Raw genomic sequence first — 100,711 nt, 5'->3', positions numbered from 1 at the left:
TTTCAAAGGTATAGGCATGGCCACCCATTTCGACATCCAGTTCGGCGGATCGACGGTATCGCTCTGGAGAAGCGATGTTCTTGTCGCGCTCAAGCCTGAGCCGGGGCGCTCAAGATCCTTCGAGGCTGAGGTGAACTCGATTGAGCTGCGCGGTCTCGGCGCCCGACGCGGCACGGTCGGCGGCCACGTTGCCGTCGAACTTCCCAGTGCGCCGACAAAGCGGCAAATGGCGCGTGAAGATCTCGCTCGCATGATGTCGATGCAGCGCCAAGTCGTAGTTTACCACACCTCGGAAGACGGGGTGCCGTTCGTACCGACCGGCACCATCTACATGAAGTTCAAGGAAGGAGCCGATCAGGCAAGCGTCAATCGGATATTGCAAGAACACTCGCTCCTCGTGCTGAAGACAGAACACGGTGGTTTCATCACTGTCGCGGCGAGGACAGATCCGGTCGAAGCGTGTTCTTCCCTGCAGTCGAATCCGGCGGTGGCGATCGCCGAACCCGATCTGGTAACGCCGAAACAGCCCGCCAATATTCTGCTCCCCGAAGACCGGCTTTTCGGCAGGCACTGGCACCTCAACAATATCGGCAAGCATGGCGGGCAAACCAGCGGCTTGAAAGCCGGTGCCGACGCACGTGTGGTGCAAGCCTGGTACGCACTTGGTAGCCTCGGCTCGGATAGCGTTGTCATCGGTATCGTCGACGACGGTTTCGACCTTTCGCATCCGGGCTTGCGCGGCAAGGCGGTGCTGTCGTGGGATTTCGAGCGGAACGAACCCGACGTGGGGCCATGTGACCCGGCCGCCGCCAATCGGGACTGGCACGGCACGGCCTGCGCCGGCGTAGCCGCCGGGAGGGTCGATGCAGGGGATATCGTCGGTGCCGCTCCCCATGCTCGCGTCATGCCAGCACGCATGGGCTCCGACATCGATTCCGAAGGGCTGGCGCGAATCTTCGACTACATGAAAGATAATGGCGCCTGGGTCGTCAATTGCAGCTGGGGGCCAAAGGCAGCCCGATACCCGATCGGCCGGCGCGTCTCGGACGCCATATCGCGCTGCGTCAGGGAAGGCAGGGGCGGGCTTGGGACGCCGATACTCTTCGCCGCCGGGAATCGGAACACCAGCATAAATGACGAAACTCATTTCAATGGCCTTGCGACGCATCCCGACGTGATCGCGGTGTCATCGTCGACGAGCCTCGACCAGAGGTCCGATACTTCGAACTACGGCTCCGAGATATGCCTGTGTGCGCCCTCAAGCAGCGGTGGCGGCTGGACCATCGTGACCAGTGACGCAGCCGGTAGCTGGACCGATCCAGCAGGAATAGCCAGGCCACGCGGCTACAAGAACGGCGACCAGCACGATTGTTTTGGAGGCACGTCCAGTTCGTGCGCCCTGGTGGCAGGAGTCTGCGCTCTGGTCCTGTCGGCAGCCCCTCGGCTTGGCGCGGCGGAATTGCGCTCGATTCTGCAACGCACCGCTCGCCGCATCGGCGATTCAGGTGCCTACGCTCCGGACGGTCACTCGATCCATTTTGGGTTTGGCTGCGTCGATGCCGCGGCCGCGGTTGCCGCTGCCCGCGCAAGTCTAGCGAGTTGATCCCGTGGCCACCAAGGTAGAAATCAAGTTTGGCCGCTCCAACGTGATCCTGACCAGAAGCGATGTCCTGGTCGCGGCAAGACCACGGCTCGGCAGAACAACGTCTTTCGGAACCGAAATACAGTCACTCGGAGCGCGTGGCCAGGGTGCGCTTCGCGGGAGAGTTGCTGGATTCGACATCGTCGAACTCCCCACGTCGTTCAGGAAACAGCGGTCGGCACGCGAGGAGTTCGGCCGCATGATGTCGGTGGCTCGACAGACCGCGGTCTATCACACATCAGATGATCTGGTCCCCTTCGTGCCGACGGGAACGATCTACCTTGCTTTGGCCGACGGCGTCGATCAGGCGGCGGGAAATGACATACTGCAGCGCTACGGGTTGACGGTCTTGAAGTCCGAGCGCGCCGGGCGTTTCACGGTGCTTGCACAGTCAGATACGGTGGATATCTGCTTGGCGTTGCAGGCAGAGGCAGCGGTGGCGATCGCCGAGCCGGACCTGGCCACGCCCAGGCGATCAGCACAGGTGCCGCCGCCTCCGGACACGCTCTTTGGTGAACTCTGGCATCTATGCAATACGGGTGGGCCAGGCGGGCAAGCGCTCGGCTATAAGGCAGGAGCCGACGCGCGCGTGGTGGACGCGTGGAAATGTCTCGACGGGATGGGCAGTGCCGATGTTGTCATTGGCTTCATCGACGACGGCTTCGATCTTACCCATCCGGACTTTCGAGACAAGGCGATCTTGCCTTGGGACTTCGTGAGGAACTCGCCAGACGTCACGCCGGATGTTCCCGATGGCGGGAACGACGATTGGCACGGGACCGCTTGCGCCGGGGTTGCAGCCGCTAGTTTTGGTGCGGGGGACATGATCGGTGCAGCGCCCTACGCGCGGATCATGCCCATCCGCATGAGTCCCGACATCGAACCAGAGCCGCTGTCGCGGATGTTCTACTATCTTGCCGAAAACGGGGCGTGGATAGCCAACTGCAGCTGGGGTCCGGAGGCAGCCAAATACGAGCTGCCCACTCGCCTCTCAGATGCCATCACTTATTGCGTTGAGCAAGGGCGCGCAGGTCGGGGCATGCCGGTTCTTTTTGCTGCCGGCAATGCCAACGTCAGCATCAATGACGCAACTCACCTAAATGGGTTTGCCACCCACCCGCTCGTCATTGCCGTCGCGTCCTCGAACAGTCTCGACCAGCGGTCCGACTACTCGAATTTTGGTGCCGAAATAGCGCTTTGCGCGCCATCCAGTGGCGGGGCCGGCCGGGCGATCATTACCGCAGATGTCACCGGCACCTATGTCGACGGCAATGGAGTCACCCGCCCGCGCGGTTATGCGGAGGGTGATTACTATCGCTTTTTCAAGGGCACCTCGAGCGCCTGTGCGCTTGCCGCCGGTGTCTGTGCGCTCGTTCTGTCAGCGGCTCCGGAGCTCCGTGCCGCCCAGCTGCGCGGCATATTGCAGCAAACCGCGCGCCGCATCGGCAGCCCCACCGACTACGGACCAGATGGCCACTCTGATCTTTTCGGCTTCGGCTGCATCGATGCAGCAGCGGCAGTCGCGGCAGCGCAGGGCGGATTGCCTGTCGCGGACGCCGGCGCCAATGGCCTTGCGTGAGTTGGACCCGGTGACAGTCCGTCGCCCATTGAAGAAGGAGGTCTGAAAATGAAACGACTTGAAGTCTCCACCTGCCTTGCCGCCGTTGCGGCCGCTACTGTCTTGAGTACATGCCCCGCATTTGCGGGGGGCTTCAACGACTTCATCGTCGGTGGCGTTCCTGTGCAGAACATCAAGGAGCTGCCCTGGCAGGTAGCGTTGCTCGATGCAAAGGCTACCGCGCCCCGTCAGTTTTGCGGTGGCTCGATTGTCGCCCCGCAGTGGATACTGACAGCGGCACACTGCGTCGACAACGGACTTGTCAACAAGGACCCTGTGAATGTCGATGTCCTCGCCGGCACGGTCTTCAAATCGACCGGCGGCCAGAGGGTCGACGCCACGGCAATACTCATAAATCCGGGCTGGGGACAGTCCGCCGCGCAATACGATCACGATGCGGCTCTTATCAAGCTGAAAGAGCCACTGTCGGTGGGCACGGCTGTGGCGCTCGCGACAGCCGACACCAAGTTAGAGCCGGAAACCCAGATCAGGGTCTCTGGCTGGGGTGCAACCAGTGAAGGCGGTCCCACATCGAACCAGTTGCTGCGTGTCGACGTCCCCGTTGTTTCGAACGAGACCTGCAATGCGGAGGCGAGCTACGGCGGCGCGATCACCGAGAATATGCTCTGCCTGGGCGAAAAGACGGGCGGCAAGGACTCCTGCCAAGGCGACAGCGGCGGGCCGGCAGTGCTGATGCTGGAGCCGCCCCAGCTGGTCGGCATTGTCAGCTGGGGTGAAGGCTGTGCTCGCCCTGATCTGTATGGCGTCTACACGCGTGTGTCCGCCGTGAAGGACTGGGTCGAAGCGACGATTGCCGCGAACAAATAGGGCGGCACCATGAAAAAGAAGCTCAAGATATCGGCGGAGAGCAAGGCTGCCCTCCGCCAGTTCCTGGCGGACACTGAAATAGATCTTGGATGCCGCCCGGTGGCTCGGCGTGAAGGGGATCGCACCAGTACAATCGGAATCGCCGACGAAGCGCAAATCGACCGCCTCGTCGCCCGTGCGGCGACAGGAATCTCGATAGAAGTGCTCGAGACCGTTCCCGATACACGTTCCCGCATCGAACTCGTCTCGTCGGGCAACCGCTTCCTGAGCGGAGAAATGCCGCGCGGACCTGGAAGGAAGGAGTAGGAAATGGCCTACCTCAACTACGACGAGATCGTTAGCGCTGTTCAAATCCTGGCAGAAAAATATCCGACCCTGACCACGCAGGTGCCGCTGCCAAACCTCACCGTGGAATCACGGAGCGTTGGGGCGCTTGCGATCGGAAAGATGCGCGGTCCAGATCAGCGGACCGCCATCTTCGTAGGCGGCGTCCACGCCCGCGAGTGGGTGCCGCCGGACGCTTTGATCTCCCTTGCTGCCGATCTTCTGGAAGCCTACAGCTCAGGCACCGGGCTGCGATACGGATCCTCCTACTTCGACAAGCCGACGGTGGCCTCGATCGTCGATCGAATCCAGATCGTGATCCTGCCTTGCGCCAACCCTGATGGACGCGTGTTCAGCCAGAACGTCGATGGGGACTGGCGCAAGAACCGCAGGCCAATGGTCAATAGGCAAGGTGCCGTCTGCTACGGCGTTGATATCAATCGAAACTTTGACGTCGCCTGGGATTTTAAGCTGCATTTCGCCCCGGGCGGCGTGAGCGCGTCCGACGATCCATGCCACAAATATCTCTACGTCGGTCCCGCCGCTGCATCCGAACCCGAGACGCGCAATATCGTGTGGCTTCTCGATAGCTTGCCTGGCACCGGTTGGTTTGTCGACGTCCATAGCGCCATACCCGCGGTGTTTCACTCGTGGGGCCTTGATTCAAATCAGACCACCGCTCCCGAGCAGAATTTTCTGAACCCGGCGTTCGACGGGATCCGTGGCAATCCCGACGATTCCTACGGAGAGTTCATCACCGAGGCCGATCTCGATACCGTGCGGGGGCTGGCACGCGCGATGAAAGACGCGATCACCCTCGTGGCAGGCGATGACTACAACGTCGGCCCCGCCTTCGAACTCTATGCCACATCAGGCGCAAGCGATGACTACTCCTACAGTCGTCACCTCGCCAGGCCTGAGCTGCCGAAAGTGCTCGGCTTCACGATGGAATGCGGTCACGAGTTCCAGCCCGACGACGGCGGGCGCGAGACAACCATCAAGGAAGTTTGCGCGGGTCTCCTGGCATTCTGCGCACAAGTCACGTCAGCGAGCGCCTGAAGCGTGAGCTCAAGCCAAGTCCCACTTTAGGTTGCCTAAGACGCATGCGGTTTCGATAGGCCAGCTTTGACGAAAGGAATGGAAAATGGCGCAGACCTGTGAATGGACGATCATGGTGTTTCTGAATGCCGACAACAACCTCGAGCCGTTCGGCCTCAAGGACTTTCGCGAAATGGCGAAGGTTGGCAGTGACGACAAAGTCAATATTGTCGTCCAGTTTGACCGAAACGGCGGATTCGCGACGACATCACCGCAATGGCAGGGTTGTTACCGCTTCAATGTTCAAAAAGGTGGCGACGCTACGCCTGCTCAAGCCGTTGCATCGCTTGGCGACACCAATATGGGAAGCGGGACAACACTGCGCAATTTCGTCGATTGGGCGATGGAACAGTATCCTGCGAGGAAATACATGCTGGCCATATGGAACCATGGCCAGGGCTGGCGTCATTTCCGTACCGTTCGACCCGATATCAGCGGTATCGACCTGAGCAGGTTCAGGGATTTTCGCGCGTCGCGAATGGCGCGCGAAGCTGAACGGCGCGCGACCAGTCTCTCCTCCCGAAACCGTTCGGATGGTAGAATTTCGCTGTCATCTACTCAGGCTATTCCGCTCGATCTGACGGTCAGCGGCACAATGCGCTCGGTATCATCAGACGATACGAGCGGCGACACGCTCTACAACCGCGAAATCCAGGAGAGCTTGAAGGGGATAAATGTGGACGTGATCGGCTTCGATGCCTGCTTGATGGGCATGGTCGAAACCGGGTACGCTTTGCGCAATATTGGCCAAGTGATGGTCGCCAGCGAGGAACTCGAACCTGGTGACGGCTGGAACTACGCGGATTGGCTCAAGAAGCTGACCGACAATCCCGACATGACAGCCGCTGACCTCGGCACGACCATGGTTGGTTCGTACCAGGAATATTACCAGGGGGTTGGAGACGACCCGGCCACGACGCTATCTGCTATCGACCTTCCAAGCATGGATGGGCTCGCCGCAAGTATTGACAGCTTTGCAGATGCGCTGGTCAATGTTGGAGATGCTGACTTCAGTCGAATCGTGACTGCTCGCCAGGCTTGCGAGGAGTACGCGCCCGGATACGGCCTGCACGGAATTGACCTGGGTCGGTTTGCACAACAGATTGGTTCCACCTTGGCGGGTTCCACTGCGGGGGATGCCGCTGCCATTGTGTTGCAGAACCTTAGCAAATCTGTTGTTGCAAACTATGCCGGCGCCGATCGTCAAGGAAGGTTCGGCTCCAATGGGTTGGCGATCTATTTCCCGGAGACGCGGGCCAATTTCAACGCCGATCCCGATCACATCGGATACATCAAAACAAACGCCCACTATCCGGTAGAGTTCGTTCAGAACCATCGCTGGGCCGATTTCCTTCTTAATCGCTACCTCGCCGATATCACCTCGTAAACTGGTCGCGGCCAAACGCGCCCGATCTCTTTTGAAAATTCGCATTGGACCCTGGAACGCTGGAGCGCTGGCTAATGCCGCGGCTTCGGGCGGCACCGAACGATAGGAGAGTTTGATGTTGCTAATGGAGAGCGAAGACCGCAGTAAATCTGGCAAATCGGCAAGGTCCGGCATCCCTGATATGGATGATATGGCGGCGCTGCCAGACCCTTTGGTCGAAGAGGAACCGTCCGACATTGATGTTGAACTGGGGGAATATCTCGAGTCCGTGGAGGCGAAAGACCCCGATGGGTTCTTGAGGAACTTCGCAAGAGCCAGCGCCTACGACGCGGTCAAGTGGCCGAAGTATGACGAGAACGCTCCCGACTATGCCAGTGTCGCAACCATCGAAGCGCCCGCCACCTTCCTGCTCACTGCGGAAGTGCTCGACCGCCTCATTGCGTTGAACTATTTCGTACCCGAGGGAGAGGACGACACGATCGCGATTGCGTTGCGCGGCGCGACACTTGCGGACGGCTTGCTTGACGTCGAGACAGTCGATGAGGCGACTGTCATGGTCACCCGCCCCGATCACATCAACTTCAAGTGCCTGATCGGCTTTTTCTTCAGGAAGACGCGCAAGCTCTCTTTGTACACGGGATCAACCGTGCCGTGCCGAAAGGCTATTTTTGGCTATGTAAATGGTGGAATGAGCTGCAACGTCCTGCCAAACGGGCTCTACAGCTACTATGTGTGGCGCCACAAGACGATCAAGCCGGCGCTCAGGCTGGCGGTTTCGAACGCCAGCCTGGCCGATCTTGAGGCCGGCCAATCCGCCACTGTCCTGCGCACGAAGAACGATTATATCCTGGGAACCAAGGATATATGGGATCCATCGCGCCCGCTCGATAACGTCCATTGTTCCTACTATCTAACCTATAATCCTGACCTTGGTTCGTACTTTTCATCCTGGGGCTGTCTCACGATTCGAGGCAAGAAGACAGGTACCGACCAGTGGGGGAAGTTCCAGAAGGTGCTCTCGAAGATCGGGCAGCGCTCACGACTCGACCTGATGCTGTTGACGGGGAAGGATGCGGCGCTGGCGGCGGCCCAACTGGGAGATGGGCAACCGGCCGGCTCCTTGGTCCGGTTGCGGGTCGGCTCCCAGGGGCAGGCAGTATTGCTGCTTCAGCAGCGCCTGGGATTGGGAGCAAGCGGATATTTCGGCTACGCCACCCGTGCTCGTCTGACCGAATTCCAGCGCGAGCTTACCGGACAACAAGGCGAGGCATGGGCAGATGGAGTCTACAGCCCGGCATTCGACCTTTTGACCGGCTGGGATGTTTTTTCTGCTGCCCCGCTAACAAGGCTGATGCTCAAGTCGGAAGTTGCCGAGAACGCAGGTGAGGGGCTTGCTGCCGACGCATTGCGCGCTCTGCCGCCAGACGAGTACGCGACTGACGAGCCCTCGAAAGAAGGGTCAACTCGCGAGAGAGCCAGGCCGAAACCAAGAGCCAGGACATTTACGATTGAACCGGCCAACGAGCCACAACAATCTGGCGTCTCGTTCTACGCGACGGAGGAGTCTACAGGAGAGAGATTCTTCGTCGCCAAGTCGACCAGGTATGTGCGGCGAAGAGGGCTTGCGCGCTCAAGCATTCTGCTAATCTACGATCGCTTCCAGGCAGCCAACCAGGCCGGTGCGTGGGCTCATTTCATTTGGCCGACCGCCATGGGCGAAAGCAACGCCCGGCATCTCACGATAAACAGCTATGATCGCGCGCATTTCACATGGGGCTTCTTCCAGCTTGCCGCCCATACGCCGAAGGACAACTTGATCCTGCTGATGCGTGAACTGCTTGGCCTGAGCAGTGCCGCCGCCTATTTCCCGGACCTCAAGCTTGTCAATGGGCGCGTGCATCAGATGACGTCCAGCGGGGAAGTGGACCTTGAGCACGAGGAGGCCGTTCCGATTGGAAGCCAAACCGGGGTGCAGATACCGCGGTTCATGCGCTATCTCAATCCGGATTCATACCGCGTCGACAACGCGGAAGTGCTGACCGCCGCCAAATTCGTCCACTGGTCGCTCAATGACCCGAAAGTCATTGAGAAGACGATCGAAGTGGCGCTTCGCATCGTCAAACGCAAGATGAATGCCTTCGCCCAAAGATACGATCTCTTCGGCCGGCGGCCGGAACTGGCAATCTGGGTACTCGACATGTTTCATCAGGGGCGCGGCTCGGTCAGCCAGGTCAAAGCTGCACTGCAGTTATCGAGCTTCTCGGCGCAGTTGGACGCGCTGAGCATCCTGAGCGATCTTGAGGATAGCTATGGGTTCGATGTGGAGTCGGCAGCCCATCGCGGCGATACGGTCGAGGACATGGCCTATTCGGACAGTCAACTCGACGACTTTGCGCGTCGGGTCGAAAAGGTTCTTCGCACGGGCGTCGAACCGCGCGCGATCCTCCTTTCAGGCGGTGGCAATGATGTGGCGGGTGACGAGTTTGCCATGCTGCTCAACCACGCGACGTCGAGCATCGCCGGCCTCAACCAATCAATCGTCACGGGTATTATCGATCAGCGCATTCGTGATGCCTACGTGACCATTCTTAGTGCGATCACCGAAATCTGCAAAGCCCACCTTGGCCATCCCGTACCCATCGTGATCCATGGCTATGACTATCCGGTGCCTGACGGGCGAGGCTTCTTGGGTGGGTGGGGCCCGTTTCCAGGCCCTTGGCTTGAGCCAGGCTTTCGCCAAAAGGGCTACTCTCAGATGAGCAGGCGAAAGCAAATCTGCGTCGAGCTGATTGACCGCTTCGACACGATGCTTGCTGGTCTTGCCGGCACGTCGCCTTTTGGACATGTCAAATTTTTGGATCTGCGCAACACGCTGGCGACAGGCTCAACCTACAAGACCTGGTGGGCAAACGAGTTGCATCCGACAGCGAAGGGCTTTGAGGCGGTCACAAAGAAATTTGCTGGCGTGATTTGACGCTTCTTGTCGGTGCGCCAGCCGCAAAGCCACTTGGCGGTGGCAAGCGTCCAAGGCGGGTTCGACGTCTTTCAGAGTGCATAGGTACGGTTGACGATAGTCGTTGCCTACAAGCGAACCGGGCTCTCGTCGCAAACGGAGGGGGTAAATGCAGGAGTCCTTGCAATACATATTCCTTGCCGCGTTGGCCTACAAATATAGTTACGCAGAGAGTCCAACGCCTAGACTTCGATTCTCAAAAAGACTAGCCTAAGCCATTGCTTAATTAGGGGCTTGAGGGGTCATGCAAAAACAGGCGATCTATGCCTACAGTTTGAGTGGGAAGAATATACGAGTTAGCATCGTCTCGGCCCGGCTGCGAATGGTACTGGATCCAAAGGGGATCATCGGGGTCGACACGCTCGATCCTCTGACCGATTTCTTCGACGGTGCGAACCCCGCATTCGTGCTGCCGGACATGATCAGCAGCTACAAACCATTTCATGATGATAAGCTGGAGGTCACCGTGGGGGACATAAGCAAGGCCAAGACAGTCCACGATGTGACAACGATCATCTTACGAAAATACAAGCAGATGGGCTGGAAGGTGCTGATCGGATGACCGTGCGATTGTTAGTGCTGCCGGTCGTATCGCTGCTGGGACTGTCCTTTGCGGCGGCCGCAGAAAAGTCTGTCGCTGAACGGTACGACCTCAACCACAACGGCTATATCGACGATGGGGAGGAGATGCACGTTCTCGCCCTCCACTATGCGAGTCCCGTATTGCGCGCCTACGATGTCGCTCCGACCGACGGGAAACTCAGTAAAAACGAAATCCAAACCATCTACGACACAGCGGAAAATCGCCTCAGCGATAACGAGTCCGTGCAAGCCACTCTCGGCCCGCTCCTCGACAAGCTTTCTCAAGCCCATGGTCGCCTACCGATTAAGGACGCCAACATCGACTTCACCGGGATCGATGCGGCGATTGAGGTGGGCGAGAAGGGCCTTGAGCCGGAATGCTCGGTCAAGCAGAGGCTGTTCCTACGCCGCGACAAGGTCGACATGTCGCTCTATGACAACACGCTCGGCGCCAAGCAAGCCAAGGGCGCGTCCATCCGGGTCAACCATGACTACGTGCTCGGTCAGACGACGGCGACCGTCGACGCTGCCACCGCCGTGGTCCTTTTCCGCAATGCATGCCCAGATCCGGGCGCGCAGGACATAGCGGAAGGCTTCCTGGCAGGCTATTCACTCGCCGCCTACTCGGACCTCGCCGGCGAATTCGGGACAGGCAGTCGGGATCTCGAAAGCAACGCCGAGATCGGGCTGGACGGCCAACTCCAGATTCAGGGCGGCCCGTTCCGCTACACTTACGTCACCGCCGGCGCCTACTACCTCACCGACTTTCATGGTGAAGCCAGCGGATACGGTTTCCAGGCAACTGTTCAGCCCTACGATGAGCGGATCCATCTGGGCATCACTCGCAAGGATAACCCCTACCTCAGCTGGTACGTTACACCGATCCTTCGCATCGACAGCGTACAGGTCAACGACGGCGGCTTCACCGGACTGGCTGATGACACACGATACCTTTGGCTTGGCGGAGACTTCGAACTCACCGCATTCCTCTATCCTGAGAAGTTCGGTCACCGCTTGTACGCCAAGGCCAATGCCAATCTTTACTGGGACGCGCTTGGGGAACGTTTCGTGGATCAGTACGGCGCCGGTCTTTTCTATAACGTTGACCCTGCCGGAAACACGTCCGTCTCGACGGAGTACGTCTACGGTACTGACCGCAAGAAGCTTCGGCACGAAGACAAGGTCACAGTCAACTTCAACGTGAAATATTGAGCTCGAGCTTGGTGGCACGCAGCCGCCAGTCGACATCGCGGAAGTGCGACGCTGCCTGATTTCGCTCTGCTCCCGACTTGCGGTCAGAGTAGCACCACCTTCAAGGGACCACCGCTATGAGCGTTTTCAACATATTGACCCGGAATGGCGCTGCTGACCCAGGACAAGAGCAGTTGCTCTCCGATTTGGCTGCCGAGCTCAGTAAACCCCACGCGAAACTCCTAATTCACCTCCACGGGGGTCTGGTCGACGAGACCTCGGGTTTGGCTGCCGCCGAGCGTCTGTCCGGAAATGGCCAAAACAGTTGGCAGCTCGGGCCTGAATGGACGCAGGTCTATGTTATCTGGCGGACTGGAGCGATCGAGACCATCAGGACCAACTGGATCGATCTCGTCCACGACGATCGGCTCTATCAAACAATCCTGCGCAAGCTGATCGGCTTTGTCACCAAGAAACTCGGCATGCCTTCACTCGGCGCGCGGGGACCGGGTTCCCTGTCGATCAACGAGGCAGAGATCCAACGGCGATTGACGGGAAAGGCTGGGCAGCGGCCTTTCGACGATGTCGACGTTCATTTGGCGCCTGAACTTCCGACTGGCTCGCGCGCAACGGTCATGAGCGAGCAGACCAATGGCGAACTAGCCATCGAATTCCAGAAAGAACTAGCGGAGGACGGTTCCTTCCAGGGCGTTGCCGCCGATATTGACGAGGCGGTCAATGTGCCCAGCGGTGCACGCACACCCTCGGTCGCGGTTGACATGGCCGAGGGCAGGAAAATGCTGGAGCGACTTGATCACAGCATCCAGGGAGAGGTGGCGCCTCCGCCTGCCGTCGCGGGCGAGCCTCGCGGCATTGTTTCGGTTGGCACTTTCCTGATTTCGCATGCAGGCGAGGTCGCAATCCGGTGCTTCAAACGCTTTCGTGGCGGCCGGGACCACGGCGTGCACGCCACCATCGTCGAGGAAGTGTGCCGCGAATTCTACGGCGACCTTGTCGGTGCCAAGGTGTGGGGTATGATGGTGCAGGACGCTGCGGACCATTTCGGGCCAGGAAAGCTTGGAAGCAAGATCATCGACATCATCAAGGAGCACACGCCCAATGATTTTGTCATGAGTGGTCATAGCGCCGGGTCGATCTGGGCATCGCGGTTCCTGCTTGCTGCCAAGGCGGCGGGCCTCGACAAAAAGGTCAGGCTAGTCCTGCTGGCGCCAGCGGTTCGCGAAAATCTCTTCGCCAAGATGCTCGATGAGGCCGGCGACATGATCGAACGCTGTCGCATGATTACGATGACTGATGAGCTTGAGCGAGCCGATGCGGTGCTCGGCCATGACAAGGGCTATATCTATCCAAGCTCGCTTCTCTACCTGGTCTCGGGAATGTTTGAGGAGATGAATGCCAAGGCCTATCCTGACGCGCCAATTCTTGGAATGCAGCGCTTTTCCAGCATATCGAGCCTCGACACCGCTGAGCAGGATGCCGCAAAGTCCATCGCGAAATTCTTCCAGAAAGAAGGCCATGGTGTCATCGTGTCGCCGACGCCGGGCATCGCCATGGCCAACAGCCATGGCGACTTCGACAACGAGCCGTTGATGCTTGCAACCGCGCGTGCGCTTTTTTAGGCCGACGCGCTATGGGCAACTGGGCTATCGTCGTCGGGATAAATGAATACCCTCCGCTGGCGAAGCAGGGGGCTCTGCAGGGCGCGGTTGCAGACGCCTGCGACTTTGCCGATTGGGCCCTTGACCCGGCCGGTGGCAATGTCCCTGCAGAGCACCTCTTCTTCTGGACATATCCTTGGCCAACGGCACCCCAGGGCCGGCTTCAAGCCTATATCGCAGGCGGGCCGCCTCAATGGTACAACGTTGATCTAGGTTCGGCTGACCCCAATCCAACGCGCGCGCCAAACGCGCTCGAAATCACCACGACGATCGAGAGCCTTGGGCGCACGGTACGCGCCAAAGCCATGGAAGATGGCGACACCGGCACGCGCCGCGTCTACGTGTTTCTGGCGGGCCATGGCATTCGGGCCAAGACGGTGGATCGCAGCGAGGAGACCTGCTTCCTCGCCGGTGATTTCCGACCCATTAACAACGGCAATCTTGCCGCCGGTCTGGTGCCGTGCGACAGCTTTCGAAGAGCGCTCCTCAACGATCGCTTCGACGAGGCTATTCTGTTCACAGATTGCTGTCGCACACAGACAGCCCGTTCAGCGCTGATGGCACAGCCGGTATCTGATTATAGCGGCCAGCCAATCGCGCCTCACAGTATAGCGTACGCGGCGCAAGACGACATGCTGGCGCATGAGACCACTCAGCCGCCGGTTCGGGGCGCCTTTTCGAGCGCGCTCATGCGCGGTTTGCGCACCCACCGGACGGGTGCTTCGAGCGACCTTTACGCCGCGACGCTCAAGCAATACGTGCTCGACAATATCAAGGACTTCACTGCCACTGGTCAGAAGCCCAATATGTGGTTTCATCCCGATGGTGATGGGCCGCTGATCGTCCGGGGCGCACCGGCGGTTGCCGGACCGATGCCGACAGTCCGTTTGATCGACGTCTCTGCTCTTCCCAACGGCACTCAGCTTATCCTCAATGGCGGCGACAACACGCCGCTGCCCGGGATTCAGCCGCTCGTGGTCACAGGTCCCAATATGGCAACGCCACCGCTTGCGCCAGGCCTCTATTCAATCGATGTCAACGATGGCAGCGGTCGATATACGACGTTCAAGCATCCAAGTGCGGAGCCTGTTTATGTCGGCTGATAGCCTGCCGCCGCGTCCCCCGATCAGCCTCTCGTTGGTCGCTCGCCCAGGAATCACGATTCGAGTGCTTGACGGGGCCCTCGCGGAGATCGGCCGTGGTACCGAACGGTTCGAAAAGGAGCTGGCTCAGGGACTTTATCTCGTTGAATGGAGTTCCGCCGGCCAGCAGGCGCAGACTATCGTTCGTCTCGATGGAAGCCAGGACAAGGTCGAGGTCCAGTTCGATCCCAGCGATCTGAAATCCCCGGGCGCATTCGATTCCAAATCGAGCGATCGCATCGCGCTGGTGGATGCTGTCAACGGGGCAGTCAAGCCCTCCGAGCGAAGCTACGAATCCTCGATCGTGCTCGTCGTTACAGGTGAGACCGACGTGCTCGCAGCCGCCGGCGGTCTCGACTTGAGGCTCTATGATCGTGAGGAGGTCGCGATGCGCGCGAATCCCAACGATGCACCTAGTCTGGAACTCGGCAGGGGAGAGCACGCCTACTGCTACGACGTCCGACCAGGACGCTACCACATCGGTTTCCGGTCGATCCTTGGTCAACGGCTGGGGCAGAGCGTACCGGCGCTCGCTGGTCGACAGACGCTGGTCTTCCTTACCGTCTCGCGCACGAACTTGATCGTCGCCGATGGTGACGAATTCCACAAGGAGGACAGCGTCGGCATCGACCCGGCGCGTACGACCATAGTAACGGTACGCGGCGACGAGAACGACTACCGTGTCCGCGAGCGCGTGCGCCTGGCCGGTTTAATGCTGTTCGATCTCGCGAATGGGACGAACTCACTCTCGACGGATGTCGTGGATGTCCTTGACGACCCGATGACCGACCCGCTCCTCAAACTCTACGGCGCCTTTGGCGCGCTGTCGGCGTTGGAGCGCCATGGATCGTTCGCAGCAAGCGAGCCTTCGCAGGGCAGCCGACCGCCTACCTACGACCAATCCTGGATCGAACGACTTGCCGGCTGGATCGGCGACCCATCGCAACGGGGATTGCCAACCGACGCAACCGCTGCCTGCTGGGAGCTGCACCGTCTCAATCCGCACATCTTCGGGACGGAAAAATGGGCGAGACTGCCTTCCCGCATTGAAACGCCGCCGATGCTCGAATGTGCCTGGCGGTGGGCGATCGAAGAAAGCATTCAACGCCCTGGCGCCGTGCGTGGGGCGGCAATTGTCGCAACCGCGCGGTCGTCTGGCGGCAGCCAGCCATGGCTTTGCTGGCAGCTGGCAGCCGCGACCGCGAAGTTCAAGCCCGTCGGCCCCGCCGTCGACGATCTGCCGTCGTTGCTAACTCAGGTCGCACAGAAGGTTGCATCGCTCGTCCAGGTCGAGCCTAACGGCGTGCGTCGCACGCTCTCCAAGCAGCTCGACGCCTTAGGTCCCGAGGTCCAGGCGACGGCGTTGCGCGCGATGCAACTCGCGTTGCCCACCGCGACAAAGGTGTCGGCCGGCATCATCACCGATCTGGCAGTTGCGCTGGGTTTGCCGTCTCAACAGCTTCGCAAGAGGCTCGCAAACACGAAAGCAGCACTAGACGACGCGACTCCGTCGGCGCAGTCATGGAGTTCGGGCGCTACCGCGACAGACGCTAGGAGCCCATCAGGCAAGCAGGCGCCCGGCTTATCACGTCGCATCAGGTATAAGAACGACCTGCAGAAGGGCAGGTTCGGAGGCAATGCCAGCCGCGGGGGATTTACGGCTTCGGCCGAGTTCGAGAAGACCCGCTCGAAGAATTGGGTGAAGATCGTTTTACGCGTCGAAGGACCCGGCCGCGACGGCGAGGAGGCCCAGTTCCACCTCCATGACAGTTTCATGCCACCGCTCAGGTCCAGGAAATTCAAGGCTGGCGTGGCAAGGCTGGCCGTGACCGTCTGGGGCGGGTTTACGCTGGGTGTATGGATTCCAGCCCATGACGTCGAACTCGAGCTTGATCTTACCGAGTTGGACGACGCTCCCAGGATCGTGCGGGAACGTTAGATCAAGGCACTCCTGCTGATGCGCTCTGGTTTATTTGTCAGAATCCGGAATTTCATATCGGGGCCATTCGCCGGGTTGCCACGGGCCTGGCAGCGCCCCCAAACAAGCAGCTGACGCGACCTGTTCGGCAGGTTGCTGAGCACCGCTTGCCGGTCTCATGAGCATCCCTTGGCGATGCTGACAGGCGGTCTTGCGCCAGCCCATCGTCCAATGGCCACCGCCCTCTACTTATGGATAAGAAGGGTGGCTCATTTTGGGTTCTTATCCCGTTCGCCAGACCACGCAAAATCACAAAGGACATGGATTGGCGAACCACCTGCAAACTATTGACTTTCTGTGGCAAAGGCGGTCCCTCAGCGACTAACAAGATCGTTATTCGCCAATGGGTTGCGAAGCAGTTCGCCAAAGTCGATTCAAGAAGCTGATCCAGCCACTCGACGACCTTATTATCTTCTCTGAATGGCAGCTTTGCGCTGATATCGGCCGCCGCGTAGGCTCTGGCGTTTCCCAAAAACGGTCATTGCTAGTGGCCTGGGGACGCCAAACGCAATCGATTCGCTTCGTCAGGCTGCGCGGGCGAAGCGGTCGATCCTGAAATCGTCGAGCGGCGTTTCGCAGCGGCCGGTCATCATAAGCTCGGCCATGGCGTCGCCCACGCCCGGGCCGAGCTGGAAGCCATGCCCGCAGAAACCGAAGGCATGGAACAAGCCCGGCGTCGTCATTGAGCGTCCCATGACCGGCAGCATGTCGCGCACATAGCCCTCGCAGCCCGACCATGTGCGAATGACCGCGACCCCCGCGATCGCCGGCAACAGCCGCGCGACTGCGTGCAATTGCACCGGAAGGCGCATGGGATCGGCGGTTGCGTAACCGGGATCGAGGTCCACCGCCACCCGCTCGGCCGCGCCGCCGAAGACGATGTTGCCGCGTTCGACCTGACGCAGATAGGCGCCATGATCCTTGTCGCGCGTCCAGATGCCGACCACCGGCAGGATTCGGTGCGGCAACGGCTCGGTCACGCCCATCTGCGGGCCACGCGCGTCCAGCGGCACCTGTTCGCCGAACTGCGCGGCGACGCGCGCGCCCCAGGCGCCGGCGGCGTTGAGCAGGCACTCCGCGGCGAACGCACCTTTCGAAGTGTTAACAAGGAAGCCGGAGCCAGTGCGCTTCGTCGTCTCGACTTCGGCGTCCTGGACGATTTCCGCGCCGAGCTTACGGGCGGCTTCGGCAAAGGCCGGCGCGATCAGCCGCGGATTGCCGCTGCCGTCATGCGGCGAGAACGACGCCGCGATCGCCTCAGGACCGAGGCCGCGAAACCGGGAGCGGATTTCGCGCGGGGTCAGTTCCTCCAGCTCGAGCCCCCAGGGTCGTGCCGCCTGAGCGTAGGCCCGCATGTCGGCAAGACTTCCCTCATCGAAGATCAGTCGGATGTGACCGGTGGCCCGGAATTCCACGTCGCGGCCAAGCATTTTTTCGGCCTCGCCCCAGAGCGTGAGCGAACGATTGGCAAGCGGCAGCTGGGACAAATGGCGGCCGGTGCGCCGGATGTTGCCGAACGAAGCGATGGTCGCCCCGCTGCCGATCCGGTTGCGCTCGATCAGCGTCACGCGCGCGCCTCGCCGGGCGAGGAAATAGGCCGAAGCCGTCCCTATCAGGCCGCCGCCCAGCACGATCACATCCATGGCGGCTCCTTGCAAATAGCATTGGATCCTCACGCGATCTTGTCCGCGCCGCGGCATTGCGTCAAAGATGGGTTTGGACGGAAGTCATAAGCTCGACCTATGGAGTTGGGATTTGCGGGCCCGGCAGCTCGAAGTGTTCATCGCCGTCATGCGCGCAAGCACCGTGACCGCCGCGGCGCGGATGCTGAACATCTCGCAGCCCGCGCTCAGCCAGATACTGCTTCATACCGAGGACGAGCTTGGCTTCACCCTGTTCGAACGGGTCAAAGGCCGGCTGCGGCCGACGCCTGAGGCGCTCGAGATCTTCGCCGATGCCGAGCGGCTGTCGGCGGGACTGGAAGGTTTGCGCCGCAAGACTACCGACCTGCGTCTCGGGCGGACCGGGCTGGTGCGGGTCGCGGCTTCGCCACCGCCGGCCATGGCGGTATTGCCGCGCGCCTTCACCGCATTCCGGACGCAGCATCCGGACATTTTGCTGCGTTCCCACAGCGCGCCGATCGCCGCGATCGTCGACATGCTGCGCGCCGGCGATGCCAGCCTCGGCGTAGCCATGGACGACCGGCTGCCTCCCGATATCGAGGCGGAGGTGATCGGCAGCGTCGGCTTCGCCTGCCTGCTGCCTGCCGGGCATTCACTGCAGAAGAAAACGGAGCTGACGCTCGCCGACCTGGCCGGGGAGGAGCTGATATCCTATCGCGGCAATACCCGCCCCGCTGACGAACTGGCCCACGCTGCCCGCGCGCAAGGCGTGGCGCTTTCACCATCGCTAGAGATCGACGTCTCTATTTCCGCGATCGGTTTCGTCCAGGCCGGCCTGGGTATCGGCCTGGTCGACGCGCTGCTGCCCTGGCACCAGTTCGCCGGCCTTGCTGTCAGGCCATTGGCGGCCGGACCGGAATTTCCGATCGCGCTGCTCACGTCGCGTGCCCGGGCCCTGTCGCGCGCCGACGAGATGATGCGCGACGAAATCCGTACGGCCTGTTCCGCCGTTCTCGGTGAGCATCGCGCCAAGGCATAAGCAGGACTTATATCCTTCCCCCTCATCCATCTTGGACGTTGATCGTCCGCTCGTGCGAGTTTTGGTCGGCAGACAGGAAGGGACGCATCATGGACGGTGCCATCGCGGCGGACGCAGCGCAGAACGAAGCCGACTGGAAGGTCGGCGTCGATATCGGCGGAACGTTCATTGACTTCTGCGCGCTGGAGACCCGTTCCGGCCGGGTCGCCTCGCTGAAGGTGCTGACGACGCCGGACGATCCGGGCGCCGAGCTGATGGCGGGCCTCGCTCTCCTGGCGGAACGTGAAGGCTTCGATCCCACCCATATGACGCGCTTCGTGCACGGCACGACCGTCGGCATCAATACCATCATCCAGCGCAAGGGCGCCCCGCTCGCGTTGTTCACCAATGCCGGCTTCGAGGACGTGATCGAGCTCGCGCGGCTGCGAATGCCGGACATGTATTCGCTGTTCTGCGCGCGGCCGGACCCGCTGATCTCGCGCGACATGGTGTTCGGCATTCCGGCCCGCATGCGTGCCGATGGCAGTGAAACTCAGGCACCCGACATCGCCGTCGTCGAACGGGCGGTTGCGGCTGCGAAAGCAGGCGGAGCGCAAGGGATTATCGTGTCCTTCCTCCATGCCTGGCGCAACGCCGCGCAGGAAGCCTCGGTCAAGGCCGCGATCGCCCGTCTGGCACCGGACGTCTTCGTCTTCACCTCTGCCGAAGTGTGGCCGGTCATCCGCGAGTATGAACGCAGCTCGACTGCCATTCTCAATGGCTATGTCCATCCGCGCGTCTCGGGCTATCTGACAGCGCTGGAAGAGCGGCTGAGGAGCTGCGGTGTGCCGGCGCGCCCGATGCTGACGAAATCGAATGGCGGGCTGATGAACGCTGCCGAAGGCAAGCGCGCATGCGTGAACATGCTTTTGTCGGGAACGGCTTCCGGCGTCATCGGCGCCTCGTGGCTGGCGCGTCAGGCCGGCGAAGACAAGATCCTTACCCTCGACATCGGTGGGACGTCGGCCGACTTCGCGCTGATCATAGACGGCGAGGCGCAGTTCGGCACCGGCGAGCTGATCGGCGAATTCCCGCTCCACATTCCATCCGTGTCGGTGAGCTCGATCGGAGTGGGCGGCGGCTCGATCGCCAGTGTCGATGCGCAAGGCGTGCTGCGAGTCGGGCCGGAATCGGCTGGCTCGGCACCGGGACCGGCATGCTACGGCCGCGGCGGCGAACGGGCGACGGTGACTGACGCCATGGTGGTGTGCGGATGGCTCGGCCACAGCGAGATGGCCTATGGCCAGCTCCGGATCGATACTGGATTGGCGCATCGCGCGGTCGGCGAGCTTGCCGCCCGGCTCGGCCGCACGATCGAGCAGACCGCGCAGGCAATCCTCGATATCGCGGTGTCGGAAATGTTCGTCGAGGTCGAGAAACTCGCCTCGCGCGCTGGTGTCGACCTGCGCGATTTCACGCTGATGCCATTCGGCGGCGGCGGCCCGATGCTCGGCTCTTTCCTTGCCCGCGAACTCGGCATGAAACGAGTTATGGCGCCGCGCCGCCCCGGCGTGGTCTCGGCACTCGGCGGGTTGGTGGCGGATCTGCGCGGCGATTTTATCCGCACGATCTTCAGCCCGCTGTCCTCAGCGTCGCTTCCCGCCATCCGCGAGGCCTTCGAAGCGCTTGCGGGTGAGGGGCGTCATTGGCTCGCAGAGCAGGGGCATGACGCGGCCGCGGAACTCAACCTCTTCTGCGACATGCGCTATGTCGGGCAGAGCTATGAGATCGAAGTCGTCCTTTTGCCGCAATGGCTGGCGGATGGCGATATGGCCGCCATCGTACGGGCTTTTCACCTCACCCATCAGCAGCTCTACGATTTTCACGATCCGGACGGCGATATTGAGCTTGTGAACATCCGGCTGTCCGCCATAGGCGCAGGGCCGAAACTTTCCTTCCCGCAAATCGATGAGGTCGACGCCCCTGTCAATCCGGCGCGCCGGCTCCCGGTCTATACGGGCCTCGGCGTCGAGACCGTCGACCTTCACGACCGACAGACCCTCATGCCTGGCAACACGTTCCATGGGCCTGCCGTGGTCGTTCAGGAAGACACCACATTTGCGATCCCCGCGGGGACGCAGGCACGGGTCGACCGCCATCTAAACCTTCTGCTGACCTTCCCGGAGTGACGCCATGTTTGACCGGACAAACCTGCAGGTTCTGGCGAACCATGCCCGCGCGGCGGCCGAGAATATGGCCCACACGCTGCACCGCACCGCGCACTCCGCCTTCGTCAAGGAGACGCAGGATTTCACGGTGATGCTGATGGATAGTGGGGGCGCGACTTTCGCCGTGCCGATGGAACTCGGCGCCACCTGGTATCCGGGGCTTTCGTATCACCGCGCGATCGCGATGGTCAGCGACTACCGGCCGGGCGATGTTGCGTTCACCAACGATCCCTATTCCGGCCACGTCGCCACGCATGCGCCCGACACGCATCTGTGGAAGCCGGTTTTCGTCGACGACGAGATCGTCGCCTGGACCGGCGGGCACATCCACAACACCGACATGGGCGGGGCGGTGCCGGCTTCGCTCAGCCGGGCGCTGACCGAAATCCATCAGGAAGGCATCCGCTTCCCTCCAATGAAGCTGGTGAGGGAGGGCGTCTTCGACGAGACCATCCTGCGGATCATGAGCACCAATGTGCGCAAGCCCGACCTCAACATCGGCGACATCAAGGCGCTGGTCGGCGCACTCAACACCGGCGAGCGCAAGATCCAGGCGATGGTGCGGAAGTTCGGCAAGGCCGGCTTCGTCGAAGGCGTTTCCGCGCTTCTCGACCATGCGGAGGCGCAGGCGCGCGACGTGCTGCGCGGCTTGCCCGACGGCACATGGGAATTCGCCGACTATGCCGACGAGGATTCGGTCGAGGCCAATCCTTGCCGGCTGAAGCTGACGCTGACGATCAGGGGCGACGAGGCGGTGCTCGACTTCACCGGCTCCGATCCGCAGCTCGGCTCCTCGCTCAATGTGCCATCGGGCGGCGACCCGCGCCACACCATGCTGCTGGTAGGCGTCTACTATGTGCTCTACACGTTGAACCCGAAGATCCTGCTCAACACGGGCCTCACCCGGCCGTTTACCTGCATCACGCCGCAAGGTTCGGTGCTGAACCCGGTCCATCCCGCGGCCGTCGGCATGCGCTCGCTCACCTGCGCCCGGCTCCGCTCTGTCATTTTCGGCGCTTTCTCGCAGGCCGTGCCGGAGCGCCTGCCCGCGGCGCCGGCCGGCAACAATTGCATCGTCAACGTCATGACGGTCGATGAGCGCACCAGCCGGACCGTCATCGCGGCGGTGAACCCGGTGGTGGGTGGCGGCGGGGCGATGCCGCATCGCGATGGGACAAATGGATCGGGCGCGGATGCCGCCTATCTGAAGAACACGCCGATCGAGATCACCGAGACCGAGACGCCGGTCGAATTCGTCAGATATGGCCTCGCCAGGGACAGCGGCGGCGCCGGGCGGTGGCGGGGCGGGCTGGCGACCGAGGTGGCCTTCCGCGTCTTCGCGCCCGACTCCCGGATCACGGCACGCAATCGCGACCGCAGCTTCTTCCGACCCTGGGGCGTGCTGGGCGGCAAGGCGGCCGGTCTCTCGGACATGGTCGTCAATCCAGGGACAGAGCACGAGCGGCGGCTGGGCAACATCGACACGGCGGTTCTGCAGCCAGGTGACGTGCTGGAAATCCGCTCCGCCGGGGGCGGCGGGCGCGGTGATCCGCATCAGCGCGAGCCCTGGCGGGTGGCGCTGGATGTCCGGCGCGGCTACATCTCGCAGGCTGCGGCCGAGCGTGACTATGGCGTCGTCTTTCGCGGCAGCACGGTCGACGAGCAAGCGACGGAGCAGCTGCGCGCGCAAAGGGCGCCCGCCATCGGCCATTTCCATTTCGGCCCCGAGCGCGACGGCTACGAAGCGCAGTGGACGCCCGCCGCCTATGACCGGCTCCATGCTCTGCTTGACGCCTTGCCGATCCACTGGCGGTTTTTCGCCAAGACGGAGATTTTTCGGCGCATGGAGGGGCGCTGCGGGCCCGATGGCGTCCAGGCTGCCTTCGACGCCGCCTGCGTGCGGTTTCCCGAGTTGCCGCGTCCTCAACCAGCGCGACAGGCGGCGGAATGATCGCGAGCGGCCGCATCGTCCGGCTGGCCGAGCGACACCGGGCAGAGGTGCATTTCATTCTCAACGGTGAGAGGCGCGGCGCGCTCGCGGGCGACACCGTGCTGACCGCCATGCTGGCGTCAGGACACGCCTTGCGGAACTCCGAGTTCGGATCGGAGCCGCGTGCCGGGTTCTGTCTGATGGGCGCCTGCCAGGATTGCTGGGTTTGGCAAGAGGAGGGACCGCGCCTGCGCGCGTGCACAACCCTGATCGCCGAGGGCATGCGACTGCGAACGACGCCGCCGGAGAACTGGCCGTGAGCGATGTTGCCTCGCCGCGGATCGTGATCGTGGGCGCAGGCCCTGCCGGTATCAGGGCTGCGGCGACGCTGGTCGATGCTGGCTTCCATCCGATTGTGATCGACGAGGGGCAGCGCGCAGGCGGCCAGATCTATCGCCGCCCGCCAGCCGGGTTCACCCGTACGCCGGAAGAGCTCTATGGATCGGAGTCGGCCAAGGCCCGCGCGCTGCATTCGCTCTTCGACCGACTGGCCGAAGAGCGGCGGCTCACCCATTGCGCCGGCACCTCCGTCATCGCCGCGCATGAGGGTCGGCTGCATGTGCTGGGGGAGGGCGGCGTGCAGATGATCGTCTATGACCGCCTGATCCTTGCCACCGGCGCGTCCGACCGCGTCGCCCCCGTTCCAGGCTGGCAGAACGCCGGCGTCTACAGCGTCGGCGCAGCGCAGATCGCGCTCAAGGCGCAGGGCGTGGCGCTCGGGCGACGGATCGTCCTTATGGGATCGGGGCCTTTGCTGACCCTGGTTGGTGCCCAACTCGTCAAGGCTGGCGCGGATGTGGTGGCGGTGCTCGACACCGCCCCCTGGCGCCAGCAACTGCGAGGCCTGTGGGATATTGCCGCTCGGCCAGCCGTCGCGTTGCGCGGTTTGGTTATGCGGGCGCGGCTTGGTGGTCGCTACCATGCGGGCGTGACGCTGGAACGGATCGAGGCCGACGGGTCGGGCGTGGTGGCGTTTCGCTGGCGCGACGCCGGCGGAAGGGAGCGCGTCACCTCATGCGACATGATCGGCATGGGCTGGCATCTGCGGGCGGAGACGCATCTAGCCGATATCGCCGGATGCGCCTTCACCTATGACGAACAATGGCAGCAATGGCTGCCGAAGATCGACGAGATGGGGCGGGCCGGCAACGGCGTCTACCTTGCAGGCGATGGGGCTCGCCTGCTTGGGGCTGATGGGGCCGAGATCGCGGGGCGCCTCGCGGCGGCAGCCTGCCTTGCCGATCTGGGACATCCGATGCCTTCCGTCGGCGCCGACCTGCTCAAGCTTAAGCGGCTCAAGCGCTTTGCGCGCGGTCTGGCCATCGCCTTTCCGTGGCCGGGGGCGATGGCCCGGGCACTCCCCGACGATGCGATCGTGTGCCGTTGCGAGAACGTGACAGCGGGGAGCATTCGCGCGAGCGTGGAGCATGGCGGCGGCGACGCCAACCGTGTGAAGTCGCTGTCGCGTGTCGGGATGGGCCGCTGCCAGGGACGCTATTGCCTGCCGGCCGCCGTCGAAGTCATCACGGCGCAGGCCGGATGCGCGCCAAAGGATGTCGGCCGGTTTCGCGGACAGGCGCCTGTGCGGCCCGCGCCTGTCGGCGCTTTTCTCCAGGAGGGCTGATGCGAGCGCGAAAGTCGTGGCGAGCCTTAGAAATCGGCGACCTTACCCCAGGACGAAGCATCGAAGCGCCGCGGATCGTAGGATTTCGGGTCGACAATCGGCTCCGAGGCGGTGACGAGATCGGCCACCAGATGTCCGGCGCCGGATCCTATGCCGAAGCCGTGTCCCGAAAATCCGGCAGCCAGGAAGAAACCTGGAACGGCATCAATCTCGCCGATCGCGGGCACGCCGTCCGGCGTGCTGTCGATATAGCCGGCCCAGGCCGCGCTGATCCTTGTCTGGCGCAGCGCCGGCAACAGCTCGAGCGCGCGGGCGTGGGTCAGGCGGATGGTCGCCCGGTCCGGGACCGGATCGAGAATGCGCATGCGCTCCATCGGCGTCGGTTGGTCGAGCCGCCAAAGCTTGAGCGTTTCGTGCCCAGAACGAACACCCTGCAGGCCGCCGGGCGCAAGGCTGCGCCACCGCTTCAGGAACATCGGCACGAAGTGGGACGAGAAGCGCAGCTGCTGCGGCGTCACGTCGACGCGGCCGCGTCCGCTGATTGCGAGTGTATAGCCGCCATTGCCACGACGCGTGACGGAAATCTTTGCCGTGTGCAGCGCGTCCGGCAGGCCTTCGGCGCCGGGCGAGACGGAGAGGATCGAAGAGCGGATCGACGCCTGCGGAAAACGGAAGCCGAATTGCCGGCAGAAGGAGGACGCCCAGGCGCCGCCAGCCAGGACCGCCACCTTGGTCCGGATCGTTCCGTTTTCCGTGACAACGGCGCTCAGGCGTCCACCCTCGGTCTCGATACCGCGCGCGGCGCAATTTTGCAGCACCGTGCCGCCCAGCTTCAGGATGGCTCGGGCGACCGCGGGCGCGGCGCGCGACGGATCGGCGGTGCCATCGGTCGGCGAAAAGACGCCGCCCTTCCACGTCCGGCCAGTGGCATGGCCTCGCGCGCTGGCCTCCGCGCTGTCGAGCATATGCGTGGTGACGCCGGCTGTCCGGGCGAAGTCGCGCCAGCGCGCCCAGCCTGCCAGCTCCGCCTCGTCATTGCTGAGGTAGAGCAGGCCGTAGCGGCGAAAGCCGGTGTCCTCCCCGCTGTCCGCCACGAAACGCTCCCACAGATCGAGGCTGCGTGTCGCCATCGGCAGTTCACGGGCGTCGCGGTTCTGCTGGCGGCACCAGCCCCAGTTGCGGCAGGACTGCTCGGCGCCGATGCGCCCCTTTTCGACGAGCGCTACCTTCATGCCGCGCCGCGCCAGGTAATAGGCCGCAAAGACGCCGACGATGCCGCCGCCGATGACCACCGCGTCCGCGGATTGCGGCAGTTCGCTCGAAGTCTCGATTTGCTGCAGCGGTGCGCGCATGATCCTCTCCGCCTTGGGGCTTCAATCTACCGCGTTGCGCAGGCAGGCGCTGCTGCAGTTGAGAGCGAGGCAGAATTTTATTCCGGCCATCCGGTTGAATTCGGAAGCCGATGCGCTTCAAAGCGGTGTCCGATCCGATGGACAGGCCGTTGGGCTGTGCTAGTGTCGCTGGGTATTGGCAGCGCGGCATTTTGTGCTGCGGCGTGCGTTCTGTGGAGACGGCCATGAAACTGGATCGGATCGACATCAAGATTCTGCACGAATTGCAGAAGAACGGCCGCATCACCAATGTCGAACTGGCCGATCTGGTGCATCTGTCGCCGAGCCCGTGCCTCATGCGGGTCAAGAAGCTGCAGTCGGAAGGCTACATCGAGGGCTATTCGGCGCAGGTCAATATCGGCAAGCTCGGACAGACGCTCACCGTGTTCACCGAGATCACCTTGAAGAACCACCGCCAGGTCGACTTCGCCCGCTTTCTCGCCGTCGTCGAAAAGATTGATCAGGTCATCGAATGCCACCTCGTCTCGGGCGGCTACGACTATCTGATGAAATTCGTCACCGCCGGCATCGGCGAGTACCAGACGATCATGGAGCGGCTGACCGATATGGATATCGGCATCGACAAATATTTCAGCTTCGTCGTGTTGAAGTCTCCCATCGTCAAGGCGCACATGCCGCTGCCTAGCCTGTTCCCGATGTGAGACTCCGTTGACTCCTCAGCGGTGACCGTACTGGCTGACGAGCTCGGGGTCGCGGACGAGGCCGTCGAGCCAGGTCGGATCGAGCTTAGGCACGGAGGAGAACAGAAGCTTGGAATAGGGGTGGGTGGCCGCCTTGACCTTGTCGGGCGTGATCTGCTCCACCCGCTGGCCATTGTACATCACCATGATCTCGTCGCAGATGGCCTCGACGACGGAGAGGTCGTGGCTGATGAAGATATAGGAAAGGCCAAGCTCGCGCTGCAGCTCCTTGAGCAGTTCGATCACCGCGGCTGCCACCACCGTGTCGAGCGCCGAGGTGATTTCATCGCAGATGATGAGCTTGGGTCCGGCCGCCAAGGCACGCGCAAAGTTCACCCGCTGCTTCTGGCCGCCCGAAAGTTCCGACGGACGACGATAGCGCAGTGCTCTCGGTAGGCGGACCATGTCGAGCAGTTCGTCGACGCGCTTCGAGCGCGCCTGCCGGTCCAGTCGGTGATAGAAGGCCAGCGGGCGGGAGATGATGTCCTCCACCGGCTTGGCCGGATTGAGCGCGGTATCGGCATACTGGAAAACGATCTGCATCTCGCGCAACTGGTCCTGGCTGCGTTTGCTTGCGGCGCGCTCCAGTTGCTTGCCTTCGAAGACGATGTCGCCGGCCGCCGCCGGATGGATGCCGGCGATGACGCGCGCGAGCGTCGATTTTCCGCAGCCGGATTCTCCGATGACGCCGAGATTGCGCCCTTTCTCGACGACCAGGCTGACGGTATCGACGGCCCGGATAAGCGGCAGTCCATCGTCCCGCAAAGCGCCATAGCCGGCCGTCACATTGTCGATGCGCAGCAACGGCTTCGCGCCGGCATCTGCGTCCGCATGCGCTTGCCGCGGCTTCGGCTCGAAGGCAGCCAGCAGTTCACGCGTGTAAGGATGCTGCGCGGCCGAAAGAATCTGAGGCGTGCTGCCGGTCTCCTGCACTTCGCCGCCCTTCAGCACCACGATGTGGTCGGCGATCTGGGCGACGACGGCGAGATCGTGGGAAACATACACGCCTGCTATCCCGCCAGCCCGCATCACCGACTTGAACGCCTTCAGCACGTCGATCTGCGTCGTCACATCGAGGGCCGTCGTCGGCTCGTCGAAGATGACCAGCTTGGGATCGCCGATAAGCGCCATGGCCGCCGATAGCCGCTGCAACTGGCCGCCGGAAACCTGGTGCGGATAACGGGCGCCGATCCCTTCCGGATCCGGCAACGACAAGGCCCTGAACAGCTCGACAGCGCGCTTTCGCGCCTTCTCGAGAGGCATCAGCCTGTGGATGCGCGTAACCTCGATCACCTGCTCCATGATGGTCGCCGAGGGATTGAACGAGGCCGCGGCACTTTGTGGAACATAGGCAATGTCGGTGCCCCGCAGCTTGGCTCGCTGCTTTTCGGAAAGTGCGGCCATGTTCTTGCCGTTCACATTGATCTCGCCGCCGGTTATCCGGCAGCCGGGGCGTGTGTGCCCCATGAGCGAGAGCGCCACCGTCGTCTTGCCGGAGCCGCTCTCGCCGATCAGCGCGACGATCTCGCCGTCGGCGATGTCGAGGCTGACGCCCTTGATGATTTCGACGATCCGTCCGGAATCGGTCTTCGCCTCGATCCTCAGGTTCCTCACCTCGACGAGATTGGTCATGCGTCCCTGTCCCTGATCTTCTGCGGCAGGTTGTCGATCAGCAGGTTGACGCTGATGGTGAGGCTGGCGATCGCCAGCGAAGGTACGATGACTGCCGGCGCCGCGAACGGCAGGCCGCCGATATTCTCACGCACCAGCGCGCCCCAGTCGGCCAGAGGCGGTTGCAGCCCGAGCCCGAGAAAGGACAGGCCGGAAAGCAGGAGCACGATGAAGACGAAGCGCAGGCCGAAATCGGCGAGCACGGGGCGGATAATGTTGGGAAGGACCTCCGAGCCGATGAGATAGGCGGTGCTTTCGCCGCGCACGCGGGCGACGGTCATGAAGTCCATGGTGTTGATGTTGACGGCAAGCGCGCGGGCAAAACGGTAGGCGCCAGGGATATAGATCACCGCGAGCGTCAGGATCAGCACCGGGATCGACGAGCCGACCGCGGCAACGACGACGAGCCCGAATAGCTTGCTGGGGATGGAGTTCATGGCGTCGAGGAAGCGGCTGAGGCAGGTGTCGAACCACCCGCCGGTGACGGCCGCGACCATGCCGAGCACGACACCTGAAAAGCAGGCGATGAAGACGGCGGCAAGCGATATGCCCACGGTGTAGCGCGCGCCCATCAGCACCCGCGAGAGCATGTCGCGGCCGAGATAGTCCGAGCCCAGCCACAGGCCTTGGCGCATCGGGCCGAAATAGTCGTCATCGACGATGTCGCCGATCGGATGCGGGATGATGTAGGGCGCGAAGATGGCGATCAGCGTCCACGCCAGGATAACCAGCGAAGCCACGACGCCGACAAGATTGTAGCTGTGGCCGAGCAGAGATCGTCGGGAGGCTGCAGCGCGGGCCATCGTCATCTCAGCCTCGGGTTGGACATGATGGCCACGATGTCCGCGGCCGTGATGAGCAGCAGATAGCCGAGGCAGAAGATCATCGCGCAGCTCTGGATCAGCGGCAGGTCGCGCGTCGCGACGGCATCGACCATCAGCTTGGCGATGCCGGGATAGTTGAAGATTGTCTCAACGATGATGACCCCGCCAACCAGATAGGACAGCGACAGCGCAACCGCGTTGACGATCGGGCCGAGCGCATTGGGAAGCGCGTGCCTCAGCACCATGCGGCTGCGCGAAGCGCCCTTGAGCAGCGCCATCTCGGCGTAGGGCGTGGAGAGCGTTTCGATCACCGCGGCCCGCGTCATGCGTACCATCTGGGCGGAGATGACGAAGGTGAGCGTGATCACCGGCATTGCATAGATGCGCACCAAGTCGGTCAGCGAATGCGCCTCGTTGACGGAAGACAACGCCGGCAGCCATTTGAGATAGACCGCGAAGAGCAGGACCGCCAGCGTCGCGACCATGAACTCCGGCACCGAGATCACGCCGATCGAAAGCACGGTAACGGCGCGGTCATAGAGCGAGCCGCGCAGCATCGCGGCGGTGATGCCGAGCGTCAGCGCCAGCGGCACGGACAAGAGCGTTGTGATGGCGGCGAGCTTCATGGTGTTGACCAGACGGCCGCCGATCAGCGCTGCCACCGGCATGTTGTTGGCATAGGACGTGCCGAGGTCGCCATGCAGCAGGCCGAGAAGCCAGCGCAGGAAGCGCAGGATCGCCGGATCGTTGAGGTGCATGGCCTCGCGCAGGCCGGCGACCGCCTCCGGCGTCGCCGCCTGGCCCAGCAGGATCGACGCGGTGTCGCCAGGCAGCATGCTGGTGGCGAAAAACACGGCGAAGAGCACGATCAGAAGCGTGACGAGCGCGATCCCAAGCCGCTTCACCACGAGGTTCAAAACCCCAGACGTCATGGAAGCGCTCCTGCGGTTGCGTTCGGCCGATAATCTTGCCCTGGCAGTGCCGGGAGCCGGCTGACGGGCCCCCGGCAGGCGCCTCTCAGGCTTCGAGCCAGAGATATTCGGCCATTGCGTAGCCCATCATGCCACCAAGCGGGTTCGCTTCCAAACCCTTCACTTTGCTGGAGAGGGCATCGACGTTGGAGATATAGGCCGGGATGATGGTGCCCGCCTCCTCGGACACCATGGTCTGCATCTGGTCGTAGATCTCCTTGCGCTTGGCCTGGTCGAGGGAGCCGCGCGCCTCGACAAGCATCTTGTCGAACTTCTCCGACTTGTACTGGCTTTCGTTCCAGGGCGCATTCGATGCGTATAGCAGCGAAAACAGGATGTCCGGGGTCGGGCGCGGATTGATATTGCCGAAATGGACCGGCGCCTTGAGCCAGTAATTGTCCCAGTACCCGTCGGAGGGGACGCGCTGGACATCGAGCTTCATGCCGATATCCGCCCCGGCCGCCTGGATGATTACGGCCATGTCGATCGAGGAGGTGGCAGCGTCGGAGGCAATCACCGGGATGGACTGGCCGAGCACGCCTGCCTTCTGGAAGTGGAACTTCGCCTTGTCCGGATCGAAAGCCTTCGGCTTGAGGTCGGCGTTGTGGAAGATGTTCGCCGGCGAGACCGGCTGGTCGTTGCCGATCTCTCCAAGGCCGCGCAATGCCGATTTGACGATCTGCTCGCGGTTGACGAGATATTTCATGCCGGCCACGAAGTCGGCCTTGCTGCCGGGGTCCATATCGAGCCGAATGTTGAGGTCGGTGTAGTTGCCCGAGGTCGTCTTCGACAATTCGAAACCCTGCTGGCCGCTGATGAGCTTCATCGCGCGCGGATTGATCGAGGCGGCGAAGCCGATATCGCCCGACAGAAGCGCGTTGACGCGCGCGCTGTCGTCGCTGATGGCGATGAACTCGAAGGAATCGAGATAAGGCTTGCCCGACTTCCAGTAGTTCTTGTTCTTGGTGACCACCGAGCGCACGCCCGGCTCGAAGGTCTCCAGCACGAAAGCGCCCGTGCCGTTGCCTTTGGAAAAGTCGGTGGTGCCGTCCCTTACGATCATGAAGTGATGGAGCGCCAGGATGGTCGGGAGGTCGGCGTTCGGGTCGGCGAGCGTGATTTCGACGGTCGACTTGTCGACAGATTTGAAGCCCGTCATCTGCGCGGCGATCTTGGCGACCTTGGAGCCGACTGCCTTGTCGAGGTGACGCTTCAGCGAGAAGACGACGTCGTCGGCGGTGAGGTCCTTGCCGTCATGGAACGTGACGCCCTTGCGCAGCTTCACCGTCCAGGTCTTGGCGTCCTTGCTGTCGATGCTTTCGGCCAGCTCCATCTGCGTCTTGCCATCCTTGTCGAGGAAGGTCAGGCGGTTATAGAGCGAGCAGCAGCGGACATAGTCGGTGGAGAGCGACGCCTTGGCCGGATCGAGCGTATCGGCCGTCGAGGACGACCAGCCGGCAGCCTTGAGGTGGCCGCCTGAGACTGGCGTGGCGGCGACGGCATTAGTGGCTCGGCCGAGCACAGCGCTTCCCGCGGCAAAGGCGGCGCCGCCTGCCAGCAGCATTTTGAGGAGTTCGCGGCGGCTCGCGCCTCGCCGGATGGCGTTTTCGACCATCGCATCGTCTGCTCCGGTCCAGTTGGTGATCTTGTCGCTCATGTCATTCCCCTTTCTGTTGTTTGGCCGGGATGCGCGTCTTGATGCGGCTTTCCGGGTCTTGAGCTCAGGTTCGTTCCTTCAGGCTTTCCCGCACGGCCGCCGCAAAGTCGGCCATTGAGGTGAAGTGGTAGTCGGGCACGGTGAAGTGCTTGGGCTCTATCGTGCCGCCATAGCCCTTCTGGGCGTGGCGGCGCTCGATCCAGCAGTTGGTCATGCCGAGCGTCCGGGATATGCCGATGTCGTGATACTGGCTTTGCGCAACGTGCAGGATGTCGTCCTTGCTGTCGCCGCGGGACGCCACGAAGTCGAAGACCTTCTGAAAGAAGGCAGGGTCCGGCTTCTCGGTGCCGGTATCGTCGGCGGTGAAGGTAGCGAAGAAGGGCGATCCAAGCTGCCTCTCGAAATGGTCGAGAGCCCAGCGCCGGGCATTGGTCATGGCAATCAGCTTGTGGGACTTCGCAAGGTCGGCCAGCGCCGCCCTGCTGTCGGAAAAGCCTTGCCAGCCGCTCGCCGAATCCCGGAGGCGGGCGCCGTATTTCTCCTCGGCCGGCAGGCCGAGCCGCGGCGCGACGACCATGTAGACACGCGCGAGATCGTCGGGGAAAAGCTTCGCATCGGGCATGTAGCGGGCTTGCCGGTAAAGGGCGAGCGCTTCTTCGCCGTCGACGGAAGCACCGGCCTCCGCGGCGATCTCGGCCAGGCAGGTCGTGATGCCGCCTTCGAAGTCGATCAGCGTACCGACCACGTCGAAGGTCATGTATTTGAACTCGTTAAAGCCCCTGGCCAAGACTGGCTCTCCTCTGCGCGCGGCCGAATTACTCATGCTGAACAGAACAATATTCCGTGCTGTCCGGGGCGTCGGCCTTGTTCGAATGCCCGGAAATTCGGGCTTTCTGGCCTTGTCTTAAAAAGCAGTCTGGCACTTCCCCCGCGCTGGATTCGCCGAAAAGGCGCGAGGTAGCGGCACAAAATTGCGAAATCGTCCACCCCAGCGATATTTCGAGATGCGAAAAATGCGTCGCCTTCATGCAAGGGCTCGGCGGACATCGACATCATCCAGCGTCTGGTCCAGCGTTCGCCGCGTGCGCTCGATAATGGCATCGATGTCGCTGTCCGTGCAGCAGAGCGGAGGGGCATAGCCGAGAACACCGTGCGCAAATGCGCGGATGATGAGGCCATTGTCCCAGGCCCTGTCGAAGACGCGTCGCGCCGGCATGGCCGAGGCTGGAAGCGGCGTTTTCTTCTTTTTGTCGACCACCAGCTCGATCGCGGCAAGCATGCCGCGACCGCGCACGTCGCCGACCAATGGATGGTCGCTCAACCCTGATAGCCCCGCCATCAGGCGGGCGCCGGCCTTGACGCCGTTCTCCAGAAGGCCTTCCTCATAGAGCTTCAACACCTCGAGCGCGACGGCGGCGCTGACCGGATGGGCGGAATAGGTGTAGCCGTGGCCGACCGCAGAAGCACCCGCGCCATCGGCGATGACGTTGTAGACGTGGTCAGCCATGAACACAGCGCCCATTGGGACATAGCCCGAGGTCAGGCCCTTCGCGGTCGTCATGAAGTCAGGAACGATATCCTCCTCCGTGCAGGCAAACAGGGGGCCGGTGCGGCCGAAACCAGTGATCACCTCGTCGGCGATGAACAGGATGCCGTACTCACGGCAGAGCTCGCGCATAGCCTTGATCCAGCCCTTCGGCGGGACGATGACGCCGCCCGAGCCCTGGATCGGCTCGGCATAGAAGGCGGCGACCCGCTCCGGCCCGATCTCCTCGATCCTGCCCTTCAGCGCTGCAAGCGATGCGGCGGTGATGGCGTTCGGGTCATCGCCAACCGGATTGCGATAAGGATAGGCCGAGGGGATCTTGTGCTGCCATTCGAAGGGAATGCCGAAACCGGCATGAAAGGCGGGCAGGGCGGTCAGGCCTGCGCCGACCACCGACGATCCGTGATAACCCTGCTCAATGGAAATGAACTGGTCGCGTTGAGGCTCGCCTCTGGCATTCCAGTAATAGCGGATGAACCGGATTGTGCTGTCGACCGCGTCCGATCCCCCGAGCGTGAAATAGACGTGGTTGAGATCGCCGGGCGCGCGGTCCGCCAACTCCGAGGCGAGCCGGATGGCGGGCTCCGAGCCGAGATCGAAATAGGCGGTGGCGTAGGGCAACTCGCGCATCTGCCGGGCCGCCGCCTCGACGATGCTGTCATGACCATAGCCTGCATTCACGCACCACAGCCCGGCGAAGCCATCGACGAGTTGCTTGCCGGACGCGTCGGTCACGGTAGCGCCCTTCGCCGATTTCAGCACCCGCACGCCGAGCGCCTCGTGGCCGCGATAGGAGGAGACCGGGTGGATGAGGTGGGCGCGGTCGAGTTCGATCAGGGAATTGGCGAGCATTGTTGTCCTCCGGACTATCCGAGCGCCTGGTTGGCGAGGGCGTAAACTTTCGGCCTGACCGTTGCCGCATCCGCCCTGGCAGGACGGTCCATGGCGACTCCGCCGCCGACATGGGCGAGGCCGATTTCGGTCAGCCAGCCCGCGAGGCCGGTGCGGCTGTCGGTATCGACGCGCAGGAAGGCGCCGGGGCGCGACGCGGCGAAGAAGCTGATCAGCACTTTGGCGTCCGCGGCGCTGTCCGCAATGACGGGGCCAATCACCTCGCCGCGTCCGAACGGGCGGATCACGGCATAGGCCTTGATAGCGCCATCGCGGCGGATGACGGCGAATTGGCCGCGCTCGGCGAGCGCGTCGATCAAAGCTTGGCGATCAGCTCCGTAGGCGTCACGGTCCATCGCCTTGATCTCAGGCTGGTCACTGGCGCTTGCTGCTTCCACGCCATCGGGTGCGCCAAGCTTGGCGACGTTGCCCTGATGCTGCAGGATCGTGCCCGAGGGCGCGAAGCCGAGCTTCCGATAGAGCGGCATCCCGTCGGTTGTCGCGACAAGTCGCAGTGGACGGTCGCCTGCAAGGGCAAAGGCCTGTTCCATGAGCCGGCGCCCGAGCCCTTTGCCCCGCGCGTTCCTGTCGACGATCACCATGTTGATCATGGCGCAATCGCCGCCGTAGGGCGTCACCAGGATGGTGCCGGTGACCCGGCCCTGGTCGTCGAGCGCGACCGCGCCGCTGGAGAGCTGCAGCGCCATCTGCCAGTCTTGCGGGCGATGCGGCCAGTTCTCCTGGCGAGAAAGCGCGACTGCACCCTCGATATGATCTGGCCCAAAGTCCTGGAGTTCGATCTCGCCTTGCTGCATGAGGCACCTTTCCATCTGGCCCCAAGTCTCGGCCATCGGCGGGCTGCAGATCGTCTGAAGGTTTCGACTTCGGCAGTATCATTCGCCTTTGCGCAGGGGGTGCGCCGCATCTTGTGCTGGCGCGGGCCGCGGGCGGAAACTCGGGAAGCCGCGGACGACCCTCTCGACCGACCGCAAGATGCTACAGCGTGCCAAACCAGCGGGCGGATACGCAACTTTCTGCTTTCGCGGGGCCGATTTCGGTCAAGTGACCGGCCGCCCGCCCGCATATGATGACGAAATCCCAAAGCGGGGTGCGTTTCCACCGGAGATCGACGGACATGGCTTCCTTCAGGCCCAAATACATCACCTTCGACTGCTACGGCACGTTGACTTTTTTCCAGATGGCGGAGGCGGCACGCGATCTTTATGGCAGCCGGCTTGACGAGCCGCGCATGCAGGAGTTCATCAAGAACTTCGCGGCGTACCGGCTTGATGAGATCATGGGCGACTGGAAGCCCTATGCCGAGGTCATCCACAATGCGCTGGAACGCGCCTGCAAGCGCAACGCTGTCGTCTTCAGCCCCGACGATGCCAAAATGGTCTATGAGCGTGTCCCGACCTGGGGGCCGCACGCCGACGTTCCGGCCGGCCTTGCCAAGGTCGCCAAGGAAATTCCGCTGGTCATCCTCTCCAACGCCATGAACGCGCAGATCATGTCCAACGTCGAAAAGCTCGGCGCACCGTTCCATGCCGTCTACACGGCCGAGCAGGCGCAGGCCTATAAGCCGCGCTTCAGAGCCTTTGAATACATGCTCGACAGGCTTGGCTGCGGTCCGGAAGACATCCTTCACTGTTCGTCTTCCTTCCGCTACGACCTGATGTCGGCCCATGATCTCGGCATCAAGAACAAAGTTTGGGTCAACCGCGGCCACGAGCCGGCCAATCCCTATTACGGCTACGTGGAGATATCCGATATTTCCGGGCTGCCGGGTGTGGTCGGGCTCTGAAACAGGCGGGTTACCGATGAAGTTCGTCTCCTACTGGCACGACACCGCCCCGGTCTTTTCCGGCGGGGCGGAAGGCCCGGTCGAGGGGCACTATGATGCGGCGATCGTCGGCGGCGGCTTCACCGGTCTCGCCGCCGCGCGCCAGCTGGCGAAGGCCGGGGCGAAGGTGATTGTGCTGGAGGCGGAGCGCGCGGGCTGGGGCGCGTCGGGGCGCAATGGCGGTCACCTGAACAACGGTCTCGCCCACAGCTATCTTTCGGCCAAGGCGGAGCTTGGCAAGGAACGCGCGATAGCCCTCTACCGGGCGCTAGACGAGTCCGTCGACACCATCGAGGCGCTGGTCGCCGAGGAAGGCATCGATTGCAACTTCCGCCGCGCCGGCAAGCTCAAGCTCGCCTCCAAGCCGCAGCATTTCGAAGCGATCGCCCGCAACTTCGAAGCCGTCCATGCCGAAGTGGATCCGGATACGGCGCTGCTTTCAGCAGTCGACCTCAAATCCGAGATCGGCTCGCCCTTCCATGGCGCAATGCTGTCGAAGAAAAGCGCCATGATGCATATGGGCCGCTATGTGGCTGGGCTGGCGACAGCCGCGGTTCGCCATGGCGCCGTTATCCACGAGAATGCGGCGGTGACGGATCACAGGCAGTCCGGCACGCGGCATCAGCTGACCACCTCCCGCGGCCGCATCAGCGCCGACAATGTGCTGCTGGCCACGGGCGCCTACACGACATCGAATTTCGGCTATTTCCGCCGCAGGCTTATCTCCGTCGGCAGCTTCATCATCGCCACGCGGCCGCTGCTCGACGCCGAGATCGCCGTGACCATGCCGGGCAACCGGACATGCGTGACCTCGATGAACATCGGCAACTACTTCCGACTTTCGCCGGACAAGCGCCTGATCTTTGGCGGCCGCGCCCGCTTCTCGGCAACATCGGACCAGCGCTCCGATGCCAGGAGCGGACAGATATTGCGGGCAAGCCTCGCGGCGATCTTCCCGCAGCTCGCGAACGTCGAGATCGACTATTGCTGGGGCGGGCTGGTCGACATGACCAAGGACCGGTTCCCGCGGGCCGGCTACCATGACGGGGTCTGGTACGCGATGGGCTATTCCGGCCACGGCGCGCAGCTCTCCACCCATCTCGGCATGATCATGGCCGATGCCATGCTCGGCCGCGAGGACCGCAATCCGGTGAAGGGGGTCGAGTGGCCTGCCATTCCCGGCTATTCTGGCAAGCCTTGGTTCCTGCCCATGGTCGGTCTCTACTACAAGGCGCTCGACCGGATCCAGTGATCGGGCTGGGGTTTAGCCCAGCCCGCCTATGTGGAAGCTCTTCATCTCCAAATATTCCTCGATGCCGGCCTGCGCGCCCTCGCGCCCGAGGCCGGACTGCTTGACGCCGCCGAAGGGGGCTATCTCCATCGAGACCGAGCCGGTGTTGAGACCCACCATGCCGAACTCCAGCGCCTCGCCGACGCGCCAGGCGCGCTTCAGATTCTCGGTGTAGAAATAGGAAGCAAGCCCATAGGGCGTGCCGTTGGCCAGTGCGATCGCGTCCTCTTCCGTCTCGAAACGGAAAAGCGGTGCGACCGGACCGAAAGTCTCCTCGCCGGCGAGCTGCATCTCAGCCGTGGCGCCGGCCAGCACGAGTGGCGCGACATACTGAGGGCCCTCCGGCAGCACCGGCTTCTCGGTGACGATCGTCGCGCCCTTGGCGAGCGCGTCCTCGACGTGCCGATTGATCTTCTCGACCGCCGCCATGTTGATCATCGGTCCGATCGCGACGCCGGGCTGCGTGCCCGGTCCCACCGTCAACGCACTGACGCGGGCGCTGAGCTTGGCGGCGAAGTCTTCATAGACTGCGGCCTGAACGAGGATGCGGTTGGCGCAGACACAGGTCTGGCCGCCATTGCGGAATTTTGACGCGAGCGCGCCTTCGACGGCGAGGTCGAGATCGGCGTCATCGAAGACGATGAAGGGCGCGTTGCCGCCGAGCTCAAGGCTGAGCCGCTTCACGCTGTCGGCCGCGCCGCGCATCAGCAGTGAGCCGACCCTGGTCGAACCGGTGAAGGAAATCTTGCGCACGGTCTCGTTCGCCATGATTTCGTTGCCGATCTCGGCCGGCATGCCCGTGACGATGTTGATGACGCCGGCCGGAATGCCCGCCCGTTCGGCGAGCACGCCCAGCGCCAGTGCCGAATAGGGCGTGAACTCGGACGGCTTGATGACCACGGTGCAGCCGGCGGCCAACGCCGGCGCGACTTTGCGGGTGATCATTGCATTGGGAAAATTCCACGGCGTGATGATGCCGCAAACGCCGACCGGTTCTCTCAGCACGATGATGCGGCGGTCGGCCGTGGGCGCGGGGATAGTGTGGCCGTTGATGCGGCGCGCCTCCTCGGCGAACCATTTGACGAAGGAGGCGCCGTAGCGGATCTCGCCTTTGGCCTCGTCCAGCGGCTTGCCCTGTTCGGTCGTCAGGATCAATGCGAGATCGTCCAGATGCTTGAGCATCAGGCCATGCCAGGCCTCCAGCAGGGCGGCGCGTTCGGCATGGGTCTTCTTTTTCCAATCCTGATAGGCGGAAGCCGCGGCCTGTATGGCCGTGCGGGTCTCCGGACCAGCCATGTCGGGCACTGTGCCGACCGATAGCTGTGTTGCAGGATCAATCACATCGACCGTCCTGCCGGAACCTGCCGCGACCCATCTCCCGCCGATGAGGCCGGCCTCGCGGAAGAGACTTTTGTCATTCAGGTTTTTCATCAATACGACCTCGCAAATCAGGTGAGCGCCGCGACGACGGCGGCGGTGATGGCTTCCGTGCTGTCCTTGCCAGGGGCGGTGCCAATGCCTTGCGCTGTCGTCGCCTCGAGCGCCTTCATGACGCGGCCGGCCGCATCCTTCTCGCCAAGGTGATCGAGCATCATGGCGCCGGACCAGATGGTGGCGATCGGATTGGCGATGCCGAGATGGGCGATGTCGGGCGCGGAGCCGTGCACTGGCTCGAACATCGACGGCGCCGAGCGGTCGGGGTTGATGTTGGCGGAAGCCGCGTAGCCGAGTCCGCCCTGGATGGCCGCGCCGATATCCGTCAGGATGTCGCCGAAGAGATTGGAAGCGACGACCACGTCGAGACTTTCCGGCGCCATGATCATCCGCGCGGCGAGCCCGTCGACATGATAGCTGGTGACGGCGACATCAGGATATTCCGCCGCCAGCTTGCGGGTGATCTCGTCCCAGAACACCATCGAGTATTTCTGCGCATTGGACTTGGTGACGGAGGCGAGCTTGCCGTGCCGCAACCGCGCCTGCTCGAAGCCGAAGCGCAGGATGCGCTCGACGCCGGCCCGGGTGAAGATCGAGGTCTCCACAGCGACCTCGTCCAGTGTGCCCTGATGCACGCGCCCGCCGGCGCCGGAATATTCGCCTTCGGTGTTTTCGCGGATGCAGAGGATGTCGAAGCTCTCGGCCCGCAGCGGACCTCTGACGCCCGGCAGCAGCCGGTGCGGCCTGATATTGGCGTATTGCACGAAGGCTTTGCGGATCGGCAGCAGCAGGCCGTGCAGCGAGACGGAATCCGGCACCTCCGCCGGCCAGCCGACCGCGCCGAGAAGGATGGCATCGAAGCCGCGCAAAGTCTCGATGCCGTCCTTGGGCATCATGCGGCCGGTTTCCTTGAAGAAGCGGCAGGACCAGGGGAACTCCGTGCCTGCAAGGCAAAAGCCTCCCTGCATGGCTACCGTTTCCAACATCGCCCAGGCAGCGGCAATGACGTCGGGGCCGATGCCGTCACCGGGGATCAGGGCAATAGAGTAGGTTTTCATCGACATCTCTTCACAGGGTGATCAGGACGCTCTTGGTCCTGCGATTGGCGAGGTAGGCTTCGCGGCCAAGATCCTTGCCAATCCCCGAGCGCTTGTAGCCGCCGGTCGGCAGGATGTGGTCGCGCGAGCGGCTGTAGCGATTGACCCAGACGGTGCCCGCCTCGAGCCTGCGCGCGAAACGGATCGTGCGCGACAGGTCGGCGGTGAACAGGCCGGAGGCCAGCCCGTAGGCCGGATGGCTGGACAGCGCCAGCGCCTCTTCCTCGGTCTCGAAGGTCTGGACGGTCAGGACCGGGCCGAAGATTTCCTCGACGATCGCCGGATTGTGCTGGCGGACATTGGTGATCAGCGTCGGCTGGTAGAAATAACCGCGGCTCTCCATAAAGGTGCCGCCCGTCAGGCATTCGCCGCCGGCGGCGACAGCGGCCCGCACGATGCCGTCAACACGCGCCCGCTGCCGTTCCGAGATGATCGGCGAATACTGCGTCGCCTCCTCCCAGGTCGGGCCAGGCCTCATAGCCTTGATCTTTTCCAGGATCGAGGCCGTCAGCCGGTCGGCCACACTCTTCTCGACGATCAGGCGTGTGCCGGCCACACAGGCTTGGCCGGCATTGAAGGTGACGCTGCCGGCGATTGCTGCCGCCGCCTTGTCGAGATCGGCATCGGCAAAGACGAGCTGCGGGCTCTTGCCGCCGAGCTCCAGCGTCATCGGCTTGACGCCGGTGCGGGCGACGTTCTCCATGATGGCTGAGCCGGCGCGGGTCGAACCGGTGAAGCTGACCTTGGCGATCTCGGGATGACCGGTGAGCGCCGTGCCGGTCGTCGGGCCGTCGCCGAGCACCACGTTGATCAGCCCCGCCGGCAGGCCGGCCCTGACCGCAAGCTCTGCCATGTAGATAGCCGAGAAGGGCGTCATTTCCGACGGCTTCAGCACGACTGCATTGCCCGCGGCCAGCGCCGGGCCGAGTTTCCATCCGGCCATCGAGATCGGAAAATTCCACGGCGTGATCGCACCGACCACGCCATAGGGCTCGCTCATGATCATGCCGAGACTGGCGTCGTCGGTCGGCACCAGCTCGCTGCCTTCCTTGTCGGCGAACTCGGCAAAGAAGCGGATCTGCTCGGCGGTGACGGCGATGTCGCCGGCGACGAGCTGGCCCACGGGCCGGGTCGAGCTCAGGGCCTCGATCCGGGCGAGCGTTTGGGCCTCCGCCTCCATCAGATCGGCCCAGGCGTGGAGCGCCTTGGTGCGCTCGCGCGGCCGGACGCCGCCCCAGTTGCTGGCTTTCAGCGCGGCCTTCGCGCTTTCCACCGCCCGGTCGACCAAATCCACACCGGCCACGGGGCAGGCGGCATAGGATTTGCCATCGGACGGACGGCGCATCTCCATCGCTCCCTCGGCCGAAACCAGCTCCCCATCGATGAAGTGGCCGACGGGCAGAGGAATTGTATCGGGATCGAAGCTCAGGCTCATGGGCAACCACTTGGCGGCATCGGCCTGAGCCTAGCCCGTGCGGGCGCGCAGCATGCGCTGTTCGGTGACCCGCAGCCGACGAATGTTGCGTGCTCGGGACAAGAGACGGCAAAATCTTCCGCGGCAGGATCGCCCGGGCGGATGCTCGCTAGCCCACCGTCACGTAGATCTTGCGCACGGTCTCCAGTGTTCTCCAAATGCCGGTGAAGCCCGGCTTCATCACGAAGCTATCGCCGGCCCGGTAGGTCACCTTTTCGCCGGCGTCGGGCGTGATTTCGACCACGCCGGCGAGGATATGGCAGAACTCGAAAGTCTCCCCCTTGATCGAGCGCGTTTCGCCGGGCGTAGCCTCCCAGACGCCGGTATGGACAAGGTCGTCCTTGGCGACGTCCTGAGCCCAGGTTTTGAAGGCGGGGTCGCCGGCAATCAGCCGCTCTGGCAACGCGTTCGATTCGCGAGGCGAAAAGCTTGGGTTGATATCGATGGACTTGAGCAGGGACAAAGGATGGCCTTTCCAGTTGAATTTCAATAACCGCGCGACCGGTCGACGAGCCCGATGGGATCGAGACCGGCGCGGTGGCGCCTGATGTTGTCGATTACGGCGCGCGCGGCGCTCGCGGGTTGGGTGACGCTGGCTATATGCGGAGTCAGGATGATCTTCGGATGCGACCAGAACGGATGTCCCGCGGGCAGCGGTTCGGGATTGGTCACGTCGATCATCGCCGACGACAGATGGCCGCTATCGAGCGCGGCGACAAGCGCTTCTTGGTCGAGCTGCGGGCCTCGACCCGTATGAACGAGAGACGCCCCTTCAGGCAGTTTCGCAAACAGGCCGGCATTCAAAAGTTCACGCGTCTCCTCGGTCAATGGCAGCAGGCAGACCAGGATGTCGCTGGTTGCCAGCATTTGCTCTAATCCGAGCTCGCCATGATGACAGGCCACGCCCTCGATCTGCCGTGGCGAGCGGCTCCAGCCGGCGAGCGGGAAGCCGAAGGGTTTCAGCCGGTCGAGGACAGCTTGGCCGAGTTGGCCCAGGCCGAGCACGCCGATCCGGCGCAATGCTGCCTGGAGTTGCGGGATGTCGCGCCACTGTCCGGCGCGCTGCTGTGACAGATAGGTCGGCAGGTTGCGGTGGAGAGCGAGCACGGCGAGCGTCACATATTCCTGCATCATGCGCACGATGCCTTCCTCGATCATGCGCACGATTTTCAACTTCGCAGGCACTGCATCGAAGCGGAACTGGTCGACGCCGGCGCCGATGGAAAACAGGATCTCTAGATTCCTGTAGCGGGAGAGGTCCTGCGGAACGGTCCAGGTGATCAGATAGCGCACGGCGTCGGGATCGACCGTCGCCGGGTTCATCGCGAAGGGCAGTTCGGGGAATTGCCTGGCGAAGACATCGGCGAAAATCGCACCGCGCTGCGCATCGGAGTTGAACAGGAAGGTCATTCCGGCTGCTCCTTCAGCCCACGCAACGCGCGCCCAGCGCGTCGATCATCTGCCGGCAGGCGGTGAGTTCGCTGGCGAAGATGTATTCATCCGGCTTGTGGGCGCGGCCGATGTCGCCGGGGCCGCAGATGATCGCGTCCAGCCCCGCGGCCTGGTACAGCCCGGCCTCGGTGCCGTAGCTGACGGCGGCGAGCGGCGTCTGGCCGGTCAGCTCTTGCAACAGCGCCGCCAGCGGCGCGTCCTGCGGCAGCGACAGCGCCGGATAGGCGCTGACCGGCGTCCACTCGACACGATAGCCTTTGGCGGCAATGGCCCCGGTCCTCGCCTTGACGGGCGCGAGCAGGCTGGCCGGATCAATGCCGGGTACGGCGCGCGCCTCCAGATCCAGCGTGCAGGTATCGGGGATGATGTTGACTGACTGGCCGCCGGCGATCACGCCGGCCTGCAGCGAGGAATAGGGCGGCTCAAAGGCCGCATCGAACGGGCCGTGCATCAGCCCTCCGGCTTCGCTCACGGCCGTGCTCAGGACATCGGCCATCGCATGGATGGCATTGAGACCTAGATCGGGGCGAGAGGAATGGCCTGAGCGCCCCCTTATGGTCACGCGGGCGGCCGCCTTGCCCTTGTGGCCGCGCACAGCGCGCATGCCGCTCGGCTCGCCGACGATGACGCCGAGCGGCTTGGCGCAAAGTTCGGGAAGGCGGGCGATCAGATGCGGCACGCCGCGACACCCGACCTCCTCGTCATAGGAGAAGGCGAGGTGGATCGGCCGGGCGAGGCGCAGTCCCGCGAGCATGGGCGCGGCCGCAAGCGCGGCGGCGAGAAACCCCTTCATGTCCGTTGTGCCGCGTCCATACAGCCGTTCGCCCTCCCGACGCAGGGCAAAAGGCGGCGAGCTCCATTGCGGCTCGCCGGCGGGGACGACGTCCATGTGGCCGGAAAGGACATAGCCAGGAACATCGGCGGGGCCGATTGTCGCGAAAAGATTGGAACGGTCGCCTTCCGGCCCGGGAAGCAGGGTGACCTCAGCGCCATGTTCGTGGAGATAGGCCGCGATCCAGCCCGCAATGTCGCCGTTCGACTTGCCGGCGACCGACGGAAAGGCGACAAGACGGTCGAGGATGTCAAAGACGTCCATTCCAGACCCTCAAGGCATTTTTGGGTTTACGGGCTCGGTCCCGCTGGCCATAACTGCAGAATTGCCGCAGAGCATGGGCGCGTTCTTTCGCGATTGCGTGCCGAAAGCGGAAGTGTTTCAGTCGAATCTTGCGTTGGCGCGCGGCATTCGAGCAAATCGTATCGGTCTGGTTGTTTAGCGTTGGCAGGGCAAGGGGCGTTTGCGTCACCCGCTGCGCAATCTTTCAGAGGCAAGGAATTGAAGCCGTCCGAAAGCTTGAAAATCGATGCCTTCTCGATGCGGATCGCCGACATCGAAGCCGTCGAGCTGGACCGCTTGCATGCGCTCTCCCTGTCGGTGGGGTGGCCGCATCGGGCCGAGGACTGGCAATTCCTGCGCGAAACGGGACAAGGCTTCGTGGCGCTCGACGAGATCGGCCGCGTTCTGGGTTCCGCCATGTGGTTCGCTCACGGCGCCGGTTTGGCGACGGTCGGCATGGTCATCACCTCGCCACGACTTCAGACGCTGGGAGCGGCGCAATGGCTGATGAAGCGGGTCTTCGACAAGATCCCTGGGCGCGACCTGCGCCTCAACGCGACCCGCGCCGCGCGGCGGCTATATCTTTCGCTGGACTTCCAGCCTGAGAAGACCTTGTTTCAATGCCAGGGCGTCGTCCGCCTGCCGGTGATGGGCGACCCGACTGAGGCGCGTCGCGACATCCGGACGCTGGACGCAAGCGATGTTCCCGCGGCGATCGCTCTCGACGCGTCGGCGTTCGGCGTGAGCCGGACGGCGCTGATTGAAAAGCTCTTCGAGCATTCGCTCGGTTACGGGCTTTTCGACGGAAACAAGCTGACCGCTTTCGCGCTTTGCCGGCCGTTCGGGCGGGGCCATGTCGTGGGGCCGGTCGTGGCCGAAAGCGACGCCGACGCTGTGGCGATCGTCCGGCCGCACGTGGCCGACCATTCGGGGACTTTCCTTCGGGTCGACACCCACATGGACAGTGGCGAGTTCGCCGCCTTTCTGTCGCACGCTGGAATGCCAGTTTTCGATACGGTGCTCACTATGTCGATGGGCAAACGCATCAGCGATTTTGCTGCAGGTGGCCCGGTTACGCCGAAGACCTATGCTCTGGCGAGCCAAACTCTCGGGTAGGTTGATGTTCGACTTGGAAGGTTTTAGCCTTTGCAATCTGAACGTCCAAACATGGACAACGCCATAACCCGCCAGCCCGCTTGCGGCCCCTTTCGGCCATTGACCAGGAGAATTCTTGGCTCTCCGCTAATCGATATCCCTAGCCAGCATTAATCTCGTTCATCGTCATAAGGTTCGCCAGACCATACGAGAGAATACGAAGGAAATGGGGTGGCGAACCAGCCGCTAACGTATTGATTTCCTGTAGGAAACGACGGCCTCGGCGACTAACAAAATCGTTATTCGCCAAGGGGCTAGGAAGCAGTTCGCCAAAGTTGATTCAAGAAGCTGATCTGCCACTCGCCGACCGCATTTATCTTCTACGGAACGGCAGCTTTGCGCCTGTTCTGACGTACACGGGCATCTCAGCCCTGCCCAAAAGCAGGCCGAACGATTGACGCACCTGGAAAACGTCGGGCTTTTGCGAATGCCGCGGTTGAGTGTTGGCATTTACTTATTGTCACGGCGCTTAGGGAAAGGCATGCCGGGACTATGGGCGGCTGCGCCGCCATCGACCGGGATGATGGCGCCGGAAATGTAAGACGCTTCCGGCGAGACCAGGAACACGATCAGGTTCGCCACTTGCTCCGGGCGGGCCATGCGTTGCTGCGGTAATTGCAGTTGCTGGTTGGTCGATAAGGCCTCCATGACGCCGGACATCATTTCCGCGGCGGTCGGCCCCGGGCAGATGCAGTTTGCCCGGATGCCGAAACGCCATAGTCGACCGACCACAAGCGCGTGAGCGCCACCAGCGCGGCCTTGGAGGCCGTGTAGGCATCGGCGAGTGGCATCAAGAGCACGATCGCGCCGCCATCGCGCATTGTCGGGCGGAAGGCGCGCACGCTGAGCATCACGCTGGTCAGGTTGACGGCGATGGTTTTGTTCCAGGCCTCCAGCGTCAGCAGCGGATATCTTGTTGAACAGATGACCGGCAAAAAATACATTGCTGCTCGAAAAGCCTGCGTCGGCGTCTCAAGGGAATCAATCGGCATCTCAAGACCCGCGACGCTTGGAAAGTCGCTGATCCATCTCAAAAGCTTCCAGTCATGATGTCGGCCTGTCGGCCAGGCTCCTTCGCTGCTTCGCTTTACAAGTGAGCCAAGATCGCCGCTGCTTCGGTTTCGGCGAAGCAAAGGACAGAAAAAGACTTCTTTTGGCGATCCGGCCCGGATGCTCTTTTGCAGGTCTAGAACACATAAGGCGCGCCCGGGAGGCGACGCATAACAAGAGAGCGGCCGCAAAACGCCGCCTGGCATAGGCCGCTTGAAAGGGGCCGATGCCGGCAACAGCCATGGGGAACCACGACAATGAAGACATTCCGCAATTGCCTGATGACGGCGGTCAGCGCAGGCCTGCTCAGCCTGGGGCTTGCCGCTCCCGCCAATGCCGGCGCCATTCGCCTCGGCATGACCACCTGGGTGGGTTATGGGCCACTGTTTCTCGCCCGCGACCTCGGCTATTTCAAGGAGGCCGGCGTCGATGTCGACCTGAAGGTCATCGAAGAATCGGCGCTTTACATGGCGGCGGTTGCCGGCGGCGATCTCGACGGCGCTGCCTCCACCGTCGACGAGCTCATGAAATACCGCTCCGACGAGCTCTGCTTCAAATATGTCGTGGCGCTCGACGACAGCCATGGCGGCGACGGCGTCGTCACGCAGGCCGACGTCAAGTCGCTCAAGGATCTGAAGGGCCAGCCCGTCGCCCTGAACGAGGGCTCCGTTTCCGAATTCTGGTTCAATGTGCTCCTGAAAAAGGAAGGCATGACCGAGGACGATGTCAGCGTCACCAACATGACCGCCGATGACGCCGCGACGGCCTTCATCGCCGGACAGGTTGCCGCCGCGGTGACCTGGGAGCCGCACCTCACCGAAGTCCGCAAGGGCGGCAAGGGCAAGGTGCTGATCGACTCCACGACCACGCCCGGCCTGATCGTCGATGTGATCGCGCTCAAATGCGACCTGATCGAGAAGCACCCCGAGGACGTGAAGGCCCTCGTCAAGGGCTATTACAAGGCGGTCGAATACATCAAGACCAACCCGGACAAGGCCTATGAGATCATGGCCAAGGGCATTGGCGGCTATCTCGAGAAGCCTGAGGATTTCGCGGCCGGCGCCAAGGGCGTGCGCTACTACGACCGCGCCCGCAACCTGGAATTCTTCGGCACGCCGCAGAAGAGCGAAGCGGCCGACCTGGTGAACTTCGCGCAGGACGTCTGGGGCAAGGCCGGCAAGCTCAAGATGACGATCGACTCGAAAACCATCCTCCACACCGATTTCATCAAGGAACAGTGAGCCATCGGAATGGCGGGGCCCGCCCGGCCGGGCCGGTCCCATCTTCCAAAAGCCGGATCTGGTCGGCCTCTCCGGGGCCGGCCTCCCTTTTCTCGAAAGCTTCAGCTTCGCGCTTAAATCACGGAGGCCATCTTATGGCACAAAGGCGGACGGCGTGGACGCGCCTGACGACTCCATTCGCCAATATCCCCGCCAGCACGGCAACCACGCTCGCTTTGGCGATGTGGGTCGTCGTGATCGGCGGCTGGGCCTTGCTGTCCTATGGCCGCGTCGTGCCGAACATGTTCCTGCCGACGCCCGGAACCGTGCTCGAGACGGCCTACCGCATGTCGCTCGACGGCAGCCTCTTCTACCACACGCTGACCAGCGCCAAGGTGGTCGTCCTGGGCTTCATCGTGTCGTCACTGATCGCGGTGCCGCTGGGACTGTGGATGGGCACCTACCGGGCGGTGCAGGCGCCGCTGGAGCCGCTGGTCAACTTCATCCGCTACCTGCCGGTGACCTCCTTCGTGCCGCTGTTCATCCTTTGGATCGGCATCGGCATCGAACAGCGCATAGCGGTCATCTTCTTCGGCACGTTCTTCCAGCAGCTGGTGATGATCTCCGACTGCGCCCGCAGCGTCTCCAGGGACCTGGTCAACGCCTCCTACACTTTGGGCACCAAGCGCTCGGAAGCGGTGTGGCACGTCATTTTCCCCGCAGCGCTTCCGGCGATCCTCGACACGCTTCGCGTCACCATGGGCTGGGCGTGGACCTATCTGGTCGTGGCCGAGCTCGTCGCCGCGTCGAGCGGCCTCGGCTATATCAGCCTCAAAGCCATGCGCGGCTTCCAGGTCGATGTGATCTTCATGGCGATCGCCGCAATCGGGCTTCTGGGCCTGATCACCGACACGGCATTCCGCATTCTCCGGGCAAGGGTCGCGCCATGGGCACCTTGATCTTGAACGCATCCTCGCAAAACGCAGCCGGATCAAGGGTAGTGATGACCGAAACCGTCAAGGCGAACAATTTGGCCGGCACGGCCCATGCGGCCGGCGATCCGCGTTCGGCCGGCACCACGATGGCCGTCGAGGACGTGACATTGCGCTATGGCGATGCCAATGGCGTGCTGGCGCTGGACGATGTGTCGCTGAAGGTGGCCAAGAACGAATTCTGCGTCATCGTCGGCCCTTCGGGATGCGGCAAATCCAGCCTGCTCTACCTCGCCGCCGGCCTCAATGACGCGACCTCGGGCAGCATCAAGGTCGACGGCCGGGAAGTGATCGAGCCCGGCGCCGACAGGGGCATGGTCTTCCAGAGCTACACCTTGTTCCCGTGGCTCACGGTGCGCGCCAACATTGAATACGGGCCGAAGCGCAAGGGGCTGCCTGCGGAGCAGCGCAAGCAGATCGTCGACCAGTATCTCAACGAGGTCGGCCTCGCGCCTTTCGCCGACCACTATCCCGCGCAGCTTTCCGGCGGCATGAAGCAGCGCGTGGCGATCGCGCGCGCCCTGGCCAACGACCCGGCTGTCCTGTTGATGGACGAGCCGTTCGGCGCGCTCGACAGCCAGACGCGCGGCACCATGCAGAAGCTGCTTCTGCGCGTCTGGGAGCGGCAGCAGAAGACGGTGCTCTTCGTCACCCACGATATCGACGAGGCGCTGGTGCTCGGCGACCGCGTGCTGGTGATGACGGCAAGGCCCGGCAAGATCAAGGCCGAGATCAAGGTCGATATTCCGCGGCCGCGCTCGATGGACGTCATCCTCGAACCCGACTTCATCGCGCTCAAGCGCCGCATCCTCGGCCTTCTGCACGACGAAATCGACGAGGATCACTGAGCGCAATTTCCAAGAGCAAAAGTCGAGGCAGTCCAGCAGTGCTGAACGCCGATCTGCCTCGATGTTGAAGGGTGAGACGGCCTCTACCTTTCGCCGTTGCGCACCGGGCCGAGGATCATCTCCGAAGCCTTTTGCCCGATCATCATGCTTGGCGCGTTGGTGTTGCCGCCGATCAGCTTCGGCATGACGGAGGCATCGGCGACCCGGAGCCCATCCACGCCTCGCACCTTGAGCGTCGCCGGATCGACGACAGCCATGTCGTCCGTTCCCATCTTGCAGGTTCCGACCGGGTGATAGACGGTCAGCGCCTCGGCGCGCAGATAGGCCAGGATCTCGTCGTCGGTTCGGACATCCTTGCCCGGGAGCATCTCCTTGCCGCGCACCGCGTCGAACTCGGACGAGGCAAAAATCCGGCGCGCGATCTTGATGCCCTCCACCAGCACCATGGCGTCGTCTTCATGCGTGAAGAAGCGGTGGTCGATCAGGACGTCGCGGCGAGAATTGTCGCGCGACAACCTGATCTCGCCCACGCTTTTCGGTCTGAGCACGCAAGTGTGAATGGCGTAGCCGTGGCCGTATTCGATCAGCCTGCCGCGATGGCTGCGATAGCCCGGCACGAAATGGAACTGAATGTCGGGCAGGCCGTTCGCGTGCTTGGTCTTCGCAAAACCGCCGGCTTCGACATAGTTGGTGGTGAGCATGCCCTCGCGGCGCGCGAAATACTGGAAGGGCGCCGCCGCGACACGGGGCAGGTTGGCAAGCGACAGGCCGAGCGTCCTGGTGCTTTTGGACCGCACGGTGATCATGCCGTCGACATGATCCTGCAGGTTCTTGCCGACGCCCGGCAGGTCGAGCACCGGTCTGATGCCGATCTGCTGAAGCTCCGCCGCCGGACCGATCCCTGAAGCCATCAGGATCTTGGGTGAGTTGATGGCACCGGCCGAAAGCACGATCTCGCGATTGGCGGAGAGCGTCTTCTGCTGCCCCTCATGTTGCACGCGCATCCCTGTGGCGCGACCCTCGGCGATGACGAGATCGACCACTTCGCATTGGCTGAGCAGCGTCAGATTCCTGCGATCGAGCACCGGGCGCATGAAGGCACTGAAGCTGCTGAAGCGCTGGCCGCGATCTTGCGTGACGTTGTAGATCCCGACGCCGAACTGGCTTTCGGCATTGAAGTCCGTGTTGGCGGGCAGGCCGGCATTTTCACCGGCCTTAACGAACATGCTCGAAAGCACGTTCGGGTCGCGCGGATTGTCGACTAGCAACTCGCCGTCGTTGCCATGATAGCGCGGGTCCTGGCCGAGTAGGTTGCGCTCCAGCTTCCTGAACAGGGGCAGCACGTCTCGATAGGCCCAGCCGGCGCAGCCGAGGCCGGCCCACTCGTCATAATCCTCGGCGGCGCCGCGAATATAGACCATCGAGTTGATCGAGCTCGATCCGCCCAGCGCCTTGCCGCGGTTGACCGGAATCCTTCGGTTGTTGAGGTGCGGCTGCGGCACGCCGACAAAACAATAGTCGTAATTGGGGTTGCCGTAGAGCGAGAGGATGCCCGCCGGCACCTTGACCCGCAGGCTGTTGTCGCTGCCGCCGGCCTCGATCAGGCACACCCTGACCGACGGATCAGCGCTCAGCCGATTGGCCACCACGCAACCGGCCGAGCCGGCGCCGACGACGATGTAGTCAAAGCTTTCAGTTTTCATGCCCAGCCCTCGAGAATGCCGGCGCTCGAGGCATGGCAGAACAGGCCGCCGCGAAGGCGTATCCTTGTTCCGGAACCAGTTCCGCGCGGACACTTGTCCGGCTTCGCCCGCCACCTCATGCCGCGCTGTCGATCCGACCGCTGGGACACTAGGTGCGTCTATCGGTGCGAGAAATTCGGAAATGGTTACGCGTGGCTTCGGAGATTCGTTATGGGCGCCCGCGCCGGCACGTGCTGTTACTTGTGAGCGCCAGCAGAGAAGCGGTCGGATGGAGCAGCCTGGCTGCATCCACCAACTGCCCGAGATCGTTTTCATCCCGCGGCGGGGGCTGTCGGATGGTCAGAAGAGGACTGAGCATGTCGGTTGAGAAGGTAGACACGCTCGTCGTCGGCGGCGGCCAGGCCGGGGTGGCCATGAGCGAGCATCTGAGCAAATGCGGGGTGCCGCATCTTGTGCTTGAGCGCGGCCGGATCGCCGAGCGCTGGCGCTCGCAGCGATGGGACTCCCTGGTCGCCAACGGCCCGGCCTGGCATGACCGGTTTCCGGGCATGGAGTTTCCCGTGACAGGTCCCGACGGCTTTCCCTCCAAGGAAGAGGTCGCCGACTATTTCGTCGCCTATGCAAAGCAGATCAACGCGCCGATCCGCTGCGGCGTGGAGGTCAAGTTGGTGCAAAGGAATGTCGGCCGTCCGGGATTTCGCGTCGAGACGTCGGATGGGGTGATCGAGGCCAACAGCGTCGTGGCCGCGACCGGGCCATTCCAGGTTCCCGTCATCCCGCCTCTCGTTCCCGCCGATGCCGGCATCCTGCAGATCCACTCCAGCGCTTACCGCAACCCGGCGCAGCTGCCGAACGGCGCGGTGCTGGTGGTCGGGGCGGGATCCTCGGGCGTGCAGATTGCCGACGAGCTGCAGTGTTCCGGCAGGCGCGTCTATCTCTCGGTCGGCCCGCATGATCGTCCGCCGCGCGCCTATCGTGGGCGCGACTTCTGCTGGTGGCTGGGCGTGCTGGGCAAATGGGACCTCGAAACCCCCGGACCCGGCACGGAACATGTCACGATCGCGGTGAGCGGCGCGCGCGGCGGCGAAACGATCGATTTCCGCCGCCTGGCCGCGCAGGGGCTTACGCTTGTCGGCATGACAAAGACGTACCAGGACGGCGTGATGAGTTTCGCGCCGGATCTTGCGAAGAACATTGCCCGGGGCGATGCCAGCCTGATGTCGCTGCTGGACGAAGCCGACGCCTATGTCGCGCGCAATGGTCTCGACCTTCCGGAAGAGCCCACCGCCCGCCGGATCGATCCGGATCCGGACTGCGTGACCAATCCAATAAGCGAGCTCGATCTTGCCGAAACAGGGGTAGCGACGATCATCTGGGCGACCGGCTTCGCCGTCGACTACAGCTGGCTGAAGGTCGACGCTTTCGACGAGAGGGGCCGGCCACGGCATCAGCGCGGCGTTTCGGTCGAGCCGGGGATCTATTTCCTGGGGCTGCCCTGGCAATCGCGCAGGGGGTCGAGCTTCATCTGGGGCGTCTGGCACGATGCCAAGCACGTGGCCGACCGTATTTCTACGCAGCGCAAATATCTGGCCTACCACGCCGCTGCGCAACGCGAGCCCGTGGACGCCTGACCAAAGCTGCGAGCCCTGCCTGATGGAGACCAAGATGGCGCATACGCGAATTCGCAAATTCAACACCAGGGACACCTATCCCGAGCAGAAGCTCGACAATGATCTCTGCCAGGCGGTCGTCACGCGCGGCGGCCGCACCGTGTATCTGCGCGGCCAGTGCCCGCAGGATCTCGACACCGCCAAGAACATCGACAGCCACGATCCGGTCGAGCAGACCCATAAGGTCATGCAGAACATCAGGCAGCTCATCGAGGAGTGCGGCGGCACGATGGAGCATCTGGTGAAGGTGGTGGTCTACATCACCGATGTGCGCCACCGCGAGGCCGTCTACCGGACGATGGGCGAATACATCAAGGGCGTGCATCCGGTTTCGACCGGGCTGGTCGTGTCGGCGCTGGCGCGGCCGGAATGGCTGGTCGAGATCGACGGCACCGCCGTCATTCCGGACTAAGCGCCATGACCTTCTCCATCGTCGCGCGCTGCAGGCGCACAGGCATGTTCGGGGTGGCGGTGTCGTCGTCGTCTCCCGCGGTCGCGGCGCGTTGTGCCTATGCGCAGGCGGACGTCGGCGCGGTCGCCAGCCAGAACGTCACCGACCCGACGCTCGGGCCACGGGCGCTGGAGCTGATGGCACGCGGTGCTTCCGCCACCGAGGCCGTCGCGATCATCAAGCGCACGGCTGCCTTCAGCGAATACCGGCAGGTCCTGGCGGTCGACGCGGCCGGCGGCAGCGCAATCCACTCCGGGCCGAAAGCGCTCGGCATCTGGGCCGAGGCGCGCGGCGAGGACGTTGCCTGCGGCGGCAACCTGCTCGCGAATGATGGCATCCCGCGTGCCATGGTCGATGCCTTCCTCGCTTCCGAAGGCCATCTCGGCGATCGGCTGATCGCCACGATGCGCGCCGCGCTTCATGCCGGCGGCGAGGCGGGGCCCGTCCGCTCCGCCGGCATGAAGCTGGTGCGCGATGTCTCGTGGCCTGTCGCCGACTTGCGCTGCGACTGGACTGAGGACTGTCCGATCCAACAGTTGGCGGGGCTGTGGGAGATCTACAAGCCCCAACTCGACGCCTATGTCACCCGTGCCCTCAACCCGTCCGATGCGCCGAGCTACGGCGTTCCCGGTGACGAATAGTCCGATCGGTTCTGAAACCAGGATGGGCGAACTCAGCCACAAGGAATGGGTCGGCAAGGCGTCCGCGATCCGTTTTCGCGACAAGGCGTTCATCGACGGCAAGGCGGTGCCCGCGCGCTCCGGCCGGACCTTCGCCAGCATCAATCCGGCCACGGGAGCGACGCTCGCCGAGGTCGCCTCCTGCGGTGAAGAGGATATCGATCTCGCGGTCGCCGCTGCGCGACGCAGCTTCGAGGCCGGCGTCTGGTCGCGAACGGCCCCCGCGCATCGCAAGCAGGTGCTGCTGCGGCTGGCGGAATTGCTGCGTGAGAACCTGTCGGAGCTCGCGCTGCTGGAATCGCTGGATATGGGCAAGCTGGTCAAAGATGCCGCCACCATAGACGTGCCGGGCGCTGCAGCGATCTTTCAGTGGTATGGCGAGGCGATCGACAAGGTCTATGACGAGGTAGCGCCGACGGGGCAGGGCGATCTCGCTCTGGTGCGGCGCGAGCCCCTTGGCGTCGTGGGCGCGGTCGTGCCGTGGAATTTCCCGCTCGACATGGCGACTTGGAAATGCGCGCCGGCGCTGGCGGCGGGCAATTCGGTGGTGCTGAAGCCGGCCGAGCAATCGCCTTTCTCGGCGCTCAGGCTGGCCGAGCTCGCCATGGAGGCGGGCCTGCCCGCCGGCGTGCTCAATGTGGTGCCGGGCCTCGGCGAGACCGCCGGCCAGGCGCTTGGCCGGCATATGGATGTCGATTGCCTCGCCTTCACCGGATCGACCGCCGTCGGCAAGCTGTTCCTGCAATATTCCGGCCAGTCGAACATGAAGCAGGTCTGGCTGGAGACCGGCGGCAAGAGTCCCAATCTGGTGTTCGCGGATTGCGGCGATCTGGGTGCGGCGGCCGACATGGCCGCCTTCGGCATCTTCTTCAACCAGGGCCAGGTCTGCTCGGCCAATTCCCGGCTGCTGGTGGAGCGCGGCATCAAGGATGCGCTGGTCGAGAAGCTGGCGGAGCGCGCGGCGGCGACGCAACCCGGCGACCCTCTCGACCCGGCATCCAGGATGGGCGCGATGGTGGATGCGCGGCACGCCGCTACGGTGATGCGCTTCATCGATGGCGGCAGGCAGTCGGCACGGCTGGTCACCGGCGGCGGCCGGATCTCAGTCGACGGGCGCGGCAGCTTCGTGCAGCCGACGATCTTCGACAATGTCTCGCCCGAGGATCCGCTCGCACGCGACGAAATTTTCGGTCCGGTCCTGTCGGTCATCGCCTTCGATAGCGAAGAGGAGGCGCTCCGGATTGCCAATGACAGCGTCTACGGCCTTGCGGCATCGCTTTGGACCGACAGCCTGTCGCGGGCACACCGCATTGCGGAGCGACTGCGCGTGGGCACAGTGTCGATAAACACCGTCGATGCGCTGAGCCCGATGACGCCGTTCGGCGGCTTCAAGCAGTCCGGCTTCGGGCGCGACCTGTCGCTGCACGCGCTCGACAAATACACCGCGCTGAAAACCACCTGGATCAGGTACTGAGGAGCGGCCGCGACTTGATTGCAGCGTCCAAACGGGCATCATAGAAGCCCATGCCGCTCCGTTTCACGCTCAGACAGCTCGAATATTTCGTCGCCGTTGGCGAGGCCGGCTCGATCGCCAAGGCGGCCGAGCAAGTCAATGTTTCGCCGCCGTCGATCTCGGCTTCGATCGCCCAGCTCGAGGCGGAGTTCGGCGTCCAGCTCTTCGTGCGCAAGCACTCGCACGCGCTTGCCCTCACGGCGGGCGGGCGCCTGTTCCTCAAGGAGGCCGCGCGGCTGCTCAACGATGCCGATGCGCTGCACGACATTGCCGGCGATATCGCTGAAAAGGTGCGCGGACCGCTGGCGATCGGCTGCCTTCTGACTTTCGCGCAGATCGTGCTGCCGGCGTTGCGGCGGAAGTTCGAGGATGCCTATCCGGATGTGCGCGTCCGCCAGTTCGAGCGCAACCAGGGGCAGTTGTTCGAGATGCTGCAGCGTGGCGAAATAGACGCAGCACTGACCTACGATCTCGAACTGTCGCAGGACATGACCTTCGAGCCGCTGATGCAGCTGCCGGCCTATGTGATGCTGCCGGCCGCGCATCGCCTGGCGGGGAGGGCGGGCATCACCCCCGAGGAACTGGTCGATGAGCCGATGGTGCTGCTCGATCTGCCCTACAGCCGCGAATATTTCCTGTCGGCTTTCCAGCCCAAGGGACTGCGGCCAAAAATCGCCGAGCGCACCGGCGACATCGCCGTGATGCGCTCGATGGTCGCCAATGGCTTCGGCTACGGCATCGCCAACATGCGGCCGCTCAACACCATGTCGCCCGACGGCAAGCTGCTGGTTTTCGTGCCCTTGCTGGGAGACATCAGGCCGCTGACCATGGGAATTGCGCTGCCGAACGCCGAACATCGCACGCTGACGGTGCAAGCCTTCATCGACCACTGCCGCCGCTTCGTTGTCGAGCAAGGCGTCTTCGGCACCGAACGTATCGTCAAATAAGCCTAGTCACGCCCAGCCATCGGCGAGCCGCGACAGCAGCTTCTCCAGCATCTCGTCGCAACGCCGCAGCTGTTCGACGCTGACAAATTCGTCCGGCTTGTGCCCCTGCGCCATCGAGCCCGGTCCGCACACGACGGCCGGCGTGCCGAGATCGCGGCTGAACAAACCGCCTTCCGTGCCGAACGCGACCTTCATGGTATCGTTGGCGCCAGTCAGCGATTTGACGAAGGCGACCGCTTCCGAAGCGACCGGCGTGTCGAGGCCCGGATAGGTGTTGGTAGTGTCGATGTCGATCGCGGCTTCCGGCGCGATCAAAGCGGCGTCGGCTGCAATGCGCGCCGCGGCACCGCGAAGCCTGTCGAGAATGCCGGCGGCATCGTCGGCGGCGATGTTGCGGATCTCGAAATCGACCTGGCAGAGATTGGGCACGATGTTGAGTGCCACGCCGGCATTGATCTTGCCGACGTGCACAGTCGTGTAGGGAATGTCATAGTCACCATCGCGAGCGCCTTCGCGGGCCAACCGGTCCTGCTCGTCGCGCAGGGCGCGCACGAAATCGCAACCGAGATGGATGGCATTGAGTGCCAGCGGAGCAAGCGCCGAATGGCCTTCGCGTCCTCTGCAAACGGCGCGTGCCGCAAGCTTGCCCTTGTGCCCCGTCGCCACCTGCATGTTGGTCGGCTCGCCGACGATGCAGAGCAGCGGGCGTTGCGGCGCAGCACTCAGCATTTCGATCAGGTCGCGCACGCCGAGGCAGCCGACTTCCTCGTCGTAGGAGAGCGCCAGATGGAGGGGCGTGCGCAGCGTCATCTTCGAGGCCTTGAGACATGCCGCGAGAGCTGAGGCCACGAAGCCCTTCATGTCCGCCGCGCCGCGCCCGTAAAGCTTGCCGTCACGCGCGGTCATGGCGAATGGCGGCAGCGTCCAGTTCTGGCCGTCGACGGGAACGACATCCGTGTGACCGGAGAGCATGATGCCAGGCTTCTCGGCCGGTCCGATCGTGGCGAAAAGATTGGCCTTGTGCCCGTCCGGACTGTGGATGATCTGGGAGGCGATGCCGCTCGCTGCGAGCAGGTCCGCCACATAGAAGATGAGGTCGAGGTTGGAGTCGCGGCTCACCGTCGGGAAGGCGATCAACCGCTCGAGGATTCTGACGCTGTCCATTCTTGTCTGGTCCCGTTGCCGCAATCGGCTGTTTACATTGCGCCGCGGCGGTCCTGAAGTCGCATTTGGCTCAGCCTCGCTTCACCTGAGGCTAATCCATGCGAGGGCGATTAGGCGCGTCCTAATCCGCACAGAAGAAATCCGTAGTTTTCCCGCGCACGCGCCAACTTATGGGTAATCTCCAGAGCAGCCGGCATGAAGGAAGGCACTATGCGCGACCCACGCTACGACATTCTGTTCGAGCCGATGAAGATCGGTCCGGTGACCGCCAAGAACCGCTTCTACCAGGTTCCACATTGCAATGGCGGCGGCTATCGCGATCCGTCGGCCGCGGCGGAGATGCGTCGCATGAAGTCCGAAGGCGGATGGGGGGTCATCTTCACCGAGCAGACGGAGATGCATCACACCTCCGAGATCACGCCCTTCATCGAGCTCAGGCTGTGGGACGACGCCGACATTCCGGCCCTGGCCAAAATGGCCAAGGCGATGCACGAATATGGCGCGCTCGCCGGCATACAGCTCGCCTATTCCGGCATCAACGGTCCCAACCTCTACACCAAGGAGGTTCCGCGCGGGCCGTCGGCCTTGCCGATCCGCACCTTCACCAACGATCCGGTGCAGGCGCGCGCCATGGACAAGCAGGATATCCGCGACCTGCGCCGCTGGCATCGCAATGCCTTCAAGCGCGCCAAACAGGCGGGCTTCGACCTTGTGTGCCTCTACGGCGCGCATGGGTTCGGCATCATCCAGCATTTCCTGTCGACCGCCACCAACCAGCGCAGCGACGAATATGGCGGCTCACTGGAAAACCGCTCGCGGCTGATGCGCGAGCTGATCGAGGAAGGGCGCGACGCTGTCGGCGAAACGTGTGGCCTGACGCTCAGGCTGTCGCTGGACGAGATGATCGGCGAGCTCGGATTCGCCAACTCGGAAGTCCGCGACATGATCGAAATGCATGCCGAATTGCCCGATCTCTGGGACCTCGCTCACGGTGCCTGGGAGGATTGCTCGGGGCCGTCGCGCTTCAAGGACGAGGCGGCGCAGGAAAGCCTCGTCTCCGGCATCAAGAAGCTGACCTTGAAGCCGGTCGTCGGCGTCGGCCGCTTCACCTCGCCCGACGTGATGGTGAGGATGATCAAATCAGGCAAGCTCGACTTCATCGGTTGCGCGCGCCCGTCGATCGCCGATCCTTTCCTGCCAAGGAAGGTCGAGGAGGGCCGCATCGAGGACATTCGCGAATGCATCGGCTGCAACATTTGCATCACCGGCGACATGACGATGTCGATCTCGCGCTGCACGCAGAACCCGACCTTCATGGAGGAATGGCGCAAGGGCTGGCATCCGGAGCGCATGCAGGCCAAGGGCGACAGCGATAGTGTACTGATCGTCGGCGCCGGGCCCGCCGGGCTGGAGGCCGCCCGCGCGCTCGGTCTGCGCGGCTACCGGGTGGCCATTGCCGAAGCAGGCGCCGAGCTCGGCGGGCGCGTGGCGCGCGAGAGTCTGCTTCCGGGCCTGGCGGCCTGGGGCAGGGTGCGTGACTACCGCCAGTATCAGCTCAGCCAGATGCCAAATGTCGACATCTATTTCGAAAGCCGGCTGACGGCGGACGACGTCCTGTCCTTCGGCTTCCAGAACGTCGCCGTCGCGACCGGATCGACCTGGCGGCGCGACGGCGTTGCCCGTGCCAATGTCGTTCCGATGCCGATCGACGCCGCCATGCCGGTCTACACGCCTGACGATCTGATGGGAGGCAAGGTGCCTTCCGGCAATGTCGTGCTGTTCGACGACGACCACTATTACATGGGCGGCGTGCTGGCCGAGCTGATGGCGCGCCAGGGAGCAAAGGTGACCCTGGTGACGCCGTCGGCCTTTGTCTCGGACTGGACGCGAAACACGCTGGAGCAGGGGGCCATCCACCGCCGCCTGGCGGGATTGGGAGTGGGTATCGTCCTTAACAGGACCGTCACGAATATCGCTTCAGGCGGCGTCGTGACAGCCTGCGTCTATACCGGCGCGAAACAGGAGCTGGCCGCCGATGCCGTCGTCCTGGTCACGTCGCGCAATCAGGACGATGCCGTTTGGCGCGCGCTGAAAGCCCGGGAAAACGAGTGGGCCGGCAACGGCATTCGTTCGATCAAGGTTATCGGCGACGCCGAAGCGCCGGGGCCGATCGCGTGGGCAACCTATGCCGGCCACCGCTTCGCCCGTGAACTGGACGAGGCCGATATCGGTGACGCCCTGCCCTTCCGGCGGGAAGTGACGGCGCTGGCGGTGCAATAGGATAGAAGAGGGCAGCCGCAACTTCCCTTCCACTCTATTCTGCCCGCAAGCGGAGCGCGTATTTCCAGCAGGTATCATCCAATAGAATGCTGCCGACAACAGCCGGGGAGCTTCGCGTTGAGGAGCTCGATTGCCTCTCCCGGTGGCGACCTCTTCCGTCGACGGTCGCTTCAGTCGAGCTGCAGGCATGCGGCCAGCGCGATCGGCCCGAGCGGACAGTGCGGCGCCACAGCCACGTCATAGGCTTCGGCCATCGCCGCGATCTTGCGGCATTTGGTGATGCCGCCGGCGTGCGACAGATCCGGCCGACACCGCTTCCTCGAACACCGACTTGAAGTCCCACCCGCTGTAGAGCCGTTCGCCGAGCGCGATCGGCGTCGAGCCGAGCGCGGCGATCTCCTTCAGCGCCTCGCGGTTTTCGCTGAGCACCGGCTCTTCGATGAACATCAGCCGGTATGACTCCAGCTCCTTGACCAGGATGCGCGCCATCGGCCGGTGCACGCGGCCGTGGAAATCGACGGCCATGCCGATATTCGGCCCGACCGCCTCGCGCACCATGGCGACGCGCTCTATAGCCGTGTCTATCTTGTCGTGGCTGTCGACGATCTGCAGTGCCTAGGTGCTGTTCATCTTGAGCGCCTGGAAGCCGTGCGCCGCCATATTCCTAGCGCCGGCCGCCACTTCCGCCGGCCGGTCGCCGCCGATGTCTCGGCGGCATTGCGTGAACGACGCAGCCAACGCCGGAGATGTTCACCATAAATCGACGGTGTCGTTGTTCGCGGTCGTGTGTTGCCGTCAACACCCGCCTCGGCTTGACCGCCGTGCAACCCGCCCGGCGGTCGGTATTCATTGCCGATTGGCACTTTCAGCGTTCCACATACACGATGCGGCGCGTCGACGGCTCAACCAGCACCGGTCGGTTGTTCACATAGACATAGCGGTAGCGGTAGTTCGGGATCTTCTGTAGAGCCACCGTCTCAGGCAAGGTCGCGCCGGTTACAACCTTTCCTTGAAGGTAAACAGGCTTGACCCGATGCGCGCTGATGTACGTGCGCACCTGTTCGGGCGGATTGATCACGGTGCCGGCTGCGCCGCCGCCAACGACCCCCGCCGCGCCGCCCACAGCAGCGCCTACCGGTCCTCCGATGATAGCGCCGGCGATCGCTCCGGTGGCGCCACCAGCGACGGCTCCGGCATCAGCCTGATCGCGAGGAGGTTTCACGACCGCGATGCCGGAATTGGCCGGTCGCTCGGTTAAGACGACCCGATTGCCACCGAATTCTGCGGTAACGTAGTCGGAATAAACCCAGCCCTGACCACCAGCTTCGGCGATGGTGCACCATTTCGAGTTTTGCAGACAGCCGTTCAATGTGGCCGTCTGGCCCGCCCGCAGCACGCCGATGACCGGATATTGCGAGCCTGGACCCGCGCGAACATTAAGGTTTGTAGCGGCTGATACGGGAGTGTCGGCAAAAGCTGCGCCAGACAAGGCGACAAGCGCGCCTGTCACAACGGGTAACAAAAGCTTTCTCATCGTTCTGTCTCCGTTTCATGGTTCCCTTCAGAGCCAAAAACGAGGAAGAGCCACGTGCGTTCCGCTGGCAGATCGCGGAACGGCTAGATTCCAAATGTCAACATCGGGTCGCTCTGCTGCTCCCGCTTGAGTCGAAATATGGTCGGGTTGCCATCATCGGAGCGGCCGATCTTGCCGCACACCCCGCGCGGCCGGCCCTGGAGTCGCTGAGGTCTGATCGGTGGGACAGCCATCGTTGCGGGAGAAGCCGGACAGGTCTTGAAATGTCGGCATTACTGACGCTACCGGCTCGCGCCAGCCGATGCCATGCCGAAGGGCATGAAGCGGCCCGCCACGCAATGGTTCGGCCGGGTTTAATAGGGCGAATGAAACACATGCGCGGCGAAGCTGTAGGCACGCGATAGCGTTGGACAACAGCCACGCTGCGTTGCCCGTCGCCTTCGATATGCGTGATGTTGCTGTTCGGGTTGAACGGATCGACGGTTTGCAGAAGCGAATTGGTGTTGTTTGCGTCGCCGGACGCAAGCGTTATTGTATCGTAATTGTTCAAATAGTCGGCAGCAGAGCTCGACAACAGCACACAATCGCTGCGGCAAAATACGATCGTAAATCCACTAAGGCATCCCCCGACACCGGCTGGCATAATGCTCGATTTGCATTTTGTTGTCGAATCCGAGTTTGACCGCTTGCCATCCGTGCCACGCTAAGCAACGTTGGCGGCGGGTTTGAGATTTTGGAGGGACCATGAAGCGGTTTGCTTTAACCGTCGCTGCTTTCGTTTGCATTGCAGGCTGCGCCACACCACCGGACAAAATAGCAGGCGTGCCGAATGCTGGCCCCTGTACGCAAGCCGACAAAGAGCGCTTGGCGGTCCTGACAAATCAGCAGAACAAGGCGGTGACCGGTGATGCGCTAGGTGTATTCCTCATCGGTGTGCCGGTCTCATCAATGTCCGGCGGCGACCATGAGACCGAGATCGCCGTGCTGAAAGGACGCTGCGGGCCGCCGAAGACGTGACAGGCTGAGTCGCAGTCAGCGTAAAGCCGCACGGACAACGACTGACGGTCCTAATCAACGTCATGCCCCAAGTCCCTATTGCGAAACTGCGCAAGGCGCATATTCTTTGGCATGGGGTCTTGATCGAGCAGTCCAAGGACCTGGACCCTTGACGCGGTGCTATTTGGTCGAGGATGGCCGAACTTTTCAATAGAGCCATCCGTGGGACAGAGCCATGCAGCACGGAGCCGTGAGTGATCCGGGCATGGGCCGAGGCCAGCTTGAGCCGGCCGACGGCGATATTGTCCGCGAGCAGGCCGTCCTCTTTCGTCTCACCGACCGACTTTACCGTGCCAACGGCCTTGGCGAGATCTACGATGCGGCCCTGGATGCCATATGCGACGCCCTCGGTTCGTCACGCGCCTCGATCCTGAGATTTGACAGCCACGGCGTCATGAGCTTCGTCGCCTGGCGCTCACTCTCTAATGAATACCGCGAGGCAGTTAACGGTCACACGCCGTGGACGCGCGGGGAGCACGATGCCGAGCCTATCTTTGTCGAGGATATTCGTCTCAGCGGTGAATCTCGGCAGATCATCGACACGGTCCTTGGCGAGGGAATCGAAGCGCTGGCTTTCATCCCGCTTGCCACCTCCCGCGAGCTCATCGGCAAGTTCATGGTCTATTATCCAGCACGCCATCGCTTCGGGGATCGTGAACGCGAACTTGCGTTGACCATTGCCCGTCAGCTCGGGTTTGCGATCGAACGGGAGCGGGCGGAAACCAGTGCGACGCGACTGAGCGCGCTCGTCGAATCCTCGGATGATGCAATCATCGCGACCGATTTGGATGGCATCGTCACGGACTGGAACAGCGGCGCTGAGCGTCTCTACGGCTACGGCCGCAAGGAAATGGTCGGACGTCCGCTCATGTTGCTGATACCGCCCGATCGGCAGATCGAGGAGCGGCAGATCCTGGTGCGCATTCGCAATGGAGAGCATGTCGAGCATTTCGAGACCGTTCGCCTGCGCAAGGATGGCAGCAGCATTCCCATCTCTTTGACCGCTTCCCCCATCGCGGACGCGTCTGGCGCAATTGTCGGTGTCTCCAAGATCGGCCGTGACATTTCCGAGCGGCTGCGGGCGCAGGAGCAGCGGGAGTTGCTGCTTCGCGAGATGGACCACCGCGTGAAGAACCTCTTTGCCATCGCAAGGACCATCGTCAATTTGAGCGCGCCAGCTGCTGAAACTCCGGCCGCGCTCGCCTCCACCGTTTCTGACCGCCTCGGCGCCCTTGCGCGGGCGCATGCGCTGACGATGCTCCCCTCGACTGGCCCGTCCGTTCAGGTCGCGACGAGCCTACATGCATTGATCGCCGCAATCCTCGCGCCATACCGGCATGGAACTGACGAGCAGCCCCGCTTCGCGATCAGTGGCATCGATCTGCCGGTGCCTCCAGCGATGATTACGCCGCTTTCTCTCCTGCTACACGAATTCGCCACAAACGCTGCCAAACATGGCAGCCTCTCGGCGCCCGCCGGCTCGATCGAGATCGCTTGCTCCAATAGAGACGGTAAGGTGAGTGTCCAGTGGAGAGAGGTAGGAGGACCACCTCCGGTCGCAACCGAAGACGAAGGCTTCGGAAGCCGCCTGATCCGCGCCGCCGCGAATGAGCTCGGCGGAGTCGTGCGAGATTGGGACCCCGCCGGAATTGTCCTTGAGATCACGATCGATAGTGAAAGATTCTCGGTCTGATGCCCGAGCCGCTTGTCAGCGCAGCAGCCCGTCGCTCTCAAAATCCTCCCATCCGCGCAGTTTGGCCTCCGAGTTTTCGTCTCGGCCATTCCTGGCTGAATGGGCAACCTCGCGGCCCTTCTTTTGCGCACGCTTGACTGCCGCCTTGGCGGCAGCGCGTCGCCGGTTCTCGGTGCGGGTGGCGTCGTCTTCTTCGCGCCAGACGGTGACCAGATCGCAATCGAGCACATCCTCGATGTGGCGCGGGTCGAAGACGTGGAAGGTGATCTTTCTGGCGCGGCCGCGAAGCTTGACCGTTCTGGTCCCCGAGCTCTGCAACCGACCATCCTTCAGCCAGCGGTGCCGCTCGCCCGACGAGATCGTCAGGATGTCCTCGACTTCGCGAGGGATGACCGGAAGGTCCTCGATGTCGCGCATGGCTTTGGACACGATAGCCGCTGCCGCTTGCACATCGGCATCGACGCCCTCCGGCAGGCGCAAGGTGAGCACGCGGGATTCGATGTGAAGCAGCTTTCTCAATTGCGCAGGAAGGCGCGCGCGGATCTCGAGGAAAATGCCCCTGGCCCGCATGGACGATCCCAGAGTTGCCGCCGGTGAAAGCGGCCACTCAGCCATTAATTTGGCGGTCGGTTCGGTTTTTCGGCGCCCGGGCATGTCCCATAAATAGGCCGGGCTGGGCCTGGCACAACGCCGGTGCAAGAGGCAACCCGGTGTGACGCGGCGCCACCGATCTTAGACAGAGGATTCTTCCAAATATCCGCCATCTGAGAACCCTCAACGGAGCGAATTGTCGATCGGCGAGTTAGGCTGGCTAGACGGAAGAGACTGGATTGGACGGATGGCAGCATCGAAAAGCAACGGTCACTTCACGCCAACCAAGGCGGCGCCGGAAGGCCTTGCCCCTGCCCTGGCGCGAAACATTGAGGCGCTGATCGAGAGGCGTAAACGAGAAGCCACGGCCGCATCGCTGGAGGAGCGCGCGGCCGCAGCGATAAGCGGCTTCGCAGGAAGCATGGTCTTCGTCTACTTGCACATTGTCTTCTTCGGGATCTGGATCGCCCTCAATCTCGGCATCCTGAGCTTTGTCAGACCCTGGGACCCATCACTGGTCATCTTGGCTATGTTCGCCTCGGTCGAGGCCATCTTTCTCTCGACCTTCGTGCTGATCAATCAGAACCGAATGAGTGCGGAGGACAATTCCAGGGCAGACCTCGATCTGCAGGTCAGTCTGCTGAACGAGCACGAAACCACCAAGCTTATCAAGCTGGTGGAGGAGATTGCCAAGCGTCTGAACATAGATACCGATGCGGATCACGAGCTCAAGGAACTCAAGCGCGATGTGGCGCCGGAGGCGGTTCTGGACAAGATTGAAGAGGTGGATGACCGTCGGACGCCCAAGTGACAGCTCGCCAATAGAAGCGGCAATTTGAAACTGAGGCGCTACCAGTTGGGTCAATCAGAGGATAGGAGCATGTTCGACCACATCGGCTTCAACGTCGGGAATTTAGAAAAATCGCTCGCCTTTTACAAAGCAGTGCTCGCTCCTCTCGATCTTGGCGTGCTCGAATCCGGAGAGGGCTGGGCAATGTTGGGTGGCCATGCCGGTCGTCTCTGGATAGGGGCATTCGGACCTCCTCCTGCACCTATCCACATAGCGTTCCGAGCCGGCTCCCGCGCAATGGTGCACTCGTTCTACAAGGCAGGCCTCGCCGCCGGAGGTCGCGACAATGGCGCGCCTGGCATTCGCGCCCAATACGCACCGGATTATTATGCAGCTTTTGTGCTCGACCCGGACGGCCACAATGTCGAAGCCGTAGCCTTCGCCGCAGATGTCTGAAGCAGCGCACTCCACGTAAGGAAAACATTGTGACGCGGATCGCGACCTTCAACGTCAACGGTGTCAACGGCCGGTTGCCGGTGCTCCTGAAGTGGCTGGCCGAGACCGACTATGACGTGGTCTGTCTTCAGGAACTGAAAACATCCGAGGAGAAATTTCCCATCGAAGCAATTCGGGACGCCGGTCTCGGCGCGATCTGGCACGGCCAGAAATCCTACAACGGAGTGGCGGTGCTGGCGCGAGGGAGGGATCCGGTCGAACGTCGCCGGGGCTTGCCTGGCGATCCCGACGACACGCACAGCCGATATCTGGAGGCTGAAATCGACGGCCTGATCGTCGGTTGCATCTACCTCCCGAACGGCAATCCGGCGCCGGGCCCGAAATTCGATTACAAGCTGCGCTGGTTCGAGCGTCTCGTCGACTACAGCCAGTCACTGCTCGGCGAGCGCACCGTGCTTTGTGGCGACTTCAACGTCGTCCCGACTGAGATCGACGCCGTAGTCCCTCGGCGGTGGTTGGGTGACGCCGTCTTCTTTCCGGAAAGCAGGGAGGCCTATGCCAGCATGCTGAGCCTGGGGTGGGTCGATGCCATGCGACTAATCCACCCGGGCAAGGGCATCTACACCTACTGGAACTTTTCCTATCGCGGCGGCTACGACCGAAGCTCCGGCTTGCGGATGGATCATCTGCTCGTAAGCCCGTCGCTCGCGGAGAGCATTCTGGCCGCGGGTGTCGACGTCGAGACCCGTGGCTGGGAAAAGCCCAGCGATCACGCACCCGCCTGGATCGACCTCGGTTAAGACAGTTTGCTTGACCGCTCAAAAGACAAGGTGCTTGCGCTTTCGTCCGGTCTTTCTCGGATAGGCCTTCATGTCAACCGCGTTCCAGACGCCCCTCGCGGGTGGCGGGCTCAGCGCACCTTCACAAGCGGAACCTAATGTTCGCCTGCCGCTTATGCCGGAATGAGCACCAGAGGCATCAACTTCCTCGATAAATGGATGGCAGAGCACCTGCCGAACGCCATGACAGATGATCCCATGGCCGTCAGTGATCTCGCCGATGAGATGATGAAAGCGGCAGAGCGAGAAGGCATTCCGGCCAGCGAAATCCACGAGGAGGTTGATAGTGTGTTCGGGGTGATCTTCGAGGCGATGCATCATCGGGAAGGCAGCTTGCCCGAGGCTGAGAAAGCCGTGTTGGATCAGTTAGCGGCACGGCTGGCCAGGGAGGCCGGCATCTCAGATGACCAAGCTGGCGAACTGCTTAGCGCATCGGCACGGACTGGGACTCGCTCCTTAACGAAGCGCATTTTCTGAAGGAGCTTGAAGGCAGGCTAGAGCAGGAATAAATACCTCTTCGGTGCGGTGACCCCTGCGCGAAGCACCAAATCGTCTGGACGGACGATCGGGGAACAGGATGCGAAATCCTCTACCTTTTCCAACAGCGTCTGTTGACCTCGACCTGCTTCGGACGAACTTGAAAAGGCAGGCTAGCCCCGGCTTGGTTCAGGCAGGCGGGTTCGCCGGTTCGTGAGGCCCCCGGGTCAGACGGCCCAACGGAAGTCCAAACGGGGCTCCATTTTTCCGAGTGGTAAGCGCCTCATATCGAACTTCTTGACCGCGTCGCTTTCGCTAGAAGCGGACAATCAAAGCGTAGAATCGGCAGCTGGATGGGCCAGCACAAGCGGTCTATGAAAAAGACCAGCACGCCGTAGATAGACGACAAGCTAACTTTCACCAGCCGCGCCTGTGCCCTGTTGCTAGAAGTTCAAATTTGACCTTTCATGATCATGATTTGTCTAGAGTCTTTCCCATAGATTTTATAGCGTCTGCGCTATGAGTTTCGGCAGTTGTGAATCGCCGCCGGCTTACTATGCCGACGATAGGAGAACGCAATGACCCGCACTCACGTTGAACGTCTTGGAGAGTTCAGGGAAATCCTGGTCGCGACTCGACGCGAAGGCGTGCGTAATGTGCACCATACGCGCGACGCAATGCGGGCAAGTGGCTTTCAGATCGGGGATAGCGAAGGCTCCAGCTATGGTGCTCAGCTGAAAGCGCTTCAAGAAGAAATTGAGGCAGTTGATCGCGCCATCGAAGACGAGAAGCGGCTGGCCTTGGCTCTCGAAGGACGAACTCAATCCCGCCGCCCGACCAAGCCAAGGATCGTGAAGGCAACATAGAGTTAGCGCAATCGTTGGAGCTGGTTCGCGGCCCAACTCGGCTACTCTAAAAATTATGCTGATGTTTGCCCCTCGACCAGGCTTTACACCGTCAGCGAGTATTCCGCATCGTTGCTGAGATCTCGCCATAGGGCGTGAGCCCGCACCGGCCCACCGACATAGCCTTGGCGCACGCCTTGCTACCCCAGCCGAACGCCTGCACATCCTCCTCGGCGACGCCGCCGTCGACCATTAGCTGCTTGAGCCCAGCTGGCGTTCAGCGGTAGTAGTCATGCTGGCGCGCATGCACGTAGAACGGGAAGGGTGTGGCCACCAGCGTCCAGCCGCGGCTTGCTCATGACGTGGATGTTCGCTTCGGCCGCTTGCGGGCCCTGCACATGTTCCAGCGCGCTGACGGTCGGTTCGGCAAAAGGGCCGAGAGCCATGACCGTGAGCCTTGCGGACAAGTCGCGGCTTATCGAAAATCCGCGGCATGCGCCCGTTCTGATCAATCTGGCAAAGGCGTGCACGATGGCGAAGCCCGCGCCGACAGCAACCCCGTAATGGAGGCTTACCATGGCGCGGGCTCTCCGCTTCTGAACCCGGGATACCTGAAACTGTCAGTTCAGCGTCGGTTCGCCCATCGTCTCGGCAAGAAAGGACGCGGCGATCAAATCGTCCGCGTCGATGCGTAAGGAGCCTTCGCCGCGCCCCATGATGGCCGCTACCTTCTGGAAGGTCTTGATCTCATGCTCGGTGATCCTGGCGTCCCGCATCCTGGTTCTCAGATCGGCGACACGCATCCCGAGCGACCGGGATGTTCCGATTTCTCTATTCGACATTGGTCAGTCCTCCTCCCCCCGCTCGTGTCTGTTTCGCCGCCGCCCGAATTCGCAGCCTGCCCACAGTGAGGAGCATCAGCATGCAAGCTCGTGAGAATCTTCTGATATTATGAATTAATGATGAATTCGCGCGACTGTAGTTCAGCCCTGGATCGACCATCGTGATCACCGCGCCGCGCTCGGAGTATTCGAACGTGTCCAGAATCTTGTGAATGACGAAATCAGCTACGTTGGGCGCCGAGCCGGCGTGATCTTCCACGGCCTTCCTCCATCCGGAAATCAGCGCGTCATCCCTTGGCAGCAGTCGTGTGCCTATTAAGTCTCCGACAACTGCACGACCGTTAAATATGTAGCGACTTGTATTAGCGTCCAGAATTATTAACGCTCCGCAGCATCGGTTGCGTCCTTGGAGCGGGCAGCCTCTCGGCAGAAGCCAGGCCGGGAACCGGATCTTTGACTGGCTGCTTTCCAAATGGGGTCTGGTCAGGTCGCGGTGTCGTGCAAGCGAGCGGCAAACGACTAGAAAATAGCGGCGTCATCGAGTTGCCGGATTTGTGGGCCCAGCACCGGCGAACGCCTTCCAGCATCAACCCTTGCGGCTACTGGCCAGGTGAATTGCCCAGCGCGTTGGAACCTCTTGCGAAACCGGGTGTTAAGCTGCGTCCAGGGGAATTCAACCTTTCATGGAACGACGAGTCTTGCCCTCCAGCATTTCTGGCGCGAAATCCCTGGCCCATGGCGAGCAGGTCGAAGGGCCCCGTGCGGTCCTGCTCCTCGGCAACGAGATGGAAGATTTCTTCGAGAATGCAGCCGTGGCTCTCCACCTGGTGGCCAATGACGGCACCATTTTGCGCGCCAATCGAGCCGAACTGGACTTGCTCGGCTATTCCGCGGAGGAATACGTCGGCCGCAACATCCGGGAATTTCACGCCGATGCCGCCGCAATCGACGACATTTTGAACCGCCTTTCTCGGCATGAGCAGCTTCAACACTATCGCGCGAGGTTGCGCGCCAAAGACGGCTCCATCCGTTGGGTGGAGATAACATCAAATGTTCGTTCGGCTGGTGGTCGGTTCCTCAACACGCGCTGCGTCACCCTCGACGTAACTAACAAGGTCGAAGCGGAAGAGTTGTTGCGCGAACAGGAGCAGAGACTTGCCCTGACCTATCACAGCGCTGGTGTGGGAATCGTGGAAGCTGACGCCGAAGGCCGGCTGCTGCGGGTGAACGGACATTTGTGCCGTCTTTTGGGCTATACGCAGGAGGAGCTTGTCGGCCGATCGATTTTCGATCAGACCTTTCCTTCCGACGTCGAGGCGGATCGCACCAAATATCGCCGACAGGTCGCCGGGGAGATCAAAAGCTACACGATCGAGAAGCGGTTCGTCCGCAAGGACGGGTCGCTTTTCTGGGCTGTCGTAACCTCTTCCAGCGTTTACGACGGCATCGGGCGGTTTCACTACGCAGTACGGGTGCAGCACGATATCACCGAGCGCAAAGAGATCGAGGCGACACTCGCGCAAAGGGCCGAGGAGCAGGCTGCGCTGCATCAATTGACCGAAATGCTGCAGCACGCCCATACCCGCGAAGACGTCTACGAGGCTGCGCTCGATGCGATCCAGCGCGGGCTAAGATGTCAGCGCGCTTCTATTCTGCTTTTGGAAGGCGGAGTGATGAAGTTTGCCGCCTGGCGGGGCTTGTCGGACGCGTATCGAAGCGCCGTGGAGGGCCATTCGCCCTGGTCCGCAGCAGACCACGATCCGCAGCCAATTTGCATGCGCGATGTGGAACACGCCGAGCTCCCGAGCAACTTAAGAGACGCAATCCGAACAGAAGGCATCGGCGCGGTCTGTTTCATTCCGATAATCGAAGGCGGGCGTCTGCTGGGCAAGTTCATGGCCTATTTCGACGAGCTGCACGAATGCTCGGCAGAAGAGATTGAAGTCGCCCGGACAATCGCGCGCCAGCTCGGGTTCGGCATTGAACGTGTCAGAGCACAGAATGCGACCCAGCGACTGGCGGCAATCGTGGAATCCTCCCATGACGCCATCGTAAGCAAGGATCTCAACGGCATCGTCTCGACCTGGAACCGCGGCGCCGAGCGCCTCTTCGGCTATACGGCCGCGGAGATGGTAGGCAAGCCCATCACCACCATCATTCCTAAGGATCGGCAGCACGAGGAGCCGCTGATATTAGGCCGCATCCGCAACGGCGAACTCGTCGATCATTTCGAAACGGTTCGCCGCCGCAAAGACGGAACGCTGATAGATATCTCTCTCACAATATCCCCGGTGCGGGATGCGTCAGGCCGTATCGTCGGAGCTTCCAAAATAGCCCGAGACATAACTGACAAAAGGATAGCGGAAGCGAAGATAGAAGACAGCGAACGCAAGCTTAAAGACCTGCTCGCTGCCATTCCTGCCGCGATCTACACCACCGATCGCGACGGCAAGATCACCTATTTCAATGAAGCGGCGATGCAACTCGCCGGCCGAACGCCCGTGATTGGCACCGACGAATGGTGCGTGACATGGAAGCTCTACTGGCCGGACGGAACACCGCTTCCCCACGATCAATGTCCCATGGCCATCTCGCTGCGCGAAGGGCGGCCCGTCCGAGGATATGAAGCGGTGGCCGAGCGGCCGGATGGAACCCGGGTTCCATTCATTCCCTATCCGACCCCGATACGCGATGCCGCTGGAAACATCACCGGCGCCATAAATATGCTGGTCGATGTGAGCGAGCGTAAGCAGGCCGAAACCCAGCAACGGATCTTGCTCGACGAGCTCAATCATCGCGTGAAGAACAACATGATGATGCTGAAGTCCCTGCTTTCGGTTGCGGCGAGGACCAGCAAGAGTTCAGAGGCCCGCACCGTTCTGGATGAGGCCAGCAAGCGGGTGGCCGCCATGGCTGCCGCTCAGCGAGTCCTCTATGACACGCCCGACGCCATCAACTTCGGTGCCGGACCTTTCTTGGGAGCTGTTTGCGAGACCGCAAGACAGATGTTCCCCCCGGCTGTTCAGTTGTTCTGCGAGGCAGATCCGATCCAACTGCCAAACGACATTGCGATGCCGCTGGCGCTCACTATCAACGAGCTTTTGATCAATGCCGTGAAGTACGGCTTGCCCGGAAATGGGCCTGGAACCATCCGTGTTTCCATCAGACAGAACGGCCGAGCCATTAGCCTTGTGGTCGAGGATGAGGGCCCGGGCTTCGAACTGAGTTCGGTGCGCTCGTCGTCGTCAGGCCTGCGACTTGTCGAAGGCCTAGTGCGACAGATCGGCGGGACTTTTGAAGTTAGCCGGCACCCGTCCAGATGCACCGTGACCTTTTGTCTGATGCCCCAGGAGATTGGCCTTGCGACCGAAAGCAGCGATACCTGAGGTGAGCCGTGCGCGGGATATTAATCGATCGTTCGGGCCGCAGATCGTCTTCTCCCGAGATGATGTGAGCGGAGGACACGCTGAAACCACTCTGAACCAGTCGATCTTGGTCGTCGAAGACGACTACCTGATCGCGCTGGATATAGAGGCCGGACTGCTGGCGGAAGGCTTCTCGCTAGCGGGCGTCGCGACCAGCGCCGATGAGGCGATAAGTATGGCGCTCTCGACCAAGCCGGTGCTTGCCCTGATGGATATCCGCTTGCTTGGCAAGCGGGACGGCATCGACGCGGCCGTGGAATTGTACCGCGAGCTTGGCATACGATGTATCTTTACGACGGCGCACGGTGATCGCGACTTGAGGCTTCGAGCCGAGGCGGCCAGACCGCTGGGCTGGGTGCAGAAACCCTATTCTATAGCGACGCTAGTCGCAGCCATTCGAGATGCCTTTCAGGAGCTCAAGAAGGAGAGCTGAACGCGCGGGGAGGGCCAATTAAGCAGTTGGATCCGCCGAGCGCGCCACATCAGTGCTTGATTTTGGGTGCCAAGGTGCTCTGCTCTCTTCGCCTGAGGCAGGTTCGTCTCGGTCGCGGCCTTGCTTGTACATGATCACGGCTTTTAACGTTTGGGGGCTGTCGCGCCCCATCTTCGGAAGATCTGCAAGGCCGTCCGGATATATCGTGACCCTGCCTTCCCCGACATGCGTGACAGCGCCCATGCGCTCGATCTGGTGGGAGCAGGATATGGAAGGGCCGGCGAACGCTGCGGGATTGCCTCCGCTCCGGATGATTCTTGACGCCAACAACAGGTTGATGTGCGAGCCGCTGCTGGGGAGATCGAGCCATCGCGCGCCGAATTCGCCGGGCGCATGATCGGGGCCTTTGCATGCGTGGCCGCAATCTGTTGGCTGATGATCACACGGTCCGCAATCGAGCGTTCTGAAGAGTTCGCGGACCCTGCGCAACCGAAACCAACGACAACGTCTGGCGACCAACGCTGACTAACGTCTCGCACCCAAGGTGCTCGAAACATCAAGCGAAAAGTGCAGACAGGTGCGGGAGACGATTCCGCCTCTCCGCTCTTGCAGGCTCGTCTACCCGTCAGGACGGTGACGGGTAGACGAAACCGAGCCTCGTCAGGTCGGCAGGTTCAATCAGCCCGAATCTTATTTTTTCTTGCGAGCGGCGGCTTCGGCGCGCACAGGCGCCTCGTTGATATTGGCCGCGCCGCCCATGTCGCCATTCTTGGTTCGCCCGGCCCCCGGCCCGGCGCCAATATCGGCGCCTGTGGTCGGATCGGAGGAGGGATCCGAAAGCGTCCGCTCTCCCATTTTTGTAACCACTTTCATGTCTTTGGCCGCCAGCTTGACTGTTGCTGTCCCATCGCCATCGTCCGCTGGCATGACTTCCTCAAGATCGTCCACGCGGTCCCATTCGTCTCCCGAATTCCATGGCCCATTCGTGTCCCCTTCACCCTGCGACGTGTTGACGTACATACTCGCATATTTCTCAATGCCGGGGAGCTTGCCCGTCGGAAAGTTGTTCTCGATCGCGTAGAGTGCTTTCTCGAAAGATTTTTGATGCGCGATTTCGCGCGTCATGAGGAATCCGAGGGCGTCTTTGACGCCGGGATCTTCGGTGATGTTGATCAGTCGCTCATAGACGATCTTGGCACGCGCCTCGGCGGCAATGTTAGATCGCAGATCGACGGTAGGCTCGCCGCGGGAATCGACATAGGCGGCAGTCCACGGGACTCCGGCCGAGTCGCACAACGCAGGTGCGCCGCCAAATAAGATGGACTCTTTGGCTGTCGTGCCGCTTGCGCCGACCATCAAGTACAGTTCGGCTTCTTTCATCTGCCCTTCGGCCAGCTGCGCCTTCAGGCCTTTGTTGAGCATGGTGACGATCGAGCCGACGACCTCGAGATGGCTGAGCTCCTCGGTCGCTATGTCGAGCAACATGTCCTTTCGGCCGACATCGTCTTCGCCCAGCCCTTGGGTGAAATAGCGCATTGCGGCGGCAAGCTCGCCATCAGCGCCGCCGAACTGCTCCATGATCATGCACGCCAGTCTCGGATTCGGCTCGGAAACGCGAACGGTGTATTGCAGTCGTTTATTGTGCATGAACATGAGGCTTCCTCCAAGGGTTGGGGCTTCCTAACCTCCCGACACTTGGAATGTTCCTGCGTATAGACAGAATGACTTAAATCGTGCGTCTTCTGAATCCGCGGAGCCGCGTCGACGTCGCGTGCTCACCCGGATCCGACTTTGCACGAGAATTTCTGCAAGCTAACCTTATGCAATACTTGAGTGGGAGGACCGAGACGATCAGAGCGCGTTGAGGCGCCGACGTGTCAGTCGGGCCTGAAGGAGAACTACCACCAGGAGGAACAGTCCTCGGATCACTGATTGCCAGTAGGCTGAAAGCGAGATCCATCCCATCCCGTTCTCGAAATTCAGAACATTGAAAAGGATGCCGAGCAGGAGCACGCCGGCGAGCGTGGTCACAACCGAACCCGAGCCGCCGGTGAGCAGCGTCCCGCCGACCACAACGGCTGCGATGGCGAACAATTCCCACCCCACTCCTTCAATGGGCTGTCCCGCCCCAAACTGCGATGCGAGGATAACGCCGGCGAGCCCTGCCAATCCCCCGCTCGCGACATAGACCAAAAACTTCACACGATCGGTCCGCAGGCCCATGAGACGCGAAGCATCCTCGCCGCCGCCGATTGCCAGCACCGCCCGTCCGGTGCCGGTGTAATTCAAGACAAGGGAACCAATGAGATATGCCACGACGGCGATCGCCGCCGGGATCGGAAACGTCCAGAAATTGCCTTGGCCGATGGCAGTGAAGCCCGATTCATAGGAGACCGAAACGGTCTGGTTGCCCGCAAGCAGGAGGGCCGAGCCGCTGGCGGCCTGCATCGTGGCGAGAGTGGCTATGAACGGCATCAGATTGGCGCGTGTGACAAGGGTCGCATTGATGAACCCGGCGGCCAGCCCAGCGCCTATACCCGCCGCGAGACCAGGAACGATTCCATAAGGGCTTGCCAATGCCGAAGCCACGCTGCCCAAGGCAGCGACGGAGCCCACGGAAAGATCGATTCCCCCTGTCATGATGACGAAGCACATACCAAGCGCCACCAGCGCGAACATGGAATTGTAACGCAGGAGACTCATGACATTGTAGAAGCTGAGGAACCGATCATAACGCAGGAAACCGAACAGAATGAGCGCAGCCAGGGCGATCAATACGCCGTAGGTGCCAATAATGCGGACGAGGCGGGCGCGATTCATAAGGCTACCCGCGATGCTGCTGCTGCAGCCACACGGCGAGTGCGATGATTCCTGCCTTGACCACCAGGGCAGCGGCGTCAGGCACCCCGTTCGCCAGAAGGGTGTAGCGCACCAGTTGAATGGTAAGCGCCCCCAGAAGGCTACCGACGATGGTGGCCTTGCCGCCGCTGAGCAGGGTCCCGCCCACGGCAACAGCCGCGATGGCATCGAGTTCCATACCAAGGCCAACCAGGTTGGCGTCGCTGGAGGAGTTGATTGCAATCACGATAAGCCCGGCCAGCCCGGCGCAAAGACCGCTAATGCCATAGACCGCAATCTTTACCTTGGAGACGGCAATCCCAGCTAGCTCGGAAGCCTTTTCATTACCGCCGACCGCCAATATGCGTCGCCCGAACAGCGTTCTTTTCAACGCCCATGCAGCTGCCGCGACAATGACAGCCATGATGATGACTTGCGTCGGGATGTCCAATGGTCGAGCAAGGCCGATCCATTGAAATTCAGGTACGCGGAAGGTTTGCAGGTTCCCGTTGGTCATCACCTGAGCGATGCCGCGGCCGGCGATGAACAGGACCAGTGTCGCGACAATGGGCTGGATGCGGAACCGGGCGACCAACCAGCCATTGAAGAGCCCCAACAGCCCGGCCACCGATACCGAGACGGTCATCGCGGCAGCCACGGCCAGGTGGATGCTTCCGATCGGAAGGATCTTGCCCATGAAGATCATCGGGGCCAGCGCACCCGAAATCGCCATCAGAGATCCGACGGAGAGATCGATGCCGCCCGTGGCTATGACGAGCGTCATCCCGACGGCTACGATGACGATGGTGCAGACCTGGGTGAGGTTGACGTTCAGCGTCTGCATTGTCGCGAAATTGCGTGTGAAGGCGAGGTTGAACGCAACCAGCAAGACAAGTGCGATCAAGGTACCGTAGCGTGACAGAAAGCCGAAGAGGTCGAAGCTCCGCGCGACGGCATCCCGCTCCGCATATGACCTCGGCAGCTCGGTCATGTCGTGGCCCCCGAGGAAGCGCTTGTCCCGTGCGCCATTGCGGTCAGCACTTTTTCTTCGTTAGCGGCTTCAGCTTCCAACTCGGTCACGCTAACGCCATCGCGCAGAACGAATATGCGATCCGCACCTTCGATCACTTCCTCCAGCTCTGACGAGATCATGAGCACACCGAGGCCCTGATCTGCAAGTCTCCGGATCAGACGCTGAATCTCGCCCTTGGCACCCACATCGATTCCCCTTGTCGGCTCGTCGAGTATGAGTAGCTTCGGATTCATCGCCAGCCAGCGGGCAAGCAGCACTTTCTGCTGGTTCCCACCCGAAAGCTCCCGCACCTTCTGATTGGGCCCGGAGCATTTAATGCCGAGCTCGCGGATGAACCGCTCGACGATTTCGCGCTGGCGCGAGTCGTCCAGCACGCCGTTGCGGCTGATTTTCGGAAGCAAGGCAAGGGTGAGGTTTTCTGCGACCGTCATCTCCGGCACGATACCTTCGCCCTTGCGGTCCTCGGTGCAGAAGCCCATGCCGGCGGCGATCGCGTCGGCGGGACGGTCGGGGTGGTACGCGGCACCCTCCATCGTCATCTGGCCGGAGCTTGGCCGATCGGCACCGAACACGAGCCGTGCAGTTTCGGTGCGACCCGCGCCGAGGAGGCCCGCAAACCCCGCGATCTCGCCGCGCCGGAGATCGAAGCTCACATTGCGGACAGCCTGCCCGGCCCCAAGCCCTCGCGCCGAAAACATCACATCTGCGATTCTAGAGCGGTCGCGCTCGCCGAAGGCTGTGGCGTGACCCTCGACAGCCGCGACATCGCGGCCAAGCATAGCTGCAACAAGTTCCAGCTTGCCGATCTCTTTCATCGCGGCGGTGCGCACGGTGCGGCCGTCGCGCATGATCGTGACCTGGTCGCAGACCTCATACAACTCGTCGAGCTTGTGGCTTACAAAAATGACGGACACCCCTTCAGCCTTCAACTGATGAATGACGCTGAACAGCACTCCCACTTCGCGTTCGTCGAGGGACGAGGTCGGTTCGTCCATAATGACAAGGCGAGCGGAGAACCCTATAGCCCGGGCGATCGCCACCATCTGCTGTGTTGCAGTGTTGAACTCGCCAAGCGGACGGCGAACATCGATGCCAATTGCGAAGCGGCTCAGCAGGCGCTCGGCTTCCGCGTGCATGGCATTCCAGTCGAGCAGGCCGTAACGGCGCTGTTCCCGGCCCAGGCAAATGTTCTCCGTCACTGACCGTAGCGGGACCAGATTGATCTCCTGATAAATCGTGCTGATGCCGTTGACTTGTGCCTGGTGGGGCGAGTGGACCTCAAAGGGCTCGCCTTCGAACAGCACTTGCCCGGCATCCTTGCGGTGGTATCCGGTCAAGACCTTGATCAGCGTCGATTTGCCGGCGCCGTTCTGGCCTATCAGGGCATGGACCTCGCCTGAGCGCACGCAAAGCGACGCGTCCGCCAGCGCCGGTATGCCGGCGAAACGCTTTTGGATGTCGCGCATGTCGAGAAGCAGCGTGGAAGGTCCGTCCGGCGGCCGCGTCATCAGCAAAGCTCCGAAAAAGCCTCCCCGCCGAGGCGGGGAGGCGCCTTTATCCAGACAACTCAGAACGCCGTACTGATCTTATCCTTTGCGTTCGTGCCATCGTAGAAGTCGTCGTCGTTCTTGATGAAGGGCGGGATTTGCTTCCCCGCGGCATAGTCAGCCATCGTGGCGAAAGCCTTCGGTCCGAAAAGCGGGCTGCAGCCGCAGATGGCGCCGATCTTGCCATCGACGATTGCTTGCACGCCGTCCTTTTCGCCGTCGATCGAGACGATCAGCACATCTTTTCCGGGCGTCTTGCCGGCGGCCTCGAGAGCTGCGATCGCGCCGAGCGCCATCTCGTCATTATGGGCATAGATGATATCGGCTTCAGGATGGGCCTGCAGCAACGTCTCGGCCACCTGCCGGCCCTTGTCGCGAGCGAAATCACCCGACTGTGAGGCGACAATCTTGAATTCCGAGTGCTTGGCGATGATGTCGTCAAACCCCTTCTTGCGGTCGTTGGCTGGCGAGGAACCGGTGGTGCCTTCCAGCTCGATGATCTTCGATTTTCCATTGGCGTTCTTCACCACCCATTCGGCGATGCGATTGCCCTCATTGATGAAGTCGGAGCCGATGAAGGTGACGTAATCCTGTCCAGGCTTGGCCATGGTATGGTCCACATCGCGGTCAATGAGAAAGACCGGGATGCCGGCATCACGCGCGGCCAGGATGACCGGCACCAACGGCTTGTCCTCGCGGGGAGGCAGGAAAATCGCGTCGACGCCCTGCGCGATCATGGAGTTTACGTCGGAGGCCTGCTTGGCCGAGGATCCGGCGGCATCAGTATAAACGAGCTGATGGCCGAGCTTTGCAGCCTCATCCTGCATGCTTTTGGTTTCCGCTAGCCGCCATGGATTGTTGCTCTCGGTCTGGGCGAAGCCAACTTTATACTTGTCTTTCTTGGCAAGTGGCGGGAGCGCGGCGAAGGCGCGTGGAGCGAGGGTAAGAGCGGCCACGCCGACGGCGGAGCCTACCAACAATTTCCGACGGGTAATGATCATGCTTTCCTCCTTGGTTGTCGCGTTTTGACGCCGTTGAATATTCCTCGCCTATGGCGGGCTAGGTCAGCTCGCTTGCAGACTCCGCCCTCGATTGAGTCACTGCGCCCGCTTCCAAAATGAAATCGGCGCAGCGGTCGCCCAGCATCATGGCGGGTGCAGCCGTGTTGCCGGCGTTGATGTTAGGGCACACCGACATGTCGGCAACGCGCAGGTTCTCTATTCCGCGCACCCGCATGGCCGCGTCCAGAACGGCCATGCGATCGCTGTCCGGGCCCATGCGGCAGGTGCCGGCCGGATGGTAATTCGTTTTGACGAAGCGCTTGCAGTGCTTTTCCAGCGCCGCGTCGCTGAGGTCGTCTTCCCGGGGGACGGCTACAGCCTTGACGCGGTCAGCCAGTGGCTTCGCGTGGAATGCCTTCAGGAAATAGCGCTGGCCGGCAATCATCTGCTTCATGTCGTCTTGATGTTTGAGCAGGTGCGGAGAGACGACCGGCATGTCGTTCGGATCTGCCGAACGCAGCTTCACGAAGCCACGGGACTTCGGCTTGACGACCACGGTCGTCACAGTGAGGCCGTAGGTATTCTCGACCAGGGTCAGGATATCGCGGTCCAGGTACACATGGGGCACGCAAAAAGCCTGGATCGTCGGTTCGCCATCCGGGTCGGTCGGATTGACAAAAGCCCCGGCCTCGACTCCCGCGGACAGGATCGTACCGGCGCCGAAAAGCTTGAAGTGCAGGCCGTTCTTGATCATCCGCCAACCCTGGCCCTGCTTAAAGTAGCCATACGGGCCGTTTGCTGTGGCAATGATGGGCACTTCCGGATGGTCGATCAGGTTCTGGCCGACGCCTGGAAGGTCGACGACGCAGGCAATGTCATGTCTGGAAAGTTCCTCGGCCGGGCCAATACCTGACAGCATAAGGAGTTGCGGCGATACCAGCGCGCCCGACGAGACGATCACGTCGCCGTCCGCATGGGCCTCGTGCTCGGTTCCCGATTGGTCAGTGTAGATTACACCCTTTGCGCGCTCGTTCTGGATCAGCAACTGCCTCGCGGCAGAATTCAGCCTCAGCGTCAGCCTGGGATCCTTAGCCAATGGCTCGATAAACGCATAGGCAGCGCTGCTACGCTTCCCGCGCCGGTTCATGAACTGATAGAAGCCCACTCCGCGTTGCGACGGCCCGTTGAAGTCATGATTGTAAGGCAGTCCGAGCCGTTGGACCGCCTGTACAAACCAACGCGAAACATCGTCAATGTGACCGGGGTCGGAGACAAGCAACGGTCCTTCGCTGCCATGCAACTCGCCGCCGAGGCGGTTGTTGCCTTCCATGCCCGTGAAGTGGGGCAGCACCGCCTGCCAGTTCCAGCGGATACCGGCATTGTTGCCGCGCAGCAACTCATCCCATTCGTCATAGTCCGAGGCACGGCCGCGCATATAGACCTGGGCGTTGACCGAGGTGCCGCCGCCTAGCACGTTGCCTTGCGAGATTTCGTGTTGACGTCCATCCAGATGCTGCTGCGGCTCGGTGCGGTAATAGCGCATGAACTTCGAGCCATTGATCATCTTGAAGATCCCCGGCGGCATATCGAGCAGCGGGTGGTGATGCGAATGCCCGGCTTCGAGAAGCAGGACCCGCCGTCCTGCTTTCACCAGCCGCGCCGCGACCACGCAACCCGCTGCTCCACCCCCCACCACGATATGATCGTAAGTCTGCGTCATTCTCGCCGGTCCTCCCTCCGGCCCTCACGACATTTCAAATGTGCCACGGACATACTCCCAAGCCGCGGAAAGATGATTGAGCAGCGCCCGCTCGGCGCCGTCCGGATCTCGCTCGATGATCGCCATGCAGATTTCGCGGTGGCTCAGGAAATTGATGCGGTTGCGTTCGGGCGATCGGGGCATGCGCATCCAATGCGGCGACAGCCACGCGGTGAAGGCCTTGTGCACGGCGGGCATCACCGGGTTGCGCGTGATCTGGTAGAGCACGGCGTGAAATCCTACGTCGGTGGCATAGAACTTTTCCGAATCCGGTATCGCCGCCTCGTTCATTTCGAGCGCTGATCTGAGCGTGGCCACGTCGTCCTTGCGCGCATGGATGGCGGCGTTGCGCGCAAGAGCGGCTTCAAGAAAGACCCGGGTATCGTAGAGGTTCTTCACTCCCGCCTGAGCGCTTAGCAGGTGGCCGACAACACCTTCCAAAGCGCCGAGCGCCGCGTCCAGCCCCGGCCGGCGGACCACTGGGCGAAAGCGTGGACGCGCTTCGATAAGACCGCGGCTTGCCAGGCGAGCGACCGCTTCACGCACCACGCCGCGGCCAACCCCGTACTCGGCCATCAACTCGCGCTCGGCCGGCAGGAAGCTGCCATCACCGAGCTTGCCGGAGACGATATCCGCTTCGATTCCAATCACCATGGCGTCTGCCGCGCGAGCAGCTCCGCTCGTGGCCCGCGTTCCAAGATGCTGTGGTGTACTTAACAAGCCGTCCTCCACTTCACGCAGTCATTAATGCGCAGATCGGACCAAAGCACAAGGTCCAGCGAGTTATCATCGGACCAAAAGCGCGGTGGATCACCGATCTGGTTGCGATCAGCCCGATAGAGTGCAATTATGGTATGACGAAAATAGGCCAGACGATGAGAGCCTCGCAATGGGCGATACAATAATCACGGACGTAGAGGTTCGGCTTTTCCGGGTGCCGCTGCGTGAAGTAATGACCGACGCCAAGCATGGTGCTCACACGCATTTTGAGCTGGTGACAGCGACCCTGAGGCTGGCGGACGGCAGCGAAGGGACTGGTTACACCTACACTGGAGGTAAAGGTGGGCATGCGATCGGAGCCATGATCGTGCACGATCTGGCGCCGTTCCTGAAAGGACGGGACGCGACCGACATCGAGGCGCTCCATGATGGGATGCTATGGCACATCCATTATGTTGGACGCGGCGGCATCGCGTCCTTTGCGATTTCTGCGCTCGACATAGCGCTCTGGGATCTGCAGGGCCGGCGCATCGGCCGGCCACTCTGGGAAATGGCAGGCAGGGCCGGCAAGACAGCCAAGGCATATCGCGGCGGCATCGACCTGAACTTCTCCCTCGATCAGTTGCTGGCGAGCATCGACTCCTATCTCGCCGCCGGGTTCAATGCTGTGAAGATCAAGGTCGGCAAAGACGACCTCGCGGAGGATGTCGCCCGAGTTAAGGCGATCCGCGAGCGCATCGGGCCGCACACCCCGTTCATGGTGGACGCCAATTACGCGCTCGACATTCATCGGGCGATCGAAGCGGCGAAAGCATTCGCGCCTTACGAGCTGCTCTGGTTCGAGGAGCCCATCATACCTGACGATTACCGGGGCTACGCAGCCATTGCCGAGGCAACAGGCATGCCGCTGGCCATGGGCGAGAACCTGCATGTGATCGAGGAGTTCGAGCATGCCTTCGCGTGGTCGAAGCTATCCTACATCCAACCAGACGCGTCGAACTGTGGCGGCATCACAGGCTGGTTGCGGGTCGCCGAGCTTGCGCGCAAGGCTGGAATTCCGGTGTGCAGCCACGGCATGCAGGAACTACATGTCAGTTTGGTCGCAGGCCAATCAAACGCTGGTTGGGTGGAGGCGCACAGTTTCGATATCGACCTGTACACCACTCGTCCGCTCAGGCTGCAGGATGGGCTGGCCGTCGCCCCAGACGAGCCAGGCATTGGTGTCAGCTTTGACTGGCGTAAGCTGGATGGCTTTGAGGAGAGGGTCTAAGCCAGATCGGTAACGGACCGACCTGGCCGGAAAGAGCCAGCTTGCCGAGCGGACCAGCCACGGTCGCTTCGAAGCGTCGAGAGGCTATCGCGCTGGAAAGGAGCGCGCCGCGAATAAGCAGCACCCGCCGAACGGCGACTGACTGGTCCACGGCGGCCGATCAAGTGATCTCCCGGCAGAAGCGAATGACATATCGCTGATTGGGCTGTCGCAGGCGAAGCGGAGCACCTGGCCAATGAAGCAAATGTCCGACTGCTACTACGCGCAAGGTATCAGCTTTTTTGCGAGACCTCGTCCCTCTGCTCATTGCGATCACTCAAAGTTAAATGCGTTGGCATCCGAAGTGCTCACAATGGCTGAATGCCACGGTACGTTTTCGAAGTTACGAGAAACGGGCAGCGATTTGCCGATGCGTGGGTTGAACTGGACAGCCTGCGCGACATGCGACGAGAAGCGCTTAAGACGCTGCACGACATCGCCGTGGACGAAATGACTGAGAGCGACGTCGATGAGACCCTGGTGATCTCGGTCCATGATGAAACCGGCAGGGCGATATATTCAGCAACTCTCACGGTCTCACAATCGTTGCCGCTCTTGCACCTATTTGGCCGGTGAGAGGCGTCGCAGGAGGTTGCGTCGAAGTGGGTCCGCCGCCGAACATTTTTTTTGGGTGGGCCGTCATCGGGGGCCATGATCAGTGCGCGCGTCACGTGGGGTTGTGGCGCCGATCCGCCGGAAAATGAAGCTTTCATTTCCCTCCGGCGCTGCCTGCGCGGCGTCGGTCAGCATCGCCATTCGCTTGTGGATCGGCGACTTGATGCAGGCCGGATCCGTTGCCGCCGCATCGCCGGCGATCGCCATCGCCTGACACCTGCAGCCGCCCCAATCGACCTCGCGGCGCTCGCAGCTTCGGCACGGCTCCTGCATCCAGTCGGTGCCGCGGAAGGCGCTGAATGCCGGTGAGTCGGCCCAGATTTCGGCGAGCCTGCGGTCTCCGAAGCGCTCGAAGCGCAGCGAGGGAATGGTCTGGGCGGCATGGCACGGCAACACGGTGCCGTCGGGCGCCACCATGAAGGCGTCGCGCGCCCAGCCGCCCATGCATGGCTTGGGATAAACGGCAAAATAATCCGGCGTGACAAAATCGATGTTCATGATTCCGGCGAGCCTTTCGCGTGCCGCCGTGACGATGTCCGCCTGCCGGTTGACCGCCGCCAGGTCGGGCATCAGCCTGTCGCGGTTGGCGAGCGCCCAACCGGCATATTGGACATTGGCGATCTCCAGCCGCTCCGCATCCAAGGAGAGGGCGAGATCGATGAATTCCGGCACTTCCTCGATGTTGTGGCGATGTACCGGCGCATTGATGGTGAGGGGCAGCCCGGCCGAGCGGGCGCAGCGTGCCGTCTCCAGCTTCTTCTCGTGGCTGCCCCGGTGGTTGCTGATACGGTCGGTGGTCGCCGGACGGGCACCCTGGAAGCTTAGTTGCAGGTGGTCGAGACCGGCTTCGGCAAAGGCCTCGATGCGGCCTTCGGCAATGCCGATACCGGCGGTGATGAGATTGGTGTATACGCCGCGCGCCGAAAGCCCGGCGATCAATTGCTCGAGGTCGCGACGCAGCGTCGGCTCGCCGCCGGAAAGATGCACCTGCAGGACGCCAAGATCGGCGGCCTGCGAGAAGAGATCGAGCCAGGTCTGCGTGTCGAGCTCGCGGTTAGCCTTAAGCAGCTCGAGCGGATTGGAGCAATAAGGACACTGCAGCGGGCAGCGATGCGTCAGTTCCGCCAGCATGCCGATCGGAGGCAGGATGGGGGTACTCATAGCTTCACCAAAAGCTTGTCCGACCATTCCTGCAGGAAGGCGATGACGTCGGCCGCCACGTCCTGCGGATCCGCCGCGTCATAGTCGGCCGCAAGATCGGCGATGATGCGCTCGACGCTGGACTGGCCGTCACAGCGGCGCAATATGTCGAGACTGATCTCGTTCGGCCAGAATACCTTCTCCGGCGAAAGCACGGCGAACGCCTGCCGCACGGGATCGTACCGGATGCGCACATGCCTGGGCAGCAATGGCGCCGACCGCAACGACACGATGGCTCTTTCCCGTAGCGCTGTCATGGCGCCGCCTCCGGACGGAAGGCGCCGGGCGGTATGTTTCCCGGCGCGCAATAAGCATGCTGGAGCGCATCGAGCATGGCCCAGAGTATGTCGCATTTGAACACCAGCGCATCGATCGCCTGCTGCTGGCGTTCGGGCGTGTCGGCGTGGGCGAGCACGTAGGCGAGGGCGAAGTCGGCGTCGCGCGATGCCTGTTCGGGACGCCGGCTGAAATAAGCCAGCGTATCCTCGGTGATGTAATCATATCTCGCCAGCATCGCCGGCACCCGCTCGCCTATGATGATCGGCGAGAACATCTCGGTCAGCGACGATGCGACCGCCTCCAGCAGCGTCCGGTTCGTGCAGAAGGAAAGATAGGCGCCGACGGCGAAGCGGGTCGCCGGCAGCGCCAGCCTTTCGCTCTTGACCCCTTCGGCATCGAGCCCGAGCGAGGTCGCCAGGTGCAGCCAGCGCGCGATGCCGCCGCTCCAGCCATCATCGCCGTCATGGTCTTCGATGCGCTTGCGCCACGCGGCACGAAACGCCGGATCCTCGGCACGCGCCAGGATCATGGCGTCCTTGCGTGGAATGACGGCCTGGTAGCAATAGCGGTTCAGCGCCCATGCTTGCATTTCGGCCTTCGACAGTGCGCCGCCGGTCATCCTGTGATGGAAAGGATGGCGGTTGTGGTAGCGCTCGTCGCCGACCCGCCGCAGCACGGCCTCGAGCTCGCTCTTGGACAGTCCGCCTCGGGCGGCGTCATGGAAATCGCTCAAAATTCCATCTCCATGCCATCCCTGGCGACTTCCCAGCCAGCCGCCTTGACCGCTGCGTGTTCGGCGGAATTCTCGTCCAGAACAGGATTGGTGTTGTTGATATGGATAAAGATACGGCGACCGATCTTCACATCGGCCAGGCCGGCGATCGAACCCGCTTCTCCGGACATTGCGATGTGCCCCATGCGCGCGCCGGTTTTCTGGCCGACGCGGGCCGTGATCATTTCGTCGTCCGTGTAGACGGTGCCGTCGAATAGAAGGCAGGCGGCATCCGCTAGGCGCGCGCGCAGCGCGGCATCGATGCGCGCGCAGCCCGGAATGTAAAAAACCGCGCCGCGACCGCCGGTTCCGCTGATACGGACGCCGATCGTGTCGCCCGTGTCGGAGCTGAAATCGACGGCGGGATCGCCTCTTTGCTCAAGATAGAGCGCGACCTTGCCTGGCACCGGAAAGCTGCCGACGACCACGCCGGTCGGGTGGCCGTTCGCGCCGCAGATCGCCATTTCCTCCGTCGGCGCCAGCAGGCGCCGAGGCACGATCGCCGGATCAAGGACATTGAAGATCGAATTCGCCTCCAGCGTCGCCAGCACCTGCGCCGTCGCATAGATCGCGAAAGGCTGTCGCTCACGCAGGCTCAGCAGGCCGGCGACATGGTCCACGTCGGCATTGGTCAGCACCACCGCGCGGATAGGCGTCGAGCGCAGCGGTGCGTCGGCCGCGGGCTGCAGCTCGGGCGCTTGCGCAATCTGCTGGCGGATATCGGGCGACGCGTTGAAGAGAACCCAACCTGTCCCGCCCGTCGATACGGCGATGGATGATTGGGTTCGCGAACGCACGCCGGGCATGCCCGTGCGAGCCGCGCGGCTCAGGCGGTAATTGCAGTTCCATTGCGGAAAGCCGCCTCCCGCCGCCGATCCGATGATCTTCACGCGCATGGCAATGCATGCCCAGCGGGCCAACTGACCGGCGCCACTTTTACGGCTGCGGTCGATTTGCGTCCGCGTCTTCTGATATCGCAAAGAATTGCATGCCCCGTCGAGCAGGGCATGCAAATTCACGGGCTACTTTTTCGGCCGGATTTCAGCAGGCAGATATCGCGATATCTCGAAGCCCGCCGCCACCTGACACATGGTTGGTTTCTTCCAGGTCTTCTTCATCGAGTTCTCCTTCTGCAACCATAAGATCGACGGCCGTTAGAGCCAAGTGGTCCACTTTGCTAGGCCGCCTGCAAAGCACGTTGATTGGCGTCGCTCTCGCCAAGAGCGTTGAGCGCCTCGTCGGTTGCCGATTCTTCCTTCAACGTTTGTCGGAGCAGCGGAAGAGCATCCTTGAGACCGAGCTGTTCGGCCCATGCGATCAGCGTGCCGTAGCGTGCGATTTCATAATGCTCGACCGCTTGCGCGGCGCCAACCAGCCCTGCGTCAAGCGCCGGCTCGTCCTTGTACTCTTCGAGGATTTCCGAGCCCTCCTCGATGATTCCGTCGATAGCAGGGCAGGTCTTGCCCCTGGCCGGCTTGCCGAGCATGTCGAAGACTTGTTCCAGGCGGTCCACCTGGTCTTCAGTTTCCTTGAGGTGCTTTTCGAAAGCTGCGCTTATCTTTTCGGACTGTGCTGCTTTCGCCAGCTTTGGCAAAGCCTTCAGGATCTTTTTTTCAGCGTAATAAATGTCTTTTAGTCCGTCCAGGAACAGGCTTTCCAAGCCGTTCGAGGTCGCGGACGAAGCTTTTTTCGGCATCTTAGGTCCTCCTTGGGTGTAGGGATGCGCCTGCGGCACTCTTCCTAATCCGCCCGGGGACCCGAAGTTCCGACAAGAGTGTCATCATCGCTGGCGCCGTGCCCACAACGACTTAGCTCCGAAGGCAGTCCGGTTGAGGAGACGTCAACTTCCGACTCGTCCGACATCGCGCATCCGCTCGATTTCCTCCGGCTCTTTGTCGTCCATTCCGGCGATCTCGTTGCGAGCCTTGTCGTTCGCCTTGATCAGCTCATCGAGTTTCGCCTGCAATGCTTGGGTGTCGCGATGCTCGGCCCTTTGAATAAACAGCGTCATTGCCCAGGTGATCAGCGTCGCGGCGCCGTGCCAGTCAAGTGTCTCCCGCTCGAAGACGTACCAAGCAAGAGTGTAGCCGCCCAAAATCAAAAAGGCCGCCGGTCGAGACGTCAGTGTGCCGACTTTGGTCAGCGCTTCTCGAAGCTGCAATGTTGCCATGCCTGCGAACGGCTGAGCGCAAGCCGGGTTCCCGCTGGATACGTTGGGCTGGAACCTAGCTCGAGGCGGGAACGTCCCCCTCGTGTCAAGCGCTCTCGCCGTGGAAAGCCATCGAGTGTGTCCCCAGAGTGTTCAAGCTCCCCACCGTGCAGCGATCCGCCCATTCCCCGCCGTTTCGGATTTACGGAACATCGGCGTCATCGTCCAGTTATCTCGCGTCGAGGAGGAGGTGCTCCATGAACGCGACAAAGGAATTCCTGCGAAGCTGGCTGGAAGAGAATGTCGGCAACTTGCCGACCGACACCGAGATCAGCGTTGCGATGCTGGCGCAGCAATTCGAGCAAGACGCCGATGCCGCCGGCTACGGTCGCGAGGTGCGCGAGCAGGAGGTGGGCAACATTGAGGACGCCATCCAACGTGCACTAGACAAAGCCGGCGAGGAAAACAGAGGGTCGGAATCCAGTGCTGATCACGAGAATTCGCTGGCGCCTGTCATCGATGCCCTGGAAGATGTCGAGCCTGAACAGGATGATGCCGAGGGCTCCGGCAAGCCGGCTGTCTAGTCTAGCGGTTCTCCTTGGTCAGCGTCGAAATTACCGCGTCCAGAACCGTCTTTGGGCAAGTCTCTCCTTCGCGCAGCGCTTCGAACAGGGAGGTCACCAAGCTTTCCAGCGTTCCGCCGTGATCCTTCGACAGTTTCGAAGCTGCCTGCGTTAGCGCTTCGAATTCCAAAAGACTGAGTTGAGAGTGGCGCGTCATGGTTCCTTCCTCGCGAGGCGGACGCAGGACGCAACCGGACGCTTGCCGCACTCGTAGAAGTGCAGCGGTTCAGCCTCAACCACATTTGTTGCAAGAGGCTGTTGCTTCTCCCGGCTGCGGAGCAGTAACGAGGTCGATCTCGCTGCCCACGGAACAAAGGCCGGCCACAGAGGTTTGGCCGGCTTCCAACCTGCTCGGAAGTCAGCAGACATCCGATGAAAGCGGAGAAGGTGCTCAATGACGAAGCCCCGCCAAAACGACGATTCCGCGCGATCAACCCCAAGCAGCGATCGGACCGGCCAGCAAACAGGAGCGGACAGGGATTCGCCGCAGGAAGATCCGGTTGAAGGCTCGCGCAAGATTGTGGATCGCGAGCTCGCCCGGCAAAAGCCGTCGGCCGGGGCTGATAAGAAGGAGGCCGAGCAGAGCCTGCGCGACCAAGTCGAGGAAGAGACCGAGCTGCCTCAGAAAGGGTCGGCCTGATAGCGAGCAGGGCGGCTGTAAAGTCGCCTGCTCCGCCACACCGCCTGATTTCCAACGATGACGGCAAAGTTCAGGAAGAATCTGCTTCTGTTGCTTGCGGCGGCAGCGGTTGGCTTGTCCCTGTACAATGGCCAGCTTGCGCGACGAGCGTTGGCCGCACGTCCGCTCGGGCGCTTCATCCATCTCCGGGGAACGAAGCTGCATTTCCTGGAGGCGGGCAATGGGCAACCGCTTCTGCTGTTGCACGGCAATGGCGCCTCGGCGGAAGACTTCACGACAAGCGGCATCTTCGGCAGAGCCGCCGCCAGATATCGCGTACTTGCCTTCGACAGGCCCGGCTTCGGCATGAGTCCACGCCCGGCCGGCAGACCTTGGACCGCAGCTGCCCAGGCCGACGTCATCGATGCCGCGGTCGCGAAACTCGGCATCGGGCGCTACATGGTTGTCGGCCATTCCTGGGGTGCAGCGGTGGCGCTCCAGATGGCGCGTCGGCATCGCCGGTCGGTAGCTGGCGTCGTTGTCGTCGCCGGCTATCATTATCCGTCGCCGAGACTGGCCCTTGCCATCTCCGCGCTGCCGGCGGTTCCACTGCTCGGGACGGTGCTGCGCCACGCTTTGCTGCCTTCGCTGGTTAGGCTGAACTGGCATTGGGCGATGAAGCAGATTTTTCATCCGGCAACGGTCGCGATGCCTTTTGCGGCGATGACAAGAGGATTGGCGAGCCGGCCCTCGCAGCTGCGCTCCATATCCGCTGAATCCTTTCTGATGCTGGTATCGGCACTCTTCCCAAATCGCCGATATGCCGACATCGCCGTCCCTGTCGGGATAATTGCCGGCGCGGGCGACCAGCTGTTCGATGCCAAGGCCGAGGCGCTGCGGCTGCAATCAGAGATAAGCCACTCGCTCGTAGAAATCGTTTTGGATGCGGGACATATGGTGCATCAAAGCAATCCGCAGGTGATCCTAGCGATGATCGACAAGGTTGCGGCTCTTGCCAACATTGGTGACATGGCGAAGCAACCGGCTCGCACGACATGATTAGGTGCGCGGTCCGCGGAACAACGTAATACGGCCGAGATTCGGCTGGCCTCCAACGGAGAACCAGCCACGTATTTTACCGACAAAGAAATTGCAATTCCCGGTCAGGGTGGAAAAGCCGAACCCGATCTTCGCGCGCGCCCTGCAACAGGCAATCGGCGGCGCAAAACCCGAACACGGAGGAACTTTCGCGTGGCTGCGGCTTGATCTTCGGGATTTGATGCGATTGCAGCGAGGGGAAGATGTCGCGCACCGTTGCCCGGCCGAGCCGGGCTTTCCTGCCCCTGCTGGCGCTTGCCTCTTGCTCCTCGTCTAAAACGATTGACCAGCAATCGAAGCGTGCGGCCTCGACGGCGCAGGCGGCAGTGCTGTTGAGCGACGCCTGGCTCTCCGGCGCCGCGCCATCCCATTGTGCGTCCTCTGCATTGCAAACCTTCGCCGAGACACTCGCCGCCGGCCAGCAAGTGGAATCGGCGTCTCCCTCCGACCGGGGAAAGCGAGATTCGTTGGCAGCGGCTGTTACCCGGCTGTCGAATGCGGCAAGGCGGGCCAAGGACGCGGTCGAGGCCGAACAGGATGCCCAGGTCGGTCAGGCGCAACAGGAGCTTCGGGCCGCGCAAGGCGATCTCGCTGTGGCCTATCGCCAGTATTTTGCGCAGCAGCAATGAAGAAGCTGCTCGAAATTTCACTCGGTGTCGTGACCAGCGTCGGCGGCTTCGTGGAGGTCGGCTCGATGGCGACGGCGGCGCAGGCCGGTGCATTGTTCGGCTACCAGCTCATCTGGGCGAGGATGGCGACTGTAAATCTCGAGCACCTTGCCGGCAGGCCCGTATTTTCCGAGCGCGGCAAGAGCATCGGCTATATCGAGGAGATCATCGCAGAGCAGGATGGTGACGATCTCGTCGTCACCGAATTCCATATCGGCATCTTCGCGGCGTTCGAGCGACTATCCGCGTCGACTGTCGGCACCGCATTGCTCGACTTCTTCGCGCTGAGCCGCCGCGAGGGCCTTTATCGCATTCCCTGGGACAAGATCGATATTTCCGATCCGACACGCCCCAGGCTGCTTTGCCCAGACGAGAAGCTTGCCGCTTTGAAGGCAAAGCCCATGGGCAAATGAGAACTCGCTAAAAAGCTGCTCGTCCAGGGGAACATCGTAGCCGGCCGGAAGTTCGGATTGGATCGAGGAGGCTGCACCATGAACAGTGTCATCTATCTCATCGGACTGATCGTTGTTGTGCTCGCAGTGCTTTCCTTCCTCGGCTTTCACTAGGAGGCACCATGCAGCGCGAGGATGATCGAGGCCCCGAGTCCGACTTCGCCAAGGCGAAGGACGAAGTTTCCGACCGGATCCAGCAAGAAACCCAAAGCGCCGGCGAAGCTCTCCACGATGCCCGCGACGAGGTCGCCCGCAGGGCTGGAGCGTATGCCGCCGAAGCCCAGCAGGCCGTCTCCGAAAAGGCCGAGCAGACGCAGCGCGATATCGGATCGAGCCTGTCGGTTTTCGGCGGCGCCCTGCGCGCCGCGAGCGATCACTTGGCTAACAGCGACCAGAGTGCGGCCTCGAAGTTCATGCAGGAGGCCGCAAGCGGGCTGGAGCGGCTGTCCTCCTCGTTGAAGGAGAAGCCGTTCGGACAAGTGCTCGAAGACGTTCAGTCCTTTGGCCGCGAGAATCCTGGAGCGCTTCTTGCCGGTTCGGTTCTGGCGGGATTGGCACTTGGCCGCTTCATGAAGGCTTCGCCGCCCGGCACGCGCCGCCCGACGCAGGCCGCGGCCAAGCCTGAACGTTCCGGACAAACCGGCCTGGGAAGGAGTGCACGACGGGATAGCGCTCCCTCAAATTGGGGTTCCGACGGCGGCATACCCGGCAAGGCAGCGGAGCTGAAGAAATGAGCACTCACGATAATCCAAGTCTCGGCACATTGGTCGCCGATCTGGCGCAACAGGTGAGCACGCTCGTGCAAACGGAGGCGAGGCTCCTAAGAGCGGAGATCTCGGAGAATGCGACCAAGGCTGGCGCAGGCGCCGTCGAGGTGCTGGGCGGCGCGATATGTCTGCTCGCTGCGCTGCTGGTTTTGTTGCAGGCGCTCGTTATCGCTCTGGCCCGCCTTGGTCTGGGCGCCGGGTGGTCCGCTTTGCTCGTGGGCGTGGTCGTGGCCGTGCTTGGCGTGATCCTGTTGCGGACCGGCATGGCGAGCATGGCGCCTTCCGAGCTCGCGCCGGACCGTACACAGGAACAGCTCAAGCGTGACGTGAACGTGATCAAGGAACAAGCGAGATGACCGAGAGATCCGCAGCAGAGCTCGAACGCGAAGCGGAAGCCACGCGCGCAAGAGTGGTGGCGACCGCCGACTCCATTCGCGACAAGATGACCCCCGGGCAGCTCTTTGACGAATTCACCGGGCATTTCAGAGGCGGCGCGGGCTCCGAAATGCTTCACAACCTGAAGGCCCAGGTGCGGGACAATCCGTTGCCGCTGACGGTGATCGGCGCGGGCCTAGCCTGGCTGATGTTGGGCAGCGGCGCCTCCGCCACGCCGGCTGGTACCGATGGTGTGACGCGGCGCGGTCCTGGCCTCGATCATGGAGCGTTCGGCGCTGGAATGGGTTCGACCGCCTCGGATGCGGCAGGCGCTGTCGCCGAAGCGGCCAGCGGGGCGGCCGGAACTGTCTTGGGAATGGCTAACGAAGCTGCCGGCACAGTGTCGAATGTGGCAAGCAGCGCAGCCGACACACTGGCGAGCTCGGCGGCGGCTGCGGCCGATATGGCAACGAGTGCCAGCCGCTCGGCACATAGTCTGCTTGAGGACCAGCCTCTCGCAGTGGCTGCCGTCGGCCTCGCCATCGGAGCTGCCATCGGCGCCATGCTGCCCCACACAGAGGTCGAGGACGAGCGATTGGGCACCTATCGCGAGAGGCTTCGGGATAGTGCCGAAGACACTTTGAAAGAAGGCCTCGACACCGCAACGCAAGTCGCGGCGGAAGCCTACCAGTCGGCAAGCGACGAAGCCGGACGGCAGGCGTCGAGCGAGGGCACGCTGGCCGACAAGGTCGGCGGGGTCGTCAAAGCCGCGGCCGACAAGGCCGACGAATCGGTGCGCGAGAAACTTTCCGATTCCGACGCGTCCTCGTCCGGGAAATCGTAGCCGCTTTTTCAACACTCAAGGAACAATGCGCGCCTCCCTCGGTTCGGGCGGCGTCAGATAGATGGAGACACCGCAATGGCTGAATCGCGCGCATGGCTTGTCCAATGGCTGAGGGACGCTCACGCCATGGAGGAACAGGCAGAGACGATGCTGTCGGGGCAATTGAGCCGGATAGACAACTATCCGGAACTCAGCGAGCGAATTCGCAGCCATCTGGAAGAGACGAAAGAGCAGGCGAGGCGGCTGAAAACCTGCCTAGATGGCCTCGATGAAGGTTCCTCCATGTTGAAAGACGCAGGCGGCAAGCTGACCGCTACAGCGCAGTCGATCAGCGGCGTCTTCGCCGGCGACGAGGTCATGAAAGGCTCTCTGGCGAGCTACACGTTCGAGCACATGGAAATCGCGTCCTATACGATCCTCATCGCCGCGGCCAACGCTGCGGGCGAGGCTGAGATTGCCCGTGTTTGCGAGCAGAACCTGCGCGAAGAGGAAGCCATGGCCGAGTGGCTGAAGAGCAACCTGCCGCAAGTCACGCAAAAGTTCCTGACGCGGGCGGACGCCGACAGCGACAGCGCGAAACGCTGACTTGGACAGACCACCGCCAGGAACAATCCGCATTTCCAGCTGTTAGGGTCGTGGTCGGTCCTCCCTCTACCGGTCGAAGGCTGGCCCGCCCCGATGGTTGAATGGGGCGGGCCCGGTTGGCATGAATCCAGGAACATTCCTTCTTTCAAAACATTAGGGTCGCTCCCATCCTGGAGTGCCCATGCCGATATTGAACATCCGACTTGGCTTGCCCGACCTGAGCCGGATGCGGCTGGCGCTGACGTTTCTCATGCTGCTCGCCATCGCCCTGCCCGGTCTGGCCGAGCCGCAGACGTTGGTGATCGGCTATCTCGGCGAACTGCGCAAACCACCTCTGCCCCTCGGGCCGCTGGACGAGGTCGTCACCGACGACGGCCTGCAAGGTGCCCGGCTCGGCATCGCCGACGATGCCAGCACCGGCCGCTTTCTCGGCCAGCAATTCCGGTTGCAGCAAGTCATCCTCAAGCCCGGCGAGACGCCAGCCGAAGCAATCAAGGAATTCGCCGCCGCCCGCATCAGCTTTGTGGTTGCCGATCTGGATGCCCTCCAATTGCTGCAGGCTAGCGCAGCACCCGGCGCCGAGCGGATGACGCTGTTCAACAGCCGCGCGCCCGATGATCGCCTGCGTCAGGAGGATTGCCGCAGCAACGTGCTGCATACAATTCCGAGCCACGCCATGCTCGCCGACGCCCTGGCGCAATATCTGATCTGGAAACGCTGGCAGCACTGGTTCCTGCTGGTCGGCCCGCATCCGCAGGATCAGGCGATGGCGGCTGCCTTCCGGCGCGCCGCGACGCGCTTCGGAGCGGAAATCACCGTCGACCAGCCCTGGACGTTCCGTCCCGCCAATGGCCGCGCGGACACGGGGCACGTCACGCTGCAGACCGAGATCCCCGCCGCCACGCAAGTCAGCGACTATGATGTTCTGGTCGCAGCCGACGAAGCCGATGAATTCGGCGCCTATCTCGAGGGGCGCACCGCTCTTCCGAGGCCGGTGGCCGGGACGCAAGGGCTGGTCGCAACCGGCTGGAGTGCGGTCAACGAGGAGTGGGGCGCCACGCAGCTCCAGGATCGCTTCCACAAGCTGGCCGGGCGCTGGATGCTGCCCAGCGACTACGCCGCCTGGCTTGCCATCAGAAGCGTTGGCGAGGCGGCAACGCGGCTGCACAGTCTCGATCCGACCGCGATCGGAAACTATCTGCGCAGCGACGATTTCCTTCTCGCCGGCTTCAAGGGACAGGGGCTGAGTTTCCGTCCGTGGGACGGGCAGATGCGCCAGCCCATCCTTATCGCTGGCCCTCGCCTGCTCGTCTCGAGTTCGCCACAGCCGGGCTTCCTTCACCAGCGTACGACGCTGGACACTCTGGGCATCGATCTGGAGGAGAGCACGTGCAAGTTCTGATCGCGCTCGTCCTTTCGATGTTGATCCTCGCTCCTTCCGCCTGGGCAGAGACGATTTACGTTTCCAACGAGCAGGACAACACCGTCGCGGTCGTCGACGGGGCGACCATGACCCTTCAGGACACGATCGAAGTCGGCCGGCGTCCGCGCGGAATGGCGCTTTCGATCGACAAGAAGACGCTGTTCGTTGCCGAAGGCGACGATAACCGCATCGACATGGTCGATCTCGCCAAGCGGCAGGTGGTCGGTCGATTGCCTTCCGGCGCCGATCCGGAATTCTTCGTCGTCCACCCGGATGGCAAACGGCTCTTTGTGGCCAATGAGAAGGACAATCTGGTTTCGGTCGTGGATATCGCGGCGGCCAAGGTTATCGGCACCGTCGATGTCGGGGTGGAGCCGGAAGGTATGGCGGTTAGTGCCGACGGCCGAACGGTCGCCTGCACCTCCGAGACCACGAGCATGGTCCATCTTATCGACGCCGCCACGCTCGAGCTCATCGACAATCTGCTCATCGACACGCGGCCGCGCGCGGCTGCGTTCTCGCCGGACGGCAAGCAATTGTGGGTGTCGTCCGAAATCCGCGGCACCGCCACGGTGTTCGACGCCGCGACGCGCGCACAAACGGGCAAGATCGAGTTCGAGGTGCCGGGTATTCGGCGCGAGGGCGTGCAGGCGGTCGGTATCGTGATGTCGCGCGACGGCGCGAACGCCTATGTAGCGCTCGGTCCGGCCAATAGGATTGCCGAGGTCGATACCAAGACCCTTGAGGTCCGGCGCCTCTACCTCGTCGGCCAGCGGCCCTGGCATGTCGCGCTCTCGGACGACCAGAAGCGCCTGATCAGCGCCAACGGCAACTCGGGCGACATCTCCTTCATTGACCTGGAGAATCAGGAGGTGGTGAAATCGCTGCCGGTGGGGCGCGGCCCATGGAGCGTCGTGATCGGCCCATGAACGCGCTGTCGGTCGAGGAGCTGGGCCACAGTTTCGGAAACCGGCGGGTTCTCCAGGGGGTCTCGTTCGCTGTGGCTGAAGGCAGGATGTGCATCCTGCTTGGACGCAACGGGGCCGGCAAGACGACTTTGTTCTCGCTGATCACTGGTCTCTATCACGCGCGGGCAGGATCTGTGCATGTCTTTGGCCAGGCGATGGAGGCGAACCCATCCGCCGCGCTCGCGCAAATGGGCATCGTTTTCCAACTGCCGACGCTCGATCTCGACCTGACGGCGGGGGAGAACCTGCGCTACCACGCGGCCCTGCACGGGATTCCCGCAGACTTGAGCAAGCAGCGCTCCAGGGAGGAACTCAGCCGCCTGGGAGTGCTGGACAGGATCGATCATCCCACCCGCGCGCTGTCCGGCGGTCAGCGCCGACGCGTGGAGATCGCAAGGGCGCTGATGCATGGTCCGCGCCTGCTGCTGCTCGACGAGCCGACCGCCGGGCTCGACGTGCCGGGACGGCGCGCGCTCGAGCGGCATGTGAGAGAGCTTTGCCGCGAGCGCGGCATCGCCGTTCTGTGGGCGACGCATTTCCTTGAAGAAGTGGGAGCCGATGACGACATCGTCGTGCTGGATCAGGGCAGGGTGCGCTGGGCTGGTCGCGCTGATCGCATCTCCACCGAGCTTGGGGTCGAAAGCATCGCGGAGGCATTCGCCTCGCTGACGGGGTCGCCATGAAGACGCATCACGCATTGCGGGCGCTCCACGGCATCTTGCAGCGGGAAATGCTGCGCACGCTGCGGCAGCGCGCGCGCCTGTTCTCCGCGATGGTCCGTCCGCTTGTCTGGCTGGCGATCTTCGCCGCCGGCTTCCGCTCGGTACTCGGCCTGTCGATCACGCCGCCTTACCAGACTTATGTCCTCTACGAGGTCTATGTTGTGCCCGGCCTGGTGGCCATGATGCTGCTGTTTCATGCCATGGCAAGCTCGCTGGCCATGGTCTACGACCGCGAGATGGGCAGCATGCGCCTGCTGCTGACGGCACCTTTGCCGCGCTGGTACCTGCTTGCCGCGCGCCTGCTGGCCAGCGTGATCGTCGGCCTGCCGCTGGTCTACCTGTTCCTTTTCGTGGCGCGCTTCTGGGACGTGCGGCCGCCGATCCTGGGCTATGTTGCCGTGTTTCCGGCGCTCGTGCTGTCGGGTCTGATGCTCGGTGCGTTCGGCCTATTGGTGTCCTCGATCTCGACCCAGATGGAGAACTTCGCCGGCGTGATGAACTTCGTCATTTTCCCGATGTTCTTTGCCTCGACGGCGCTCTATCCGATCTGGCGGCTCGCCGAAGCCGGCCCGGTGCTGGCGACGATCGCCGCCTGGAACCCATTCAGCTCGGCGGTCGAGCTGATCCGCTTCGCGCTCTACCTGCGGTTCGATGTGGTTTCCATGCTCGTCGTTGTCGCCTGCCTTGGGGCATTCTTCCTGGCGGCGGTGGTCGGCTACGATCCAGGCCGCGGCTTGTGGTCCCGGCGCGGCGGCGAAGGCTGATTATCTGAGGGCATACAGATAGGCCGCGATATCGCGCGCCTGCTGCTCGGTGATCCTTGTCGACGGCATGGCGGTGTGCGGGTTGATTTCCCTGGCCGACCGGATCCAGCGGATCAGGTTCTCCGGACTGTTTGCCACAACGCCGCCGATATAGACACGGCCGGCTAGGCTGCCGTCGAGGCGCGGCCCGACCTGGCCTTGCGCTCCCGGCACGCCAGGAATCGTATGGCAGCCGGAACAGCCATTCGCGGTCATGATCGGAATGGCGCGTGCGCCCACGCCGCCGGTCGCCACATCCGACTCGTGCCGGACGCGCTCGCGCCGGTCGGTCCATAAGGCCGCCGCGCCGACTGCGGCGGCCAGCAGGAGGATCGCGGCAAGGGCGCCGCCGATCAGCCTAGCCAGGTCGGAACGCATGCGTTGCCTCCCTGGCTCCACTGTTGCTTATCCAAAGGCCGGCGAGCAGCAAGGCCGCTCCGCCATAGATCAAGCCGGCCGGAACCCACATTACTAGCCCGGCGAGTTGCTGGTCCTCGATCGGGCTCAGGCCCCAGATCGCCGCGCCGGAGGCATTCGCCGGATACCAGAGTTTTGGCGATAACAGCAACAGGACGCCGAGCAGGCCGGTATGCAGCGAGGTGAAGAAAAGATGCATGACGGAGCTGCCATAGGTTTGCCGTCGGCCGTAACGTGGCAGAAGCGCCCACCAGAACAGCAAGGCAGTGCCGAGGAAACTCGCATGCTGCGCGTAGTGCAACACCCCCTGCTGCAACGCTGCCTCGAACAGTGCCGGAATATGCCAGATCCAGATCGCGACCCCATGAAGCACCGTCGCGCTGAGCGGGCGCGCGGCGAGGGCCCAGAGCGCCTGCAGCACCTTGCCGTGGGTGAGCTTTCCCGTCCCTCGGCGAAGTGTGGCCGGCAACGCCCACATCAAGGCCGCGCCGGGGCAGGCGGCGACAAGGAGCGGCGCCGCTACGGCCATCAGCAACTCGTGCTCGATCATGTGGGCTGAGAACACGCGCTCGCCGAGCGCATGGATCGGGCTGACCAGCGCTCCCGTCAAAACGCCCCAGCCGGCGGCGAACAATAGAGCTTGGCGTAGCCGCTCGGGTCGGCCCCGGCCGCTGCGGCGCCATAGCCGGCTTGCGCCGAGCGCATAAATAAGCGCGAGCACTGCCAAGGGAAGCGTGATGGGAAACGCCAACGTCCATCCGGCCTCGGGCGCGCCGGCGCCATAGCAGATCGAGGTCGAAAAGAAGGCCTCGAGGCTCATCGCAGGCACTCGTCGAGAATAAGCGCGGCGCTACCCTGCATGAGGATGACGAGGGCAAACAGCAGTGCCGCGAGCATGCCGAGATCGGCGACGAAACGCTCGGTGCTGCGCGTGCGCTCCGGCTTGAAGGCGGCGCCGCCTTGCCGCTTCGCCCGCCATGATAGCGCGCCGCCCAGCAGAGAAAATACGGCCAGCGACAGCGCCACAGGGAGCACGACCTGAACCTGGCGATTGCACTGCCAGTGCACGAGCGAATAGTTCAGCTGCGTCGAGATTGCCCAGGCCAAAGGCCCCGACAACAAACCTCCCCAGGACGTGCCCAGCCGCAGCGCGCGCATCTCAGCCCCACCTCGGTAGCCAGTAAATGAGCAGGTAGATCGGGATCCAGGTGAGGACCACGAAGTCCCAGTAGAAGACATTGTCGCCGACATCGCCGAAGCGCCGGCCGCTGTAGCCATGGTGCGTGAACATCAGCACGGTCAGAACAATCGTGTCGCCGACATCGGTGATCAAATGCGTGGTGTGGAGACCGAGCAGCACCCACAGCATCGAGCCATAAGCGTTCGTGTCCCAATAGATGTTCAGCGCCGGGAATTCGAACCAGCGCACGACGAGCGGCGCGATGCCGAGCAGCGACATCACCACCATGCCGATCCGCACCGGTTCGATAGCGCATCGCTTGGCGTAGCCGTTCAGTATGTGGTTGGGAACGAGGCTGGCGATGAGAAGCAGCGTTACGATCGTTCCCGGCCAATGGTTGGGCTGCGGAGCGCTTAGCCGCCAGTTGGGCCACAACGTCGCGAGATAGAGATAGGCGCCGGCGGCCAGCGCAAAGCCCGTGCCCTCCAACGCCATGAAGCCAAGCGTGCCCCACCAGGTCGGGCTGCGGGGGCCATGTCCAAAGGTCGGGAGGCCGGAAAGATCCATGGCGGGGCGCTGGTTCATTCCTCGTCCTCCGGATCGCCCTTGGGCCAGAACCATCCGATCAACGTGACGGCTATCGGCGCGGCGCCCCACACGATCGCCCAGGGCGTGAAGATCGAGTAGAGGAAGGTGGCGCCGACGGCGATCGCCGCCAGCAGCGGCCAGATCGACGGCGTCGCCGATTTCTCGCGGATGTCGGGGTGAGCTTCCGCCACCGTCGAGACGACCAACTCGCGCACGTCGACGCGAAGCCCGGTCGCGACGGGGAGCGCCTCGCGTTCGGCCCAGAGCGGCTCGACATTCGTCACGATCGGAATGCGCGCGAAATTATAGCTGGGCGGCGGCGAGGACGTCGCCCATTCAAGCGTGCCGGCGTCCCAGGGATTGTCGCCGGCAGGCGCACCCC

General features: G+C 62.5%; 96 protein-coding genes and 2 pseudogenes (1 of these 98 cut by a window edge). 54 read left to right on the top strand and 44 right to left on the bottom strand.

Annotated elements, in window-relative coordinates:
* The 12 genes from LB520_RS11905 to LB520_RS11850 form a co-directional block, all read left to right on the top strand.
* Positions 1–1,603, top strand: a 1,603-nt coding sequence (locus LB520_RS11905) for a S8 family serine peptidase (RefSeq protein WP_224637626.1), incomplete at its 5' end; no start/stop codon positions are given.
* Between the two features lie 4 nt (positions 1,604–1,607).
* Positions 1,608–3,221, top strand: coding sequence for a S8 family serine peptidase (locus LB520_RS29285; protein WP_224637625.1), 1,614 nt, complete (start codon positions 1,608–1,610; stop codon positions 3,219–3,221).
* Positions 3,222–3,269: 48 nt separating this feature from the next.
* Positions 3,270–4,088 (top strand): serine protease, encoded by an 819-nt coding sequence (locus LB520_RS11895; RefSeq protein WP_224637624.1) that lies wholly within the window; start codon positions 3,270–3,272, stop codon positions 4,086–4,088.
* Positions 4,089–4,097: 9 nt separating this feature from the next.
* Positions 4,098–4,394 carry a hypothetical protein gene (locus tag LB520_RS11890; protein WP_224637623.1) on the top strand — a complete coding sequence of 99 codons (297 nt, stop codon included), beginning with the start codon at positions 4,098–4,100 and terminating at the stop codon, positions 4,392–4,394.
* A gap of 3 nt (positions 4,395–4,397) precedes the next feature.
* Positions 4,398–5,471 (top strand): M14 family metallopeptidase, encoded by a 1,074-nt coding sequence (locus tag LB520_RS11885; protein ID WP_224637622.1) that lies wholly within the window; start codon positions 4,398–4,400, stop codon positions 5,469–5,471.
* Between the two features lie 85 nt (positions 5,472–5,556).
* A complete protein-coding gene (locus LB520_RS11880) occupies positions 5,557–6,897 on the top strand; it encodes a clostripain-related cysteine peptidase (RefSeq protein WP_224637621.1) in 1,341 nt (446 codons plus the stop codon).
* A gap of 115 nt (positions 6,898–7,012) precedes the next feature.
* Positions 7,013–9,871 carry an SGNH/GDSL hydrolase family protein gene (locus LB520_RS11875; protein ID WP_224637620.1) on the top strand — a complete coding sequence of 953 codons (2,859 nt, stop codon included), beginning with the start codon at positions 7,013–7,015 and terminating at the stop codon, positions 9,869–9,871.
* Between the two features lie 283 nt (positions 9,872–10,154).
* Positions 10,155–10,472, top strand: coding sequence for a hypothetical protein (locus tag LB520_RS11870; protein WP_224637619.1), 318 nt, complete (start codon positions 10,155–10,157; stop codon positions 10,470–10,472).
* Positions 10,469–11,704 carry a hypothetical protein gene (locus LB520_RS11865; protein ID WP_224637618.1) on the top strand — a complete coding sequence of 412 codons (1,236 nt, stop codon included), beginning with the start codon at positions 10,469–10,471 and terminating at the stop codon, positions 11,702–11,704. The genes LB520_RS11870 and LB520_RS11865 overlap by 4 nt, the downstream gene beginning before the upstream one ends.
* Positions 11,705–11,820: 116 nt before the next feature.
* Positions 11,821–13,323, top strand: coding sequence for a hypothetical protein (locus LB520_RS11860; protein WP_224637617.1), 1,503 nt, complete (start codon positions 11,821–11,823; stop codon positions 13,321–13,323).
* 11 nt (positions 13,324–13,334) lie between these two features.
* Entirely contained in the window at positions 13,335–14,465 is a 1,131-nt protein-coding gene (locus LB520_RS11855; protein WP_224637616.1) for a caspase family protein, read from the top strand.
* Between the two features lie 64 nt (positions 14,466–14,529).
* Positions 14,530–16,443, top strand: a complete 1,914-nt coding sequence (locus tag LB520_RS11850) for a pYEATS domain-containing protein (RefSeq protein ID WP_224637615.1) — start codon at positions 14,530–14,532, stop codon at positions 16,441–16,443.
* 563 nt (positions 16,444–17,006) lie between these two features.
* Here the strand turns inward: LB520_RS11850 and LB520_RS11845 are convergent.
* The gene (locus LB520_RS11845) at positions 17,007–18,125 is read right to left on the bottom strand and encodes an NAD(P)/FAD-dependent oxidoreductase (protein WP_224637614.1); all 1,119 of its coding nucleotides are present in this window, start codon (positions 18,123–18,125) and stop codon (positions 17,007–17,009) included.
* A gap of 112 nt (positions 18,126–18,237) precedes the next feature.
* On the opposite strand from LB520_RS11845, the gene LB520_RS11840 reads away from it, so the two are divergent.
* From LB520_RS11840 to LB520_RS11820, 5 genes are all read left to right on the top strand, one after another.
* A complete protein-coding gene (locus tag LB520_RS11840; RefSeq protein WP_224637613.1) occupies positions 18,238–19,143 on the top strand; it encodes a LysR family transcriptional regulator in 906 nt (301 codons plus the stop codon).
* 89 nt (positions 19,144–19,232) lie between these two features.
* Positions 19,233–21,311 carry a hydantoinase/oxoprolinase family protein gene (locus LB520_RS11835; protein WP_224637612.1) on the top strand — a complete coding sequence of 693 codons (2,079 nt, stop codon included), beginning with the start codon at positions 19,233–19,235 and terminating at the stop codon, positions 21,309–21,311.
* Between the two features lie 4 nt (positions 21,312–21,315).
* The gene (locus LB520_RS11830) at positions 21,316–23,301 is read left to right on the top strand and encodes a hydantoinase B/oxoprolinase family protein (RefSeq protein ID WP_224637611.1); all 1,986 of its coding nucleotides are present in this window, start codon (positions 21,316–21,318) and stop codon (positions 23,299–23,301) included.
* The gene (locus LB520_RS11825) at positions 23,298–23,600 is read left to right on the top strand and encodes a (2Fe-2S)-binding protein (RefSeq protein WP_224637610.1); all 303 of its coding nucleotides are present in this window, start codon (positions 23,298–23,300) and stop codon (positions 23,598–23,600) included. The genes LB520_RS11830 and LB520_RS11825 overlap by 4 nt, the downstream gene beginning before the upstream one ends.
* Entirely contained in the window at positions 23,597–24,964 is a 1,368-nt protein-coding gene (locus LB520_RS11820) for an NAD(P)/FAD-dependent oxidoreductase (RefSeq protein WP_224637609.1), read from the top strand. Before LB520_RS11825 ends, LB520_RS11820 begins: the two co-directional genes overlap by 4 nt.
* A 26-nt stretch (positions 24,965–24,990) precedes the next feature.
* Here LB520_RS11820 and LB520_RS11815 read toward each other — a convergent pair whose 3' ends face one another.
* Entirely contained in the window at positions 24,991–26,316 is a 1,326-nt protein-coding gene (locus LB520_RS11815; protein WP_224637608.1) for an NAD(P)/FAD-dependent oxidoreductase, read from the bottom strand.
* Positions 26,317–26,540: 224 nt separating this feature from the next.
* Between LB520_RS11815 and LB520_RS11810 the strand changes: the two genes are divergently transcribed.
* Complete coding sequence (locus tag LB520_RS11810; RefSeq protein WP_127407051.1) at positions 26,541–27,017, top strand: Lrp/AsnC family transcriptional regulator; 477 nt, start codon at positions 26,541–26,543, stop codon at positions 27,015–27,017.
* A gap of 15 nt (positions 27,018–27,032) precedes the next feature.
* Here LB520_RS11810 and LB520_RS11805 read toward each other — a convergent pair whose 3' ends face one another.
* The 7 genes from LB520_RS11805 to LB520_RS11775 all read right to left on the bottom strand — a co-directional run bounded on the left by LB520_RS11805 (position 27,033) and on the right by LB520_RS11775 (position 35,431).
* Complete coding sequence (locus LB520_RS11805) at positions 27,033–28,688, bottom strand: ABC transporter ATP-binding protein (protein ID WP_224637607.1); 1,656 nt, start codon at positions 28,686–28,688, stop codon at positions 27,033–27,035.
* Positions 28,685–29,536: an ABC transporter permease gene (locus LB520_RS11800; protein WP_140841411.1), complete on the bottom strand. Its 852-nt coding sequence runs from the start codon at positions 29,534–29,536 to the stop codon at positions 28,685–28,687. Before LB520_RS11800 ends, LB520_RS11805 begins: the two co-directional genes overlap by 4 nt.
* Positions 29,533–30,483 carry an ABC transporter permease gene (locus LB520_RS11795; RefSeq protein ID WP_224637606.1) on the bottom strand — a complete coding sequence of 317 codons (951 nt, stop codon included), beginning with the start codon at positions 30,481–30,483 and terminating at the stop codon, positions 29,533–29,535. Before LB520_RS11795 ends, LB520_RS11800 begins: the two co-directional genes overlap by 4 nt.
* A gap of 85 nt (positions 30,484–30,568) precedes the next feature.
* Positions 30,569–32,179 (bottom strand): ABC transporter substrate-binding protein, encoded by a 1,611-nt coding sequence (locus LB520_RS11790; protein ID WP_224637605.1) that lies wholly within the window; start codon positions 32,177–32,179, stop codon positions 30,569–30,571.
* Between the two features lie 64 nt (positions 32,180–32,243).
* A complete protein-coding gene (locus tag LB520_RS11785) occupies positions 32,244–33,002 on the bottom strand; it encodes an HAD-IA family hydrolase (RefSeq protein ID WP_411969876.1) in 759 nt (252 codons plus the stop codon).
* Between the two features lie 201 nt (positions 33,003–33,203).
* A complete protein-coding gene (locus LB520_RS11780) occupies positions 33,204–34,577 on the bottom strand; it encodes an aspartate aminotransferase family protein (RefSeq protein ID WP_224637603.1) in 1,374 nt (457 codons plus the stop codon).
* 14 nt (positions 34,578–34,591) lie between these two features.
* Positions 34,592–35,431, bottom strand: coding sequence for a GNAT family N-acetyltransferase (locus LB520_RS11775; RefSeq protein ID WP_224637602.1), 840 nt, complete (start codon positions 35,429–35,431; stop codon positions 34,592–34,594).
* A gap of 320 nt (positions 35,432–35,751) precedes the next feature.
* On the opposite strand from LB520_RS11775, the gene LB520_RS11770 reads away from it, so the two are divergent.
* Together LB520_RS11770 and LB520_RS11765 are read left to right on the top strand one after the other, a co-directional pair.
* Positions 35,752–36,420, top strand: a complete 669-nt coding sequence (locus LB520_RS11770) for a haloacid dehalogenase type II (protein ID WP_224637601.1) — start codon at positions 35,752–35,754, stop codon at positions 36,418–36,420.
* A 16-nt stretch (positions 36,421–36,436) separates the two neighbouring features.
* Positions 36,437–37,711: an NAD(P)/FAD-dependent oxidoreductase gene (locus LB520_RS11765; protein WP_224637600.1), complete on the top strand. Its 1,275-nt coding sequence runs from the start codon at positions 36,437–36,439 to the stop codon at positions 37,709–37,711.
* Positions 37,712–37,723: 12 nt separating this feature from the next.
* On the opposite strand, the gene LB520_RS11760 is transcribed toward LB520_RS11765, so the two are convergent.
* From LB520_RS11760 to argE (LB520_RS11735), 6 genes are all read right to left on the bottom strand, one after another.
* Positions 37,724–39,181: an NAD-dependent succinate-semialdehyde dehydrogenase gene (locus LB520_RS11760; protein ID WP_224637599.1), complete on the bottom strand. Its 1,458-nt coding sequence runs from the start codon at positions 39,179–39,181 to the stop codon at positions 37,724–37,726.
* Positions 39,182–39,198: 17 nt separating this feature from the next.
* Positions 39,199–40,242 (bottom strand): tartrate dehydrogenase, encoded by a 1,044-nt coding sequence (locus LB520_RS11755; protein WP_224600497.1) that lies wholly within the window; start codon positions 40,240–40,242, stop codon positions 39,199–39,201.
* Positions 40,243–40,252: 10 nt separating this feature from the next.
* The gene (locus LB520_RS11750; RefSeq protein ID WP_224637598.1) at positions 40,253–41,716 is read right to left on the bottom strand and encodes an aldehyde dehydrogenase family protein; all 1,464 of its coding nucleotides are present in this window, start codon (positions 41,714–41,716) and stop codon (positions 40,253–40,255) included.
* Between the two features lie 148 nt (positions 41,717–41,864).
* Positions 41,865–42,218, bottom strand: coding sequence for a cupin domain-containing protein (locus LB520_RS11745; protein ID WP_224637597.1), 354 nt, complete (start codon positions 42,216–42,218; stop codon positions 41,865–41,867).
* A gap of 23 nt (positions 42,219–42,241) precedes the next feature.
* Entirely contained in the window at positions 42,242–43,165 is a 924-nt protein-coding gene (locus LB520_RS11740) for a 2-hydroxyacid dehydrogenase (RefSeq protein ID WP_224637596.1), read from the bottom strand.
* A gap of 13 nt (positions 43,166–43,178) precedes the next feature.
* Complete coding sequence (gene argE / locus LB520_RS11735; RefSeq protein ID WP_224523322.1) at positions 43,179–44,303, bottom strand: acetylornithine deacetylase; 1,125 nt, start codon at positions 44,301–44,303, stop codon at positions 43,179–43,181.
* A gap of 276 nt (positions 44,304–44,579) precedes the next feature.
* Between argE (LB520_RS11735) and LB520_RS11730 the strand changes: the two genes are divergently transcribed.
* The gene (locus LB520_RS11730) at positions 44,580–45,437 is read left to right on the top strand and encodes a GNAT family N-acetyltransferase (RefSeq protein WP_224637595.1); all 858 of its coding nucleotides are present in this window, start codon (positions 44,580–44,582) and stop codon (positions 45,435–45,437) included.
* Between the two features lie 489 nt (positions 45,438–45,926).
* On the opposite strand, the pseudogene LB520_RS11725 reads toward LB520_RS11730, so the two are convergent.
* Positions 45,927–46,420 (bottom strand): annotated as a pseudogene (locus tag LB520_RS11725) (SDR family oxidoreductase).
* A gap of 363 nt (positions 46,421–46,783) precedes the next feature.
* Here LB520_RS11725 and LB520_RS11720 point away from each other — a divergent pair.
* The 3 genes from LB520_RS11720 to LB520_RS11710 all read left to right on the top strand — a co-directional run bounded on the left by LB520_RS11720 (position 46,784) and on the right by LB520_RS11710 (position 49,586).
* Positions 46,784–47,767 (top strand): ABC transporter substrate-binding protein, encoded by a 984-nt coding sequence (locus LB520_RS11720; protein ID WP_224637594.1) that lies wholly within the window; start codon positions 46,784–46,786, stop codon positions 47,765–47,767.
* 134 nt (positions 47,768–47,901) lie between these two features.
* Entirely contained in the window at positions 47,902–48,705 is an 804-nt protein-coding gene (locus tag LB520_RS11715) for an ABC transporter permease (protein WP_224637593.1), read from the top strand.
* A 122-nt stretch (positions 48,706–48,827) separates the two neighbouring features.
* Entirely contained in the window at positions 48,828–49,586 is a 759-nt protein-coding gene (locus LB520_RS11710; RefSeq protein ID WP_224637631.1) for an ABC transporter ATP-binding protein, read from the top strand.
* Between the two features lie 83 nt (positions 49,587–49,669).
* Here LB520_RS11710 and LB520_RS11705 read toward each other — a convergent pair whose 3' ends face one another.
* On the bottom strand, positions 49,670–51,289 hold the full coding sequence (locus tag LB520_RS11705) for a GMC family oxidoreductase (protein WP_224637592.1): 1,620 nt from the start codon (positions 51,287–51,289) through the stop codon (positions 49,670–49,672).
* A gap of 356 nt (positions 51,290–51,645) precedes the next feature.
* On the opposite strand from LB520_RS11705, the gene LB520_RS11700 reads away from it, so the two are divergent.
* From LB520_RS11700 to LB520_RS11680, 5 genes are read left to right on the top strand one after another with little or no spacing between them, the layout of a single operon-like run.
* Complete coding sequence (locus tag LB520_RS11700; RefSeq protein WP_224637591.1) at positions 51,646–52,920, top strand: flavin-containing monooxygenase; 1,275 nt, start codon at positions 51,646–51,648, stop codon at positions 52,918–52,920.
* A 34-nt stretch (positions 52,921–52,954) separates the two neighbouring features.
* Complete coding sequence (locus LB520_RS11695; protein ID WP_224637590.1) at positions 52,955–53,371, top strand: RidA family protein; 417 nt, start codon at positions 52,955–52,957, stop codon at positions 53,369–53,371.
* Positions 53,372–53,376: 5 nt separating this feature from the next.
* Positions 53,377–54,051: a DUF1028 domain-containing protein gene (locus LB520_RS11690; RefSeq protein ID WP_224637589.1), complete on the top strand. Its 675-nt coding sequence runs from the start codon at positions 53,377–53,379 to the stop codon at positions 54,049–54,051.
* A 22-nt stretch (positions 54,052–54,073) separates the two neighbouring features.
* Complete coding sequence (locus LB520_RS11685; RefSeq protein ID WP_224637588.1) at positions 54,074–55,564, top strand: aldehyde dehydrogenase; 1,491 nt, start codon at positions 54,074–54,076, stop codon at positions 55,562–55,564.
* Positions 55,565–55,614: 50 nt separating this feature from the next.
* Positions 55,615–56,550: a LysR family transcriptional regulator gene (locus LB520_RS11680; protein WP_224606628.1), complete on the top strand. Its 936-nt coding sequence runs from the start codon at positions 55,615–55,617 to the stop codon at positions 56,548–56,550.
* 6 nt (positions 56,551–56,556) lie between these two features.
* On the opposite strand, the gene argE (LB520_RS11675) is transcribed toward LB520_RS11680, so the two are convergent.
* Complete coding sequence (argE, locus tag LB520_RS11675) at positions 56,557–57,714, bottom strand: acetylornithine deacetylase (RefSeq protein ID WP_224637587.1); 1,158 nt, start codon at positions 57,712–57,714, stop codon at positions 56,557–56,559.
* Between the two features lie 210 nt (positions 57,715–57,924).
* Here argE (LB520_RS11675) and LB520_RS11670 point away from each other — a divergent pair, with 210 nt between their 5' ends.
* Complete coding sequence (locus LB520_RS11670) at positions 57,925–59,994, top strand: NAD(P)-binding protein (RefSeq protein WP_224637586.1); 2,070 nt, start codon at positions 57,925–57,927, stop codon at positions 59,992–59,994.
* A 173-nt stretch (positions 59,995–60,167) separates the two neighbouring features.
* Here the strand turns inward: LB520_RS11670 and LB520_RS11665 are convergent.
* Positions 60,168–60,699 (bottom strand): annotated as a pseudogene (locus LB520_RS11665) (enolase C-terminal domain-like protein); the annotation flags it as partial.
* A 160-nt stretch (positions 60,700–60,859) separates the two neighbouring features.
* On the bottom strand, positions 60,860–61,528 hold the full coding sequence (locus tag LB520_RS11660) for a DUF1236 domain-containing protein (protein ID WP_140839352.1): 669 nt from the start codon (positions 61,526–61,528) through the stop codon (positions 60,860–60,862).
* A 744-nt stretch (positions 61,529–62,272) separates the two neighbouring features.
* Here LB520_RS11660 and LB520_RS11655 point away from each other — a divergent pair.
* Positions 62,273–62,545, top strand: coding sequence for a hypothetical protein (locus tag LB520_RS11655; protein ID WP_224637585.1), 273 nt, complete (start codon positions 62,273–62,275; stop codon positions 62,543–62,545).
* A gap of 214 nt (positions 62,546–62,759) precedes the next feature.
* Positions 62,760–64,277, top strand: coding sequence for a PAS domain S-box protein (locus LB520_RS11650; protein ID WP_224637584.1), 1,518 nt, complete (start codon positions 62,760–62,762; stop codon positions 64,275–64,277).
* Between the two features lie 15 nt (positions 64,278–64,292).
* Here the strand turns inward: LB520_RS11650 and LB520_RS11645 are convergent, their stop codons facing one another.
* Entirely contained in the window at positions 64,293–64,931 is a 639-nt protein-coding gene (locus tag LB520_RS11645) for a hypothetical protein (protein WP_224543044.1), read from the bottom strand.
* A 184-nt stretch (positions 64,932–65,115) separates the two neighbouring features.
* Here LB520_RS11645 and LB520_RS11640 point away from each other — a divergent pair, with 184 nt between their 5' ends.
* The 5 genes from LB520_RS11640 to LB520_RS11620 all read left to right on the top strand — a co-directional run bounded on the left by LB520_RS11640 (position 65,116) and on the right by LB520_RS11620 (position 68,296).
* Entirely contained in the window at positions 65,116–65,679 is a 564-nt protein-coding gene (locus tag LB520_RS11640; protein ID WP_224523298.1) for a DUF1003 domain-containing protein, read from the top strand.
* Between the two features lie 69 nt (positions 65,680–65,748).
* Complete coding sequence (locus tag LB520_RS11635) at positions 65,749–66,114, top strand: VOC family protein (protein WP_095770219.1); 366 nt, start codon at positions 65,749–65,751, stop codon at positions 66,112–66,114.
* Positions 66,115–66,143: 29 nt separating this feature from the next.
* Positions 66,144–66,914 (top strand): exodeoxyribonuclease III, encoded by a 771-nt coding sequence (xth, locus tag LB520_RS11630; protein ID WP_224637583.1) that lies wholly within the window; start codon positions 66,144–66,146, stop codon positions 66,912–66,914.
* 162 nt (positions 66,915–67,076) lie between these two features.
* Complete coding sequence (locus tag LB520_RS11625) at positions 67,077–67,430, top strand: DUF768 domain-containing protein (protein WP_095768509.1); 354 nt, start codon at positions 67,077–67,079, stop codon at positions 67,428–67,430.
* 578 nt (positions 67,431–68,008) lie between these two features.
* The gene (locus LB520_RS11620) at positions 68,009–68,296 is read left to right on the top strand and encodes a hypothetical protein (protein WP_095768510.1); all 288 of its coding nucleotides are present in this window, start codon (positions 68,009–68,011) and stop codon (positions 68,294–68,296) included.
* A 269-nt stretch (positions 68,297–68,565) separates the two neighbouring features.
* Here the strand turns inward: LB520_RS11620 and LB520_RS29280 are convergent, their stop codons facing one another.
* Genes LB520_RS29280 through LB520_RS11605 form a run of 3 tightly spaced genes read right to left on the bottom strand, consistent with a single transcriptional unit; the run spans position 68,566 to position 69,376 of the window.
* Positions 68,566–68,853, bottom strand: coding sequence for a hypothetical protein (locus LB520_RS29280; protein WP_181174709.1), 288 nt, complete (start codon positions 68,851–68,853; stop codon positions 68,566–68,568).
* Between the two features lie 42 nt (positions 68,854–68,895).
* Positions 68,896–69,117, bottom strand: coding sequence for a hypothetical protein (locus LB520_RS11610; RefSeq protein ID WP_095768511.1), 222 nt, complete (start codon positions 69,115–69,117; stop codon positions 68,896–68,898).
* Positions 69,107–69,376, bottom strand: coding sequence for a hypothetical protein (locus LB520_RS11605; RefSeq protein WP_140839338.1), 270 nt, complete (start codon positions 69,374–69,376; stop codon positions 69,107–69,109). The genes LB520_RS11610 and LB520_RS11605 overlap by 11 nt, the downstream gene beginning before the upstream one ends.
* A gap of 424 nt (positions 69,377–69,800) precedes the next feature.
* Between LB520_RS11605 and LB520_RS11600 the strand changes: the two genes are divergently transcribed.
* Positions 69,801–72,503, top strand: a complete 2,703-nt coding sequence (locus LB520_RS11600; RefSeq protein WP_224637582.1) for a PAS domain S-box protein — start codon at positions 69,801–69,803, stop codon at positions 72,501–72,503.
* Positions 72,478–72,975, top strand: a complete 498-nt coding sequence (locus tag LB520_RS11595; protein ID WP_224637581.1) for a response regulator — start codon at positions 72,478–72,480, stop codon at positions 72,973–72,975. Before LB520_RS11600 ends, LB520_RS11595 begins: the two co-directional genes overlap by 26 nt.
* A 690-nt stretch (positions 72,976–73,665) precedes the next feature.
* On the opposite strand, the gene LB520_RS11590 is transcribed toward LB520_RS11595, so the two are convergent.
* From LB520_RS11590 to LB520_RS11560, 7 genes are all read right to left on the bottom strand, one after another.
* Positions 73,666–74,628, bottom strand: coding sequence for a manganese catalase family protein (locus tag LB520_RS11590; RefSeq protein WP_095768513.1), 963 nt, complete (start codon positions 74,626–74,628; stop codon positions 73,666–73,668).
* Between the two features lie 198 nt (positions 74,629–74,826).
* A complete protein-coding gene (locus LB520_RS11585) occupies positions 74,827–75,795 on the bottom strand; it encodes an ABC transporter permease (protein ID WP_224637580.1) in 969 nt (322 codons plus the stop codon).
* 4 nt (positions 75,796–75,799) lie between these two features.
* The gene (locus tag LB520_RS11580) at positions 75,800–76,804 is read right to left on the bottom strand and encodes an ABC transporter permease (protein ID WP_095768515.1); all 1,005 of its coding nucleotides are present in this window, start codon (positions 76,802–76,804) and stop codon (positions 75,800–75,802) included.
* Entirely contained in the window at positions 76,801–78,354 is a 1,554-nt protein-coding gene (locus tag LB520_RS11575; RefSeq protein WP_224637579.1) for a sugar ABC transporter ATP-binding protein, read from the bottom strand. Before LB520_RS11575 ends, LB520_RS11580 begins: the two co-directional genes overlap by 4 nt.
* A 59-nt stretch (positions 78,355–78,413) precedes the next feature.
* Complete coding sequence (locus LB520_RS11570) at positions 78,414–79,394, bottom strand: ABC transporter substrate-binding protein (RefSeq protein WP_095768517.1); 981 nt, start codon at positions 79,392–79,394, stop codon at positions 78,414–78,416.
* A 58-nt stretch (positions 79,395–79,452) separates the two neighbouring features.
* Complete coding sequence (locus LB520_RS11565) at positions 79,453–81,114, bottom strand: GMC family oxidoreductase (RefSeq protein ID WP_224637578.1); 1,662 nt, start codon at positions 81,112–81,114, stop codon at positions 79,453–79,455.
* A 24-nt stretch (positions 81,115–81,138) separates the two neighbouring features.
* Positions 81,139–81,885: an FCD domain-containing protein gene (locus LB520_RS11560; RefSeq protein ID WP_224523269.1), complete on the bottom strand. Its 747-nt coding sequence runs from the start codon at positions 81,883–81,885 to the stop codon at positions 81,139–81,141.
* 157 nt (positions 81,886–82,042) lie between these two features.
* On the opposite strand from LB520_RS11560, the gene LB520_RS11555 reads away from it, so the two are divergent.
* Positions 82,043–83,143 (top strand): mandelate racemase/muconate lactonizing enzyme family protein, encoded by a 1,101-nt coding sequence (locus LB520_RS11555; RefSeq protein ID WP_224637577.1) that lies wholly within the window; start codon positions 82,043–82,045, stop codon positions 83,141–83,143.
* A 360-nt stretch (positions 83,144–83,503) separates the two neighbouring features.
* Complete coding sequence (locus tag LB520_RS29365; protein WP_411969875.1) at positions 83,504–83,758, top strand: DUF6894 family protein; 255 nt, start codon at positions 83,504–83,506, stop codon at positions 83,756–83,758.
* Between the two features lie 63 nt (positions 83,759–83,821).
* Here the strand turns inward: LB520_RS29365 and pqqE are convergent, their stop codons facing one another.
* The 7 genes from pqqE to LB520_RS11515 form a co-directional block, all read right to left on the bottom strand.
* Positions 83,822–84,958, bottom strand: coding sequence for a pyrroloquinoline quinone biosynthesis protein PqqE (gene pqqE, locus LB520_RS11545; RefSeq protein ID WP_224637575.1), 1,137 nt, complete (start codon positions 84,956–84,958; stop codon positions 83,822–83,824).
* Positions 84,955–85,254, bottom strand: a complete 300-nt coding sequence (gene pqqD / locus LB520_RS11540) for a pyrroloquinoline quinone biosynthesis peptide chaperone PqqD (protein WP_224637574.1) — start codon at positions 85,252–85,254, stop codon at positions 84,955–84,957. The genes pqqE and pqqD overlap by 4 nt, the downstream gene beginning before the upstream one ends.
* Positions 85,251–86,009 carry a pyrroloquinoline-quinone synthase PqqC gene (pqqC, locus tag LB520_RS11535; protein ID WP_224637573.1) on the bottom strand — a complete coding sequence of 253 codons (759 nt, stop codon included), beginning with the start codon at positions 86,007–86,009 and terminating at the stop codon, positions 85,251–85,253. The genes pqqD and pqqC overlap by 4 nt, the downstream gene beginning before the upstream one ends.
* Positions 86,006–86,944, bottom strand: a complete 939-nt coding sequence (gene pqqB, locus LB520_RS11530) for a pyrroloquinoline quinone biosynthesis protein PqqB (protein ID WP_224637572.1) — start codon at positions 86,942–86,944, stop codon at positions 86,006–86,008. Before pqqB ends, pqqC begins: the two co-directional genes overlap by 4 nt.
* Positions 86,945–87,070: 126 nt before the next feature.
* Complete coding sequence (locus LB520_RS11525; RefSeq protein WP_108702850.1) at positions 87,071–87,166, bottom strand: pyrroloquinoline quinone precursor peptide PqqA; 96 nt, start codon at positions 87,164–87,166, stop codon at positions 87,071–87,073.
* A gap of 59 nt (positions 87,167–87,225) precedes the next feature.
* On the bottom strand, positions 87,226–87,744 hold the full coding sequence (locus tag LB520_RS11520; protein WP_095768525.1) for a ferritin-like domain-containing protein: 519 nt from the start codon (positions 87,742–87,744) through the stop codon (positions 87,226–87,228).
* A gap of 144 nt (positions 87,745–87,888) precedes the next feature.
* Positions 87,889–88,218, bottom strand: a complete 330-nt coding sequence (locus LB520_RS11515; protein ID WP_095768526.1) for a low affinity iron permease family protein — start codon at positions 88,216–88,218, stop codon at positions 87,889–87,891.
* Between the two features lie 236 nt (positions 88,219–88,454).
* Here LB520_RS11515 and LB520_RS11510 point away from each other — a divergent pair, with 236 nt between their 5' ends.
* On the top strand, positions 88,455–88,781 hold the full coding sequence (locus LB520_RS11510; protein WP_095768527.1) for a DUF768 domain-containing protein: 327 nt from the start codon (positions 88,455–88,457) through the stop codon (positions 88,779–88,781).
* Between the two features lies 1 nt (position 88,782).
* Here LB520_RS11510 and LB520_RS11505 read toward each other — a convergent pair whose 3' ends face one another.
* Complete coding sequence (locus LB520_RS11505; protein ID WP_140839317.1) at positions 88,783–88,977, bottom strand: hypothetical protein; 195 nt, start codon at positions 88,975–88,977, stop codon at positions 88,783–88,785.
* 237 nt (positions 88,978–89,214) lie between these two features.
* Here LB520_RS11505 and LB520_RS11500 point away from each other — a divergent pair, with 237 nt between their 5' ends.
* The 12 genes from LB520_RS11500 (at position 89,215) to LB520_RS11440 (ending at position 98,105) form a co-directional block, all read left to right on the top strand.
* Positions 89,215–89,460, top strand: coding sequence for a hypothetical protein (locus LB520_RS11500; RefSeq protein WP_224637571.1), 246 nt, complete (start codon positions 89,215–89,217; stop codon positions 89,458–89,460).
* A gap of 90 nt (positions 89,461–89,550) precedes the next feature.
* Complete coding sequence (locus LB520_RS11495; RefSeq protein ID WP_224637570.1) at positions 89,551–90,498, top strand: alpha/beta fold hydrolase; 948 nt, start codon at positions 89,551–89,553, stop codon at positions 90,496–90,498.
* A 242-nt stretch (positions 90,499–90,740) separates the two neighbouring features.
* The gene (locus tag LB520_RS11485; RefSeq protein WP_224637569.1) at positions 90,741–91,166 is read left to right on the top strand and encodes a hypothetical protein; all 426 of its coding nucleotides are present in this window, start codon (positions 90,741–90,743) and stop codon (positions 91,164–91,166) included.
* Positions 91,163–91,618 (top strand): hypothetical protein, encoded by a 456-nt coding sequence (locus LB520_RS29360; RefSeq protein WP_224600525.1) that lies wholly within the window; start codon positions 91,163–91,165, stop codon positions 91,616–91,618. Before LB520_RS11485 ends, LB520_RS29360 begins: the two co-directional genes overlap by 4 nt.
* Positions 91,619–91,779: 161 nt before the next feature.
* Positions 91,780–92,391, top strand: a complete 612-nt coding sequence (locus LB520_RS11475; protein ID WP_176477094.1) for a hypothetical protein — start codon at positions 91,780–91,782, stop codon at positions 92,389–92,391.
* Positions 92,388–92,780 carry a phage holin family protein gene (locus LB520_RS11470; protein WP_095768531.1) on the top strand — a complete coding sequence of 131 codons (393 nt, stop codon included), beginning with the start codon at positions 92,388–92,390 and terminating at the stop codon, positions 92,778–92,780. The genes LB520_RS11475 and LB520_RS11470 overlap by 4 nt, the downstream gene beginning before the upstream one ends.
* Positions 92,777–93,643, top strand: coding sequence for a DUF3618 domain-containing protein (locus LB520_RS11465; RefSeq protein ID WP_224637568.1), 867 nt, complete (start codon positions 92,777–92,779; stop codon positions 93,641–93,643). Before LB520_RS11470 ends, LB520_RS11465 begins: the two co-directional genes overlap by 4 nt.
* A gap of 75 nt (positions 93,644–93,718) precedes the next feature.
* On the top strand, positions 93,719–94,228 hold the full coding sequence (locus tag LB520_RS11460; protein WP_224637567.1) for a ferritin-like domain-containing protein: 510 nt from the start codon (positions 93,719–93,721) through the stop codon (positions 94,226–94,228).
* Positions 94,229–94,409: 181 nt separating this feature from the next.
* A complete protein-coding gene (locus tag LB520_RS11455; protein WP_224637566.1) occupies positions 94,410–95,630 on the top strand; it encodes an ABC transporter substrate-binding protein in 1,221 nt (406 codons plus the stop codon).
* Positions 95,618–96,580, top strand: a complete 963-nt coding sequence (locus LB520_RS11450) for a PQQ-dependent catabolism-associated beta-propeller protein (RefSeq protein WP_224637565.1) — start codon at positions 95,618–95,620, stop codon at positions 96,578–96,580. The genes LB520_RS11455 and LB520_RS11450 overlap by 13 nt, the downstream gene beginning before the upstream one ends.
* Positions 96,577–97,302, top strand: a complete 726-nt coding sequence (locus LB520_RS11445; protein ID WP_224637564.1) for an ABC transporter ATP-binding protein — start codon at positions 96,577–96,579, stop codon at positions 97,300–97,302. The genes LB520_RS11450 and LB520_RS11445 overlap by 4 nt, the downstream gene beginning before the upstream one ends.
* On the top strand, positions 97,299–98,105 hold the full coding sequence (locus tag LB520_RS11440) for an ABC transporter permease (protein WP_224637563.1): 807 nt from the start codon (positions 97,299–97,301) through the stop codon (positions 98,103–98,105). Before LB520_RS11445 ends, LB520_RS11440 begins: the two co-directional genes overlap by 4 nt.
* Here the strand turns inward: LB520_RS11440 and LB520_RS11435 are convergent, their stop codons facing one another.
* The 5 genes in view from LB520_RS11435 to ctaD are tightly spaced (at most 1 nt apart) and all read right to left on the bottom strand, a layout consistent with a single transcriptional unit that may run on beyond the window.
* Positions 98,106–98,522 (bottom strand): c-type cytochrome, encoded by a 417-nt coding sequence (locus LB520_RS11435; protein WP_224637562.1) that lies wholly within the window; start codon positions 98,520–98,522, stop codon positions 98,106–98,108.
* Positions 98,503–99,381 carry a cytochrome c oxidase assembly protein gene (locus LB520_RS11430; protein ID WP_224637561.1) on the bottom strand — a complete coding sequence of 293 codons (879 nt, stop codon included), beginning with the start codon at positions 99,379–99,381 and terminating at the stop codon, positions 98,503–98,505. Before LB520_RS11430 ends, LB520_RS11435 begins: the two co-directional genes overlap by 20 nt.
* Positions 99,378–99,719 (bottom strand): hypothetical protein, encoded by a 342-nt coding sequence (locus tag LB520_RS11425; protein ID WP_224637560.1) that lies wholly within the window; start codon positions 99,717–99,719, stop codon positions 99,378–99,380. The genes LB520_RS11430 and LB520_RS11425 overlap by 4 nt, the downstream gene beginning before the upstream one ends.
* Position 99,720: 1 nt before the next feature.
* Positions 99,721–100,326: a cytochrome c oxidase subunit 3 gene (locus tag LB520_RS11420; RefSeq protein ID WP_224637559.1), complete on the bottom strand. Its 606-nt coding sequence runs from the start codon at positions 100,324–100,326 to the stop codon at positions 99,721–99,723.
* Positions 100,323–100,711 carry the 3' portion of a cytochrome c oxidase subunit I gene (gene ctaD / locus LB520_RS11415; RefSeq protein WP_224637558.1) on the bottom strand. 1,588 nt of this gene lie beyond the right edge of the window, so only the last 389 of its 1,977 coding nucleotides appear in the window; its start codon lies beyond the right edge, outside the window — the gene reads right to left on this strand; it ends in the stop codon at positions 100,323–100,325. The genes LB520_RS11420 and ctaD overlap by 4 nt, the downstream gene beginning before the upstream one ends.

The sequence above is a fragment of the Mesorhizobium sp. CA12 genome (assembly GCF_020165255.1).
GTDB lineage: Bacteria > Pseudomonadota > Alphaproteobacteria > Rhizobiales > Rhizobiaceae > Mesorhizobium.
Note: the sequence above shows the minus strand (reverse complement) of the source record. Positions and strands in the feature narration are given on the sequence as shown.

What these genes read in the sequence shown, in the direction of transcription:
- LB520_RS11520 (WP_095768525.1), bottom strand. Translation starts at nt 87,744, where the DNA reads ATGCCGAAAAAAGCTTCGTCCGCGACCTCGAACGGCTTGGAAAGCCTG.
- LB520_RS11750 (WP_224637598.1), bottom strand. Translation starts at nt 41,716, where the DNA reads ATGAGCCTGAGCTTCGATCCCGATACAATTCCTCTGCCCGTCGGCCAC.
- LB520_RS11720 (WP_224637594.1), top strand. Translation starts at nt 46,784, where the DNA reads ATGAAGACATTCCGCAATTGCCTGATGACGGCGGTCAGCGCAGGCCTG.
- LB520_RS11790 (WP_224637605.1), bottom strand. Translation starts at nt 32,179, where the DNA reads ATGAGCGACAAGATCACCAACTGGACCGGAGCAGACGATGCGATGGTC.
- LB520_RS11810 (WP_127407051.1), top strand. Translation starts at nt 26,541, where the DNA reads ATGAAACTGGATCGGATCGACATCAAGATTCTGCACGAATTGCAGAAG.
- LB520_RS11465 (WP_224637568.1), top strand. Translation starts at nt 92,777, where the DNA reads ATGACCGAGAGATCCGCAGCAGAGCTCGAACGCGAAGCGGAAGCCACG.
- LB520_RS11425 (WP_224637560.1), bottom strand. Translation starts at nt 99,719, where the DNA reads ATGCGCGCGCTGCGGCTGGGCACGTCCTGGGGAGGTTTGTTGTCGGGG.
- LB520_RS11455 (WP_224637566.1), top strand. Translation starts at nt 94,410, where the DNA reads ATGCCGATATTGAACATCCGACTTGGCTTGCCCGACCTGAGCCGGATG.
- LB520_RS11740 (WP_224637596.1), bottom strand. Translation starts at nt 43,165, where the DNA reads ATGACCTTCCTGTTCAACTCCGATGCGCAGCGCGGTGCGATTTTCGCC.
- LB520_RS11705 (WP_224637592.1), bottom strand. Translation starts at nt 51,289, where the DNA reads ATGAAAACTGAAAGCTTTGACTACATCGTCGTCGGCGCCGGCTCGGCC.
- LB520_RS11585 (WP_224637580.1), bottom strand. Translation starts at nt 75,795, where the DNA reads ATGAATCGCGCCCGCCTCGTCCGCATTATTGGCACCTACGGCGTATTG.
- LB520_RS11890 (WP_224637623.1), top strand. Translation starts at nt 4,098, where the DNA reads ATGAAAAAGAAGCTCAAGATATCGGCGGAGAGCAAGGCTGCCCTCCGC.
- LB520_RS11855 (WP_224637616.1), top strand. Translation starts at nt 13,335, where the DNA reads ATGGGCAACTGGGCTATCGTCGTCGGGATAAATGAATACCCTCCGCTG.
- pqqB (WP_224637572.1), bottom strand. Translation starts at nt 86,944, where the DNA reads ATGCGCGTGAAGATCATCGGATCGGCGGCGGGAGGCGGCTTTCCGCAA.
- LB520_RS11660 (WP_140839352.1), bottom strand. Translation starts at nt 61,528, where the DNA reads ATGAGAAAGCTTTTGTTACCCGTTGTGACAGGCGCGCTTGTCGCCTTG.
- LB520_RS11875 (WP_224637620.1), top strand. Translation starts at nt 7,013, where the DNA reads ATGTTGCTAATGGAGAGCGAAGACCGCAGTAAATCTGGCAAATCGGCA.
- LB520_RS11770 (WP_224637601.1), top strand. Translation starts at nt 35,752, where the DNA reads ATGGCTTCCTTCAGGCCCAAATACATCACCTTCGACTGCTACGGCACG.
- LB520_RS11445 (WP_224637564.1), top strand. Translation starts at nt 96,577, where the DNA reads ATGAACGCGCTGTCGGTCGAGGAGCTGGGCCACAGTTTCGGAAACCGG.
- LB520_RS29360 (WP_224600525.1), top strand. Translation starts at nt 91,163, where the DNA reads ATGAAGAAGCTGCTCGAAATTTCACTCGGTGTCGTGACCAGCGTCGGC.
- LB520_RS11885 (WP_224637622.1), top strand. Translation starts at nt 4,398, where the DNA reads ATGGCCTACCTCAACTACGACGAGATCGTTAGCGCTGTTCAAATCCTG.
- LB520_RS11600 (WP_224637582.1), top strand. Translation starts at nt 69,801, where the DNA reads ATGGAACGACGAGTCTTGCCCTCCAGCATTTCTGGCGCGAAATCCCTG.
- LB520_RS11670 (WP_224637586.1), top strand. Translation starts at nt 57,925, where the DNA reads ATGCGCGACCCACGCTACGACATTCTGTTCGAGCCGATGAAGATCGGT.
- LB520_RS11580 (WP_095768515.1), bottom strand. Translation starts at nt 76,804, where the DNA reads ATGACCGAGCTGCCGAGGTCATATGCGGAGCGGGATGCCGTCGCGCGG.
- LB520_RS11825 (WP_224637610.1), top strand. Translation starts at nt 23,298, where the DNA reads ATGATCGCGAGCGGCCGCATCGTCCGGCTGGCCGAGCGACACCGGGCA.
- pqqD (WP_224637574.1), bottom strand. Translation starts at nt 85,254, where the DNA reads ATGACAGCGCTACGGGAAAGAGCCATCGTGTCGTTGCGGTCGGCGCCA.
- LB520_RS11500 (WP_224637571.1), top strand. Translation starts at nt 89,215, where the DNA reads ATGACGAAGCCCCGCCAAAACGACGATTCCGCGCGATCAACCCCAAGC.
- LB520_RS11700 (WP_224637591.1), top strand. Translation starts at nt 51,646, where the DNA reads ATGTCGGTTGAGAAGGTAGACACGCTCGTCGTCGGCGGCGGCCAGGCC.
- LB520_RS11800 (WP_140841411.1), bottom strand. Translation starts at nt 29,536, where the DNA reads ATGACGATGGCCCGCGCTGCAGCCTCCCGACGATCTCTGCTCGGCCAC.
- LB520_RS11475 (WP_176477094.1), top strand. Translation starts at nt 91,780, where the DNA reads ATGCAGCGCGAGGATGATCGAGGCCCCGAGTCCGACTTCGCCAAGGCG.
- LB520_RS11870 (WP_224637619.1), top strand. Translation starts at nt 10,155, where the DNA reads ATGCAAAAACAGGCGATCTATGCCTACAGTTTGAGTGGGAAGAATATA.
- LB520_RS11680 (WP_224606628.1), top strand. Translation starts at nt 55,615, where the DNA reads ATGCCGCTCCGTTTCACGCTCAGACAGCTCGAATATTTCGTCGCCGTT.
- LB520_RS11645 (WP_224543044.1), bottom strand. Translation starts at nt 64,931, where the DNA reads ATGCCCGGGCGCCGAAAAACCGAACCGACCGCCAAATTAATGGCTGAG.
- LB520_RS29280 (WP_181174709.1), bottom strand. Translation starts at nt 68,853, where the DNA reads ATGGTAAGCCTCCATTACGGGGTTGCTGTCGGCGCGGGCTTCGCCATC.
- argE (WP_224523322.1), bottom strand. Translation starts at nt 44,303, where the DNA reads ATGGACGTCTTTGACATCCTCGACCGTCTTGTCGCCTTTCCGTCGGTC.
- LB520_RS11785 (WP_411969876.1), bottom strand. Translation starts at nt 33,002, where the DNA reads ATGAGTAATTCGGCCGCGCGCAGAGGAGAGCCAGTCTTGGCCAGGGGC.
- LB520_RS11515 (WP_095768526.1), bottom strand. Translation starts at nt 88,218, where the DNA reads ATGGCAACATTGCAGCTTCGAGAAGCGCTGACCAAAGTCGGCACACTG.
- LB520_RS11620 (WP_095768510.1), top strand. Translation starts at nt 68,009, where the DNA reads ATGACCCGCACTCACGTTGAACGTCTTGGAGAGTTCAGGGAAATCCTG.
- LB520_RS11570 (WP_095768517.1), bottom strand. Translation starts at nt 79,394, where the DNA reads ATGATCATTACCCGTCGGAAATTGTTGGTAGGCTCCGCCGTCGGCGTG.
- LB520_RS11815 (WP_224637608.1), bottom strand. Translation starts at nt 26,316, where the DNA reads ATGCGCGCACCGCTGCAGCAAATCGAGACTTCGAGCGAACTGCCGCAA.
- LB520_RS11510 (WP_095768527.1), top strand. Translation starts at nt 88,455, where the DNA reads ATGAACGCGACAAAGGAATTCCTGCGAAGCTGGCTGGAAGAGAATGTC.
- pqqE (WP_224637575.1), bottom strand. Translation starts at nt 84,958, where the DNA reads ATGAGTACCCCCATCCTGCCTCCGATCGGCATGCTGGCGGAACTGACG.
- LB520_RS11760 (WP_224637599.1), bottom strand. Translation starts at nt 39,181, where the DNA reads ATGAAAAACCTGAATGACAAAAGTCTCTTCCGCGAGGCCGGCCTCATC.
- LB520_RS11635 (WP_095770219.1), top strand. Translation starts at nt 65,749, where the DNA reads ATGTTCGACCACATCGGCTTCAACGTCGGGAATTTAGAAAAATCGCTC.
- LB520_RS11860 (WP_224637617.1), top strand. Translation starts at nt 11,821, where the DNA reads ATGAGCGTTTTCAACATATTGACCCGGAATGGCGCTGCTGACCCAGGA.
- LB520_RS11470 (WP_095768531.1), top strand. Translation starts at nt 92,388, where the DNA reads ATGAGCACTCACGATAATCCAAGTCTCGGCACATTGGTCGCCGATCTG.
- LB520_RS11625 (WP_095768509.1), top strand. Translation starts at nt 67,077, where the DNA reads ATGAGCACCAGAGGCATCAACTTCCTCGATAAATGGATGGCAGAGCAC.
- LB520_RS11765 (WP_224637600.1), top strand. Translation starts at nt 36,437, where the DNA reads ATGAAGTTCGTCTCCTACTGGCACGACACCGCCCCGGTCTTTTCCGGC.
- LB520_RS11730 (WP_224637595.1), top strand. Translation starts at nt 44,580, where the DNA reads ATGCGGATCGCCGACATCGAAGCCGTCGAGCTGGACCGCTTGCATGCG.
- LB520_RS11650 (WP_224637584.1), top strand. Translation starts at nt 62,760, where the DNA reads ATGCAGCACGGAGCCGTGAGTGATCCGGGCATGGGCCGAGGCCAGCTT.
- LB520_RS11830 (WP_224637611.1), top strand. Translation starts at nt 21,316, where the DNA reads ATGTTTGACCGGACAAACCTGCAGGTTCTGGCGAACCATGCCCGCGCG.
- LB520_RS29365 (WP_411969875.1), top strand. Translation starts at nt 83,504, where the DNA reads ATGCCACGGTACGTTTTCGAAGTTACGAGAAACGGGCAGCGATTTGCC.
- LB520_RS11505 (WP_140839317.1), bottom strand. Translation starts at nt 88,977, where the DNA reads ATGACGCGCCACTCTCAACTCAGTCTTTTGGAATTCGAAGCGCTAACG.
- LB520_RS11805 (WP_224637607.1), bottom strand. Translation starts at nt 28,688, where the DNA reads ATGACCAATCTCGTCGAGGTGAGGAACCTGAGGATCGAGGCGAAGACC.
- LB520_RS11655 (WP_224637585.1), top strand. Translation starts at nt 62,273, where the DNA reads ATGAAGCGGTTTGCTTTAACCGTCGCTGCTTTCGTTTGCATTGCAGGC.
- LB520_RS11880 (WP_224637621.1), top strand. Translation starts at nt 5,557, where the DNA reads ATGGCGCAGACCTGTGAATGGACGATCATGGTGTTTCTGAATGCCGAC.
- LB520_RS11590 (WP_095768513.1), bottom strand. Translation starts at nt 74,628, where the DNA reads ATGTTCATGCACAATAAACGACTGCAATACACCGTTCGCGTTTCCGAG.
- LB520_RS11835 (WP_224637612.1), top strand. Translation starts at nt 19,233, where the DNA reads ATGGACGGTGCCATCGCGGCGGACGCAGCGCAGAACGAAGCCGACTGG.
- LB520_RS11755 (WP_224600497.1), bottom strand. Translation starts at nt 40,242, where the DNA reads ATGAAAACCTACTCTATTGCCCTGATCCCCGGTGACGGCATCGGCCCC.
- LB520_RS11555 (WP_224637577.1), top strand. Translation starts at nt 82,043, where the DNA reads ATGGGCGATACAATAATCACGGACGTAGAGGTTCGGCTTTTCCGGGTG.
- LB520_RS11460 (WP_224637567.1), top strand. Translation starts at nt 93,719, where the DNA reads ATGGCTGAATCGCGCGCATGGCTTGTCCAATGGCTGAGGGACGCTCAC.
- LB520_RS11575 (WP_224637579.1), bottom strand. Translation starts at nt 78,354, where the DNA reads ATGACGCGGCCGCCGGACGGACCTTCCACGCTGCTTCTCGACATGCGC.
- LB520_RS11845 (WP_224637614.1), bottom strand. Translation starts at nt 18,125, where the DNA reads ATGGATGTGATCGTGCTGGGCGGCGGCCTGATAGGGACGGCTTCGGCC.
- LB520_RS11565 (WP_224637578.1), bottom strand. Translation starts at nt 81,114, where the DNA reads ATGACGCAGACTTACGATCATATCGTGGTGGGGGGTGGAGCAGCGGGT.
- LB520_RS11420 (WP_224637559.1), bottom strand. Translation starts at nt 100,326, where the DNA reads ATGAACCAGCGCCCCGCCATGGATCTTTCCGGCCTCCCGACCTTTGGA.
- LB520_RS11775 (WP_224637602.1), bottom strand. Translation starts at nt 35,431, where the DNA reads ATGCAGCAAGGCGAGATCGAACTCCAGGACTTTGGGCCAGATCATATC.
- LB520_RS11610 (WP_095768511.1), bottom strand. Translation starts at nt 69,117, where the DNA reads ATGTCGAATAGAGAAATCGGAACATCCCGGTCGCTCGGGATGCGTGTC.
- LB520_RS11485 (WP_224637569.1), top strand. Translation starts at nt 90,741, where the DNA reads ATGTCGCGCACCGTTGCCCGGCCGAGCCGGGCTTTCCTGCCCCTGCTG.
- LB520_RS11685 (WP_224637588.1), top strand. Translation starts at nt 54,074, where the DNA reads ATGGGCGAACTCAGCCACAAGGAATGGGTCGGCAAGGCGTCCGCGATC.
- LB520_RS11430 (WP_224637561.1), bottom strand. Translation starts at nt 99,381, where the DNA reads ATGAGCCTCGAGGCCTTCTTTTCGACCTCGATCTGCTATGGCGCCGGC.
- LB520_RS11710 (WP_224637631.1), top strand. Translation starts at nt 48,828, where the DNA reads ATGGCCGTCGAGGACGTGACATTGCGCTATGGCGATGCCAATGGCGTG.
- LB520_RS11640 (WP_224523298.1), top strand. Translation starts at nt 65,116, where the DNA reads ATGGCAGCATCGAAAAGCAACGGTCACTTCACGCCAACCAAGGCGGCG.
- LB520_RS11865 (WP_224637618.1), top strand. Translation starts at nt 10,469, where the DNA reads ATGACCGTGCGATTGTTAGTGCTGCCGGTCGTATCGCTGCTGGGACTG.
- LB520_RS11440 (WP_224637563.1), top strand. Translation starts at nt 97,299, where the DNA reads ATGAAGACGCATCACGCATTGCGGGCGCTCCACGGCATCTTGCAGCGG.
- LB520_RS11695 (WP_224637590.1), top strand. Translation starts at nt 52,955, where the DNA reads ATGGCGCATACGCGAATTCGCAAATTCAACACCAGGGACACCTATCCC.
- LB520_RS11435 (WP_224637562.1), bottom strand. Translation starts at nt 98,522, where the DNA reads ATGCGTTCCGACCTGGCTAGGCTGATCGGCGGCGCCCTTGCCGCGATC.
- LB520_RS11895 (WP_224637624.1), top strand. Translation starts at nt 3,270, where the DNA reads ATGAAACGACTTGAAGTCTCCACCTGCCTTGCCGCCGTTGCGGCCGCT.
- LB520_RS11525 (WP_108702850.1), bottom strand. Translation starts at nt 87,166, where the DNA reads ATGAAGAAGACCTGGAAGAAACCAACCATGTGTCAGGTGGCGGCGGGC.
- LB520_RS11690 (WP_224637589.1), top strand. Translation starts at nt 53,377, where the DNA reads ATGACCTTCTCCATCGTCGCGCGCTGCAGGCGCACAGGCATGTTCGGG.
- LB520_RS11795 (WP_224637606.1), bottom strand. Translation starts at nt 30,483, where the DNA reads ATGACGTCTGGGGTTTTGAACCTCGTGGTGAAGCGGCTTGGGATCGCG.
- argE (WP_224637587.1), bottom strand. Translation starts at nt 57,714, where the DNA reads ATGGACAGCGTCAGAATCCTCGAGCGGTTGATCGCCTTCCCGACGGTG.
- LB520_RS11780 (WP_224637603.1), bottom strand. Translation starts at nt 34,577, where the DNA reads ATGCTCGCCAATTCCCTGATCGAACTCGACCGCGCCCACCTCATCCAC.
- LB520_RS11715 (WP_224637593.1), top strand. Translation starts at nt 47,902, where the DNA reads ATGGCACAAAGGCGGACGGCGTGGACGCGCCTGACGACTCCATTCGCC.